Below are 115,343 nucleotides of genomic sequence, written 5' to 3'. Positions count from 1 at the left end.
GATGGTCAGAAAAAATAACAATAAAATAGTGATGGCGCCCTGTTTGAGTTGGATCGTGAAGTGCTCCGGAGGGAGGGGGCATCCTCTCGGAATGGCGAAATGCAGGCATAAGGTGGGAATTATGAAATTGACCAGCGCCGGTAAAAACAGCGGAAAAAACTGAACGAAATCCACTTTATGGTCCTGCCAGACCATCAGGGTGGTGATGTCGCCGAAGGGGCTGAAGGAACCGCCGGCATTGGAAGCGATGACCGAACTCAGACAGGTGAGGGTGATGAAGCGGGGGTCGTCGCGTCCGATGATGATCACCACCGTGCTGACAATCAGTACGGTGGTCAGGTTGTTGACCACCGTCGACAGGAAGAAAGTGAGGATGCCCATGGTCCAGAACAACTGACGATAGTTGAGATTGCGTTGACTGAGCCAGGCGCATAATTTTTTGAAAAGATTGCGTTCGTCCAATACATTGACATAGGTGGTGGATACCAGTAGGAAGAGAAACAATTCGGTGTATTCCACCAATTCCGCCCGCAGTATTCGTCGGGCCTGGTCGGGGGGGATATCCAGCTTTCGGTTCAAGAGGGAAATCAGAACCCACATCAGAGCGGCGGCGAGCAAAATCGGCTTGGATTTATGGAGGTCGATGACCTCCTCCAGCATTACCAGGAGATAGGCGAGTGCGAACAATCCGAGGCAGGCGATGGCGAGCGGGTTGTCGGTCAGGTTGAGTGGTTGAAAGGCGGCCGCCTCCCTGGCCCAGGCGATTGTCGGGAAAATAAAACATACCAGGCCGGACAGAAAGTTGCGCATTGTCTATCCTTTCAGTTCAAGGGTAGGTCGATTTTCAAAGTGGCCATCATTATAGGCAATCGGAGGACAGTGATGGGACAAGGTTTTTTTTCCTTGTTACACCGAGTCGGGGTCGGCTGCATTTTTCTGCTATGGGGAGCGGCGTCGGCGGTTGGATCGGAAACCCGGGACATCGAGCAGCAGCGTCGCTGGTTCGCCGCCGCGGAACGCGCCCTCGAAAACGGCGATCGGGATCGGTTCGAATCGATGCTGACCAGGCTCGGCGATTATCCCCTCAAGCCCTATCTGAGATACCGCGATTACCTCGATCACCCCGAAGACGTGGAAGCGGTCGGTGAATTTCTGCGCCGCTTCGCCGATACCCGTTACGCTCGGCCCTTACGAATTCGGCTGCTGAAGTTCTTGGCCGCCCAAGCGCGCTGGCGTGACTATTTGCGGTTTTATCGAGATTTGGAAAATACCGAGCTGCAATGCCATTATGGCAAAGCGCTCTACGAATTGGGCAATCGCAGAGGCGCCTGGCGCACCGCCCGGCGTTTATGGCTGGTGGGTCGCTCCCAGCCCAAGGCCTGCGATCCTCTGTTCGAGGCCTGGCGCGGCGCCGGTCAATTGCAATCGAAATTGGTTTGGCGGCGGTTTAGCCTGGCCCTGGAGAACGATAAACTCCGCCTGGCTCGTTATCTGATTCGCTTCCTGCCCGACGAAGCCCAGCGAGACCGGGCAAAGCGTTGGCTGGCAGGAACGCGTCGACCGCAAGGGCTGCTCTGCGGCGATTGGTCCGAATTTTCAAAGCGCGACGGGCGCTTGATCGTACATGCCATCAAGCGCCTCGCACGTACGGATCTGGAGGCGGCCATGGCACTCTGGAACCGGCGCCAAGCCTCGGACCGTCTTTCTCGGCGCCAGCATGCTTTGGGGTTGCGGCACATTGGACTGCGTTTGGCCTGGCGTCACGATCCCCGGGCTTGGGCATGGTTGACTCAAATCCCGGATGCTTTTTCCGACGAGACGGTACGTACCTGGCGGGTGCGCGCCGCACTGCGGAATCAGGACTGGCCCAAAGTGACGCAAGCGATTGCGCGTTTGCTCGCCGATGAGCGATCCCAAGATCAATGGCTTTATTGGCAAGCCCGGGCTCTAGAGGCCTTGCGGGGAGACGATGTCGCCCGGCCATTGCTGGAGAAAGTGGCCCGGGAAGCCGACTTGTACGGTTTTTTGGCCGCCGATCGTTTGCAGCGGCCGTATGCCATCGACCATCATCCCGTGGATGTCTCCGCCGAAGCGATGGAGAGATTTTCCGAAAATCGCACGGTACGGGCGATCGTAGAGCTTTCCGCCCTCGATCGCTACTGGGATGCGCGGCGCGAATGGTGGTATCTGTTGAATCACGCCGATCGTCAGCAGCTTTTGGCAACAGCCGTTCTGGCCCGGCGTTTGGGCTGGTCCCAGATGGCCATTTTCGCCCTGGGGCGAGCCGAGCATTGGGACGATCTCGAGATTCGCTTCCCCCTTCGATTCCTCGACCAGGTACGCAAATACGCTTCCGTCCGGGAACTGAATCCGGCCTATGTCTATGGCATCATTCGCCAGGAAAGCGCCTTTGACGACCACGCCGCATCGCCTGCGGGCGCCCGCGGTTTGATGCAGTTGATGCCCTACACCGCCCGCCGGGTGGCGCGACGGCTGCACGAGCGTTGGCGTTCGTCCCGCGTGTTATTGAATGCCGACACCAATGTGCGTTACGGAACGGCTTATTTCAAATCCGTGCTAGAGCGATTCGACAATCATTTCGTGCTTGCCACCGCCGCCTACAATGCCGGTCCGCATCGGGTCGAGCGCTGGCTGCCCCGGTCCGAAGTCGACGCCGATATCTGGGTCGAAACCATCCCGTTTCGGGAAACCCGCGGTTATGTGCGTCGCGTTCTGAGTTATGCCATGATTTACCAACAGCGTCTGGGTGGCGTCACCCGACGTCTTGAAAAATATGCCCGCCCCGTGCCGGTCGGTGAGGGGGCTTCCAAAAAATCCCCCACCAAGCTGGCTTGCACTCGATCGGGTTAATGGGAAAAATGGAAAGACCGAGGGGCAACAGCGCCTGTCAGCAGGTGGTTGGGACTCGCAGAGGCCTCGGGTTCCGAAGTGTTGACGGTCCCAACTCGTAAATCCTGAGCCTGTGGACTTAAATCCGGCGCATCTATCCGCCGAATTGTCCCATATTCTGAAAATCAATAAGTGCGATGCTTGGACAGCATATTCTGCTGAATTTATTTTCAGCTTGTAAGATAATAATTCGTTTAAGTTTTGTGGACTGGCGCGGGATTCATGCAGAATAAAAATAGTTACACATACGAAGATCTGCTCGAGTGTGGGCATGGGAGGCTATTCGGACCGGGGAACGCGCGGCTGCCCCTGCCGCCTATGTTGATGTTCGACCGGATTGCGCATATCAGCGATGCGGGGGGACGCTATGGAAAAGGCGAAATTGTCGCAGAGTTGGACATTGATCCGGATCTATGGTTTTTTCAATGTCATTTCGAGGAAGATCCGGTCATGCCGGGATGTCTCGGGCTCGATGCCATGTGGCAGTTGATCGGTTTTTTCTTGGGCTGGATGGGAGCGCCGGGGCGAGGCCGGGCGTTGGGTTCAGGCGAGGTCAAATTCCGCGGTCAAGTGCTGCCCACCCATCAGAAAATCGTCTATCGAGTCGATTTGAAACGGGTGATGCTGCGTAAATTGGTAATGGGAATCGCCGATGCTCGATTGGAGTGCGACGGTCGGACCATTTACGAGGCGAGCGATTTGCGGGTCGGCTTGTTCACCTCGACGGATTCCTTTTAACCTCCCTGTCAAGATATGCGGTAAGCGGGGGTACGCCGGGAGTATGGAATATAAAATAAGATTGGCGGAAAAAACTTGTGTGCTCCCGATAGACCAAACAACTTTTGCACGAGTACGTAGGAGAGCAATGGGTATGAAACGGGTAGTGGTCACCGGTATGGGGGTCGTTTCCAGTATCGGTAACAACAAAGAAGAGGTGTGCTCGTCATTGCGCGAGGGCAAAAGCGGGATCGAATCCTCGGAAGAATACCGGACCCTGGGTCTGCGTAGCCATGTTTACGGCCCGATTCGGCTCGATCCGGCCGAGCGGATCGATCGTAAAATTTACCGTTTCATGGGGGATGGCGCGGCTTACAACTATATCGCCATGCAAGAGGCGATCGCCGACGCCGGTTTAAGCGAGGCCGAAGTGTCCGACGAGCGTACCGGCATCGTGATGGGTTCCGGCGGGCCGTCGACCAAGGACATCGTCGAGGCGGCCGATATTCTGCGGGAACGCGGGATCAAGAAAGTCGGTCCCTATCGAGTGCCGCGAGTGATGTCGAGCACCCATTCCGCCTGCTTGGCGACGCCGTTCAAGATCAAAGGGGTCAATTACTCCATCAGTTCGGCCTGTTCCACCAGCGCGCATTGCATCGGTCACGGGGTCGAATTGATTCAAATGGGCAAGCAGAAGCGGATATTCGCCGGCGGCGGCGAGATGGTGCACTGGACCCTGACTTTGACCTTCGACGCCATGGGGGCCTTGTCCAGCAAATACAACGATCGTCCCCGGGCGGCCTCGCGCGCCTATGATGCGGATCGCGACGGATTCGTGATCTCCGGCGGTGCCGGGGTGGTGGTGCTGGAGGATCTGGAGACGGCCTTGGCCCGAGGCGCCAAGATTTACGCCGAAGTCGTCGGTTACGGCGCCACCTCCGACGGTTACGACATGGTTCAGCCTTCCGGCGAGGGCGCGGTGCGGTGCATGCGCCAGGCGCTGGCGACGGTTGACGACAAGGTCGATTACATCAACGCCCACGGGACTTCCACGCCGGTGGGAGACATTCGGGAATTGGAAGCGTTGAAGGAAATGTTCGGCGAGGATATTCCCCCGGTCAGTTCCACCAAATCCTTGACCGGCCACGCTTTGGGCGGTGCCGGGGTGATGGAGACGATCTATTCCCTCCTGATGATGGAGAACCGCTTCATCGCGGCCTCGGCCAACATCGAGCGTCTCGATCCGGGCGCCGAAGGATTCCCCATCGTCCGCGAGCGGATCGACGACGCGCCCTTGAATACGGTCATGACCAACAGTTTCGGTTTCGGCGGCACCAACGCCACCTTGATACTCAAGCGCTATTCCTGATAATGACCCAGCCCGCCTTGAAACCCGCTGCCGCGCTCACGGGGCGGCAGCGTTACGAGTTCAACAAACGCCAGAAACGCCTGCGTCGTCAGGTGGGGCAGGCGATCGCCGACTACCGCATGATCCGGGACGGGGATCGGATCATGGTCTGCGTATCCGGCGGCAAGGACTCGTTCACGATGCTGGAGATCCTGCTCAATCTGCAGCAGACCGCGCCGGTCCGCTTCGAGGTGACGGCGGTCAATCTGGATCAAAAGCAGCCCGGGTTTCCCGAGGACGTCCTCCCCCGTTATTTCGAGGAGCGCGGCGTCCCCTATCACATCATCGAGCGGGATACTTACAGCGTGGTCAAGGAGGTGATCCCCGAAGGCAAGACCACTTGCGGCTTATGCTCGAGACTGCGACGCGGAACCCTCTACGGTTTTGCCGAAGCGCACGGTTTCACCAAGATTGCGCTCGGTCATCACCGCGACGACATCGTCGAAACCTTCTTCCTGAATCTCTTTTACGGCGGCCGCCTCAAGGCGATGCCGCCCAAGCTCCTCAGCGACGACGGCAAGCATATCGTCATTCGGCCGCTGGCCTATTGTCAGGAAGAAGACATCGACCGCTACGCCCAGCAGATGGCCTTTCCCATCATCCCTTGCAATCTATGCGGCTCGCAGGACCACCTCCAGCGCCAGGCCATGAAGACCATGCTCAAGACGTGGGAGCAGCGCAACCCGGGGCGGGTGGAGACCATCTTCCGAGCCTTGCAAAACGTCGCTCCGTCGCAACTGGCCGATTCGGAACTGTTCGATTTTGCCGGCCTGGAAGCCTTGCGGGATTCGAAAAGCTCCGTTCTGCCCGATTCTTAAGCGAGCTGGGGCCGAAGTTGTTTCGCCGTCGAGCTATCGGGGTCCTATTTTCCTTGTAGCGCGTCCAATTGATGCTGGACGCTTTCGACCTTCGCCGCGAAGGGCTTTTCTCCCGCCACGTTGCTGACGATTTTGATCACCGTGTACAGTCGGTTGCGACCCGTTTGGTGTACCGCTTCGTGGCAGGCTTTGAGGGCACTCATCAAAGTGTCCCATTCCCCTTCGATATTGGTGCCCATGGCGTGCAATTCAACCTCCAAATTGTGCTCGCGCAAAACCTTTTCGCACAAGGCGATATCTTTGGCAAGATGGGGGTCTCCGGTCAGGGGGATGAGGGAGAATTCGGCCTGGATTCGCATGATGAATCTCCTAGAGGGTGGACGAGGGATTCGAACGCATCGGTGGCAATTCTATACCCAATTTCAAACCGAGAAAAACGCATGTTGGTGACTTTTTCCGATTTCGGTTGTCAAGGACCTTATCTGGGGCAGATGATTGCGGCCTTGAAACGGGAAGCGCCGGGGATGGAGGTGATCGACCTGCTCAACAATGCGCCGTCGACCGATCCTTTCGCCAGTGCTTACCTTTTGGCAGCGTTGGCGCGCTGGTGGCCGGCGGGTACGGTATTTTTGTGCGTGGTGGATCCGGGCGTGGGCAGCAAACGGCTTCCGGTGGCGCTGAAAGCGGAGGATAAATGGTTCGTAGGGCCGGATAACGGTTTGTTCCATACGGTTGCGCTGCGAAGCGCCACGCCTCCCAAGTGGTATCGGATTGTTTGGCGGCCCGACCATCTATCGTCCAGCTTCCACGGCCGCGACCTGTTCGCGCCGGTGGCCGCCTGGCTTGCCCGAGGAGAATATGAAGATGTATTGGTTTCTTGGGAAGGACCGGATTTGTCCGCCTGGTCCGCCGACCTGGCGGAAGTGATTTACCTCGATCATTTCGGAAACGCCGTGACCGGCTTGACCTACCGCTTTGACTGGAAGGGGCGCCGATTGCGTTGGCAAGGGGGGGGTATACCCCATGCGCGAACTTTTGCCGACGTTCCCGAGGGACAGCCTTTGTGGTACATGAATTCCATGGGGTTGGTGGAAATCGCCGTCAATCGCGGCAGCGCTTCGGTCCAATTGGGGCTGGACGTCGGTCATCCGGTGGGTTGGGAATAGGCGCGTCTGAACTTGCGGCCCACATGCAGCACAAGCACCGCGAGGGTCAAAAGCAAAGGCACGAGCAGGATGTTGATCAGCTTCAATCGCGTCCCCAGGGCTTCGATTTCCTGATTGAGGCGATGTTGGAGTCGCCGCAGTTCTTGACGTATCTGCAGGCGCTGCTGCCGAAACGCGTTCAAAGTTTCCTGCTGCTGGGGCGTCAGACCGCCGGTCTCGCCGCTTCGACCGGTGGCGCCGGCGTTTTTCCGGGACTCCAGCCGCGCCAGCTTGCGTTCAGTGGTTTCCAACTTCTGCTGCAACGTTTCCAATTTGGCTTGAAGCTGTTTTTCCGCCTCACGGCGCAAGCGCTCGACCCGCTCGAACGGCCGCTCGTAACGGCCCCGTCCGCGGATGCTGATCAGATCCGGATGACCGGTGAGATGGTCGATGGCGTTGATCAAAAAGGCAGCATTGTCGGCAAAGGGTGTGGTTATCCGATTGCCGTCCGGCCCGGTTTGAACGCGGGTCCAGAGACGGTTGGCCAAAAAATCGCTGTCTCCCACGACCAACACTTGGGAAGGGTCATCGGCTTGGTTAAGATGGGGGGTTGATGCTGCCCCCCTTCGGGGCGCGCTGTGTGCGTCCAAATCGGCATTCCCGCCGATTTGGACGGCCGGGTCCGGGTTCGGCGCACCCTCGGGGAAGGCGCTGGACAAACGGCCCTCCACTTGGGCGGCGAGGATAAAGGATTGACCGGAAGGCTTGAACGCATCGTAAAGAATGGCCGGATCGAAGAGATAATCGAGTGCCACGGTCGGCATGAGCATCGATTGCTCGCTGGAATGAATCAAGGGGGTGAATCGAATGCTTGTCTCGGGAAGCGGTCGGAAGGCTCCGGCCGAGGACAGCATCAGCTTGTCAAGATTGGCCGCGATCACATTGTCCTCGAAGGCCGTCGAATCCAGCGTCAGAACGCCCAAGTGACGGGAAGCCGGGCGTCCCTCGGCGATCCTGACCGAGGTGGCGTAGTGGTCGTCGCCGACGAATTTGGCGGGGATCTGTTCAAAGCCCCAGGCGCGGAACAGGCGGTTGAGGTCGGAGCTTTTCTTCCGGCCCGGTTGGACGAAGGCCGGCGGGCCGTCCAGTTCCGCGTATGGATCGACGAATAGCAGGGCATTGCCGCCGCCCACGACGAACTGATCGACGGCGTACAAAGCAGGTTCGGAAAGCGCCTTGGGGTGAATCAAAACCAAAAGATCAGAGTTTTTCGGGATCGCTTGGAAGTCTTCGGGGAGCCAGGTCACGTCGTAAAATTGGGCGATTTTTTCCATCGCCACCCAGGGGTCCTGGGGCTCGTGCTTGAAGGGATTGATTCCACCGCGCACCAGCAAATCCGGCTCGGCGTATACGGCCAGCCGCGGGGCATGGTCGCGACTGACCTGAACCAGCAGTTCGCTGATGTCGTATTCAAGATAGGCTTCCCGTTCTTGGTTGAAAAACGGAATCACCGCGGTTTCATCTTCGGAAGTAACCGCCGCCACGCCGAAATAGACTTCGGGCGTCCCCGGCACCAGGCGAACGCCCCGAAGTCCCCGTGCCATCGCCTGATCCTCGGCTTCCGAAAAGGGTTCCGGATCAATCGTCTGGAGGGTTACTCGACCTTTCCCGAGGCGCTCGTATTCCTGCAGCAGCTCCCGGACCCTCTGGGCATAGGTGCGCAGAATCGGCATGTCTTTGGTGGCTCGGTTGGAGAAATAAAACTCCAGGGTGATCGGTTCCTCCAATTGAGCGAGGATGTGCCGGGTGCCTCGGGACAGGGTGTAGAGATCGTTTTCGGTCAGATCGAGGCGGATGGGGGGCAGAGAATGGATCAGCCCGATCGCGCTCAGGATTGCCAAGGCGGGGAGCAAAAGCCGGATTTTAGGCGCCGTTAACCGATGGTTCACTGCTTAAATACGGTTGTTAGGATTGTCGTTACGGGATGATCGAAAAATTATCCCGCTTTCTTGAGATCGATCACGATGCTGGAAGCGGTCAGCCAGCCTCCGATCATGATCAGGAAAAACAACAGGTCGCGCAGATCCAGTACGCCCTTGCCGATGGCCTGAAAGTGGGCGAGAAAACTCAGGGATGCCACTCCGTCCACCAGCCAGGGAGGGGCCCAGCGGTAGAAAACGTCCAGGACCACGGGAAAGCCGGCGGCGAGGAAGGCGAAACAGACCACTGCGGTGAGAATGAAGGCGATGACCTGATTGGCGGTGGCCGCCGACAGGCATTCGCCGATGGCCAGATAGCTTCCCGCCATCAACCAGCTGCCCAGATAGGCGGCCAGGATCACGCCGTTGTCGGGCGAACCGAGCCAGTTGACCGTAATCCACAGCGGGCCGGTCAGAATCAAGGCGAGCCCGCTGAACAGCCACGCCGCCAGGAATTTGCCCAGGACCGCATCGCGCAAGGCGATGGGAAGGGTGAGCAGCAGTTCCAGGGTGCCGGTCTTGCGCTCCTCCGCCCAGAGCCGCATGGACACCGCCGGGATCAGAAACAGGTAGAGCCAGGGGTGATAGTCGAAGAAAGGACGCAAGTCGGCTTGATTGCGCTCGTAGAAACCGCCCAAATAAAAAGTGAACACCCCGCTCAGCACCAGGAAAATGAGCAAAAACACATAGGCCAGGGGGGTGGCGAAATAGCCGGCCAGCTCGCGGCGGCAGATGATCCAGGCGTGTCGGGTCATGCCGCTTCCTCCGTGGTCAGGCGGCGGAATACTTCGTCCAGGCGTCCCCGCTCGATCACCAGCTCCCCGATTTCGATTCGCCGCTCGGTCAGCCAAGTCTGCAAGGCGGGGTACAGATCGACGCCCGCTTCCGGAATCAAGGTATAGCGTCCGGCGATGGAGCGATCCGCCTCCACGTGGGCGACTCCCGGCAACAGCGCCAGTTCCGGCGCCCGCTTCGGCGAGGACAGCTGGAGAGTAATGGCGCCGTGATAACGGGAACGCCGCTCCAATTCCGCCGGCGTGCTGTCGGCGACGATGCGGCCGCGGCTGATGATCAATGCACGGTTGCACACCGTGGCCACCTCTTCCAGGATATGGGTGGAGATGACGATCAAGCTGTCTTCGGACAGGCGCTGGATCAGCTCGCGTACCCGGTGTTTCTGATTGGGGTCGAGACCGTCGGTGGGTTCGTCCAGAATCAGCGCCGGCGGCTGGTGAAGGATCGCCTGGGCCAATCCCACCCGCCGCTTGAATCCTTTGGAGAGCTTTTCGACGGGACGCTCCAAAACATGCGCCAGCTCCAGCAGCGCCACCACCCGTTCGATGCGGCGGCGTTTCTCCGGTCCCCGGTAGCCGCGCACCCGGGCGATGAAATCGAGAAAAGCGCGCGGGGTCATCTCACCGTAGGCGGGCGCGCCTTCCGGCAAATAACCCAAAAGCGTTTTGGCCCGGCGGGGGTTGCGCTGCATGTCTTCGGCGAAGATTCGAACCCGACCTGTATCGGGGCGCAGAAAGCCCGTCAACATGCGCATGGTCGTGGTCTTTCCGGCCCCGTTGGGGCCCAGAAAGCCCAATACCTCGCCCGGTCGGATGGCGAACGAGACGTCGTCCACGGCGACGGCGTCGCCGAAGCGTTTGTGGAGATTTTCGACTTGGATCATCCTTGTTCTGTATTTTTATTCCGCGTTTCGGCTCAGCAGGGCGACGATCTCGTTTCGGTCCACCTTGCGGCTTTCGGCATCGCGGCGGCCGCGATATTCCACTTGTTCCTCGTCCAGCAGGCGATCGCTCAAAACCACCCGATGGGGAATGCCGATCAATTCCATGTCGGCGAACATGACCCCGGGGCGGCTCTTGCGATCATCGAACAGAACTTCGACGCCGGCCTGTTGCAGTTCCCGGTACAGCCCTTCGGCGGCTTCGCGCAGACGCTCCGATTTGTGCATGTTGACCGGCACCAAGGCGACCTGGAAAGGGGCGATTGCCTGCGGCCAGATAATGCCTTGCGGGTCGTGGTTTTGTTCGATCGCGGCGGCCACCACCCGGGTGATGCCGATGCCGTAACAGCCCATGATCAGCGCTTCCTCGCGGCCGTTTTCGTCCAGGATGGTGGCGCCCATGGCTTGGGAGTATTTGGTGCCGAGCTGGAAAATGTGACCCACCTCGATGCCGCGGCGGATTTCCAGCGTTCCTTTGCCGTCGGGGCTGGAATCGCCTTCGACCACGTTGCGGAGGTCGGCGGTTTCCGGAAGGGACAAATCACGCTCCCAGTTGACCCCGCGAAGATGCTTGCCGTCTTGATTGGCGCCGCACACGAAGTCGGCCAGAACGGCGGCGCTGTGATCGCAAATCATCTCGACGTTCAATTCCACCGGTCCCAGGGAGCCGGGACCGCATCCGGCCGCGGCGCGAATCTCGGCCTCGGTGGCGAATGTCAGGGGCGCCTTGACCCCGGAAAGCTTTTCCGCCTTGACCGGGTTGAGTTCGTGATCGCCGCGAAGCAGCAGGCCGACCAGGCGGTCTTCCTCGCCTTTCACCAGCAAGGTTTTGAGAATGCGCTCGGGCTTTATCTGCAAAAACTGGCTGATTTCTTCGATGGTGTGCTGGTCGGGGGTATCCACCTCCGCCAAGGTTTCCGCCGGTGCGGGGCGCGCGTCGGCGGGGGGCAGGGCCTCGGCCAGCTCCACATTGGCGGCGTAATCGTTCTCGGTGGAAAAGGCGATGGCGTCTTCGCCGGTGTCGGCCAGCACATGGAATTCGTGGGACCGATTGCCGCCGATGGCGCCGGGGTCGGCCAACACGGCGCGGAACTCCAAGCCGAGGCGGGTGAAGATCCGGCTGTAGGCGTCATACATGGCGTCGTAGGTTTCCTGAAGCGAATCCATGTCCCGATGGAAGGAATAAGCGTCCTTCATGCTGAACTCGCGGGACCGCATGACGCCGAAGCGGGGGCGAATTTCGTCGCGGAATTTGGTCTGAATCTGATAGAAATTGACCGGTACCTGTTTGTAACTCTTGATTTCCGAACGCACCAAGTCGGTGATGATTTCCTCGTGGGTGGGGCCGAGGCAGAAATCGCGCTCGTGACGGTCCCGAAGGCGAATCAATTCCGGTCCGTACTGTTCCCAGCGGCCCGATTCGCGCCATAATTCGGCGGGTTGAAGGGCGGGCATCAAAAGCTCCAGGGCGCCGGCGCGGTCCATTTCTTCGCGGACGATGCGCTCGACCTTGCGCAGCACTTTGATACCCAAGGGCAGCCAGGTGTAGAGGCCGGCGGCCAGCTTTCGGATGAGCCCTGCGCGCAACATCAATTGATGGCTGACAATTTCGGCGTCGGCGGGCGTTTCTTTGAGCGTATGTAGGGGAAATTGACTGGTGCGCATCGGTGTCCTTTTTCGCTATCTCAAAGCGACTATTTTAACCTGACTGGAGAATCTGCAAAGCGGGAATGACCGAAAAACGGGGCTGACCTGGGGACAGCCCCTGTGGCGGCATTTTTAAATCGACGACGGGGGAGGTTATTTATTCGAAAGCCCGTTGTTCGCGCTCACTTCCCAAGACTTTGGGGGTATTTTTGGTCAATTGCTCCACCATGTTTTCCCAATTTTGATATTGGGCATAACGTTCATCTCCCTGGGTAATGCGGGCATTGACTTCCTCCCGGGCGAGGGCGATGATCTCATCGGCGTCTTTGCCGTCCACCGCATCCAGAAAGGCCTCCGGCCCCCCTTCATCGGTTTTGATTTGTTGCAAGGTGCCGAATGCCATTTGAAATTCCAAGCGTTTGGCATCGTCGCGAATGTAGTTTTTTACCATTCGGGCGGACCGGTAGGCGGTATTGAGGGAGGATGCATGAATCTCCCGGCTGCCGGAGCAGGTCACCGGCAAAACAAAAATCACGGCGAAAATCGCCAGAATGATCAATGCGGCTTTCATTTTTTATCGAGCTCCTATTTAATTAGCCTCGCGATTATATTACAAGGTTTGATGATCGATTAAAGCACGATTAAAGTGCTTCTTGTAAACATTTCTAGGTAGAAAGAATGGACGATATATTGACCGATCGACAGCTGAATCAGTTCAAACGGCGCTTGAAGGAACGCTTTCACGTTTTGCGCAGAGAGATCCGCGACGAATTATTGAAAAGCGATGAAGAGCAGTACCTCGAGTTGGCCGGCCGGGTTCACGATCATGAAGAGGAAGCGGTCGCCGATTTGCTGGTGGATCTCAATCTGGCGAATATCGACCGCCATATTCATGAAGTGCGCGAGATCGACGCGGCTTTGATTCGGATTGCCGAAGGCGGTTACGGCTTGTGCATCGATTGCGAACAGCCGATTCGAATTGAGCGCCTCAACGCCTATCCCACCGCGAGCCGTTGTCTGAAGTGTCAAGAGGCTTACGAGAAAACCCATCCGGGAACCGGCTCGCCGAGCCTTTGAGGCGGGGCATTCCAAGGTTCTTTCATGACGATGGTATTTCCTGATTTTAGCGATTTGCCCGCTGCCCTTCGGTCGGCGGCGGAAGAGGGTTGGCGACAGTATCTGGAAGCGGTGGACCGGTGCGGGACGAAGGTCCCGCAAGATGAGCGGGTATCGGCCCAAGTACCGAAAGTCTGGTCGGTCAGCCGGTTTGTCGCCGAGCAATGCGTCCGGGATCCGGCCATGTGGGCGGATTTGGTCGATAGTGGCGATCTAGGCTCGGCCGATCGAGCGGAAAAATACGTCCGCCAATTGAACGCCCTTACCGAATCGGCCGCGGACTTCACGGATCTGCAACGCAGTCTGCGTCGCTTCCGAAATCGCGAGATGGTCCGCATCGCCTGGCGCGACATCACCGGTTGGGCGTCCCTAGAGGAAACCCTGGGAGATCTTTCCCTGCTGGCCGAAGTCTCTATCCAGGCGGCGCTTCAATGGCTGTTCGAACGCGCCTGCTGCCGTTACGGGACCCCCCGCTGTCCTGACGGTCAGCCGCAATTGCCGGTGGTCTTGGCGATGGGCAAGTTGGGGGCGTGGGAACTGAATTTTTCCTCGGATATCGACCTCATTTTCGCTTTCGAGCACGACGGCGAGTTGGAGGACAAGCGCGCAACCAGCTACCAGGAGTTCTATCTGCGCTTGTGCCGGGATTTGGTCAAGGCGCTCCAGGCCCAAACCGAGGACGGCTTCGTGTTCCGGATCGATACTCGGCTTCGCCCCTTCGGAGACAGCGGCCCCCTGGTGCTCAACTTCGACGCCATGGATATCTACTATCAATCCCAGGCGCGGGCCTGGGAGCGCTATGCCATGATCAAGGCCCGCCCGGTGGCGGGGGACCCGGACGCCGGCGAGCGCCTGATGCAAATGCTCGAGCCCTTCGTGTATCGGCGCTATCTCGACTATCGCGCCCTGGGGGCGCTGCGGGAACTCAAGCGGAAAATCATGGAAGAACTCAAGCGCCGCGACCGGCTGGAAGACATCAAGCTGGGTCCCGGCGGCATCCGGGAAATCGAATTCATCGCCCAGGTGTTTCAATTGATCCGAGGCGGCCGGGAAATTGGCCTGAGGGACCAGCGCTTGAGGGTGATTTTGAAACGCCTTACGGAATTGGACCTTCTTCCTCCGGAAGAGACGGAAACCTTGCTCGCGTCCTACCGCTTCCTGCGCCTGGTGGAAAACCGTTTGCAGGAATACAATGATCAACAGACCCAACAACTGCCTTCGGACGATGTCGGCCGGCTCCGTTTGGCGGTGAGCATGGATGCCCCCGATTGGACCACCTTTCAACACCAATTGCAGGAGGTGCGCGGTCAGGTGCAAGCGCTCTTCGAGGAGGTGTTCGCCCTTCCCGAGACCGCCGAGGCGGAATCCGAAAGCGCCCGCATCTGGCGCGGGGCGGAAGACGAGGACTTGCTGCAGGATATGCTGGCGAAGCAGGGGTATGGCGATTCCGAGGGGGTGTGGCAACAGTTGCGGGAATTCCGCCGTTCGCGCCCCGTTCGTCTGCTGACCTCCCAGGCGGCGACGGAATTGGATCGGCTGATGCCGGTTCTGATCGAGACCGTCGCCCAAGGCGAAAATCCCGACCGCACCCTCCGGCGCCTGTTGGCCCTTCTGGAAGCGATTGCCAGCCGCAGCGCGTATCTCACTTTGCTGGTGGAGAATCCAGGCGCCCTGAATCAGTTGGTTCGTTTGGCGGCGGCCAGCCCCTGGGTCGCCAATCATCTGGCCCAGTATCCCATGCTGCTGGACGAGTTGATCGATCCGAACACCCTTTATGCGCCGCTTACCCGGGAGCAATTGGAGACCGCCATCGACCATCGCCTGACCGGGCTGGATCTGGACGACGACGAAGGGCTCTTGAACGCCTTGCGCCATTTCAAACAGGCGCACGTGCTGCGGGTGGCGGCGGCCGATATCGCCAACGCGATTCCCACCCGGGTGGTCAGCGATTATTTGACCGATATCGCCGAGGTGGTATTGGAGCGCTCGGTCGCGATTGCCTGGAAGCAGGTAACCGCCAAGTACGGCTTGCCGCCGGGAGAAGGGGATCGACCGCGGGATTTCGTGGTCATCGGTTACGGCAAATTGGGGGGGATCGAGTTGGGCTACGGTTCCGATTTGGATCTGGTCTTCCTCTATCGAGGGGAGGCCGAAGCGGTCACCAGCGGACCGCGGGCCATACCGAGTGCCCAGTTTTATATCCGCCTCGGCCAACGCCTCATCCATCTTCTCACCACGCCCATGTTGTCCGGGGTGTTGTATGAAATCGACATGCGGCTCCGTCCCAGCGGCAATGCGGGTTTGCTGGTCACCGGCCTGGGGGCGTTCGAGCGTTACCAGCGCGAATCCGCTTGGACGTGGGAGCATCAGGCCCTGGTGCGCGCCCGGCCGGTGGCGGGGGATTCCGAGCTGGGAAAAGCTTTCGAACGAGTCCGCCTGGAGGTTCTAGGGCGCGAGCGGGAGCTCGGCAAGCTGCGGCAAGAAGTGCTGGACATGCGGGAAAAAATGCGCGCTCATCTGAATCGTTCCGATTCCGACCGGTTCGATCTCAAGCACGGCCCCGGCGGTGTGGTGGATATCGAGTTTATAGTACAATTTGGCTGTTTGGCCCATGCATACAGACGCCCCGAGGCCTTTCGCCACCCCGACAACCTGCGTCTTTTGGATGCTTTGGCGGAGATCGGCTGGCTCGGCGACGACCAGAAGCGCTTCCTGCAAGAGACGTATCTCGGGTATCGAACCCGGCTTCACCGGTTCGCCCTGCAGGAGCAATCCGGCTTGGTGCCGGCGGATGCGTTTCGGGAAGAACGGACCGAAGTGGTGCGTTTGTGGCGACGATTGATTGAAAATTCTGCAGGAGAAAAATAGGCATGCCGATGCATGACAAAGACGGCGAAATCTGGCTCGACGGAGAGTGGTTGCCGTGGCGCGAAGCCAAGGTACATGTGTTGACCCACACCCTTCATTACGGAGCGGGGGTATTCGAGGGGCTTCGCGCCTACTACGGTCAGCGCGGCACGGCGATTTTTCGGCTTCAGGAACATACCGACCGCTTGTTCCGCTCGGCCCACATCATGCGGATGACCATCCCCTACCCGAAGGAAACCCTCAATCGGATCCAATGCGAGGCGGTTTTCCGCAACGGTTTGGACAGTGCCTATATTCGTCCCATGTGCTTTTACGGCGCCGAAGGGATGGGGCTTCGGGCTGATAACCTCGAGCTCCACGTGATGGTGGCGGCTTGGGAGTGGGGCGCTTATCTGGGGGCCGAGAACCTGGAAAAGGGCATCCGGGTACGTACCTCCTCGTTCACTCGCAATCACATCAACAGTCTGATGTGCAAGGCCAAGGCCAACGGCAATTACGTCAACTCCATGCTGGCTTTGCAGGAGGCGGTCGATACCGGCTTCGACGAGGCGCTGTTGCTGGATCATCAGGGGAATATCGCCGAAGGCAGCGGAGAAAACATTTTCCTGGTTCGCTCGGGCAAGCTCTACACCCCGGATCTGACTTCGGTACTGGAGGGCATCACCCGGGACACGGTCATGACCATCGCCCGGGAAATGGGGCTGGAAGTGATCGAAAAGCGTCTCACCCGGGACGATGTCTATGTGGCTGACGAAGCCTTCTTCACCGGCACCGCGGCGGAAATCACGCCGATCCGGGAAGTGGACGGCCGCCAGATCGGCGGTGGCACCCGCGGCCCCGTCACCGAAAAATTGCAGAGCCTGTATTTCGATTACGTTCACGGCCGCCGCAGCGACCACCCTGAATGGCTGGTGCCGGTGGCGCCCAATTGAATCCCGCTTTTAAAATGATCCACCCCCTCTGGTAGGGGGCAGGCCACCGTGCCTGCCCGGGCGGGCGACCACAGGGGGATCGCCCCTACGGAACGGATTATGTTTTTCCGGTCTAACCTTAAAGTGAGAAGTCAGCAGAAATCGATGCAATGGTCGCCGTCCCCGTAGATATTGCCGCCGGTCCGTCATACGAGACCTTCGCCAAACGCCTGGTGGAGGCGGGCAAGTTGCGTTCAGCCGACCTCCAGCGTGCCCGCCGCTTGCTGGAGGACTCGAAGGGGGCGGGCGGGGACACCGCCGACGACACCCTTCCGGTTCTGCTGGTGCGCTTGGGTTTGGTCGCGGAAAAGGACGTCGCCGAGACACTCGCCGAAGTGGCCAACCTGGATTTGGCGGTAGCGGCCGATTATCCCGTCGATCCGCCCCTGCCGGAGGCGGTCTCCTGCCGGTTTTTGCGCACCCGCCACGCGGTCGGCATGGGGGAGGAAGACGACCATTTCGTCATCGCCGCCGCCGATCCCTTGGACGAATTCCTTCGTGAGGCCCTCACGTTGGCTTGCGGCAAGTCGATACACCTCAAGGTGGGGGTGTTGGCGGAGATCGACAACGCGCTAAAGCGCCAGTACGAGCGGGAGGCGGAAGAAGGGGATGTGGAGACCTTCGAGTCGGAGCTGGACGAGGCCGACGTCGAACACCTCAAGGACATGGCTTCCGAGGCGCCGGTCATCCGGACCGTCAACCAGATCCTGCAGCAAGCGGTGGAGCTGCGCGCTTCCGACATTCACATCGAGCCGTTCGAGGATCAGCTGCAGGTGCGTCTTCGGGTGGACGGCATCCTCCGCCACATCGATGCCCCCGCGGTGCGCTCCACCGCGGCGGTGATTTCCCGGGTCAAATTGATGGCCAATCTGAATATCGCCGAAAGGCGCTTGCCCCAGGACGGCCGTATCAAGGCGCAGGTGCAGGGCAAGGAGCTGGATTTGCGCGTGTCGACGGTGCCGACCCTTTACGGGGAGAGCGTCGTCACCCGTCTGTTGGACAAGGAACAGGTGACCCTGGATTTTTCCGCCTTGGGGTTCGAACCCCAAGTCCAAAAACGCTTCTTGAACGTACTGGATTTGCCCCACGGCATCATTCTGATCACCGGCCCCACCGGGAGCGGCAAGAGCACCACCTTGTACACCGCCCTGGACAAACTCAACACCTCCGAGCGCAAAATCATCACCGTGGAAGATCCGGTGGAGTACCAGTTGGCCGGGGTCAACCAGATTCAAGTCAAGTCGACCATCGGCTTGAATTTCGCCAACGCCTTGCGCGCCATCATGCGGCAGGATCCGGACGTGATCATGATCGGCGAGATGCGCGATCTGGAAACCGCCCGCATCGCCGTCCAGGCGGCCCTCACCGGCCACTTGGTGCTGTCCACCCTGCACACCAACGACGCCGCCGGCGGCGTCACCCGATTGATGGACATGGGCCTGGAAGATTATCTGATCACTTCCACGGTCAACGGCATCCTCGGCCAGCGCCTGGTCAGACGCCTGTGCGATCACTGCAAGACGCCTTATCCGGCCATGCCCGAGGTGGTCGAAGAAATGGACCTGGGGCGCTTTTTTCAGGACAAGGAACCGGTGCTGTATGAAGCGACCGGATGCGACAAGTGCAACGGCATCGGCTATTGGGGCCGCTTGGCGATCATGGAGTTTCTGGTGATCTCCGATGCCATCCGCCGCCAAGTGCTGCACCACGCTCAAGCCCGGGAGATCGAGCAGACCGCCGTGGAGGAGGGCATGTACACCATGTATCAGGACGGTCTGCGCAAGGCGGTTTGGGGATTGACCACCCTGGATGAAGTGCTGCGTGTGACCACCGACGCCTGATGCCTACTTTCGTCGTCAAAGCCGTCAACCGCGACGGAGAGACCGTCGAGACCCTGCGCGACGCGCCGGACGAGGCCGCCATGATTCGGCAGCTGCAGGAGGAAGGCTGGCTGCCCATCCGAGTCAGTCCCGCCGACAGCCGTCTCAGCTGGCTGCGGCCGGGGCTGCGCAAAAGGCGGTTGAAACCCAAGGAACTGGCCTCCTTCACCCGCGAGCTGGCGACTCTGCTGGGCGCGGGACTGCCGCTGGATCGTTCCCTCAAAGTGCTGTTGACGGTGTTTCCCGAAGGATCGCCGCTCAACGGCCTGACCGAACGGATTTTGGAGCAGGTCAAAGGCGGTGCGCAATTGTCGGCGGCGTTGGAGGCCGAAGGGGGCCTGTTTCCCAAATTGTACATAAGCATGGTTCGGGCCGGCGAGGCCGGAGGGGCGCTGGAAAGCGTGCTGGACCGCTTGGCGAACTATCTCGAGCGATCCCTGGCCCTACGCGCCAGCGTGATGACGGCGTTAATCTACCCGGCGATTCTGGTGGTGATGGCGATCGGTTCCCTGCTCGCCCTGTTGACCTTCGTTGTGCCCCAGTTCGAGGAAATGTTCGCCAGTGCCGGCAAGGAGCTCCCCGTACCGACGCAAATCGTCATGGGCTTGGCCGACGGCGTCCGCAGTTATGGTTGGCTGGCTTTGATCGTCGTGTTGCTGCTGAGCCGGTTTGTCCAGACCCGGCTTGCCCGTCCCGAGACGCGTTACCAGTTCCACCGCTGGCTGTTGCGCTTGCCCTTGCTGGGCGAGTTGGTGGTGAGACTGGAAGTGGCGCGTTTCAGCCAGACCCTATCCACGTTGCTGGAGGCGGGGGTGCCGCTGCTGGCGTCCTTGGGGATCGTCAAAGATACCTTGAACAATCAGGTGCTCAGCGAAAGCGTGGCCCAGGCGGCGACCCATCTCAAGGAAGGCGGAGAAGTGTCGGTGGCGCTGGAGGAGGCGGGCCATTTCCCGGTGATGGCGCTGCAGATGATCAAGCTGGGAGAAGAAACCGGCCGGCTCGCCCAGATGCTGGAGCGGATGTCGGAAATCTACGAAGAGGAAGTCCGAATCACCGTTCATCGCTTGTTGACTCTGCTCGAGCCGGTATTGATCGTCGGCCTGGGGATCGCCATCGCGGCGATCATCATGTCGATTCTGGTGGCGGTGGTGAGTGTCAATGAGTTGGCGTTTTAGGGCATGTCGATATTCGCAGGATGAGCCCGGAGAGGGCGCTCCGGAACACGCTGTGAATACCTCCATGTACGCTCGAATCGCAGCATCCTTGCTGCGAACGGTTCCGGATCGCCCTCTCCGGCTCTCAACAATGAATACTGTATTTACTCAATTGTCTACGCATCCTAATCAAAGCCGAGTCAAAGGTTTCTCGCTGCTCGAACTGATCGTCGTGATGGCGATCATGGCGCTGGGATTCGCCTATATCGCGCCCAATTTCGCCCGCACCGTGGAAAGCGTGCGTTTCAAGAGCGCGGTGCGGGAGGTGGCTTCGGGCTTGCGGCAGGTGCGTGGCATCGCCCTGTCCCAGGGGCGGGAGGCGGTGTTTTTCCTGGATGTGGATGCCCATCGTTACCGCATCGATCGGCGTAAACCCCAAGCCTTGCCCGAGGCCCTCGATCTGACATTGGAAACCGCGCAAGCGGAACTGACCGGCCCGGGGCAGGGCAATATTCGGTTTTTTCCCGACGGTTCGGCCACCGGCGGCCGGATCGTATTGACATGGGAAAAACTCAAGAAACGGGTCGACATCAACTGGCTCACCGGACGCGTGACGGTGGCGGATTATGCGGAATAGAGAGGAAGGCTTCTCGCTGCTGGAAATCATGGTGGCCTTCACCCTATTGGCCTTGTCCTTGGCGGTGCTGATGCAGGCGTTCGGAAGCGGCGTGGGTTTGCTCGGAGACGCCGGCGGCGTGGCCCGTGCGGCGACTTTGGCCCAATCCCAAATGGCCCGGGTGGGAATCGAGATTCCCGTGGAGGAGAGCGCATACCAGGGCGAATGGCAGGCGGGTTATCGCTGGCATTTGCAAATCGCGCCTTTTTACCCCCTTCAGCCGGTACCCGAGCATCCCCGTTGGCAGCTATACCAGGTGCGGGTGACGGTAAGCTGGACCGATGCCGACCGGACTCGGACCTATCGCATGACCACGTTGCGGGTGGGGGCGCGTTCCAGTGCGCTGTAATCGCTTCTCTCCCGTTCATCATCGACGGCAGCGCGGCTTTACCTTACTGGAAGTGCTGATTGCCCTGGCGCTGTTTGGTCTGATGCTGAGTTTGATTTTCGGCACCCTCCAAATGGCGAGCCGGACGTGGGAGTCCGGCGAGGCGCGCGCCGAGGTATTGGCCGGCCGGATGGTGTTCGAGCGATTCCTGCGCCGGGTGCTGGGCAATGCCCGGCTTTGGCCGGGTTCGGCGGAGGCCGAGCCGTCCGGCCTGACGGGGGAGAGCAGGGAATTGCGCTTTAACGCCTATCTGACCCACACGGCGAGTGTGGCCGGCTTGCAGCGTTTCACCCTCTATTTGGCGAACAATGACGATCACGGTCGGGATTTGAAGGTTCAGGTCGCGCCGGTGGGCGAGGAAGTGCCGCAAGGCGAAGAGGATTTGCGTGACTTGGTGCTGCTGGAAAACGTCAAACGGGTGCGATTCACTTATTGGTTGGAAACCGTGGCCCGAGGAGGCGAATGGGTCGATCGCTGGAATGAACAGGAGCTTCCCAAGGCGGTGCGGATCGAAGTGGCGCGGGAAGGCGAGGCGTGGCCTCCCGTCATCGTGCCTTTGACGATTCGAGGCGATGGACCCGGTGGCGGTAAGCAGCTCCGGCATGGCGTGTTCGGGAGACGTTTGTTTTAGCGCTTGTTTACAAATCCGAAAAGGCGGGTATCGGGCGTTCGTCCGAAGGGCGTACTCGGCCGGGATGGCCGAGTCCCGAGCGTCCAGGGACGGACTTGCAGCGTCCCTGAGGACGAATGGCCGATATCCCCACAGCATTTTGTAAACTTAGAAGCCCTCCCTCACGCCTGCAAAAGATTTTTCTATTCGAGATGGGGTCTTAGTGCTGGAAATGAATCGACACAAGGGCGTGGCTTTGGTGGTGGTGTTGTGGGTGGTGGCCCTGTTGAGCTTGATGGCCGCCAGTTTCGGCCTGGGCGTCCGCCGGGAGGCGCGGCTGGTGACCAATTTGGCCGAAACCGCGCAATTGCGCGCCGCCGCGGAGGCCGCCATTCATTACGGCGCCTTTATGGCGACCCACCCCGACCCTCAATTCCGCTGGCATGCCGACGGCAGCACCTATGCCATGACGCTGGATGAAGTCGACATCCGGCTCCGCATCGTGGACGAGGGCGGAAAAATCGATCTCAACCAGGCGGATGAATTGATACTGCGGTCCGCGCTGACCCATATCGGCGCCGAACCCGAACAAGCGGTGGCATTGACCGACGCCATTCTGGACTGGCGCGACGGTGACCAGGATCGCCTGATGAACGGAGCGGAGGCCGGTGATTACCGTGCCGCCGGCTACAATTACGAACCGACCGATGCGCCGTTTACTTCGGTGGCGGAAGTGCGGTTGGTATTGGGAATGACCCCTCAATTGGCGCAGGCGTTGATTCCGCTGGTCACGGTGCACAGCGGTCAGGAGGGGATCAACCCGCGGGTGGCGCCGCGGGGGGTGCTGGAAGCGCTTCCCGGCATGGATCCGGCCATGGTGGACACCTTCGTCCGGGCTCGAAGCGAGCTTCAGTCGGGTGCGGCGGCGGTTCCCCTGCCTCCGGTGGCCGGCGTGCGCTATCATTCGGCCGCGGGCAGCGCCCTGGGCATGGTCGTGGAGGTCCGCCGGCAGGCGGCGAGCTTGTCGGTCCAGGCGGTGGTCGGCATGAGCGAGACGGTCGATTATCTGGATTGGCGGGAAAGATCGCTTCCCACTTCCTTGTTCGATGCGCCCGAGGTCATCCCAATCGTTCCCGAGCCGCCAGCCGGTTGAGCCGGTCCTGGAGAGACCGTTCTCCCGTCGCCATGACCCGCCGGTGGTTCCACAGAAATACCGCGTCGGTGATGGTTGCCAGATGGTTCATCCAAGCGCGGGTGGTATGCACGTGCCAATCGTAGCGCACCAAGGTGACGGGCCCGCAGCTATGCAGCCGGCAATTTCCCATCCCGTGCAGATCGCCGCTGACCCGCGCCGTCACCCGCGATTTCGGCCGCACCTCGATCGCTTCCAGACAGAAACGCAGGCGGTAGGGAAGACAAGTCCGCCAGGTATGACGATGAAGCGCTCCGACGCCATTTGAATCGCCTTCCCTGAGGACCTCGACCTCTTGCACGTAGGGCCACCACCCGGGCCAATGCTCGGGGGCGGAGAGCACTTTCCACACACTATCGCGAGCGGCCTCCAGATGCCAGACGCTCACCAGGTTGTAAGGCCGCATCCGTGTCAATCAGCAGCAAGAACGTCTTCCAGGGCTTCTTCCAAGGTGGAATATCGGAACTGGAAGCCGGCTTCCTGAAAACGCTTCGGGATGGCCCGCTGGCTGGCGAGCAGAATTTCCGCCATTTCGCCCATGACCAGTTTCAGCCCCATGGCGGGTATGGGCATGAAAGCGGGGCGATGCAGGAGACGGGCCAGGGTGGCCGTGAATTCGGCGTTGGTGACCGATTCCGGCGCGGCGGCGTTGAACGGGCCTGACAGCCCGCCGTCTTCCAGAAGACGCTCGGTCATACGGACATGATCGTCCAGATGGCTCCAGCTCATCCATTGCCGCCCGTCGCCGATGCGTCCTCCCAGGCCCAATTTGAAGGGAAACAACATGCGCGACAAGATTCCCCCGTTTTTGCCGATCACCGGTGCGGTGCGCAGACGGCACACCCGCACGCCGTGGTCCTCGGCCTTCGTCGCCGCTTGTTCCCACGCGGCGCACAGGCGATGCCCGAATCCTTCCGCCACCGGCGGGGTCTCCTCGTCCAAAATTCGGTCGCCCTGATCGCCGTAGTAGCCCACCGCGGAGCCGGACACCAGAACGCCCGGTTTGGCCTCGGCCCGGTCGATCCAGTCCACCAGCCGCTCGGTCAGGGTGACGCGGCTGTCCCAAAGGACTTGCTTGCGCCTTTCGGTCCAGCGCGGGCCGATGATCGGCGCGCCGGCCAGATTGACGATGGCGTCGAAGCGGTGATCCGGCGTGAGATCGTCGAGCGAATGAACCACCGCCACCTCGCCGCAGATCGCCCGGACCCGGCTGTCGGCCTGACGGCTGAGGACGGTGAGAGAATGGTTTTGGGTGTGTAATGATTGGCAAAGATGACGCCCGATGAAACCGGTGCCTCCGGTGATGAATATCTGCATTTTTTCTCCTCCTCCCATTAGCGCGAATCTTCCTTCTATGCCACAATCTCTTCGTTTGTCAATGAGAAAACCGAATCGGCATGGATAAAGGGCGCTTTTTGTACGCGGTGCGTCTGATCGATCAAGCCAATGCCCAAGACCCCGCCTGGGAGGATTGGCGGGGCGAGGCCTACCCCGGGACCTACCTCTACGGACTGCGCATGAGCCAGTGGTTGAACCGGCTCGCGGCCGAGGCGCCGGAGACGGCTTTTCTCGCCGCCCGCGCCCAGCACGTCTGCCGCTGGTTGGTGCCGCGAAGCCATTATCCGGCAGGCAGGCGCGGTTATCTGGAATGGCGGACGTTTCTCTATCGGCTGCATGCGGAAAAAGCCGGCCGCTTGCTCGAGGCGGCCGGTTACGACGAAACCGCCGTCGATCAGGTCCGGCGCATCTTGATGAAACGCGGCCTGAACCGGGATTCCCAGGTGCAAATGGTGGAAGACAGCGCGTGCCTGGTGTTTCTCGAGTATTATTTTGCCCCCTTCGCCAAGGATTACAGCGACGAGAAAGTGGTCGATATCGTGGCCAAGACTTGGCGCAAGATGTCAGAAAACGCCCGATCGGCGGCGCTGCAATTATCCTTGGGGGGACGCGAGGGGCGGTTGGTCCAGACGGCGCTCGGCGGAGATCGTTGACAGGAGGCAATATTTTGAGAATGAACCATTGGTTCAATGCTTTGCTCGCGGGATTGACTGTCGCTTCGTTGGCGGGGTGCGTTTCTCAAAAGCTTCCCGAAAGGTCTACAGGGGGCGCCTCCGGCCCTCAAATGTCCCCTGATCAGTGGTTCGAAGCCGGCTCCCGGCGCGTTCGGGAAGCCGTGCAGTTGGAACCCGATCGCCGGCCGGCTAGAAATATCATCCTCTTCGTGGGCGATGGCATGAGTATTTCCACCGTCACCGCGGCGCGCATCTTGGAGGGACAGTTACGGGGCGAAAGCGGCGAGGAAAATCTGCTTTCCTTCGAACGTTTGCCTTACTTGGCCTTGTCCAAAACCTACAACACCAACCAACAGACGCCCGATTCCGCCGGCACCATGACCGCCATGATGACCGGCGTCAAAACTAAGGCCGGGGTGATCGGGGTCAATCAATACGCCGAGCGGGCCAATTGCGCCAGCAGCAAGGGGAGCGAGATGGTTACTTTTCTGGAACAGGCCGAAATGGCCGACCTGGCGACGGGAGTGGTGACCACGACGCGGGTGACCCACGCCACCCCGGCGGCGACTTACGCCCATGTCCCCGAACGTCATTGGGAGGGCGACAATGAACTGACCGAGGAAGCCAGGCGAAACGGCTGCAAGGACATCGCCCGCCAACTGATCGAATTTCCCTACGGGGACGGGCCGGAAGTCGTTTTGGGAGGCGGTCGGCGCTATTTTTTGCCCGAGGACGTCGTCGACGGGGAAGGGGACAAGGGAAAGCGGCGGGACGGTCGCGATTTGACCCGTGAATGGACCACCCGCTTTCCGCGTGCCGCCTATGTTTGGAACGAGGCGCAATTCGAGGCCGCCGAGCCGGCCGATGTGGATCATCTGCTCGGCTTGTTCGACTCCTCTCACATGGAATACGAGGTCGACCGTCTCCGGGATCGAGGGGGCGAACCCGGTCTTTCGGAAATGACCGCCAAGGCGATCAGGATCCTCCGGAAGAACGAACAAGGATTTTTCCTGATGGTGGAAGGCGGGCGGATCGACCACGCCCATCATGCCGGCAACGCGTATCGGGCGCTTACCGAAACCATCGAGTTCTCCCGGGCGGTCGAGACCGCCATGGAGATGACCGATCCCGCCGATACCTTGGTGATCGTCACCGCCGACCACAGCCATGTCTTCACCATGGCCGGCTATCCGACCCGGGGCAATCCCATCCTGGGCAAGGTGGTGGGCAACGACGCCGCGGGAAACCCCGCAAGCAACCCCGAGCGGGCCGCCGACGGGCTCCCCTACACGACCCTGAATTACGCCAACGGCAGGGGCGCGCATGAGTTACCGCTGGGAGGAGAAGCGGTGTATGACGAACCGATACACGGAGGCCGCTTCGATTCCAGCGGGATGAATACGGAACATCCGGGTTATCATCAGGAAGCCCTGGTGTCCCTGCCCGCCGAAACCCACTCCGGCGAGGACGTGGCGATCTATGCGGGCGGCCCCGAGTCGTATCTGGTGCACGGCGTCCAGGAGCAAAACGTGATCTATCACATCATGCGCCGGGCGATCCGTCTGAGCGCCGGAGCGGTCCGATAAGCGCCGCTCCGATGAGTTTCAGGAGCGGCAATTTTCTCTTTCAACACGATATTGAAATAATTCTTGCCGGTTCGATGTGCTACCCTCTTGGCCGACTCAACTTACGGCTACTTTGATATGGGAGCTTACCGGATGATCGACCCGATCGATGGCACCATCAAACGCAGACCAATGATTGGTTCGAACCAGGAACCCGAGCCGGAAAACCAGAGAGAGGAGCATCCCGCCCGTCCGAAGAAAGAGAATGAGGCATGGAAAGACATCGTTTTTCGGCCTGATCGCAGTGTTTCCGTCGAAGAACTCACGGAACTCCTGGATCGGCTCGATCGCCTTCGAGATCGGGAATGATGTCGAGCTGGACAAAAAAGGGTCGGAGCGTTCTCCGGCGCTTTCTGCGAATGTCGACAATTCCTAATAGAGCCGATGTCGGAACAACCAGGCCGCGGCGGTCGAAGTGAAAATGGCTATGACCGCCATGGGCCAGAGTTGCGGCCACAATAGCTCGAATGGGGGATCGGCCAGGAATGCGCTGCGCACGATCACCAAAAAGTATCGCATAGGATTCAGGCGGGTCATCGCCTGGACGATTTCGGGCATATTTTCGATGGGGGTGGCGAACCCCGACAGGATAACTGCCGGTACGATGAACAAAAACGCGCCCAACAACCCCTGTTGCTGAGTCACCGCCACGGAGGAAATCATCAGTCCCACGCCGATGGCGGAAAGCAGGTACAGCGTCAAACCGGCATACAGTAACCACAATTCCCCGCGAAAGGGGACTTGGAACCAATAGACCGCCGCCGCCAATATGAGGGTGCCTTCCGCCAGACCGATCACGAAAGGCGGAACGGTTTTGCCCACCAGGATTTCGAACGGCGTCAAAGGCGTCACCAGGAGTTGATCGAAAGTGCCTTGTTCGCGCTCGCGGGCGATCGTCAAGGTGGTGGTCACCATGGTGACCACAATGGTGAGGAGGGCCACGATGCCGGGAACGATGAACCAACGGCTTTGCAGATTCTCGTTGAACCAGGCGCGGTTTTCCAAATAGGCGGGCGGCGGCTGTTCGAGGCGGGTGAGATTGAACTCGGAGACGATGGTTCGAATATAGCCGAGTGCGATTTGGGCGGTATTGGAATTGCGCCCGTCGATAAGGACTTGAAGCTTCCCGGTCCGGCCGCGGCCGACTCGGCGGCTGAAATCGGGACCGAAGTGAAGCACCACGAGGACGCGGCGTTGATCGATCAAGGGAGCGATCTGACGAGCGTGATCGATCCGGAACACTTCGGTAAAACTCCGGGACCCCCTGAATTTGGCCAGCATCTCGCGTACCGCCTGTCCTCCGTCTTCGTCATAGACGGCATACGGGATATCGGTCAGATCGTAAGTGGCCGCGTATCCGAAAATCATCAGCTGAATCAACGGCGGGCCGATGAGGACGAAGCGGCTTCGTTGGTCCTTGACCAGCCCCAGGAACTCCTTGACGATCAAATGCCAGATACGATAAAGCACGATTATTCCAGTCGCTTGCGGGAAAGTTGTCGGGTGCGCCCCAGGAAAAACACGGCCATGCCGGTCAAGGCGAGGAGGTTGGGCCAGATGACCGGCCAGATGTCGCCGGCAAGGAATTGGGTTTGCAGGATCGCCACGTAGTAGCGGGCCGGCACCAGAAACGTGATCCACTGGATGACGGTGGGCATGCTGTGAATGGCGAAAATGAAGCCGGATAAAATGAAGGCGGGCAGATAGGTAACGATGATGGCGATTTGTCCGGCCACGAACTGATTTTTGGTCACGGTGGAAATCAGAAACCCCATGCCCAGCGCCACCAACAAAAACACCGACGAAGCCAGCCACAGCAGCCAGAACGATCCGCGCAAGGGGACCTCGAACAGCCATACCGCCATCGCCACCGACAGCAACAACCCGCCCGTGCCGAGGAGAAAATAGGGGATCAGCTTCCCCAAGAGAATTTCGCCGATCGAAACCGGCGTCGACATGATTGCCTCCATGGTGCCCCGCTCCCACTCCCGCGCCACCACCAGGGCGGTCAGCATGGCGCCGATGAGGGTCATGATGACGGCGATCAGCCCCGGCACCAGAAAGCGACGGCTTTTCACCTCGGGATTGAACCAAATCCGCTGCTCCACCTCTATGGGAAGAATGGAAGAGGATTTCATCTTCAAGGAGCGACGTTCGAGCCATTGATTCCACACGCCGGTGACGTATCCTTGCACGAGGCGCGCCGTGTTGGCGTCGATTCCGTTCACGATGAGCTGGATGAGGACGCCGTCACCCTTTTTGAGGCGGCGGGTGAAGTCTTCGCGCAGATGCACGATGCCTTGTACCCGCTTCGCCAACAGCAGCGTTTGCGCTTCCCTCAGAGTGGCGACACGCAACGGGGTAAAATATTCGGACCGATAAAAACCGCTGAGAAAATCCTGGCTACTGTTGTCCGGCCGCTCGACCACCAGAGCCAGGGGGACCGCCTTGGCATCCAGGGAAACGCCGTAACCGAACAAAAGCAGCAATACCAGCGGCAAGGCAAATGCGATGGCGATGCTGGAAGGGTCCCGGACGATCTGGATGAATTCCTTGCGAATGAGTCCGATAAGGCGACGGTTCATAGCGAATTTTCAATCAACTGAATGAAGGCGTCTTCCAACGTCGGTGTCGGATTTTCCGGAGTGCGAGCACGCCGGCGGATGTCTCGGGGCGTCCCGGCGGCAAGTACTTTACCTGCCTGCATAATCAACAGACGGTCGGTGTACTCGGCTTCTTCCATGAAGTGGGTGGTTACCAATACGGTCACGCCCTGTTTCGCCAGATTGTTGATCCGTTGCCAGAATTCCCGGCGTGCCAAGGGGTCGGTTCCGGAGGTGGGTTCGTCCAGAAACAGAATTTCGGGGCTATGAAGCAGGGCGCAGGCCAGCGCCAGACGTTGTTGGTAGCCGAGAGCGAGATGGGCGGCGGGTTGCCGGCGGAACGGCTCCAATTCCAAGGCGGTCAGCGCCCACCGGATTCGCTGACGTTGCTCGCGTCCGCGGAGACCGTAAACGCCGCTGAAAAAGTTCAGGTTCTCGTCCACGCTGAGGTGGCCGTAAAGGGAAAAATGTTGCGCCATGTAGCCCAGCCGAGCGCGGACCCGGGCCGGCGCTTTGCGCAAGTCCACCCCGGCGACTCTGGCTTCGCCCTCGCTCACCGGCAGCAGGCCGCAGAGCATTCTGAAGGTGGCGGTCTTGCCGGCGCCGTTGGCTCCCAGGAGGCCGAATACTTCGCCGCGGTAAACTTCGAAGTCGATCCCATCGACCGCATAGAAACGACCGAATCGACGCTTGAGATTGTTGACCGTGATCACTGCCTCTTTGTCTTGTTTCACTTGCGCCCTGCCCAGATCCACGGCCGCCGGCCGGCGATCGATTCGCTCGGCGAGGACGGCGATGAAGTAATCTTCCAAGCGGGGCGGGACGGTTTGAAAGACGGGGCGGGCTTCCGCCGTCTTGTTTGGCCGCGGCTCGGGAGGGGTTTCAGTCCGGGTCACGACATGCACCTTGTCTCCCAGAATGACGGCGTCGACGACATCGGACAAGTCCGCCATTTGCTGGACAAAAGCGCGTTTGGAAATTTCCTTGGGAACGGCCGCCTGCCAGCTGCGTCCAGCCATGGCCTGAACGTAGCGGCGGGGACTGCCTTGATCGATCAGCTCGCCTTGATGCATCAATAGAACTTCCTGACAGCGTTCGGCTTCGTCCAGATAGGCGGTACTGAGAATGACCGTGACGCCTTTTTCTTCCACTTGACGATAGATGATTCGCCACAATTCGCGACGCGACAGGGGGTCCACGCCCACCGTGGGTTCGTCCAAGAGCAACAGGCGGGGATTGCCGACCAAAACGCAGGACAGTCCCAACTTTTGTTTCATGCCCCCCGACAAACGCCTCGCCAAGCGGTCGGTGAAGGGGGCCAAACCGGTGATGGTCAAAAGTTCATGAAAGCGATCGGGACGCTCGGCAGCCGGTAATCCCTGCAGGTCGGCGTACAGATTGAGGTTTTCTTGAACCGAGAGCTCTCCGTAGAGGCCGAAACGCTGGGGCATGTAGCCTAATTGTCGCTGTGCGGAGAGGGCGTCTTGAACGAGATTCTGGCCCAGAACGCTGATTTGACCGGTGTCCGGAGCCAAGAGGCCGGCGATCGTACGTATCAGAGTGGTTTTGCCGGCCCCGTCTGGGCCGATCAGGCCGGTGATCTGGCCGGCGCGAAGATCGACACTGATATGATTCAACGCCCGGACCGGACCGGCGGGTCCGGAGAAGGATTTGCAGACGCCTTCCAGTCGGACGGCGCTCAGGGTGCCTCTCGACACGGCAACTCCGACGCCATGGTTCGGTGGTCCCCGAGGGGAATATGCACCGTCACCGGCATTCCCAGGCGCAATTCCCCTTCCGGGTTGCAGACGTAAACCCGCACTTGATAGACCAGGTGGGTTCTGAGTTCCTCGGTTTGCACCGTTTGGGGAGTGAATTCGGCGGTGGGGGAGATGTAGCCGATCCAGCCCGAATAGCTTTTGTCCGGAAAACTGTCGGTAAAAAGGGTGGCGGCCATGCCCGGTTTGATTTTGCCCAGATCCGGTTCCGACACATACACCCGGGCCCACAGCGGGTCGCTCAGGGCCAAGGTATATACCGGGCGCTGGGGGCTGGCCATATCGCCGGGCTCCAGAATACGGTTGCGGATGATGCCGTCGGCGGGGGCGTAGAGACGCGCATCCTTCAGTTTTTGTCGAGCCAGAGCCAGTTGGGCGCGATAGGCCGCGAGCGTGGCTCGGGCGGCGGCGATGTCTTCCCGGCGAGGGCCCTCGACGGCCAGGCTCAGGGTTTCCTCCGAGGCCTGGCGGCGCGCGGTGGCGGCTTCCGCGTCGGCTCGGGCCTGGTCCACCGCCTCGGGGGAAACCAATTTGCGCGGCAGAAGTTTTTGCAGGCGCCGATAGGTGAGCCAGGCGATTTGTTGCTGGGCTTCGGCTTCCTCCAGTTCGGCGCGGGCCCGCTGAATTTCTTGGGGGCGGCTGCCGGCATTGAGTTTATCCACCCGCGCTTTTTGAGCGGCGACCTGCGCTTGAAGATTTTCCACCTGGGCCTGAAACCGTTCCAACTTGAGTTCGGCCAGCAGTTGTCCCTTTTCCACCCGGTCCCCCTCCCATAAATGCACCGTGGCGATGCGTTCGGAGCCGTTGATGGCCAAATCCACTTCGCGCAGTTCGATGTTGCCGTATAGGGTAAGTTTATCCGGGCTTTCCCGGGGAGGATATTGCCAAAACCAATAGCCGACGACCGCGAATCCCGCCAGGATCAACATGATGCCGACAGCTTTCTTCATGATTTACTCGACGGCCTGGGAAGGGTCGTATTCCGGCAATTCCTCCGTGCTGGTTTCTTTCGCTTCCTCGGGCGATGGCTTTTCCAGCCACCGATTCAATTCGCGAATATCCGCCGGGCTCAAGGTGCCCGCATTACGCTTTAGGCGTAGCTTGGCCAGGACGTAATCCAAGCGGGAGTTGGCGTAATCGCGGATTGCCGAGTAGAGGGTTCGGACGGCAATGAGGACGTCGACGAGAGTGCGGGTGCCGGCCTGATAACCGGCCTCGGTGGCCTCGAGCGAGGACCGGTTGGAAACGATGGCCTGATTGCGGGCTTGGATCCGGGCGACATCGGTGACCACGTTGATATATTCTGCTCGGGTGCCTTGAACGGTGTTGCGCAGCGCCCCCAGATAATCCTCCTGGGCGCGCTCGTATTCCGCATAGGCCTGGCGCCGGGCGGCGCTGATGCCACCTCCGGCGAATAGGGGCATGGTGACGTTCAGCGACAAGGCGCCTTGATTCGTGTTCCGCGGAAAATTGGTATAGCGCTGTTCCCCCGGTCTGGGGCTGAGGTTGTTGTAATCGTTCTCGGAACGATTTTCCGAATAGCTCATGTTGGCGGTGATTTTGGGCAGGTGTTCGGCGCCGGCCGCCCGCGCCGCCTGCATCGCGGCGTCCTGGGAAAGGACTGCGACCTTGATGTCGTAATTGTGTTGGCGGGCGAATTTGACCCATTCGTCGCGGTCGAGGGGGTCGGGGTCGACCACCGGATAGTCTTCCTGGAGGACCCAAAAGTCTTTATGTTGCCGGCCGGTGAGGATGGACAATTGCTCCTGCGCCACCCTGAGTGCGCCTTCGTCCGCCAGCCGGTTGGCGACCGCCAGGTCGTGGGCGGCTTCGGCGTCGCGGACATCGGTGATCGCCACCAGCCCCACCTCGAAGCGTTCCCGAGCTTGCTCCAATTGACGCTGGGTAGCGTCCTCCTGGGCTCGGGATGCTCGCAGATTGGCCAGGGCGCGCAATACCTCCACATAGGCTTCCGCCACGCGAATAATGAGATCCTGTTGGTCGGCGGAGAATTGGGCTTTGGCCTGTTCGGTCAATTCCTGGCCGCGTCGGAAACGGAACCAGGCCGAAAGGTCGAAGATGGGTTGCTCCAAGCTGACCCCCCAGGTTTTGGTTTCGGTCCCCACGTCCGTGTTGCTGGGAAAGAGTGTGCCCCCGGCGGGAAATTGCCCCCGGCTTTCCGTCCGATTCAGGCCGAATCCGGCGTCCACGTTGACCTGGGGCAAAAGTCCCGCCAGGCCCAGGTTTTCTTCTTCCAGTCCGGCGCGCAGACTGGCTTGAGCCGCCCGGAAGGTGGGGTCGTTCTGAAGCGCGAGCTGGTAAATGTCCAGCAGATTGTCGGCGGCGGCTTGAGCCGAGAACAGGCTCAGGCACAACCACCAGCAAAGAAAAGGTTTATGGAACATGCGACCTACCTTGTATGTGATTTGCGACCTAAAAACGAACAATCCGATCCGGGGCATGATTGGCACACCTGTCATGCTTTGCCTTGATGATTGGATGAAGCTTTCTGCGGCGCGGGAGAACGCTTGCGCATCCGTTCGGCCAATGCTTGAACGACGACATAGAATACCGGTGTCAGCATGAGGCCGAACAGGGTAAGGCCGATCATACCGCTAAACACGGTGGTGCCCAAAATCCGGCGCGCCTCCGCGCCGGCTCCTTGGGCGATCACCAGCGGGAACACACCCAGGATGAAGGTAAAGGAGGTCATCAGGATCGGTCGCAGTCGAATCCTCGCCGCTTCCACCGCCGCCTTGAAGCGATTCAGGCCGCTCTCTTGGCGCTGTTTGGCGAACTCGACGATCAAAATGGCGTTCTTGGCCGCCAGGGCGATCAACAGGATGAAGCCGATCTGGGTGAAAATATTGTTTTCCATCCCGCGCAGCCAGATACCGGTCATGGACGCGAGCAGGCACATGGGCGCGATGAGGATGACCGCGAAAGGCAGCGACCAGCTCTCGTATTGGGCGGCCAGCACCAAGAACACGAACACCACGCTCAAGGGGAATACGATGAGCGCGGTGTTGCCCGCCATCACTTCCTGCAAGCTGACTTCGGTCCATTCGAAACCGAATCCCGGGGGTAGGGATTGTTGCGCCACCTGTGCCATGCGCTGGATCGCTTCGCCGGAGCTGGTCCCGGGAAGGGTGCCGCCGTTGACCTCGGCGGCCAAGTACATGTTGTAGCGCGTCAGCACGTCCGGCCCGGTAATTTCCCGGACCTCCAGCACGGAGCCGAGGGGGACCATTCCGCCGTCGGCATTGCGCGTTTTAAGCCGGGTGATGTCGACCGGATACATGCGGGCGTCGGCTTCCGCCTGGGCCAGCACCTGATAAGTCCGGCCGAAGCGGTTGAAGTCGTTCACATAAAGCGAGCCCAAGTAAATTTGTAACGTGTCGAACACGTCGCCGAGGGCGATATCCATGGATTTTACCCGGCTTCGGTCCACATCGAGGTAAAGCTGCGGCACGTCGGATCGGAAAGTGGTAAACACCCCCGCGATCCCCGGTTGCCGGTTGGCGCGGGCAATGAAGTCGGTGGTGACTTGCTTGAGCGCTTCCGGCCCGGCGCCGGAGCGGTCCTGAACCTCCAGCTTGAAGCCGCCCACCCGGCTCATTCCTCGGACCGGCGGAGGGGCGAACACGGAAACGTGCGCTTCCTCGATTTCCGCCAACCGGCGGTTCAGCGTGGCCAGGATGGCATCGGCGGAAAGCCCCGGGTCGGTGCGCTGGGCGAACGGCTCGAGGCGGGCGAACATGGTGGCTACGTTGGGCTGGCTGGCGCCGGTCAAAAGCGACCATCCGGCGTAGGCGAAGAGGTGGGAGATGCCTTCGGTTTCCCGAATGATTTGGGAAGCTTTTTGGATCATGGCGTCCGTGCGGTCCAGGGAGGCGGCGTCGGGCAATTGCGCGTAGAGGATCAGGTAGCCCTGGTCCTGGGGAGGAATGAAGCCCTTGGGGACGTTTTTGAACAAGGCCAAGTTGAGTCCGTTGAGCCCCACGTAAAGCACGATCACGATGACCGCCATGCGGATGATGTGGCGCACCAGGCGTGCGTAGCCGGCGCTCAAGTGCTCGAATATCCAATTGAAGCCGTCGAAGAACCAACCGAAGGTGCGGTTGATGAAACGGGTCAGCAGGTCCGGGTTATGATGGGCGCGTCCCAGCAACAGGGCACAAAGAGCCGGGCTCAGGGTCAGCGAATTGAAGGTGGAAATCACGGTGGAGACCGCGATGGTCAGGGCGAACTGGTTGTAGAACGCGCCCGACACCCCGCCGATGAAAGCGCTGGGCAAGAACACCGCCACCAATACCAGGGACGTGGCGATGATCGGGCCCACCACTTCGTTCATCGCCCGGCGGGTCGCTTCGCGGACTTCTTCCCCCAGGGCGAGATGGCGCTCCACGTTTTCCACCACCACGATGGCGTCGTCCACCACCACCCCGATGGCCAGGACCAGACTCAACAGGGATAGGGTGTTCAAGGAGACGCCCAGGGCGACCATCACCGCGAAGGTGCCGATAAGGGACACCGGCACGGCGATCAAGGGAATCATGCTGGCGCGCCAGTTCTGCAGGAATACCACCACCACGACCACCACCAGCAGAATGGCCTCGAACAGGGTCTTGACCACCGCTTTGAGCGATTGCTCCACGAACACCACGGTATCGTAGCCCAGGGTATAGTCGAGTCCCGCCGGAAAACCGGGCTTGAGCTTTTCCAGAGCCGCCATCACTGCGCGCTTGGTCTCCAGGGCATTGGACCCCGGCAACTGGAAAATCGCCAGACCGACGCTGGGTTCGCCGTCCAGATACAGCTTGGAGGTATAATCCTGCGCCCCCAGTTCGATGCGGGCCACATCCTTGAGCCGGGTAATTTCGCCGTCCTCGCCGGTTTTGATCACGATGTCGGCGAATTGCTCGGCCTCCGTCAACCGTCCCAGGGTGGTCACGGTGTACTGGAAATCGACCCGCCCCGCCGTGGGCGGTTGGCCCACCACGCCCGAGGCGACCTGCATGTTTTGCTCGCGCAACGCCCGGACAATATCGGAGGCGGTCAGGTTGACCGAGGCCACCTTTTCCGGGTCCAGCCAAATTCGCATGCTGTAGTCGCGCGCGCCGAAAATCACCACATCGCCGACGCCCGGCAGGCGTGTTAGGGTGTCCTTGACATGGATCAGGGCGTAATTGCTGAGGTAGGCGCTGTCGTAGCGCCCGTCGGGCGAGATCAAGTTGATCACCAGGCTGAGGTCGGGGCTGCGTTTCCTGACGCTGATGCCCTGGCGCCTGACCTCCTCCGGTAGCCTGGGTTCGGCCATCGCGACCCGATTTTGAACCAGTACTTGGGCCATGTCCACGTCGGTGCCGGGTTTGAAGGTGATGGTGAGGGACATCGATCCGTCGTTGCCGGATTTGGAGGACATGTACAGCATGTTTTCGACGCCGTTGACCTCCTGCTCGATGGGCGTGGCCACGGTATCGGTGACCACTTGAGCGTCGGCGCCCGGGTAGGCGGTGCTCACCACCACCGTGGGCGGGGCGATTTGAGGGTACTGGGCCACGGGCAGGGCGAACAGCGACAGTCCGCCCACCAGGACGATGACGATGGACAGAACCGATGCGAAGATCGGGCGGTCGATGAAAAAGTGCGTGAATTTTCCCATAGTGGCTTTCGATCAGCGCGGTTCGGTGGGCGTGGCGGTCATCCGTTCGGGGTTCACTCGGATGTCGGGCTTCAGCTTTTGTATGCCTTCCACGACGACCCATTCATCCGGCTTCAATCCTTCCCGGATGACTCTAAGCCCCTCAACCAGAGGCCCCAACGTTACTTGACGGGAAGCAACCTGGTTGTTCTCGTCCATCACCCAGACGATTTTCTGGGCCAAGCTGGAAGCGATTGCCCGATCGGGCAACAGGATCGCTTGATAGGGAACGCTTGCCGGGACTCGGGCCCGCACGAACAAACCGGGTTTGAGGAGTCCCTCCGGATTGGCGAACACGCCCCGTAACATCTGGGTGCCGGTGGCGACCTCGAAGCGCGGCGACTCATAATCGATCTGTCCTTTATAGGCGTAGCCCGCTTCGTTCGCCAAGGCGAGTTCCATCGCGACGCTCCCCTTGGGAAACACGCCTTGTTCGGCAAGGCGCCGGTATTCGAGTGCCGATTTTTCATCCACGGCCACATAAGCATAGACAGGGTCGATGGAAACGATGAAGGTGAGTTGGGTGGCGTCGGCGCCTCCGCCTTTCACCAGATTGCCCTCGGTGATCAGTTCGCGGCCGACGACCCCGTCAATGGGGGAGCGGACTTGAGTGAATTCCAGATTCAGCCTTGCCATCTCCACGTCGGCTTCGGCGGACCTTACCGCGGCGCGCGCTTGCTTGACTTCGGCCCGGCGCGCATCGTATTCCTCCCGGGAAATGAAATGTTTCTCGAGCAGTTGCTCGGCGCGCGCCAGATTGCTGCGGGCGAGTTCCAGACGGGCCTTGGATTCTTCCAATTCCGCTTGAGCGCGGTTTAACTCGGCTTGGAAGGGTCGCGGATCGATGATGAACAACAGATCGCCCTGTTTCACCCGATCGCCGGCCTCGAAGTTGACTTTTTCCAGATAGCCGTCCACGCGGGCGCGCACCTCGACCGACTCCACCGCTTCGATCTTGCCCGGATATTCATCCCATTCCATCACTTCCCGCTGGACGGGTTGAGCGATTTTGACCTCCGGTGGGGGTGCCTCCGGTGCGGCTTGCTGCTCGGATTTGCCACAGCCCGAAAGCGGCAAGAGCACCAAGGCGCAGAGTGCCAGATAGAAGAGCCCAAAGTTTGCCCCGGTCGGTAACCGCTCGGGGTGTGGCCTGTTTGCTTCAAGGGTGGCGTCGAACATTGCGGACATAAGGTCGGTTCTCCAAACGGTGGGCTACCGCGTTTGCGATCAAAAATGATAAGGTAATATTTCTTTTCATTAATGGCAAGTCAATCATCCGAGCAGTTATGGCGATAAAAACCCGCTCCGGCCGCCCCCGCAAAGGCGAGGAAGAGGCACGACGCGACCAGCTTCTGGACCATGCCATGCAGCTGTTTGCCGAACACGGTTACGGTAATCTGAGTTTGGAGACCATCGCGCGAGAGGCGCACGTATCGTTGCGGACCATCTATCGCCATTTCGGCGGCAAAGCGGATCTGTTCGGAGCGGTCGTTCACCGTGTCAGCGATGAATTCGTGGCAGGACTCCCTTTGGAAAAAATCCGTTCACGCCCCATGGAGGAAGTTTTGGTGGATTTCGGTCGCATATTTCTCGGCCGCATCGGTCGGCCGGAATGTGCCCGTCTGCGCGCCCTGATCCTGGCCGAGGCACAGCGATTCCCGGAACTTGCCGCCGAGTTTTATCGCAATGGCCCCGAGCGCACGCTGCGGCGGTTGAGTCAATTTTTCGCCATGCAGCAAGAGGCCGGGCGCGTAATCGAAGCGGACAGCCGTTTTCTCGCCGGACAATTTATCAGCGCGCTGCGCGGCGAACATTTCCAGCGGCAGCAATTGGGGCTGGAGCAACCCTTCGCGGAGACCGAGATCGACGCCTGGGTCAAGCAGGTGGTTCGGCATTTTCTTTACGGTTGTCTGAAGTCCGAAGGCGCCCGGTAATTCCGTGAATCGGGCCATGGGGTGTCTCTGATCCCGATCGATGATATCTTGGTGGCGGACATTCCCAATGCAGCTTCCGAAGCGCCAGAGGTGACGTTATGCAGACCTCGCAACTTGCGGACTATTTCGAACGGTTTGAAGCCCGGCTTTCGCAATGGGCTCCCTACCGGGACATCATGCTTTTGCGGGTGATCGCGGCGGTTATTCCGGTTGTCTTGTTCGGCATCGACGCGTTTTATCACAAGCCTGTCTTGTATTGGCTGGGTATTCCCTTCTATTTGGTTTGCTTGGGGCTCTACTTGGAGAGCTTGCTGAAGAACGTCCTGCTGATGCACAAGGTCTCGGCCGAACTGCTGATCGTACTGGTCATGATCGTGACCTTGATCGACGGCGAACCCTTGAGCGGGGCGATGGTGGCGTGGTTTATCGGCTTGGGCCTGTATATCTCGTTCACCATCATTCGCAAGAACCGCGAGAAAATCGAGGCGCTCATCCGCCAGAGCAAAAGAACCGCTCAGGTCCTGGCCGACGATCAAGTCCGGGAAATCCCCATTCGAGAAGTCCGTCAGGGAGATCGGGTCCTCGTTCCCAAGGGCGCAATGATTCCGGTGGACGGGATGATTCAGGAGAACAATTCTTCCATCGACGAGTCTTTCGTGACCGGTGAGCCTTTTCCGGTGGCCAAAAAGGAAGGCGAACAAGTGGTGTCGGGCACCTTGAATCTGACCGCCCCCCTCGTGATTCAGGCGGAGAAAAACGGCGACGAGTCGTTCCTCGCGGTCATCGGCCGGGAGATCGAAGCCGGCCTGGAGAAGAAATCGACGCGCCAGCAACGCGCCGATACCACCGTGCAGATCCTGTTGGCATCGGTCACCGCCTATGCGTTCTTGCTGTTGTTCGTCACCGGCGATTTGCATGTGATGGCCACGGCGCTTGCGGTGACCTGTCCTTGCGCTTGGGCGTTGGCGACGCCCACCGTCTTTGCCGCCGCCATCGGACGTCACGCGCGGGAAAACATCCTGGCCCGGGGCGGGGAGCCCTTGGAAAACATGCGCGATATCCAGACCTTGATTTTGGATAAAACCGGTACCTTGACCACCGCCGAGCCGGAGGTCAGCCGAATCATCCCCCTCGACTTCCCCGAGCAAGATCTATTGCAATTGGCCGCCTCGGTGGAGGCGCGATTCGATCATCCCATCGCCCGCTCGATCATCGAGTATGCGGAAAATCAAGGCGTCAAAAATTTCCTCTCGGTGGATCATGCGGAAGATCTTCCCGGCCGGGGGATTAAGGGGCTCATCGGAACCCGGGAAGTATTGATCGGCAGCCCCGCTACTCTGGCCCAGCACGGCATCGACATTCCGGATATCGAATATACCGGCCGGGCGATCTGGGTGGCATTGGATGGAACAATTAAAGGCGTGATCGTCATTCGCGACATCATGCTCTCGGAAATGTGGCATCTGGCCGACGCCATCCGCGCCTATGGTGTAAAGCGAGTCATTCTTGCCACCGGGGACAACGAAGAACAAGAAGCCAAACGGGTCGCCGAATATATCAACGCGGACGAATGTTATTTCAACTGTACGCCCACGGAAAAAACCGCCCTGGTGAAAAAATACCAGCGTACCGGCAAGGTGGCGATGGTGGGCGACGGGGTCAACGATGCCCCGGCGCTGGCGGTGGCGCATGTGGGCATCGCCATCGGCGGCCAGAAGAACGTCAACTTGGCGATCATTTCATCGGATGTGGTGATCCTGAACCAGGACGCGAGAGGCCTGCTTTCGATTCTGGCATTGAGCCATAAGATGGCCGATAACATTCGGGAAAACTATACTTGGGCGACCGGCTTCAACAGTGTCGGCTTGGTGCTCGCCACCTTCGGTCTCTTGAATCCTATTTTGGCAGCCATGCTGCACCATGTCAGTTCGGTGTTCGTGGTGGTCAACGCCAGCCGACTCTATTTCGATCAAATCGAGACCTCTTTCGCCGGGCCTTTCTTTCGCTGGATGGACGAAGCCATCCAGCGGTTCAATCGCACCGAAATCGAGGTTTCCACAGCGGAAGAAAAGGCACCCGCCGGTGCGATTCCTTGCTTGTCGGCGAGCGCTTTGACCGCGGACGACTAAGTTGTGTTAGCGTTGGGTTATATCAAACTTTTAGTGGGGTCCGGGGAGAGCGCTCCGGAATCGTTCGCAGCATGGACGCTGCGATTCGAGCGTACATGGAGGTATTTACAGCGTATTCCGGAGCGCTCTCCCCGGACCTTCGCGAATGTCAACCAAGTCCAATTTCTTTTCCTCCCGGGATAATGCCATGAATGAAAAGCTAGCTGGTATTCTTAACGAAGCCATTGACGACGAATACAAGGCCCGCGCCATGTACCGAAAGGTCATCGAACGATTCGGGGAGGTCAGGCCGTTCATCCATATCGTGGAAGCGGAAAGCCGCCATATTCAGGCATTGCTTCCCTTGTTCGAAAAATATGGCGTGCCGGTTCCTCCCGATGACTGGGAATCGCGCGTGCCAGCGCCTGCTTCTTTGTTGGCGGCCTGTCAGGCGGGGGTCGAGGCGGAAATCGAAAACAAAGAGATGTATGCCCGACTCTTGGCGCAAAGCGCGGAATTTCCCGATGTCCAGGCGGTGCTTCGAGCGTTGCAGCGGGCCTCCGAAGAAAATCACCTGCCCGCTTTCCGGCGATGCGTGGAAAGGGAAGGGGTGCCCGGTCGCGGTCGAGGCGGGCGACATCAAGGTCCCGGTGGCCGGTAAATAGGAGGATTGGGGCGACTCTATCTAGACTCTATCTATCTTGGTTAGGTGACTCGTATGCGAAAAAATCATATCTTCTCGGCCCTCGAAAGCGCACGCCTTTTCCAGTCGCATCGGCACAATGAGGCGAGAAAGCGGCTTGTTTCCGGGGCGGCGCTCTTTTTGATAACGGCGGCCTCCACGGGCAACGCCCAGCCGGAGTTGGGCGCGCAAACTTTCAGCGGTGCGGCTTCCCATGCCACTTTCACCGGGGGCGCCAGCAAAGACGGTGGGGCCAGCTTTGGTCATGCCTTCTCCGATCAAGATACCGTGTCGGTAACGATCGACATCGGGGTGGCGCCCGAGCACGTAAATCAAACCGGTGCCATCGTGGTCATCGGAAGTCTGAACGGACGTTTCTTTCAGCAGGACAGCGACGGTATCTGGCAGGTTTGGGACGGCAATCCGAACAGCCTTCTAGCCCATGACGGCCCCCGCAGCTTGGAGGAAACGGAATCGGTCAAAATTTTCGAGAGCGGCTTGCAAGGATTCAGCGGCGGGACGTTCCAGGCGATCGCCGGCTACTGGTCGCCCGACGGGGACGTTCATTTCAATTCTCCGCCGGTGGAATTCGTCGCCACCGGTCGCTGCGGGCCGGCAACGGGAAACGGTTCATTGGCGATCGATGCAAATAACGGGCTTCCGGTAGGGGAAGCGGTTTTCCGTATCCAGAATTGGCTGGCCGATACCTCGTCGCTCAGCGATCAATTGGCGAGGAGGATAGCAACCGATGGTTCGGGAAGCATTTCTTGCACTCGATTCGGAAATGCGAACGGCGTTGAGAGCGGGACGGATGCGGGCAACGGGCGTTTGAATGCGGGAGAGGCGGTTTCCCTGCGGTTGGACAACTGCGGCTTGGGCGATGATGTGGTCATGGCGGGAGAAATGACCGTCGATGTCACCGAGTCAGACGGCGTGGCCGACAATAGTTTTTCCTCGGACTGGTCCTACGCCGCCCAGGTACGCTTTGACGGTTTCACCCATCAACAAGGCGCGACCGCTTTTTCCAGCGGCGGCGCTTATCTTCACCGAGTCCGATTTTTCGCGGCCACCGGCATTCAGACCTTCGATTTCGAAGCGGATGCCATCTCCATGGACTACAACGGAATCCCGCTGACGGTGAGGGAGATGTGTTACGAGTCCAATGCGTTGAGCGCGTCGCAGGTGCATACCGAAGCTTACCGCTATCGGGTGCAAAGCGAATTCGGAGACGTGATGGTTCGGACGGTCGAACCTTTCTCGGGGCCATTCGGCGGGCCCCCGGACCACGGCGTTGTCGAAATGATCGGCCAAGCCCAGTCACGGATTGTATTGGATGCGGGCGAGTGCGGTGACGATGCGTTCGACGTGGCCGTCTACGATCCGAGCGGCGCACTGGTAACCCCGAGCCCGAACTGTATCCCCACCGTCAATTTCGAAGACTGACGGCGCTCGGGCCTGCATGGAATAAGCAGACGATCGCCGGCGCGGAGCCCAAAAGTCAGATCAACTGGACGAAATGGCGTAGTGGTAAACTCGGTTGATCAACCACAGGGTCGCCATGATGCCGATGCCATGGGCGACCATCACGTTGAAATTGGAAACCAGCACGAAGACGTCCAAAGCCCGAACGATCTTGTTTGGATCGGTGATGGCGATGCCCGGCGGTTGGGAGATGGTTTTCGCAATCAGCAGACTGATGGTGCTGGCGATGCCCATCACGGCGGCGATTATACCGACGTTCCCCATGAGGAATCCCGCGTGTAAAAAGCGGATCTTACCCGCTCTTCCGGAATCCGTCTTAACCGGTCTGGGGTTTCCCTTTTTTGCCAGCCGCGTGCAGTAGAAGAAGAAAATGATCGATACGAATAAAATAACAAGACCTAATTTCGCCCAAAATATGGCATTTTCGATTCCCGACTGCATCCCGCTGAAATAACGGCCCGAGGTGGCGAAAACAAGCAAAACAACGGTAATGAGGCTTATCATCAATTGAGCCCAGAACGTCACCCATCCGAAAAGGCGAAAATTCCAGGCGATGATTCTATCTTCTCGCGCCGGTTCGCCGGTATCCGCCTGTACCAACGTTTTGGTTGCTTCCCCGCCCGCTATCCAAAGTTTTCCCGTCAGTCCGGTGCCTCGCCACAAGGATACGACCGCCAGCACGAGTAAGATGGCCAGAAGAACGATCAAACCGATTGCGAAGGCGGTATGCAAATGGCTGAAGAATAAATGCCGGGATGAGTCCGCCCAGGTTCCCAAAGGCAGTTGTACCCCCCACAAGTCCGGTGTTTTCGCATCGAATGCCAGCGCCAAATAGCCGGAAATCAGCGACAGCAAGACAAAAAGATAGATCGACCAGATCAATATCAGGGAGACGGTGCGTTGCCAGCGGGGGAGGGTATTCGAATAGGCGGGGACGGGATGAATCAGGCGCCAAACGATAGCGGTCAATACCAGAAGCATTAACCCTATCCCAAAAGTTAAGTGGACGCCAAGCCAAATACGATAATTTTCGGCATCGGACAAAAAGCTCAGATACCAGCCGATAAGCAATTGGCAAACGATCGCGAAAACGAGGAACCAATGAAGAAGGGATATAAATAGACCCTGGCGGACGGATTGATTCATCTTGATCCTCGTAGCGCAGTTGTTCGTATTCGGATCTGAGTTAATTCATAACACAGGGGGTTGAGGGTTAGCAACAGGTTTGGAGCTGAAAGGGTACTTTTTTCCGCGTCATCACGGTGCGGCCGGACAAAAGGGTGACAATCTCGGCCGGATCGGCCACTCAGTCAGGGTAGTAACGTTCCGGAGAACGGTTGTATACTCGAATTTCCGTATTCGGCAAAGAGGGTCTAGTCATGAGGCATAAGCATTGGTTTGCGGTCATCCTGACTTGCTCGGTATTGTCTCCCGCCTTCGCGGATGTCGAAGTCGTCGTTGAATATCGACAGGGAGTGATGGAAGCCAACGGCGGGCATATGGCGGCATTGAAAGCGATTTTCATCGGCGGCCAGAAGCAATTTCTGCCTTATGCGGTGGAGCACGGAGAGGCGATTGCCGGCATCGCCAAATCGATTCCGGACATGTTTCCTCCCGGCAGCACTCATCGCAAAAGCGAAGCTCGCAAGCGGATTTGGCGAAATTGGGACGATTTCGTCGCCCGTGCCCGGGCTTTGGAGCGCTTGAGCCTGGATTTTGTCGAGGCGGCCAAGAGCGGCGATGAGACCGCCATGACTCAGGCTTTCAAGAAAATGGGCAAAGAGGGCTGCAGCGCCTGCCATGAGCGTTATCGGGATGATTAGGCCCCCCCTTTCTACTTTTTTCTATGCGATTGTCTTTAGCGGGCTATTGGGATTCCAGGCCCGAGCCGGCACATCGGAAGCCCTTTTGGCGCGAGGTGAAAACCTATTTGTCCTCGGCGGTTGCGGCCATTGTCACACCGCCGAGGACGGGCCGATGCTGGCCGGCGGCGATCCCTTGAAGACGCCGTTCGGAACGTTTTATCCCCCCAATATCACCCCGGATCCCGAAACCGGAATCGGCAACTGGAGCGAGAAGGATTTAACCCGCGCCCTGCGGGAAGGGATCTCCCCTCACGGCCAACCCTATTATCCCGCCTTTCCCTTCACCTCCTTCACCCTTATGAAGGATGAGGATCTGACCGCTTTAAAGGCTTATTTGGATACCGTTCCGCCGATCAGACATCAAACGCCGGCCCATGATTTGAGCTTTCCTTTCAATGTGCGCCGCGGCCTGTGGGGATGGCGTTGGCTGTTTTTCCGTCCGGCGCGTTTCCAACCCGATCCCATGCGTTCGGGGCAGTGGAACCGGGGGGCGTATTTAGTCCAGGGACCGGGTCATTGCGGCGAATGCCATACTCCCCGCAATTGGATGGGCGCCCTCGACCGTAGCCGGGCCTATGCAGGTTCCGTGGTGGGCGAATTGAACGCGCCGAATATTACCCCGGACCCGGAATACGGCATCGGCGAATGGAGCGAGACGGACCTTTTGTATTTCTTCGAGACTGGAATGAAGCCGGACGGCGACACCGCCAGCGACGAGATGGCCAAGATAATCCGTAAAGGGATCTCCAAGCTGCCCGAGAAAGATTTGCGCGCCATCATCGAATACCTGCAAAGCCTGCCGCCCATTGCGGCCGAACCCTAATCGCTGATGGATCGAATGGAATTCCAATTTCCAGAGCATCTGGCTTTCCTGCGTCCTCTTCGGCAGCAGCAGCTCCGGCATAGTCTGCATGCCGTCAACCGCCCCTTCGTCACGCTTAGTTACGCTCAGAGCCTGGACGGCAGCATCGCCTCCGAGCCGGGCCGGCCGTGCGCGCTGAGTTGCCGCGCATCCTTGGAAATGACCCACGCGCTCCGGGCCTGCCACCAAGCGCTGCTGGTGGGCGTGGAGACGATCCTGGCGGACGATCCTCGGCTCAATGTGCGTTACGTGGCGGGCGACGATCCCCGGCCGGTGATTCTGGACAGTCGATTGCGTTTTCCGGAAACGGCGCGGGTATTGGCATTTTCCCGCAAGCGTCCGTGGATTTTTACTTCCTACGAAGCGCCGGCGGCGCACCAGAGACGGCTTGAATCGGCGGGGGTGCGGCTGTTTAGGGTGCCGGAAACCGAACCCGGTCGCTTGGATCTGGTGGCGGTATTGCGTTGCCTCGCCCGTCACGAAATCGGCACCCTGATGGTTGAGGGCGGCGCTTGCGTCATTCAGGCGTTTTTGCATCAGCATTTGGTGGACTACTGCGTTCTGACCTTGGCGCCGCGTTTTCTGGGCGGGGTCAAAGCGCTCGAGGCGCCGCTGCCGGTGCCGCTGGTCAATTGCCGCTACCAGCGCCTGGATGCCGATTTGGTTGTCCTGGGCAGAATCGCCGCCGGGCCATGAACACGCACGTTTTGCTGCACACCGCGCCCGGCAAGGTGGAAGTGGTTGAACGGACATTGCCGCCGCCGGGGGCCGGGCAAGTGGTACTACGCAGTCTTTGTTCGGCCATCAGCCCGGGGACGGAGGGGTTGGTGTTTTCCGGCCGCTTATCCGAGGACCTGCCCTTGGACGAGACCCTTGCCAGCTTGAGCGGCAGTTTTCGCCATCCCTTTCCCTACGGTTATGCTCTGGTGGGGGAGGTGATCGAGACCGGGGCGGGAGTGGAGACGGCCTGGCGGGGACGGCGTTTGTTCGCCTTCCATCCCCATCAATCCCGGGTCGTAGTGCCCCTGGAGGAATGTCTGGCGGTTCCGGAGGATTTGACGACGGAGGATGCCATGTTTCTTCCCAACATGGAATCGGCCCTCAATTTCGTCCAAGACGCGGCCCCCTTGGCGGGAGAGCGGGCGGCGGTATTCGGGCTGGGCATCGTGGGTCTGCTGACGACGGCGATATTGAAACGCTTTCCCTTGGATCGACTGATGGCGGCGGAACCCGTCGCCGCGCGGAGAGCGGAGGGGACCCGCTTGGGCGCGGAAACGGTCGATCCGCTCGACCCCGGGGATTGGAATGCCTGTAAACGGTCATTGGAAGAGGGGGTCGATGTGGCCATCGAACTTTCCGGAAACATGCAAGGGCTGCAGCAGGCGATCGATTTGACCGGTTTCGCCGGTCGGGTTGTGATTGGATCGTGGTACGGCCAACCGCTTCCTTTGACCTTGGGAGGGCGCTTTCATCGCAGCCGCATCCGGCTCCTCGCCAGCCAGGTCAGCACCCTGGACCCGGCAATCGGCGGTCGTTGGTCCAAGGCGCGCCGCTACCGCTTGGCTTGGGACATGCTTCGGAAAATCCAACCTGCGCGTTGGATCAGCCGGCGTTTTCCCCTGGAGGAGGCTCAGCAAGCTTTTGAAAGCCTTGAGGATACCCTGCAACCCGTGTTTTTCTATTGAGGGAGAGGAGCCATGTATCAACTCGGTGTCAGCCGTGATTTCATCGCCCAGCATTACCTGGTGGGTGGCGATTTCGGCCCCGAAAACCTGCGTCATAGTCACCCTTATCGGCTGGAGGTACGGCTAAGCGGCGAAAATCTCGACCGGCACGGCTATCTGGTGGATATCACCCAAGTGGAGGAGGCGCTGGACCACATGCTTGGCCGTTTCGGCGACCGCTGTCTCAACGACTTGGAGGAATTTTCCGGTCTCAACCCCAGCCTCGAACATTTCTGCCGAATCGTCTGGGAGCATTTGCAGGACCGCCTGGATTTGAAAAATATCCGCCTGGAAGTGCGGATGTGGGAAAACGCCAATGCCTGGACGGCCTATGACGGCGGCTGAATTGGCGGATTATCTGGAAGCCAAGGCGCTCCTCGACCGCCGCAGCCTCAACCCGGAAGTATGGGAAAACTTTCTGCAGGCGCTTGTTCCCTATCCCGATGCCGAGGTGGTGGATCTGGGCACCGGCACCGGGGCCATGATGCGGCGCTTGGCCTTGGCCGCTTCCAATCCCGATATGGTTTTGACGGGCGTGGAGCGCGAAGCTGCTTTGGTGGAGGTCGCGATCGACCGTTGCCGGGAGGCGCTGACGTCGGCGGATTGGAATTGCCGTGCGGTCGAAGAGGGTTTCGAGGCGGAGCGATCCGAGTATCGGCGCCGGTTTCGCTTCGTCCGCGCCGATTGCCTTGAATTCGAACCCAAGGCCCTGTGCCGGGCGGTCTGCGCCCATACTTTCATGGACCTGGTCCCGCCATCCCGAATTCTGGCCCGCGCCGCCGCTTGGCTGGCGCCCGGCGGGTTGTTCTACGCTACCTGTAACTACGATGCTGGCACCACGCTGTTTCCCGCCCATTCCGACCCGGCGCTGGAAGCCGAGTTGTTGGCTTGCTACGACCGTTCCATGGAAAATCGACGCTGGCAAGGGGAAGCGACGGGGGGCGCTTATAGTGGTCGCCGTCTCCATGGGGCGTTGGCGGCCGGCGGTTGGCGGATTCTCGCCTATGGCAGTTCCGATTGGGATCTGACACCCATTCGAGACAGCTACCGGGGCGACGATGCCGGGGTGCTGGCCGCGCTGCTGGAAATGATTCACGGCGAAGGCCGGTCCTCGGGGCAATTTTCCGAACGAAAATTGACGTGTTGGCGCCGGGAGCGACTGGATCAACTGCGATCCGGGCGGTTGGGGCTGATCATTCATCAACTGGATATGCTCGCCGCACGGCCTTGAAGCACAACCCGCCGCGCAGGACGGCCAGATGTAGCCAGCGCCCCGGCCAGTCGAGTACGGTCAACCCCCATCCCAGGAGAGGGGAAAGATCGCCGCGAGGAACGAAGCGCCAGTAATCCAGCCGAGCCATCTCCAAACCGGCCTCTCGAATCATCCGCCGGGCCTCGCCGGCATCCAGAAAGCGATCGGTGCTCAAGTATTGGCAGGTCCGTCCCAACCGAGGCGCCCATCGATGCCAGAGAAAACCGGCGTTGGGGGTCAGGCAGATGCATGCGCCTCCCGGCTTCAACACCCGCCTGATTTGGCAGAGCGCCGCTTCCTGGTTCGGAATATGCTCCAAAACGCCTACGCACAGCGCCACATCGACGCTGGTATCCCGGACCCCTTCCAAGGTTTCGGCCGGGGCGGGGAACAGTTCGATCCGTTCGCGCAAGGGGTGGATGCGGCGGACCGATTCGGCCGCAGCGATCATCTTGGGGGAAAGGTCCACCCCGATGCAGCGCCGGAAGCGGTGAGCCAGCGCGAACAAATGCATGCCGTTGCCGCACCCGATTTCCAACAGGGTATTATTGCAAGAGGACGTTTCATCGTGGCTCCTTGAACCATTCTCAGCCGTTCTCGGCACGGCCCCCAGCAAGCGCTCGATGACCCCCAACCGATACCGGAGCAGACGCTCGGCATTGCCGTGCAGGTCGCGGTAATCGCTCGCCAGGTCGTCGAAGAAGGCGCGGATGTCCTCCGGTCCTTGGATAGTTACCGGTTTGCGGGCGGACATGACGACTTTCGGAAAATGACCCAGAAACTGATCAGGAATGAAATTCCCAGGGCGATGGTCAGCACCGCGAGGACCCCATGATAAATTGGCGGCATGGGCTTGAGTCCCAGAATCAAACCCGCCATGGCAAGCGCTCCAATCGGGCGGGCGAAGCGTAGGGGCGGGAGATCGCTGGTCTTGCGTCGCCCCGTCTTCAGAATTAAAACGAAAGCGTAACGCAGCAGGCCGCCGAGCATGATCCAGGCGGGCATGCCGACGGCTTGGTAAAGCAACACGGTCAGGCTCAAGGTGAAAAAGGCATCGGTTTCCTTGTCGAAAAGATCACCGAAGGAAGAAACTTTCCGATGACGCTTGGCGAGCCAGCCATCGAGACCGTCGAGCGTCCAGAGGAGAAACGCCGTGCCCACCGCGCCGAGACCGGTCGCAGCGGTGGCAAGCATGACTAAAATTCCCGTCAGACGCAGCAGGGTGACCCAGTTGGCGCAACCGAATACCTGTTCCGACGTCCACCGCCGCCGTCCCTGCCAAATCAGCAAGGCAAAGGAAAAACCGGCAAGGATCGCCAGGGCGGACAGGGTGACGATCCCGGCGACCAGATTCGCCGCCCCTCCCAGCATCAGCGCCGCGTGGAGTTCACTCCAATGGGTCAGGTATTTTTCGTCCTCGTTGCTGCCGGTCGGCTCGGCGGAACAGCGGACGTTTATGGGAAAGCTCATGGGCCGATTATACTGATACTTGTATGATTTCAAGCAATACGGCGCCCCAAGTCCTGCTCGTCCATCCTCCCTGGCGCCTTCCTTCGGGAGGGCATCGTTACAACTTCGCCTTGCTGGCGCAGGCCAGGCGTGACCGCTTTCCCCTGCTAGGGTGGGTGTTATCGGATCGAAAATTGCCTTCGGCAAAGCTGATATTTTGGGACAGCCTGTTCATGCCTTATCTGGCCGAACGATCCTTGCCCCAAGGGTCCGTCCACGCCTTATTGCTTCACTATCTGCCTTCCTTGGATCCGGGGCTTTCTCCCGCCCGGCGCCAAGCGCTTCAGGCGATCGAATCCCGAGCCTTGGCGCACGTGGACTGGGTGGTAGCCACCGGGGCGGGTCTGGTGGAACCCGCGCGGCGGTTGCGTCCAGAGGCGAAGGTCGTGGTCTGCGAGCCGGGGGTGGATGGGCGCTTTTTAGCTTCTCTGCCCCGTCCCGCCTTTGTTTCGGACAGGACAGAGTTGGTGACGGTGGCCAATCTCTTGCCTGCCAAAGGTTATTCGGAACTGTTGCAAGTTTTGGCGGGATTGCGCCGCTATCGGTGGCGCTGGCATTGGGTCGGTTCGGCCGGATTCGACCCGGGCCATGCCCTGCGCCTGCAAGGAAAAATCCGTCGCTTGGGGCTTGCCGGGCGGGTGATTCAACATGGAACGCTGCCGCCTGAGCGGGTAATCAGGCTGTTGGATGCGGCCGATTGGTTTCTCTTTCCGAGCCGTTTCGAAAGTTTCGGGATGGCCTTGGCGGAGGCGGCGGCGCGGCGGGTGCCTATCCTCTCGACTCGGGTGGGAGAGGCGTCGCGCTGGGTGAGACCCGGATGCAGCGGATGGCTGGTGGAGCCCGGCGATCGCTTCGGTTTCGCCCAAGCGTTCAGGAAGATGTTTGAAACCCCGAAGCCCCGATGGATTTGGCGAAAAGGCTACCGGGAATTACCGACGCCGCTTTCTTGGGAAGCGGTTTTCCGGCGCTGGCGGGCAATCTGCTTGGCGCTCATGGGAGAGGCGTCCGACCCAAGAATCGCTCCCGCAGACCGAAACGCCATCCCCAACCGATGACCAGTGCCCAGGCGAAGCGCCGGGAGGCGATGCGAAGCGAACGATAGCCGGTCCAGATCCGGCGCCATTGCCGTGGGACCGTTTCCTCTCCGCCTCGATCCATTGTTTCCAAATGGGCGATGATTGCATCGCGCGCCAGGGCGGCGTGGCCCGAGGCGAGGTTATCGATGGATTGATGCAGACGAACGATGGTGGCATCGAAGCCGTGATACTCCATTTCCCTGGCCAAGCGCCGATAGGTCTGGCCCAGGCCGCTCAGCTCGATGGCGAGGTTCAGGCCGAGCAGTTCGGGCAGGAAAGCGTGGGGAAGGCGGCCGATGGCCAGCAAATAGGCGGGCATATCGAACGCCCCAAGCACGAATCCCCGGTGATGGATGAAAGCTTCCGAATCGAAAGGTGGCAGGGAAATATTTGCCTGCTTGAGGAGTTTCCGATAGACATTGGCGTGGTTGCGGCAGGTTTCGCCGTCCCCTAGTTCATCTCGGAAGATTTTCCACAAGGGCCGCCCCACCCTGGGGTAGGTCCGTGCTAAAGCCAAGGTATTGGCCAGCCAGCTTCCGTCCACGAGAATCGCCGGCGCGAGTTGCTCGATGCCCCAGCGGTAAGAGGGTTGGGATAGAAGCGGATAGGTCCGAGCGGGGGCGGGGCCTATCCGTTCTGCGTAGGTGTCTTCCATCCATTGGCAAAAAGCTTCCGGCGTGTAGGAAAAAGGGAGTTTACCTCTGCCGGCGCGGGCCAGAATCTTTCGCACGTAACGACGGGCCGCCGGCAGGCTGTGGGGAAATCGGTCCGGATGCAAGAGCCGGTGATAGAGGAGAGGGGGAGAGAGTTTTGCCTGCCGGGAAGGTTTCTGCTCCGCAGCTCTTCGAGTCGGTGAGACGGAAGGCGCGGCGGGAATGGGATTTTCGGTTGTGGGAAGCGGCGGTTTGCCGAGAGCGGGGGTTGCATCGGACGTTTCTTCCCATTCCAGCCAGCGACGTAGAATGGCCTGTTCTTCGTGGCTGAATACGCCGAACATGGGCCCTCCGAATGCGAGCGTCTGATTTAAAAAATGCCTGCCAAGGGAAGAATTTGGAAAAACATCGGGGAAGCTCGTTTCTTTTCCGTCCGCCAACGCCTCCAACCAGTCGTCCAGACTGCGTCCTTTGAGACGGATTCGATCATGCAAACCTTTGCCGTAGCGGGCTTTTTCCCGCAAAAGGGCAAGCGCCTGCCGGCGCGGATCGGAAGAAATGCCTTCCCAAGCGGCAAGCCAGGCGCGGCTGCGGCGATGGTAGAAAGCCGATCCTGCGGCGAGCCGGTCCGGGTTTATTCCGGGCCCTAAACAGGCTTCCGCCATCGCTTTCACCTCGAGGTAATTCTGCTCCGCAGCGCTTCGAGTCTCTTCCGGAGTATTTCGAGTCGGCGGTTTTGCGCGGCCGAAGCTGAACATCCCGCCGCCCATTCGGGCATGGGCCAGGGTGATCCCGAGGATTTCCGGCAGAAATAACTCGCCCCGGCGCTCCAGAGCGGTCAGCCAAGCAAGGTCTTCCTGCAGAGCCGGCGAGGGGTTGCCGCCTACCGACCTAAAGATTTGCCGCCGGTCGGCTGCCGCTGTTTCCATCGCCACTTGCAAGCGCAGTAGTGCCGCTCCCCTTTCGGTGTGGGCGTTGGCCAGGGTTACGACGCCGTCCAGCCAACTGCCTTCCCACCTTCCGACGGGGGCAAACCAGCTTTGCCATCGTTCGATAAGAGGTCCTTCCGGCGCAGCGGGCCAATTGGGCGGTCCCGGGTCTTCCAGGGGGTCGAAGAGGGAACGCAGCCAATCTATCTCGGCTTCAGAGGGATTCCACATGGGGTTTCAAAAACAGATAATCTTCGATGACCAGAATATCCAGCCCGCAGGTCATGAAGGTCGCCACCGCATCCTCCACGTTGTGGAGAATGGGCTTTCCCATCAGATTGAAGCTGGTGTTGAGCAGTAGCGGCACCCCGGTGAGCCGATGAAAAGCTGTCAGCAGGCGGTGAAACCGAGGGTTCCATTCTCGAATCACGCTTTGCACGCGACCGGTGCCGTCGGCGTGAACCACCGCCGGCACTTGGGCCGCCGCTTTCGGTTTGAATGGCAACGCCCGCTCCATGTAGGGCGAGGTCTGATAGGGCTGGAAATACTCGGCGCCGTATTCATCCAGGATGGCGGGGGCGAAGGGGCGGAATTCCTCGCGGAATTTGATCCGGGTATTGAGCCGGTTTTTCATACCCGGATCCCTGGGATCGGCGAGAACGGAACGATTGCCCAACGCTCGGGGGCCGAATTCGGCGCGTCCCTGAACCCAACCCACCAATAGTCCTTGAGCCAGATAATCGGCGACGGTTTCTTCCAGGCGCTTGGGGAGATGATACATGCGAAGACCGCTATGACGGACAAGTCTCTCGATCCAGACCGGATCCAGCGAACTCCCCAAATAAGGGGAAGACGCGGGCGGCGGCCGCTGACCCGGATGATCGCGCCGCCAGGCCAGCAAGGCCGCGCCCAGGGCCGTGCCGTCGTCGGCCGGTGCGTAGGGGACGTGCAGATGCTCGAAAGGCGTTTCCGCCAGGAGGCGTCCGTTGCATGCCGAGTTCAGCGCACATCCGCCGCCCAGGATTAGTCGGGAAGAAGGGGCTAGAGGATAAAGGTTGGTCGCCAATTGGCAAACGATCTCGGTGAAATGTTCCTGCCCGGTCCGGGCCAGATCCGCCGCTTCCAAAGGCGATCTCCCGGGCCGGCGCCGTAATGCTTCGATTTCGGCGTCATCGGCCAGAATGGCGGCCAGGTTTTGGCGCAGATCGAGACTTTCCGTCCACAGCATTTTACGGAATCGTCGGCGTAAGGTGTCGTCTATCTGTCCATAGGCGGCCAGTCCCATCACTTTCCATTCTTCCCCCGCGAGCCAGTCGAAACCGCAGAGTTCGGTCAGCCACATGTAGAAAAAACCCAGACTGGCGATTCCACGGCCGACGCGAAGCGGCTGGAAAGCACCGTCCCGATAATGGTAGGCGGCCAATGAGCCGCGTTCGCCGTAGGAATCCACGATCAGGCAGCTCCCCTCCGAAAAGGGGCTGGAAAAACACGCCGCGGCGGCGTGACAATCGTGATGGTCGAAGTGATGGAAGCGGAGTTCGACTGCGGGAAAAAGCTCGCTTGCTTGGCGGACCAGGTTGATGCCTCCCAGCGGAACGCTGGCATTTTGGCAGGCGAGCATGTGAAAAAGTTTGTATTTTTCCAGAAAGGTGGAATGATCGCGGTAACCATTCGCCACCAAGCCTTGGGGGAGAAAATAACCCAGCCAGCGGCTGGCGTATTCGTACCACGGTCGTTTCCTAGACCAATTGGAGGCGATCACCCACGTGTCGGCGTGGTCGCAGTAGCGCTCCAACCAATCAGTGACATGGGGGAGGGGATCGGGAGGGACGTTCAGCCCGCGCTTGTATTGCAAGCAGCGTTCGGCCGCTTCCGCGAACAAGACCCGGCCCGTTTCGTCCACGACGGCGATGGCCGGATCGTGGTAGGTGGTGCTCAAGCCGATGTAGATTCGTTGGCTCATAAAAGTACTCGGTCGTGATAATCTGACGGAAACGGCGATAGCCTGGTTCCTTCGCTCTATTATGCGCGTTTCCCCGTCACGGAAAAAATTCGTCGGTTGGCCGTATTACACCGCCCTGTTGCTGCCTCTCTGGTGCCTGGGTTTTCTTCTCAGCGCGCCGCATGCCGCGGGAGATGCCTTGTTTTGGTTGCTGCCGGTAGCGGCGCCGGTGGTTGCCGACTATCTGGGGGTGGGCGTGTCCCAAAAAGCCGATTCGAGCTGCGGCGGGATGGGTCTGGACGCCCTGCCGTTGTTCCTGGCGGGGTTGTTCGTGGTCGACACCGGTTTGTTGCTTGCGGAAAGCCGCCATTGGGGTTGGACGTCGTCGCAAGCGGTGGATACCTTGGCCATGTTGGTGGTGGTCAAGTTCCTGTTCGGCAGCAACGCCGCGATCGCCGGCCTGCTCACCGCCCACGAGTTGATCCACCGTCGTTCCCCTTTCCTTCGCGCCACGGGCAGAATATTATTGATCGTGTGCTGCTACGAGCATTTCGCCACCGAACACTTGCGCGGTCACCATCGCCGAGTGGGGTGGAAGGAGGACCCGGCCACCGCCCGGTTCGGCGAGACCTATTCCCGGTTTTGGCAGCGTAGCGTGGGAGCCCAGTTTCTTAGCGCGTGGCGCTTGGAAAGCCGAAGGTTGCGTATGACCGAACGCTGGGATCGGCGCTGGCTGTCCCACCGGGTGCTTCAGGGCGTGGTGGCGGAATTGGGTCTGCTCGCGGCGATCGGATGGGGATTTGGACCCTTGGCGCTATTGGCGTTCTGCGTTCAGGCGTTGATGGGGGTTCGGAATCTGGAAGCGATCAACTACGTCCAGCATTGGGGTTTGCAGCGTGCCCGTGGGAAACCGGGGCCGCAGCATGCCTGGTATACGGATAGCTGGTGCTCCCACTACCTGATTCTGGGGTTGGCCCGGCATTCCCATCACCACTGCCGTCCCGGTTTGCCGTATTACCGGCTCCAAGTCCAGTCGGAAGCGCCCCGCTTGCCATACGGCTACTTTGCGTTGATGTTCATGGTTGCCTACCGTAACCGGGCTTTCCAAAAGGCGGCGTCCGCCGAATTAAACCGAGTCAAGCGTCAAAATCTAGAAAAACCATGCCGAATTCGAGTCTGCCGCCCAACGTACAAGCGCGCCTTGAAGCGCTGACCGAGCAGTTCATCCGCGGGGTGGAACAATTTTTGGGCTATCCGTGCAATGCTCGTTTCGACTATCGTCCGCTGTATCCGTTTCTCTCCTATCCCTTGAACAATGCGGGCGATCCATTCATCGATACGCATAACAGGCTCAATACCCACGATATAGAGCGGCAAGTGGTGTATTTCTTCGCCGAGCTGTTTCATGCACGCCGGGAAGCCATTTGGGGGTATGTGACCGGGGGCGGCACCGAAGGGAACCTTTACGGCTTGTTTTTGGGACGCGAACAGTATCCGGAAGGCATTGTCTATTATTCCGAGGACAGCCATTACAGCATTCCCAAAATTCTGAAGTTGCTCAGAATGCGCCAGCGCCAGATCAAAAGCACCGCCTCTGGCGAGATGGATTACGGGGACCTGGCGCGGGCCCTGAACGGCCGCCGCGATGCCCCGGCCATCGTTCTGGCCAATATCGGCACCACCATGAAAGGCGCGGTGGACGATCTGGAGCGGATTCACGCCGTTTTCGAATCGCTTTCCCTGCGCGATTACCATATTCACGCCGACGCCGCCTTTCATGGAATGATCCTGCCTTTCGTCGATCGACCTCCGGTTTTCGATTTTCAGGCCGGTATCGACAGCATCGCCGTCAGCGGCCACAAAATGCTCGGAGCGCCCGTTCCTTGCGGCGTCGTTCTGGCCAAAAAAGTCCACGTTCGGCGCATCGCCCGGATGGTGGAATACGTGGGGAGTCTGGACAGCACCATCCCCGGATCGCGCAGCGGCTTGACTCCCTTGATGCTCTGGTATGCCATCGAAACCCTGGGAAGAGATGGATTCCGCGCGCTGACCGCCCACTGCCTGGAAACGGCCGAATACGCGGTGGAGCGCTTCAACGGTGTCGGCATCTCCGCCTGGCGCAACCCCCATTCCCCGATCGTGGTTTTCCCGCGGATGGCCGAACCGGTGCTCAGGCGTTGGCAGATTGCGGTACATGCGGAGACCGCCCATCTGGTTACCGTAGGTCACGTGGAAAAACGCCACATCGATACCTTCTTGGAGGAGATCTTGAACCATGAATCCGATCACCCGGGACACCCCTGAAGACGGCGCTGAACATCCTGATTCCCTCTCTCCCCGGAGAAAGGCGATCGCCGCCGCTTATTTGGCCGATGAGGCCCAAACCCTCGAATCACTGCTTCCCGAGGTTTCCCTATCCGACGGCGCTCGGCAAAGGGTACATGAACGAGCACGGCGCTTGGTGCAATCGGTGAGGCAGCATCCCCTTCCGTTGGATGCCTTCCTGAGCGAATTCGAGCTTTCCAGCGAGGAGGGAGTGCTGTTGATGTGCCTGGCCGAGGCGCTGCTGCGAATCCCCGACGATCAAACTGCCGAGCGTTTGATTCGCGACAAGTTGAGCCGGGGAAAATGGGACCGGCATCTCGGACACAGTGCATCCTTTCTGGTCAATGCCTCCACCTTCGGCCTGCTGTTGACGGGACGACTGATGCGGCTGGAAATCGAAGATTCCGACACCCTTTTTCAGAAATTGCTCCAGCGGGGCGAGGCGGCAGTCCATGTTCTTGTGGTCCGGGCGATGAAGATTTTGGGCGGTCAGTTTATTCTGGCCACGACGATAGAAAAAGCGCTGGCGCGCCGTTCGCCCGATTTTCGCTATTCCTTCGATATGCTCGGGGAAGAGGCGTTTACCGCCGAGGATGTGGAAGCTTACTTTCGCAGTTACCGCCATGCCATCACCGTGCTTGCCCGGCACCGGGGGGATGAATCCGATGTGCTGGCGATGCCAGGGATTTCGGTCAAACTCTCCGCGCTGCATCCGCGTTATACGTTTACGCAAGGCGAACGGGTACGCCGGGAGCTGATTCCCCGTCTTCTCACTTTGGCGAAAGAGGCCAGGGCGGCTCGAATCGGATTGACCCTCGACGCGGAGGAGGCGGAACGCTTAGACCTGATGCTGGATATTTTCGAGGCGGTCTTCGGTCATCCGGATCTTTCCAGCTGGGAGGGGTTCGGCCTGGCGGTCCAGGCTTATCAGAAACGGGCCGGCCCCTTGATCGAATACCTGCGCCATATAGCCGCAAGCCAGGGGAAACGCATCCCGGTACGCCTGGTGAAGGGGGCCTATTGGGACACCGAAATCAAAAGAGCCCAGCAGCAAGGGTGGTCCGATTATCCCGTGTTCACCCGAAAAATGAACACCGACGTCTCCTATTTGGCCTTGGCGCGTCGTCTGTTGGCATTTCCCCGGGCTTTTTTTCCCCAGTTCGCCACCCACAACGCTCACACCGTCGCCTGGATACTCGAAGTCGCCGAAGGGAGACCGCTGGAATTCCAGCGACTGCAGGGGATGGGGGAACCGCTCTACCGGGCCTTGCGGCAAACGGAAGGAGATATTCCCTGTCGGGTGTATGCGCCGGTGGGTGGATTTCGGGAGCTGCTTCCCTACTTGATGCGCCGCTTGCTGGAGAACGGGGCGAATACTTCTTTCGTCCACCGATTGAGCGATGCGCGCCTGCCCATCGAAGAGGTGATCGCCGATCCGGTCGCCAAAGTTCGAACCCTGGAAACGATTCCTCATCCGCAAATCCCCCAACCCGCCGACCTCTATCAACCTCAAAGGCCCAATTCCCCGGGCCCGAATTTGAGCGACCCGTTGACCTACCGTCGCCTGAACGAATTACTTTCCTCCTTTCGGCAAAATACTTGGGAGGCTCAACCTTGGGTGAGCGGTAAAGGGGGAGAGGGGAAGGAGCGGATGGTATATTCTCCGGTCGATCGTGGCCAGGTGGTCGGGACGGTGGTGGAGGCGGGCGAGGAGAGCATCGCCAAGGCGTTGGCCTGCGCGGAGGCGGCGGCGCCGGAATGGGACCGGGTGCCGGCGGAAGACCGGGCCGCCTGTCTGGAAAGGGCCGCCGAATTATATCAGTCCCACCGAGATGAGTTGTTGGCCCTATGCATCCGTGAGGGAGGCAGGTGCCTGTCGGACGCCGTCGACGAGGTTCGGGAGGCGATCGACTTTTTATATTATTATGCCGCCGAAGCAAGGCGATTGTTTGCGAATCCGCTTTCCCTCCCCGGGCCGGTGGGGGAATCCAATCGCCTTTATCTTCACGGTCGCGGCCCCTTTGTCTGCATCAGCCCCTGGAATTTCCCCCTGGCCATCTTTACCGGCCAAGCGGCCGCGGCGCTCGCGGCCGGCAACCCCGTGTTGGCCAAGCCGGCCGAGCAGACGCCCCTCATTGCGGCTCTGGCGGCTCGTCTGCTCCAGCAGGCCGGTATCCCGAACGAAGTGCTCCATTTTCTTCCGGGAGGCGGTGAGGTGGGCGCGGCGCTGGTGGGTGATCCCCGCATCCGCGGCGTGGCTTTCACCGGCTCCACCGACACCGCCTGGGAGATCCAGCGGAATCTGGCCGGCAGACGAGCCCCGATCGCCGCCTTCGTCGCCGAGACCGGTGGAGTGAACGCCATGATCGTGGACAGTTCGGCCCTGCCTCAGCAAGTGGTTGCCGACGTGCTCGCCTCCACCTTTAACAGTGCCGGTCAGCGGTGTTCCGCGTTGAGGATACTGTTTCTTCAGGACGAGGTGGCCGATCCCGTTTTGGATATGCTCTGCGGAGCTTTGGCGGAGCTGAAAATCGGCGATCCTTGGGATCTTTCCACCGACCTCGGTCCGCTGATCGACGAGGATGCCGTCGCCCGTCTGGAAAGCCATCGCGCCTACCTGGAAACGAACGTCCAACCCCTGGCCAGGCTCGATCCGCCTCCGCTTACCGGTTGCTACTTCGGTCCCGCGATATACGAAATCACCGCTTTGGAACCGGTGAGCCGCGAAGTATTCGGACCCATTCTGCATGTGATGCGCTATTCCGCGGGTCACTTGGACGAGTTGCTGGAAAGGATTCACGGGCTCGGCTATGGTCTGACTTTAGGCGTCCACAGCCGCATCGACGCGATCTGGGAGCGGATCGCCGAGCATGCTCGGGTGGGCAATATCTACGTCAACCGCAACATGATCGGCGCGGTGGTGGGAACTCACCCCTTCGGGGGCGAAGGACTGTCGGGCACCGGTCCCAAAGCCGGCGGCCCCAATTATCTGGCGCGCTTTGCCTACGAAAAGAGTCTTAGCGTCAATACCGCGGCGGTGGGCGGCGATCCCGATTTGCTGTCACTTCGGGAAGTGTAGGGGCGACCGGCCGGTCGCCCCTACGAGTGGCCTGTGAATGTTAATGGGGCCGCCCTATTCATGCCTTCATGTGCTGGATAATGGCTTTCCCGAAATCGGAGCAGCTGATTTCCCGGGCTTCTTCCATCAGCCGGGCCAGGTCGTAGGTGACGGTCTTGGCCCGGATCGCGCCTTCCAGTCCCGTGGAGATCAATTCGGCCGCCTCGTGCCAGCCCAAATGCTGAAGCATCATTTGCGCCGACAAGATCAGCGAACCCGGGTTGACTTTGTCCTGGCCGGCGTATTTGGGGGCGGTGCCGTGGGTGGCTTCGAACAAGGCGACCCGGTCGGAGAGATTTCCCCCCGGCGCCATCCCGATGCCGCCCACCTGCGCGGCGAGGGCGTCGGAGACGTAATCGCCGTTGAGATTGGGGGTGGCGATCACGTCGAAATCTTTCGGGCGCAGGAGAATCTGTTGCAGGAAGGCGTCGGCGATGACGTCCTTGACCACGATCTTCGCCCCGGTGCGGGGATTCGGGAAAACCTGCCAGGGTCCGCCGTCGAGCGGCTGGGCGCCGAACGCTTCCCGGGCCACCTCGTAACCCCAGCTCCGGAACGCGCCCTCGGTGAATTTCATGATGTTCCCCTTGTGGACGAGGGTTACCGAAGTGCGTTCATGGTCGATCGCGTATTGCAGGGCGCGGCGCACCAGCCGCTTGCTGCCGGCTGCCGAGATCGGTTTGATGCCGATGCCGCAATGCTGCGGAAAGCGGATCTGGGTCACCCCCATTTCCCCTTGCAAAAAACCGATCAATCGGTCCGCTTCCTGGGAATCCGCGGCCCATTCGATGCCGGCGTAGACGTCTTCGGAGTTTTCCCGAAACACCACCATGTCCACGTGCTCGGGGTGCTTCATCGGGCTGGGGACGCCGTCGAAATAGCGCACCGGACGCAGGCAGACATACAGGTCGAGGGTTTGCCGCAGAGTCACATTGAGGGAGCGGATGCCGCCACCGACCGGCGTGGTCAGAGGACCCTTGATGGCCACCGCGTAATCACGAATGGCGGCGACGGTTTCCTCCGGCAGCCAGACATCCCCCTCGTATAATCGGTTGGCTTTTTCACCGGCGAAGATTTCCATCCAGGCGATTTTACGCCGATTGCCGTAGGCTCTAGCGACGGCGGCATCCACCACTTTCCGCATCACCGGCGTGATGTCCCGGCCGGTGCCGTCCCCCTCGATGAAGGGAATAATCGGTTTATCCGGCACGTTCAGGGAATGATCGTCATTGACGCGGATCTTATCGCCTTCGGCGGGAATTTGGATTTTGGCATTCATGGCATCGCTCCAGTGAGGAAGATGGGTTGGAAAGGATGAATTGCATTATAAACCCCGGATGTCGGTATCATAGGCCCATGACTCTTTTGCTTTGTTGTCAGCGAGCATCCCCATGAGCATGGACTGGCGTCGCCTGCTGTCCACTCGGCGGTTGGGCAAACCGGTACCGGAATCCCGGCCGCCGCCGCCGCGCACGGAGTTCGTCCGCGATTACGACCGCCTCGTCTTTTCCTCCGCCTTCCGGCGCTTGCAGGATAAGACCCAGGTCTTTCCCCTGGCCAAGAGTGATTACGTCCGTACCCGCCTCACCCACAGCCTGGAGGTGGCCAGCGTCGGCCGTTCCCTGGGAATGCTCGCGGCCGAGGTGATCCGAAGCCGCGAACCCGAACTGGAACCCGTGGTGATTCCCCAGGATCTGGGGACATTGGTGGCCGCCGCTTGCCTGGCCCATGACATTGGCAACCCGCCCTTCGGTCATGCCGGGGAGGACGCCATCCGCGAGTGGTTCGCCGGCTGGCCCGGTCTCGATCGATTGAGTGAAGCCGAGTCGCGCGATTTGTTGAAATTCGAGGGCAACGCGCAGGGATTCAGGGTCCTGTGCACCCTTCAGAACTCCGGGCAGCGAGGGGGGATGCAGATGACCTGTGCGGCGTTGGCGGTTTTTTCCAAGTATCCCCGCGCGTCGTTGGTGGATGAGGAGCAAAGTCGGGGCGCCGGCGGGCGCAAGTTCGGATTTTTTCAGAGCGAGGCGGACTGGTTCGAACTCGTCGCCGGGGAGACTGGCCTGATCGCCAAGCCGGGGCGGGGCGAGGCCTGGTCTCGCCATCCCTTGGCGTTTCTGATGGAAGCCGCCGACGATATCTGCTATCACGTGATCGATGTGGAAGACGGGTACAAGACCGGGGTGGTCGGTTTCGATCAGCTGATGTCTCTGCACGCCCCTTTTCTAGCGCAAAAGCATCGCGATAAAGCACGACGATTCCCTGATCCCGCCCAACAGGCGAGCTACTACCGTTCCGTGACCATCGACCGCTTGATCCGGGAGGCGGTGGTGGTGTTCGGTGAGCACTATGAAGGGTTGATGACCGGCGCCTTCGATCGGCCTTTGACCGAATCCATCGAGCATGCAGAGGCGTTTGCCGCCTTCAAGGATTTGGCCGAGCGCCAGGTCTATCATTGCCGGCCGGCAACCGCCATCAAGGTGTGCGGTTTCGAGGTCATCGGCGGATTGCTGCAGACGTTTTTGGGCGCGATCGAGACCCGCGCCCAAGGTCGCGCCGGCGCCCGGGCCGCCGCTTTGTTGCGTCTCATGCCGGGCGGAGACGCCGATTTCCAGTCCTTCTCTCCCTATCGGCAAGCCCTTGCCGCGACGGATTTCGTGGCCGGGATGACCGATTCCTACGCGGTGGAGCTGTATCAGCGCATCCGCGGGATTTCCCTGCCTTGAACCATCTAAGATATTGATTCGGTACAGAACGAAACCCGAGCCGGAGCGCTCTCTCCGGCTCTTTATAATTTGACCGGACAGAGACCGGTCAACTTGGGTAAAATTACAAAGTTTTGTGGTATGGCGGTAAAAAATGCATATTCTGCTCAGTAACGACGACGGTTACATGGCCCGGGGGCTGGTGCGTTTGGCCGAGGCCTTGCGCCGAAGGGCGAGGGTCACGGTGGTGGCGCCCGACCGTAACCGCAGCGGGGCCAGCAATTCCCTGACCCTCGACCGGCCGCTTAGAATCACGCGAACCGATAATGGATTTTACCGGGTGGACGGCACCCCCACCGATTGCGTTCACGTGGCCATCACCGGCTTGCTGGAGGAAGAGCCCGATATGGTGCTGGCGGGGATCAATCACGGCGCCAATTTGGGCGACGATGTGCTTTATTCCGGCACGGTGGCTGCCGCCACCGAGGGACGCTTCCTGGGACTGCCCGCGGTGGCGATGTCTTTGGCCGGCGACAATCCCCGTCATTTCGATACAGCGGTGGCGGTGGCCTTGCGGTTGTTGGATCGGATGGAAGAGAATCCCTTGCCCCCTGACACCATTTTCAACGTCAACGTCCCCGATCTTCCCCTGAGCGAGATCCGTGGATTCCGCTCCACCCGTCTGGGTCAGCGCCACAAGGCCGAACCGGTAATCAAGGCGAGCGACCCCCGGGGGCGGACGATTTATTGGATCGGTCCCGCCGGGCCCGAGCAGGATGCCGGACCGGGGACGGACTTTCACGCCATCCGCTCTCAGTACGTCTCGGTTTCTCCTCTCCAGATCGATCTGACCCGTTACCATACCATCGATCCCATCGCCGATTGGCTGCCGGAGGGTCCTTTAACGTGAGCGTACACAGAGACGGGATCGGAATGACCTCTCGCCGCACCCGCGAGCGGATGGTGCAGCGTTTGCGCGAACAAGGCATCTTCAATGCCAGGGTGCTGGAGGCGATGGCCGCGGTGCCCCGCCATCTGTTCGTGGAGGAAGCCTTGGCCAGCCGTGCCTACGAGGATACCGCCTTGCCCATCGGCTTCGGACAAACCATTTCCCAGCCTTATACCGTGGCGCGTTTGACCGAGCTGGCGATCGGTCAGCGCCGGCCGGAAAAAGTGTTGGAAGTGGGCACCGGTTCGGGATACCAGACCGCGGTTCTGGCACACATGTGCGGAACCGTCTATACCGTCGAGAGGATCGAGGCGTTGCAGAAAAAGACCCGCTTCCGGCTTTACGACTTGAAGGTCTACAACGTCAAATATCATCACAGTGACGGCGGTTGGGGATGGCCCAAATACGCGCCTTACGATGCCATCGTGATCACCGCGGCGGCGGGGGAAATTCCCGATGCTCTCCTGCGTCAACTGGGCAACGGCGGAGTGATGGTCATTCCGATCGACCAGGACGGAGACCAGGTGCTCAAGCGGATTACGCGCACGGACACCGATTATGAAGTGGAGGATATCGAACGGGTTCGCTTCGTCCCCTTGGTAGGGGGCGTGAACTGATGTTCGAGGGTTTGTATCGCCGGGTCATGTCTTATGCCCGCCATCGCCATGCCGGTTGGTATCTATTTGCCTTGAGTTTCACCGAGTCGGCGTTTTCCCCCGTGCCTCCGGATGTCATGCTGGCGCCCATGACGCTGGCTCGACCGGGCCGGGCCTGGCGTCTGGCGACCTTGACCACCTTCGCCTCGGTCCTGGGCGGGGTGTTCGGTTATGCCATCGGTTTTTTCTTTTTCGCAGTCGTGGCGCCCTGGCTTCAGCAGTGGGGTTATTGGGAGGCTTACTTGACCGCCCAGCAGTGGTTCGGGCGCTGGGGGTTTTGGGCGATTCTGTTGGCGGGTTTTTCCCCTATTCCCTACAAAATATTTACCATCGCCGCCGGCACACTGGCCATGAATCCGCTGCTTTTCTTGTTAGCATCGTTCATCGGCCGCGGCGGCCGGTTTTTTTTGCTGGCGGGCTTGATTGCCTGGGGGGGAGAACGATTGGAACAGGCGATCTACCGGCATATCAACCGGATCGGTTGGGCGTCGGTGGGCTTGGCTGCGCTGGTTTTGGGAGGGGTTTATCTGTCCCGCTGAAGGAGAGGTGTTCGCCATGGAGCAGGTGAGTACGATACGGGACACGCTGTAAATACGTCCTTGTACGCTCGAATCGCAGCATCCCTGCTGCGAACGGCCCCGTATCGTACCCACCTGCTCCATTTAACCGACCTGATTGGCGCCGCCGAGCAAGGCATAAATGCGTTGGATGGCGCGTTCCACGAACGGTCTTTTGTCCCATTCGAGCTGCCTGGTTTGGCATGCCAGCATTTCCTCGGCCAGTTTGGTCAAGGATTTGACCGCTACCTGAACCCCTGCCTGATTCACGAAAATGGTGTAACCGGTCTTGGGGCTGTACCAGGAAAGTTTGGCCCGGAAAGGCCTTCCGGTTTCGGCGTCTTCGAATTCGAACCAGGTACCCAGCTTCAGCTTTCGCAGGCGCCGGGTAAGTCCTTCCAGGTCCGGCGAGGATTCGTTCGAGGAGGCATTCCGTCCGGGGAGCACTTCCGGCGAGAGATCTTGGAGTAAAGGGTAGTGACCGGGATCGATGGCTTCTTGAGGTTCCGGCAATTCCCAACTATCGCCGTCGCTGACGAAGGCGACCTCCTGACAGCATCTCAACTCTTCCAGCAGGCGGTCGGAGCGGTTTTCCGGGTCGCCAAGCAAGGCGAGCCCTTTTTGAATCGATTGCTGTAGGGCGGGCAGTCTTCGCCGCAGCTCGCTTTGCTCCGCCGAAGTGGTTTTGGGCTGGACGCTCCAAATAATTTCGCGCGTGAGGTCGAGATAATATTGCCGGGTTTCGTTGTCTTCGCTTTTGCGGAGATATAACAGCACCAGCAGATTGGCCCAGGGACCGAACAACAGTTTTTCCGCGGCTTTGGGCAAGGATTGACCGCGCACCGCCTGAACCAATTGCCGTGCCACATGTTGCCTGGCCTCGCGCAAACGCTCCTGGCCCTTGGCCTTTTCGATCGCGCGCTTTTCCAGCATCCGCGCGCGTTGCCGGAATGTCTCCAGAAACGTCTCGAATTCCGACAATAAATGGTCGAATAGCTCAACGTTATCGTCGAATTCGGTTAGGATTCGGTCGACTGTTTCCCGCATACGGGTATAGACAACCTGCTCGTTCTTTTCGGTCGCGTTGCACAAGGCACCGGCCCGGGTCAAGGTGTTGAGCAATCGGCGCGCGGGGTGGCGGCGTTTGAAGAAGAACTCGCGATCCACCAAGGCGAGTTTCAGGTAAGGTGTGTGCAGATGACTCAGCAAGGCCTTGACCGAGTCGGGAAGATTGGAGTCGTTGAGAACCTGTTCGAACAACATGCCCACCAACTCGATGACGTCGGCGTCCGTGTGGGAGACTTGGTGTTGTTGAATCAAGCGGGCCAATTGCGACAGCTGGGCGGCAAATTCCGCTCGAATTTGCTCCAAAGGTTGTTGCGCGATGTTGGTGGGGACGGTACCCGGCCGTCCGTTGTTGTCGCTGCGGAGGGTTTTGAGGGCGTCCATCAGTTGGCCGAGATCGCGGCCGGCTCCGGCCGAATCGGCGGCTTGGGCTGCCGGCCCGCGACGTTGGCGCAGCAGGTCGCTGATGTTTTGGAAAATGCCCTGTTCGTGGATTTCTTCGCGCGTGTCCGTCGGGATGCCGTCGGCTGCAGGGGAGCGTTCAGTTTCCGACGTTGCGGACTCGGTAGCCGAATCTTCCTTTTCCGGTGCCTCGGTTACTGTTGGTGCTTGTTCCCGTGCGGTATCCCGCTCTGAATTCGTCGAAGGGGCGTAAACCGGATGTTCCTCCAAATTAGGGAGGATTCCCGCTTCGATCAACGATCGGTTGTATTGTTGATAGATCCCTTCCGCCTTCTGGATCACCTGATCGTCGAAAGCTTCGATCAGGCTGATTTTGACACCGGTATCGACCGGAATTTGGAGCGTGGCCAGAGCGGCACGGAAAGCGTCGCAGACATGTCTCGGCCCACCGGGCAACGCGGCGTTGCGTTCCCCCGGCTTGAACCCGCCATTGATGACCGCCAGGCGATGGTCGAGGGTGAACAGAGACTCGCTGAGATGGGTACAGGCGCTGCCTACGACCGTATCGAAGGCCAGTTCGATTTCGAAGGATTCCTTTTCCACGAGGGAGAGCTTATGACGTTCTGTCGAGGAGGCATCCGACGTATTCGGCGGCGGGTTGGCGTGGCCGAGGATAAAACGCTCGAAACCGGCCATCAGCTCATTGAGAAAGTCCTGCGCCATGCTTCTCCGATGCTCACGAACTTCTTGGCGGACGTCCATGCAATGGGCTTGGAATACATTGCTTTCCGCCTGATCCGCCAGTTGGAGCAGGATCTGGGGGAGTTCCTCGAGAAAATCATGGAATCGAACACTGAAGTCCTTTACCACCTGCTCGCGGCAGCGGTGGGCCAGATCGATGTAGCGGGGAAGCACCCCGGCGGCGGAGACGGATGCGGCTTGCATTTAATCTTCGGCTTTAGGCAATCGTTGGATCAGGTTATCCGGGCGAATCGAGCCACGCGGCGGTTTTTCACCGGTGATTCGTCTCGCATTGCTTGAATGTCCGGCTTGCCGTAGCTGCCGTTATTTAAATGATAGCAGGTGATCAGCTGTATGGTGGGGGGGAGTTCCTTTCGCCGACCACGGAACGCCTCGACCGTCGGGAAAAATTGAATCGTTGCCAAGACCGCATGGCCGAATTGCTTGAGCAGACGATCGGCGTAGGTGATGAATTGGTCGGGATTTAAAAGTGGTGTCCCTTTACTTCTCCAAAACTAATCAGATGGTATCATAGTCACACAGTCATCCATTATCTTGGAGCGTTGACATGTCCGAAACCGTCCGTTTGACTATCAAGATTTCCAGGGACACTGACCTTTTCCTGCGTGGATTCCTTGGCGCCCGGGGTATGAAGAAAGGCGATCTGTCCCGTTTTGTCGAGGAGGCCATTCGCTGGCGGATACTGGATCAGACCGTCCAGGAGATCAAAGAACGTAACCTGGATCTCTCGCCGGAAACTCTGGAAGCGGCGATCGATGAGGCGGTGCGTGAGGTCAGATCGGAACGACGCGATCAAATCTGACTTTGGCATGCGAGCCGTTCTCGACACCAACATCCTGCTGTCCATGCTGTTAATCATTAGCTTTGCTCGCCGATCCATTGCCACAAATCGATCGCTCGCCCGATCCTGACGACAACTGGCTACTGGCCGTTGCCGAAAAGACCCGGGCGGATTTTTTGGTCACCGGTGACAAAAGCGACCTTTTAGGGTTGGAGAAACATGCCATGACCCGGATAGTGACAGCCCGTTTCCTGGTGGACCGGATCGCCGGATGCTGATTCAAACGTCTCGGCGCTCAGAATCTACTCGGATCATAACAGCAAAGTCTAAATTCTAAATGGGTGTCCCTTTTCCCGCCTTTTCCCTCCGATTCGGATGCATCCGGTTTTTCACAACCTGGGAACATCTTTTAACCAAACGATTGTCGTCACCGCCTGGTAGGGCACCGTGATGGTTTTGTTCTTGACAGTCAGATTGATCCACTCTTTTTTTATCCGCGTTTTTCCTTCGAGCCAACAACCTTCCTCAAGCAAAATGGGTTTAAAACCGGCATCGATCAACGCCTGGCAGTAAGGGGCATCCAGATAGACCACCGCCGGTTGTTTCGGAAACGGCATGACCAGAAACGCGATCAGCATTGCCATCGTGATCCCTGCCAGGATCCCGGTTGCGATGGGATAAAACCAATTATCGATAATGGAGGATTCCTCTTTGGACCAATGGATGGATTAATCGTCGGATTCCGGCAAGCGCTGAAGGAGGGCATCCCAGCGAATGACCGCATCCGGCAGGACTAGTATGGGGGTTTCTCCGCGCATTGCGTGGATCTCGGGTTTACCGTAACGCCCGTTTACCAGGTGGTAAACGGTGATCAAGCGTTCGATCGGATCCACCAGCCAATATTCCCTAACGCCGGTGCGTTCGTAAATCGCCCGTTTGCGTTGATGGTCGTGAAAGGCGGTGGCCGGAGACAAGACCTCCACCACCAGATCCGGCGCCCCGCGCACCCCGCGCCGGTCCAGCTTGGTTTCGTCGCAGACCACCAGAACATCCGGCTGGACGACAGTGTCGATTGCATCGTCCGCTTCGTCCTGTTTGGGCAGGCGCACGTCCACCGGCGCGATGAAAGGACGGCAGGGTTTGCCTTCCAATTGATTGGCCAATTGACGGTAAATTTCGCCGGTGATGTCCTGATGATCTAGCGTGGGCGCGGGCGCCATGAGGTAGGCCCGACCGTCGATCAATTCGTAGCGGACATCCTCGGGCCAGGTCAGGTATTCGCCGTAAGTATGGAAGTCGGGATCACGCAGCGCCGGTTCCATCGGTTCGAACCTCCAAAGTATCGGGTCGAATGAATCTCAGTTTGACATAAGCGGGCCAATTCGTCATGCCGCCTTCGCCTCAAATACCGCCCGTGCCGCGCGGATGCCGCGCAAGTACTTGGTCTGCCGGGCGGCGCACAGGTCGATAAGATTTTCCGGCGCGCCGACCGCATGGCCGAATTGCTTGAGCAGACGGTCGGCGTAGGCGATGAATTGGTCGGGATCGATGCCGAGCCGATCGAGGATTTTGGGTGTGGTTGCCGGGATCGCCCCGCGTTTGTCCGGCCGAATGGCCCGACCGGTGTAATCGACGAGTTCCAGATACTCGTCGAAGGCAAAGGGAATCGCGGTTTCGAGCCTTCCCGTCGCGTCAAACGGCATCAAGGGGGCGGAAATCGGTCCGGTTTCTTGGGGTGAAGCTTGCGGGCAAGCGTGATGGCCTTCTTCGGAAGGCTCGACCGGCGAGGCGGGTGGTTTAGAGAATTCGGACGAGGGAAGGGCGGACGCTTCCGATTCGACGGATGGATTTTCATTGTTTGCCAACGCCTGAATCCTCTCCTGGATCGAAGTGAAATCGGAAGCTTCCGGCGTTTCGGCGATGCCGGCCCGGATCGGGTTCAAATCGACATAAGCCATCGCGGCCAACAGCCCCTTCTCATCCAAGAGGGCCTGGCTTTTAAAGCGGCCTTCCCAGAACCGGCCCTTGACCCCGTCTTCTTTATTCGCTTCTTAAAGAATAGGAGAACATCGCCTTGGAGGCGTGCCGTGTTTGGATTCGGCTGCGTCCAATTCCGAGGCGAGTCGGATAAATTCTTTTCGATACCATTCGTCGGGAAACCTGAGTCCCTTCCTGTTGCCATTCGACAGCCGTTGTTTAGCCTGCATGAGAAAAGCGCGGGCATCGGATATATATCCGTAGCTTGCTAGATCGCTCATGATTTTCAGATCGGTACCGACTCGGCCGGTCTCGCTTGAAACGGTATTGAAGTGGCGACAGGCGGACCGAATGTTTTTTTGTGTGAGTTCGATTCTGCCTTTTTGGTACAGGAATGCTAATCGTTCCACTTTAGGTTGCGCGTATTCCCGCCGTCTTTGAAAGGCCGCGATGATGCGCCTTACCTGCTCCGCCACCAAGGCATCGGGATGTTTGTCAATCAAATCATTCACCATCGGTTCGATGATATTAGTGACATGGGGATCGTAGGGACCAGATTCGATGGATTGAACCGCTTGCCGGATATCCTTTTCAGAGAGTGTACCCAGGGATTTTTTCAATCCCAGGGAAGCCAAATTCAGCGCGGCCGATTCCGGGCGTCTGGTCAATGCCTGGTTGATTAAATCCAAAGCAAGCTTTGGATTGCCGTGTTGTTGCAGGCGACTGAAAGCGACCACGGTGGCCCGGTCGGAGTCGGGATTCTTCATGGCCCAGTAAACGCTTAGTTCCACCGGCTTGCCCCATAAAGAGGTTTGCTGATAACAGAAGACGGACAACACCACGATAATGCCGGGAACCGTTAATCTTCGGTATACCGTGGGCAAACGCAGCAATAAAGCGGCAATTGGCGTAAACAAAAAGGCCGCGGGCAAATAATTGCGATGCTCGAAAGCCAATTCCAGCGGTAAAATAGTGGATTCCAGGGTGTGTCCGGCCAGGTAAAACAGGGTAGCGAAGGAGAATAACGGAAACTGCCGTCTAAGGCGTATGGAGGTGCCCGCCAAGAGGACAAGCCCGGCAATCGCCGCCAGGGTCTGGGGTGGGCTCGTCAATCCGGTGGAGAAAGAATAGTTGTCGTAAAAAAGGCCGGGATAGCCAGGCTTGGGAATTAACAGATCGTGTAAATAGCGGAAAATGATCCGGGGCTCGGTCAAGAGCCTTTCATAAGGAGTGAATGGGCGGAAGTGATGTTCGAACAGACCATGTAGCCCGGCCCTATAACCGAGATAGCCGACGATCGAAATGGAAGGAGCGATCAATAATAAAGCAACCCACCGTCGAGTGAAAGCATCTTTTTCTTCCTTCCAGAGGTGTCTGATCACAATGGTCTCGATGACGAGCAAATACAGCGGTAGCAGGGCGCCATTTTCCTTGGAAAAAACTGCGAGAACACCTCCTAGCGCAAGTGCCGAGAAAGCGATGGTCCAACCACGCTTGGCGGTGGCCGGGTTGCGGGTCAAATTGCGTCCCCAGAGATAGCCTGCAATGCCCAGCAAAACAAAAAACGCGCTCAGCATGGCCATGCGCTGAACCGTGTATAGGACGGTGGAGGCCCAGTAGGGATGAAGCGTCCATAGCGAAGCGGTTAGCAGGGCGGCTTGATATTTATAGCATTCGGGCTTTGAGGCCGGATTCAAAATCAGATAGGTGCATAGAAAAATGAGACCACCGTTGAGACCATGAAGAATGACGTTGGTACGCAGAAAGGGCTCCGGATCGGTTGGCCAGGTGTTGCCGTCGAAAAGGAAAGTCAGCAAGGATAGGGGCCTGCCGGTGGGTCCGGCGATGCCGGATTTGAGAAAGGCCCACCATTCCCGCCAAGTATCCACTTGCCCGAAGTTGCCGAGCACCGAAAGGTTGGGAATATCGTCAAAAAAGAAGGCTCCCCCTTCGATTCCCGGCCGGTAGAGCAGCCAGACTGCCAGAATGAGGCAGGGTAGGGTGAGAAGCCCAGGGAGCGGACGGGTTTTCTCTCGAAGGGTGGAAGCTAAGAAATTCATGTTTTTGAACTAAAAGGACCCCCGTGAGAAGGGGGTCCTAGTGGCGACGTTAGACAATGAACTTTGAATTAGCTGTCGCGGCAGTCTGCAGGGAGGTATTTGGCTTCAACTGCTGATTTTTTACAATTCCAATCTACTTTGGTATCACCTGAGCTAAAAATTGGGCTCAAGACAAAAGCTTCATCGTCATTACTGATGCCACCACCGAAAGCCTTGACTGTAACCGTAATTCCCTTCGAGCTATCCCATTTTACTGAGTTGACGTATTTGCTATCGATATCGGTTGAAAATCCTGCTTCGTCGGCGCTGGTTGGCAAGGTGTCTTGTGAAATGGCGTATTCACTGACTGCTGCCTTGGCAGCCGAGGCTACAGTTACTGCCTCTGACATCTTTGAGCGGACAGTATAATCCTGATACGCCGGGATGGCGATCGCCGCCAAAATCCCGATGATCGCCACCACGATCATCAATTCAATAAGCGTAAAGCCCTGTTGTCTGCGTTGCATCATGACAAGTCTCCTTATCTTTCTGTTGGTGAGTAAAGTTAGGTCCGTCCGATATAAAGCAATCTTCTTGCCAAATTTATATTTCAAACATAATCAATAAGATACTGTTTTTTTCGGAAGAAAAGAACCGGGATGGTAAGTCGGTAAGGTAAAAAAGTGACGTTTATGGTCAACTGATGCCTATCGAATAGCGTTCACGTAAGCTAGTCGCGTATTACTTCCCTCCGAATGGCTCGGTACGTCACGGCCATTCCTTGGAAGAGGGCGCCCGATCCTCCGTCGGGCGATGCAAAGCAATGGCCTGTCGGTCGTCGATCCCCGGAATGATTTGTGAGCTGTATCACCATTCTGGAAAAAACTCTGGGGCTGGGCTTGAAGGTGGGTGGATGGAGACTATTTTTCTTATTGTTTCTAACCAAAAAAAGGAGCATAAGTAATGCTACGAAATACCGTCTCCATTTTGGTCGCCCTGGGAATGCTGCTGTCCAGCGCCTCGGCGTTGGCGGCGCTAATCAATCTCAACGCCGCCAACGCCGAGGAAATCGCCGAGGCGATGAACGGCGTCGGGTCGGTACGGGCCGCTGCCATCGTTGAGGAACGAAGAAAGAACGGTAAGTTCAAAAGCCTGGGCGAGGTGCCCGAACGGGTCAATGGCGTGGGCGATGCGACGATCGAGAAAAACAAGGACAAGGTTACGGTCCAGTAAATTCATCCCGATCCCCCGCCTCCGCGGGGGATCACTTTTGCGGCCAGACGCGCCAGATCAGGATCAGGGGAACAGAAAGAATAATAGGGACACCAAAGAATAAAAAAATAAATGAGACACCCAAATACCGCTGCTCTTGCACCTTATTCTACAATGTGCCTACAATGCATGCATTGAAATCATCAGATAAGGTGTCCGATGGCCAGTCTGACCATTCGTAATATCGATGAATCGTTAAAGGCGAACCTGCGCTTGCTCGCGGCGCGTCACGGCCATTCCATGGAAGAAGAAGTGCGCCAGATCCTACGCCGTGCCATTCAAAGCGAAAGGGCCTCCCAAGGAATTGGATCCCGTATCGCCAAGCGCTTTGCGTCGGTAGGTGGTGTGGATTTGCCCGAGCCCGAGCGTTCACCGCCGCGTCTACCACCCGATATGTCCGTGGACGGAGAGTAATGATCCTGTTGGATACCAATGTGGTATCGGAATTGATGCGCCCGTCTCCCTCGACAAAAGTCGTGCAATGGCTGGATGCCCGGTCGGAAATGGATGTCTGGGTTTGTACGGTAACGGTAGCGGAAATTTGGCTTGGATTGGCGCTTCTGCCCGAAGGAAAGCGTCGATCGTCGTTATCTAAATCGGTGGAGCGAATGTTTCCGGGAAGACTTCGCGGGTCGTTGCCTGCCGTTCGATTGCGCGGCGGCGCTCGATTATGCCTTGATTGTGGCGGCTAGAAAGCAAGCCGGCCGCCCCATCAGCGTGGAGGATGCCCAGATCGCGGCGATTGCACGGTCCGCCGATTTGACGCTGGCCACGCGTAATGTCAAGGATTTTTCCCACATCGATGGATTGTCGGTCGTCAATCCCTGGAATGAATAGTGAGCCGCGTCACCATGGCGTCGGGTCGGTGCAGGCCGCCGCCATGTCGAGGAGCGGAAGAAAAACGGTAAGTTCAAAAGCCTGGGCGAGGTGCCCGAACGGGTCAATGGCGTGGGCGATGCGACGATCGAGTCCCCCGTTTCCGCGGGGGATCACTTTTGCGGCCAAACCCGCCACAGAATGAGGAGAATCGCGCCGAACTGGGTAACCCAGAACCCGAAACTCCACAGTAATAGATTGGCGCGGGTGCGAGCCAGGCCGATCTGGAGCTCCCCCCGGACCTTCTCGATGTCAACCTTGAGATTGGCCTCGGTCTGAGCGATTTTCTGGGTCAGATCGGAACGAACCTGTTCGATTTCCAACTTCAGGCCTGACTGGATCTGTTCGATTTCCTTGGTCAGATCGGAGCGAACTTGTTCGATTTCCAACTTCAGGCCCGAATGGACCTGTTCGATTTCCTTGGTCAGATCGGAGCGAACTTGTTCGATTTCCAACTTCAGGTCTGAATGGACCTGTTCGATTTCCAGCTTCAGGCCTGAATTGACCTGTTCGATTTCCTTGGTCAATTCGGCTCGGGCCTGCTCGATTTCTTTGGTCAGATCGGAACGAACTTGTTCGATTTCCTTGATCAGGCGCAGTTCGGTCTCGCTCAGATCGGTTCGAGTGACGGTATCGGAAAGGTTGGGATAGCGTTCCTCCAAGGCTTCGAACGCCTCGGCGATGATTTTTGCGCGGGCCTTGTCGTCGGTGGCGCTGGCCAGCTTTTCGTAGAGATCGATGACCGAAGGCATGGAGCAAAGCGTGATTTCGAATTAAACCATCAAAATAATAGCATATTGGTTCCCCGCTTCTGGTGCCAAGACGACCGAAAAAAAGCCTGAATGCTTCGCGCGGCGTTATTTTTGCTTGCCTTATTCTCTGCGGAAACGCCAAGGTAAACACTTTGTTTCCCTTTTATTTTAAGGGAGCCGTTTCTTGTGCAGCGCGGTATAATGATCAAATTTTATTGTCGATCCGGCTGGATTCTAGCCGGCGCCTCTAGTCGATTTTATGATTCCGCTACGGCGCTTGCGAATGTAAAGGCGATCGCCGGGATTGCAAAGGAGCGAGATGACACAGTACGAGACTTTGGCATTGGGTATCGAGGGGTTTGCCTATGAAGACCTGTACGATCCTCTTCGATTGAAAGATCTGACGGCGGCGTTCGATCGTTTCGTCGAGGAAAAAGATCCTCGATTGCTGGCCGAGTTCGAGGAATACCGCGTGTGCCAGGGAGACGGCATGGCTCCGGAGAAGGTGTCCGAGCTTCTGGTGCGAATGGCGCCTTTCGTGGGGGGGTTCCTGGCCCGGTTGTTTCGCATCGAGGAGGCCCGTGCCGGGCAAATGGTGCGAGTGGCCGAGGAAATGGGAACGGTGTTCCGCTACCGGGAAGAAATCGTCGGCAAGGAAGCGCCCAAGCGTTTCAAGCGGGAAAAACCCCGGGAATGGGATATCGATGGCCTGAATGCGCGGTTCGAGTCTCTGCTCGCGGCCTTGGCCGGAGACTCCGGGGATCGCGAAAAAACGGTGGCGGAATGGGCGGTCCGGCTCAAGGAAGCGTCCACCCAGGCGCTGCAGTTGGCCGAAGCCGGCGATTTGAGCGCCATGGCGGACGAGATCGAAGCACTTCGGCGACGAATCGGCGGCCACCCCCGGACCCGGGAAGCGTTCGCCGCCGAGCTGGAAATGCCGCCGGAAGCGTTTTTGGCCGCCCTGTACGAGTGCTTGCTGCGGTGGACGTTCGCCGCCTCCCGTCTCCCGGATATGCAGCCGGAGGTGGCCGATTGGGCAAGCTTCAAGAAGCCCGAGCGAACGGACGTGAACCATCTGGTCGAGCACGACACGGTGAGCCGTGACGCGTACCAGGGGTGGGGGGCGCCGGAAGGGCATCACCGCCGGCGGGTGGGCTTTCATCTCACCGACGATCGTTATCGCAACCTGCGCCCGGTCCTGTACGAGGTCGATCACTGCATCTACTGCCACGAGCGCGACACCGATTCGTGCGCCAAGGGCATGCGGGACAAAAAGACCGGAGGCTACAAGACCAGCCCGTTCGACAAGCCCATCACCGGCTGCCCCTTGGAAGAGAAGATTTCCGAAATGCACTGGGTCAAGCGCCAGGGAGACGATATCGGCGCGCTGGCGCTGGTGATCGTGGACAATCCCATGTGCCCGGGTACCGGCCATCGGATCTGCAACGAATGCATGAAGGGGTGCATCTATCAGAAAACCGAGCCGGTCAACATTCCCGAGATCGAAACCCACGTGCTGACGGCGGTGCTCGATCTGCCCTACGGGTTCGAGATCTACACCCTCTTGACGCGCTGGAACCCCCTCAACGTGCGCCGGCCCCATGCCTTGCCCTACAACGGCAAGAACGTGCTGGTGGTGGGCATGGGGCCGGCTGGCTATACCTTGGCCCATTATCTGTCCAATGAAGGTTTCGGTGTGGTGGGGATCGACGGTCTCAAGATCGAGCCCTTACCGAAAAAATGGCTCGGCGACGAAAACACGCCGCCGCAGCCGGTGCGCGATTTTCAGGAGCTGTACGAGGACTTGAACGACCGGGTGATGCTGGGTTTCGGCGGAGTGGCCGAGTACGGCATCACCGTGCGCTGGGACAAAAATTTTCTCAAGGTGATCTATCTCACCCTGGCGCGGCGGCGCAATTTCCGCTGCTACGGCGGGGTGCGTTTCGGCGGCACCCTGACCATCAACGAAGCCTGGGATCTGGGCTTCGATCACATCGCCATCGCCGCCGGGGCCGGCAAGCCGACCATCATTCCCCTCAAAAACAATCTGATCCGCGGCATCCGCAAGGCCTCCGATTTCCTGATGGCGCTCCAGTCGTCGGGGGCGGCCAAAACGTCATCTATGGCGAACCTTCAGGTGCGCTTGCCGGCGGGGGTCATCGGCGGCGGCTTGACCGCCATCGATACCGCCACCGAGCTGTTGGCCTACTATCCCGTTCAGGTGGAAAAAATCCTGCACCGTTATGAAACGCTCGTCGCCGAGATGGGCGAGGATAAGGTCAGGGCCGGCTACGACGCCGAGGAGCGAATCATCCTCGACGAATTCCTGGCTCACGGCCGTGCCGTTCGCGCCGAACGAAGTCGCGCCGAGGCGGCCGGCGAGAAGCCGGACTTTCTGCCCTTGCTCAACGAGTGGGGCGGGGTGACGGTGTTCTATCGCCGCGGCATGCGCAATTCCCCCGCCTATCGGGAAAATCACGAGGAAATCCGCGAGGCGTTGGAAGAAGGCATCGTCCTGGCCGAGGGCATGAGTCCCCTGGAGGCGGTGGAGGATGATTTCGGTCATCTGAAGGCGGTCAAATTCCAGAAAATGGCGGAAGCGGACGGCCGCTGGCAGGCTACCGAAGAGACCGTGGAGGTGCCCTTGCGGAGTTTGATGGTCGCCGCCGGGACTTCTCCCAATACCCTTTATCAAGAGGAGCATCCCGAAACTTTCGAGATGGCGGGCAAGTTCTATCGGCCGTTCGCGCCCGAATGGATCGATGAGATCCCCGAACTCCAGCCGGTGGAAGACGAACGCCTCTGGCCCAAATTGAGCCGGCCGGCGCCTTTTACTTCCTACCGCCGCCAAGGGAAGTACATCACTTTTTACGGCGACAACAACCCGATTTACGCGGGCAACGTGGTGCGGGCGATGGCTTCGGCCAAGGACAGCTATCCCTATATCGTGCGCTTGTTCGAGAAAGAGCTGGCGGCGCTCGAGCCTGCCGGGCAAGCGGATCGCGATCGCACTTGGGCCGAGTTCCGCGAGCGCTTGGACGATCTGCTCCTGGCGCACATCGTCGAGGTCATCCGGTTGGCGCCCACCATCGTCGAGGTGGTGGTCAAGGCCCCCATGGCCGCCAAGCATTTCGCCCCGGGGCAATTCTACCGGATTCAGAATTTCGAATCGTTGGCGCCTACCAGTCACGGGACCTGTCTGGCGGCGGAAGGCTTGGCTTTGACCGGCGCCTGGGTGGACAAGGAGCGGGGCGTGGTGTCCCTGATCGTGCTGGAGATGGGCAGTTCGTCCAAGCTTTGCAGCCTCTGGCAGCCGGGCGATCCCTTGGTGGTGATGGGAGTGACCGGCGCTCCCACCGAGATACCCTCGGGGCAGACGGTGCTTTTGGTGGGCGGCGGCTTGGGCAATGCGGTGTTGTTCTCCATCGGCAAGGCGCTCAAAGCCGCCGGCAATCAGGTCTTGTATTTCGCCGGCTACCGGGATTCCCGCGACGTGTTCAAGGTCAAGGAAATCGAGGAGGCCTCGGACGTGATCGTCTGGGCGGTGGACGATCTGCCCGGCAATCAGCCGATCAAGCCCACCCGCTCCCAGGATAAGAGTTTCACCGGCAATATCGTCGAGGCCATGCTGGCCTATGCCGAGGGGAAGCTGGGGGCGACGCCGATTCATTTCGACGACGTGGATCATCTCATCGTGATCGGCTCGGACCGCATGATGAAAGCGGTGAAGGAAGCCCGTTACGGCGCGCTGGCGCCCCATTTGAAAAGGCAGCATACCGCCATCGGTTCCATCAATTCACCCATGCAATGCATGCTCAAAGGCGTGTGCGGTCAGTGTCTGTGCCGGCATCAAGACCCGGAGACGGGCGAGGAATATTTCGTCTACTCCTGCTATAACCAGGATCAAGCCCTGGATCGGGTGGATTTCGATCATCTGAATGCCCGCCTGAAGCAGAACACGGTGCAGGAAAAACTCGGCAATTTGTGGCTGGATTACGTCCTTGAGAAGCCTGGCGGATAAGATGAAGATAAACGCATGGATGGCTATTGCCCCCCCGCCAGCGAGGGTGTCGCAAACTCCCTCCCGCTGGCGGGAGAGGGTGGTTTAAAGAAAAATGTCTTTCATTTCAATTAGATCCACCCTCTTCCTAACCTTCTCCCTCCAAGAGGGAGAAGGGATGAATTTCTATAATAAACCCGGGGGAGATGCGATTGTTTTGCCGGATGGGTTAAATCCTGCTTAACATTAAAGGAAAAGTCGGTAAAATATATCGATTAACCTGAATCAAATAACGAGAGAGACTAAATAGCTATGGTTACGATTCGTCTGGCACGCGGCGGCGCGAAAAAGCGTCCCTTTTACCAAATCGTGGTGGCCGATCAACGCGCCAAGCGCGACGGCCGTCACATCGAGCAATTGGGTTATTTCAATCCTTTGGTGGAAGCCGGCGATGCCCGGCTGCGGTTGGATAAGGAGCGGCTGGACTTTTGGGTCGGACGCGGCGCTCAGATGAGCAACCGGGTCAAGAGCTTGGTGCGCGAATGGCGCAAGCTCGAGACGGCCCAGTCCTCGGGAGAAGCGGCTGCGGCCTAAGACGGGGTGACGCGGCGCATACGGCTGGGGGAAATCTCCGGGGCATTCGGCGTCAAGGGATGGGTAAGAGTCTATTCCCATACCCGGCCCCGGGAAAATATCCTCGAATATTCTCCTTGGGAGCTGGCGCACAAGGAGAAACGCTGGTCGCTGAAGGTTCTGGAGGGTCGCCGGCAGGGACCCTCGGTGGTGGCTTCGCTGGAAGGCATCGACACACGCGAGGCCGCGGAAATCCTGCGCGGGGCGAAGATCGAAATCGACCGCACCCGGTTGCCGCCGCTCGAGCCCGGTGAATTTTACTGGGCCGATCTGGTGGGAATGGACGTCTTGGATCTCGCCGGTCGCCGGTTCGGGCAAGTCGTCGATATGATGGAAACCGGTGCCAACGACGTGATGATCGTGCGTGGAGAGGAAGGGAGAGAAATTCTGGTTCCTTGGCTGCGCGATCGAGTGATCCGAGAAGTGAATTTGGCGGCGGGGGAGATCCGGGTGGATTGGGACCCGGGCTATTGATGCGTTTCGACGTGGTCACCTTGTTTCCGGAGATGGTCGAGTCAGCCCTCCGGTTTGGGGTCGCCGGAAGGGCGCGCGAGCGTGGATTGATGCAGCTTATGCTATGGAATCCGCGCGATTTTACCCACGACCGCTACCGAACCGTGGACGACCGTCCCTACGGCGGGGGACCGGGGATGGTGATGCAGGTTCAGCCTTTAAGGGATGCGATTCGAGCGGCAAGGGTGGGCGCTGAAACCGCCCCGCGGGTGGTTTATTTGTCCCCCCAGGGGAAGCGCTTGGACCAGAAGGCGGTGGTTCGTTTCGCCGGGATGGAGCGTCTGGTTTTGGTCGCGGGACGTTACGAAGGGATTGACGAGCGCCTGATCGAGAGCGAAATCGACGAGGAGTGGTCGATCGGCGATTACGTATTGTCGGGAGGCGAATTACCGGCGCTGGTGGTGATCGATAGCGTCACCCGATTGTTGCCCGGCGTGTTGAACGACGCCGAGTCGGCCCGGCAAGACTCTTACATGGCGGGATTGCTGGACCACCCCCATTACACCCGGCCGGAGGAATTTGCCGATCGCCGGGTACCCGAAGTGTTGCTCAGCGGCGATCACGCGGCGATCGCGCGCTGGCGGAGAAAGCAGGCCCTCGGGAAGACTTGGCTGAAGCGTCCGGATTTGTTGCAGGACCAGGCGCTGACTGCGGAAGATCGAGCCCTGTTGGAAGAGTTCAAACGAGAGCTGGGGTAGGGGCGAACCGATGAGTTCGCCCTTCTCGAAAAGCGAAGGAGTAGAGAAAAATGAGCAATGTGATCGAGCAAATCGAAAGGGAACAGATGGCCCACCTGGAAAAGCCGATCCCGGACTTCAATCCCGGTGATACGGTGGTGGTGCAGGTCAAGGTCCGAGAAGGCAACCGCGAGCGCCTGCAGGCGTTCGAGGGTGTGGTGATCGCCAAGCGCAATCGAGGGTTGAATTCGGCCTTCACCGTGCGCAAGGTTTCCCACGGCGAAGGCGTGGAGCGGGTTTTCCAACTGTACAGCCCCTTGGTGCACGAAATTACGGTCAAGCGCCGCGGTAAAGTGCGTCGCGCCAAACTGTACTATCTGCGCGAGCGTCGCGGCAAGGCGGCCCGAATCAAGGAAAAGGTCTAAGCGGCGCTTCACGGACGTAGGGGCGGTCCTATGCGGCCGCCCTCCCTCGAGTGCCGTTGCCCCGCCGCATTAAAAACGCTATGGGCGATTCCGACCTGATCCAGCGTTTTTCCGATGCGCTGTGGTTGGAAGAAGGGCTCAGCGTTAATACCTTAAAAGCTTATGCCACCGACTTGAAGCGGTTTGCCGAATGGTTGGGAAAGTCGCCACTCGAGGCGACTCAAGAACAGGTGGCGCGGTATTTGGGGCATCGCTTCCACACTGGCGCCAGCGCTCGTAGCAGCGCTCGCCTGTTGTCGAGCTTGAGGAAATTCTATCGCTATTTACTGCGCGAGGGTTTGATCGAAACCGATCCTTGTGCCGGGATCGAGTCACCTTATTTGGGCCGTAGTCTGCCGGATACCTTGAGCGAGGCCGAGGTCGAATCACTGCTGCAGGCGCCCGATTCGGATCAAATGTTGGGATTGCGCGACCGATCCATGATCGAGGTGCTGTATGCCACGGGGCTCCGGGTTTCCGAGTTGGTGGCGATGAAAGTCAACCAGGTGGACAGAAACCTGGGCGTGGCCCGCATTTGGGGGAAAGGCAACAAGGAGCGCCTGGTTCCCCTGGGAGAAGAGGCCCTCGCTTGGCTCGACGCTTATTGGATCAAGTCGCGTCCCGAGTTGTTGGGAGTCCGGCAATCTCCCTATCTTTTCGTCACCCGCCGTGGCGGTCCCATGACCCGGCAAGCGTTTTGGCATCTGATCAAACGTTATGCCCGTCAAGCGGGCATCGATAAACCCTTGTCCCCCCACACCCTCCGGCATGCGTTTGCCACCCATCTCATCAACCACGGCGCCGACTTGCGCGTGGTACAGATGCTGCTGGGCCACAGCAGCTTGTCCACCACCCAAATCTATACCCATATCGCCCAGGCGCGTTTGAAGGATCTGCACCAGCGCTTTCATCCGCGGGGATAAAAACCGGGGTAAAATTACCCCGGTCAAACTAGAAAACTTGGCGAGAATCGATTCAGAGCGTTGCGTTGACGGCTTTTTCATTGTTGCCGCATTCAGGATGCTCGAAGCCATCTACAACGCCGTTATTGTTGCCATCGACATCGTCATAAATAATGTTGTCATTGCCTTCTACTTCATTCACTCCGGCGGGAACATTGTTGAGACCTAATGTCTGGCGTACACGCCAGGCGACGTTGTGGTCGGCACAGGAGGTATCCCCCGATACTCCCAAGGCGCCGATCAAGTTGCCACTGCCGTCATAGAGCGGCAAACCGCCTCCAAATACGTTGACTCCCCCGACTTGAGAACCCACTAAGGGGTCATTATCAGTCCCGTATGCTTGTTCGTTGCCTCGATATGCGGCATGCGGATTGACCGGGTTGCTGAATTGGAGTCCAAACAAGGATCCGCCGGGCTGGACAGCGGCATATAAATTAGCAGTGGACAAGGCAAGTCCTTGGGTGAGGCTGAAAAGCACGGCGGTATTGGCTTTCTGTGCCGAAATCACCCGACTGCCGAGCCATTGGGCGTTGAGAGAATCGCCGGATTTGGTGACCATGCAGACTCTACCCTCGGGAGAAACGATGGTCGCCCACATGTTGAAATCCAGTCCCCCGTTGGAAGGCCCGCCGGTAGGGGCAATGTTTGCCTTGAGAGTATCGGTCAACTGTTGCCAGCTAACATTGGGACAAGCCGCCAAAGCGGTGCCGATAGAGGCTAACAGAATTGCTACGGCGCTTGACAACGTTCTTATGTACATAACGTCCTCCTTTTTATGGATAGTTATTAATTGGCCAATGGCCGACGAGAATTGTACTATTAAGTAATAAGAAACATAAGATTAAATATTAGTTTATAGACCGCTTTGTCGTTTCAGGAAAGTAGGGGTTGGCCGATGTGGGTCGAGCGGTGGGCATTTGATCATTCTGTGTTTCTGGGTGAAAGAATGCCGTTTGAGTTTGTAGAATACCCCCTTTCGAGAAGGGGATAAGTCCACCTTTAAACTAAGACGATGCGAATGAAGGTATACCTATGGCTATCCGAGTACTGGTAACCGGCGGCGCCGGCTATATTGGCAGTCACACGTGCGTGGAATTGTTGGCGGCCGGCTTTGAAGTCGTGGTGGTGGACAATCTCAGCAATAGCAAATTCGAGGCGATTCGGCGGGTCGAAAATATTAGCGGTAAAAAGATTCCGTTTTTTTGCGCGGATATGGGCGATCGGTCGGAGATGGAGCGGATTTTCGCGCTTTATCCCAGTGATATCGTAGTGCATTTTGCCGGTCTCAAGGCGGTGGGGGAGTCGTGCGAGCGGCCTTTGGCCTATTACCGGAACAACGTTACCGGTACCTTGGCCTTGTGTGAAGCGATGGGGGCGGCCGGCGTCAAGCGGATGGTCTTCAGTTCCTCGGCAACCGTCTATGGCGAGCCCGCAAGCGTCCCCATCACCGAAGAGTTTCCCTTGCGGGCCACCAATCCTTACGGCCGGACCAAACTGTTCATCGAGGAGATTTTGCGAGATCTGGTGGCCGCCGATTGTCTCAACCAGGCGGATCATCCATGGACGGCGACCTTGCTGCGCTATTTCAATCCCGTCGGCGCACACCCCAGCGGTATGATCGGAGAAGATCCCAACGGCATCCCCAACAATCTGATGCCCTACATCACCCAAGTGGCGGTGGGAAAGTTGGAACAATTGAAGGTATTCGGCGGCGATTACCCCACCCGCGACGGGACTGGTGTGCGCGACTACATTCATGTGGTGGATTTGGCCAAGGCGCACGTCAAGGCGGTGGAAAAGCAATTGTCTCAGCCGGCGGGGCGGGCGTTTACCTATAATTTGGGGACCGGCACCGGATACAGTGTACTCGAGGTGGTGCGGGCATTCGAAAAAGTGTGCGAAAAGCGACTGCCCTATTCAATCGTGGATCGCCGCCCCGGGGACGCCGCCGAGGTGTATGCCGCTCCCGGCCGCGCGGCGGATGAGCTGGATTGGCGGGCGGAGAGGGGAGTCGAGGACATGGTCCGGGACGCCTGGCATTGGCAGCAACGAAATCCCGATGGCTATCCGGAGCGTTAGCACCGGCTCTTACCGAGAATGTTAATAGCGACTAATTGCGCCGGGTGGCCGAGTCCAACTTCCAGAGCCAAGGAATTTGCGGCGTCGGGGAAAGCCGCAAGAGCGCGTCGTATCGAGAGCCGAATACCTCGATCGGATTGAAGATCAGATCGTTGCTGTCCGGCAGCAGGATGGCGCCGGGAAGCGGTTCGCCTTCTTCGATGGCAGCGCTCTCCAGACGCCAATACGAGCCTTCCGGATCGTCCGGGTTGGTGTAGGGAATCAGCCTGGCCCGGTAAGAGACGCCACCGCTCACATCCACCGAATCGACGATTGCCGACCCGTCCGTTTCCACGCGGGCCGGGGCGGGCGATTCTAAATTGATGCCGACTTGCAGGCGGTAGTCGCCTTCCTGAAGAGAGAGATAGGCGCTGTTGGCGACGATTTGATAGGCACCGGCCGACAATTGAAGATAAACCAGCGCATCGGTCCCGACGCCGCTGTCGTCGTCCCACCCCAGCACCGTATCCCCGCCGCTGTCTCTGATTTCCAGATAAGGGTCCAGTTGTGCCGGTTGCAGGGATTGCATGCGAACGACGATCAACCCATCCACCGGCAACTCCAGCGTATACAGGTCGACGGCGCTGTCGTCGCTGGAGAAATCGCTCGTGGCGATGTGCAGGCGCCGGCAGTCGGCGGCTTCCAGTCGTCCCTCGATCCATTGGTTGAGAGGCAGGGGAGGGAACGCTTGGCAAGCTGCCGGCGGCGAGGTTTGGCCGCCGTAGATCGCGTCGACACCGTCGATGTCATCCTTTTGGGGCAGGGTTAGCGTGCCCACCAAGGTAGACATGATGGAGGGGACGCTGTTTTCATGGCCCAACCCCAACGCATGCCCCAGTTCGTGGGTGGCGACCCGGGTGAAGTCGGTGACCCGGGCACGCAGCGGACCCTCGTAGGTATCCCACTCTTGGTTGTCATTGAAGACGATGTCGGTTTCGCTGAGGATATCGCGGGAAAATAGACTATAGGTCACCGCCAGGGTGGTTTCGCCGAATGAAAAGCCGCAGTCGTCGAGCCGGAAACCGACCGTGTTGCGATTGTCGTCGGTGCAAGGATCGGCCGCGATGCCCGGCCGGCCCAGGAAGGTAAAGCCGGTATGCTCGGTCCAATGCCCCAGGGCTTCTTCGAAAGCGTCGTTCCAGAAAATTCCGCCGGGCGAACGGGTTTCTCCGCGGGTATTGACGATGTCGAAGACGAAGGTCGTCTCGGGCGTCGGCCAGCGGTGGCCGGTCAGGACATAGGCGGAGGCGGCGTGGGAAGCCGCGCTCAACCACAAAAAAATCCCGATCCGCCCGATCATCGGATGCCCTCGAGGCGTTGGCGCAATCGCCGTTTGAAGTCGTCCAGGGAAATGGCGTCCTTGGACAGGGCATCGCGTCGGACGCGTACCCCTTTGGCGACGCCCCGGCTCAAGCCTGTCGGTTCGGAGGCGGAATCGAACTCGAGCCGGACCACGGGTTCGCCGTCGGCGGTTCGGACATGCAGCCGGCCCGTCTCGTCGACGGTGGTCAAAAAACGGCCCTGAGACCAGCCGTAAAGAGGATGGACCTGGCGTCGCTGCAAGGACTCCACGAAGTAGATGCCGTGTTCGCCGAGTTCGGGGTAGTCCATATCGCTTACTTGCAAGCGTTTTTCGCCGATGTGACCGCCGAGAAAATCGAGGGTGACGGCGGATAGCTCCTCACGGCCCTTGATCACGTCCAATACGCGAAAAGTGATCTGCGTGAAAGGTCGGTGGTGATGCGGCGTTTCCCTGACTTCGAGATGCGTGACTTCGCCTTCGAAGACCAATTCGGCCCGCGCCAACATCTCGTCCAGGCTGACTTCCCGCACCGAGGTGGCCGTGGCGGTGGCGAGCCAAAAGGCGATGACCAGTCCCGTCAGTCGAGCGGTCGGAAAGGGGCTTGCGGTCATGACAGAGTTGCCTCGGCGAATGAATATTTGAAACGATTTTGACAGCGGTAAAAGCGGACGGTTCGCGTCAGGTATCGCTGAGCATCATGCGCCAGAGCTTTCCCAGCAGCCAGATCAGTGCGCCGCCTCCGAAGACGGCCAGGATCAACAGGACGATCGAGGTGCCCGTCCAACGGGTCGGATAAGTGTCGGGACGCACCGGTTGGGTCAACCCCGGCAGGCTGGAGAGATCGCCGTCGCCGCCGCCCACCTTGAGCTGGGCCTTCATGCCGTGTTCGGTATGTTGGGCGATGTCGCAGTGGACCAGATAGGTCTTCTTGTCTGGCGGCAGAATAAAGGTGCCGGCCGCTTCGCCGCGGCCGGAAACCTCGATATGGAACATGCCTTGAGAATAAAGCTTTTCGGGCAGGCCGTGAACCATGAATTGGTGGCGAATGTCGTCTTCATTGATGAATCGCACCGTCAAGCGGGTGCAAGGGGGAGCTTCCCAGCTTTGCCGGTCGTAGGCGAAGACGACCCCGGGGAATGAATAGGCGTATTTGCGACCGGCGTGCACGGTGATGGTTTGATCGCCGGCGATTTTCCGGCACCCTTCCGGGAGGGTCATGGGATTCTCGTTCATCACCATGCTGTCCATATCCATCCGGTGGCCGCCGGCGAGGGTCAGCGAGGAAAACACCAGACCCAAAAATAAAACCAATGTGCTCATCGGGCTTTCCTCCAACTACGCCAGAACGAGAACAGCAGGGTCAAGGCAACGCCCAGACTGAGCCCGGAAAGAATCACCCGCAGGGTAGCGGGGGGCAAGGGCGCCGTATCCGAGAAAATTTCCCAGGCTTTGCTCCGCGCCCAAACCGGCACTTGCCGGTGATAATACCCTTCGTTGAAAAGCGGGGTGAGGTCCATTCCCTGAAGCTTGGGCCAGCCGTTTTCTCCCAAAAACTTCCGGTAGACCACGAGCCCCAGATCGCCGCCGGGTCCCACCCCGTCGGTGGTGACGCTTTTTTCGGCGTGGTCGTGCATGAGCCAAGCGCCGGCGCCGTAGCTGTGCAGGCCATCGTCATGCGTGTCCAGCACCAGGTCCAAGCGCTGGGCCGGCGCGAGCGGCTGGACATCCCGGGTGACGGGTTGAGGCAGGGACGCGCCGTCGGCGGCGATGGCAACGGTTTTATGGCCGTGCAAGTGCAGCCCCAAGGTATGGGGGTGACCGTTCACCGCCCGCAGAAGAATCTTCTGGTCCGGTTCCACCACCACCAGCGAGTCGCGCAGCGTATAGGGAAACGCCCTGCCGTTGAGAAGATAGTAATCCTCGGTGGCGTCGGTGATGTCGTAGTCCCGGTTCATCGCCTTGGCTACCAGGCGCGGGTCGTTGTGTTCCTGAACGGGGCGGTAGCGTTCCTTGTCCAGGGATTGGAAATGGAGGTCGTATTCCTGGTCGAATTGCTCCCGACTGGCTTTAGAAGGGTGTCGAACTTGGCCGGCACCGACGTTCAAGGTCTGCAGCCAGTTGTCGGGACGATTTTCCTCGACGATGAACAAGCCCTGCAATCCCATCAGCATGTGTTTGTCGGTCTGGACGTGGCAGTGATAGAGCATGGAGCCGGGCTGGCGCGGTTGGATTTCGTAGGTGCGCTTCTCTCCCGGCATCAGCATCTTTTCGCCCGTGATCGGCACCCCGTCGTTGCCCTGGCCGTCGGCGCGCAGATAGGGGTGGTCCACGCCGTGCAGGTGAATGGTGTGGGGCAGATAATGGGTGTTCTCCAGGGTGAGATAGACCTTGTCTCCCTGTTCCACCCGAATCGGCGGGGAGGGGGCGCGCAGGATCGGCGGGGCATCCAGATTGATCGCATCGACCGTGGCCATGCCATGCATCTTGGGGGCGAATACCCATAATCCCGGCTGCAGTCCGGGAGCGATGCGGTAGCCGGGGATCAAAAAATCTCCGTCGGGCGTGGAGCCATTGAGTTCGGCGACCTCCAATTTGATACGGATCACGTCCGGATCGCCGTCTCCGTCGAGGTCGTCGTCCTTGAGCACCGCGTCCATGGCCAGGCGCGTCTTCATCAGGGTGGGCATGGTGACGTGATTGGTGCCCTTGACCACGCTGGCGACGAAGTAGGGGTTGTCGGGTTGGCAAACGGGCGATTCCAGGACCTCGACCCCTTCGATGGTTTGCCCTTGACGCCATTCGGGGTGATCGAACCGGCAGAATTCCTCGGTATCGTCGAGGGAAGGGACCCATTTGACCGTCGGAGGGGCGGTGAGACCCGCTTCGGTCCGGGGATCGGGGAAAAACAGCCAGGCCGCGGCCAGACTCAGGCCTATGCCGACCAGGTAGGTCGGAATGCGTATCCAATTCATGGGGATTGCAGTTTGCTGGTTACAAGGTTCACGATCGCTTCCGCCTCGGGGTTTTTGGCGGCCAGAATCCGATCCAGTTCGATCCGACACGCCTGCGCGAATTCCTTGTCTTGAATGGCGTTCAAATTGACCTCCACGTTGAGGGCGCAGCATTTGAGAGCGCCTTGAGCGGCCAGCGCACCCGCTCCCGCGTCGGTAATGGCGTTGCCGTTGCCTTTTTCCGCTGCGGTCCGGCACAAATCGATGACTTCGCCGCACAGACGGGCGCAGTCCAGGGGCGTTTCGGTGGCGGTCCTCAGAGCGGCCTGAATGGCCTGGCGGCGCTGATTTTTGTCGGCTTCGGTTGCCTTGGGCAGCCGATAAGCGGCCATCACCTGATCGAACGCCGCCATGTCGGCCTGGATGGCGTCCACCAAGTGTTCACGCAGGGCTTCGGATCGGTGCAAGAGTTCCCGCATATCGGCTTCCACCGCCTGGTATTTGGGTTTGCCCAGGGTTAGATTGGCTACCATGCTAACCAGGGCCGCGCCCATCGCGCCCATGATCGCCGCCGCGCTGCCCCCGCCGGGGGTGGCGGACGAACTGGCCAGGTGGTGGAGAAATGTTTGAATGGTTTGATCTTTGGTCATCGAAGCCCCGCTGAACTGGTGGCGAAAACAATCGGTCATTATAATCCAGTAAGCGCATGTGAGTCATGGCGACCGATCATTGCCGGTAAGACTCGAACCCCCACCGCGAACGGAGTGATTCTGCAGTGAAAAAAATTTTGTTTCAATTCGATACCGATACCCATCCGGCCTCCTTCGATACGATCGTCGCCTACGACGGCGGCGCCGATCACGTGGTCGGTCACGCAGGGCTGACGCCCGCCAATGTGGGGCCGTTGGTGGACGGCACGATTTTCACCCGCCCCCCCAAGGAAAAACAAAACACCGCCATTTTTGTCGGCGGCAGTGATTTGCTCGCCGGACAGGCATTGCTGGAGGCGGTTCAAAAGAAGTTCTTCGCCAATTTTCGGGTGTCGGTGATGCTCGACAGCAACGGCAGCAATACCACCGCCGCGGCGGGAGTGGCCCGGATCGTGGCGAGTAGCGAGGTGACGGGAAAAAAAGCGGTGGTGTTGGCCGGCACCGGGCCGGTCGGTCAGCGTGCCGCGGTCTTGCTCGCCCGGGAAGGCGCGCGGGTGGTGTTGACTTCCCGCTCTTTAGGGCGAGCCGAACGGGCTTGCAAGGCGATGAAGGCGCGCTTCGGGGTGGAGATCACGCCCTTGGAGGCGGTCGATCACGCCGCCCGCGCCCGGGCCATCGCTGACGCCCAGATCGTATTCGCCGCCGGAGCCGCCGGGGTGGCTTTGCTGGCCGAAGAACACTGGCGCGATCATCCCGGCCTGGAGGTGTTGCTGGATGCCAATGCCACGCCGCCACTCGGCATAGAAGGGGTGGACATGATGGCTCGAGGAGCGCAATATCACGGAAAGACTTGCTGGGGCGCGATCGGATTCGGTGCTTTGAAATTGGCGGTTCATCGAGCGTGCATCGCCCGCTTGTTCGAACGCAACGATCAAATCTTCGATGCCGAGGAAATATACGCGGTGGCCCGGGAGTTGATAAAGACCGGCTGAAATGCCCAACCCAAGCGAGGGAGGGATGCCATGAAAGCCAACGAGATCGCCGACTATTTTGTCGACCGGACCACTTTCGCCATGGGGCTCTCCGACAATATTCGTCGGATGCTGCTGACTCCCGACCGTCAGCTGCAGGTGAAAATCGTTCTGGAGCGTGACAACGGGGAAGTGGTCACCTTCACCGGTTTTCGGGTCCAGCATTCTAATGCCAGGGGGCCTTACAAGGGGGGGCTGCGCTACCATCCCCTGGTGGATAGGGATGAAGCCCAGGGGTTGGCGTCCTTGATGACTTGGAAGACCGCGCTGGTGGATATTCCCTACGGCGGAGGGAAGGGCGGTATCGATTGCGAAGCCGCGTCATTGACCCCCCGGGAATTGGAAATTCTGACGCGCAAGTTTGTTCGGGCCGTGGGCAGCGTGATCGGTCCCTACGACGACATACCGGCCCCTGACATGAACACCAATGCCAGGGTCATGGCCTGGATCATGGACGAATACGCCAAGATCTACGGATTCAATCCGGCAGTGGTCACCGGAAAACCTGTGGATCTGTTCGGTTCCCTCGGCCGCGAGGAGGCCACGGGTCAGGGCGTATTCCTGACCACGGAAGCCTTTTTACAGGAACGGGGAATGGAGATGTCTCGTATCAGGCTCGCCATTCAGGGATTCGGCAATGTGGGGTCTTGGGCGGCGCATTTTTTCCACCGGGCCGGCGCTAAAATCGTCGCGGTTTCCGACGTGAGGGGCGCGATATACAACCCAGAAGGGATCGACGTGGTGGCGCTTCGGGAACATGTCCGTCGATATGGCGCCATTCTGGGATTCGAAGGCGGGGATGCCATGCCCGGCGATGGGCTTTTGACCTGCGATTGCGATGTGCTCATACCGGCCGCCATGGGCGGCGTGGTGACCCGCGACATCGCCCGAGGTATTCGAGCGCGGGTAATCGTGGAGGCCGCCAACGCGCCGGTGCTTCCGGAAGCGGAAGATTTCCTGACTGACAAGGGCGTTATCGTCCTTCCGGATATTCTGGTCAACGCCGGCGGCGTGACCGTTTCCTATTACGAATGGGTGCAGAATATTCAGCAATTGCGCTGGACCCCCGCGCAAATCCTGGAGGGATTGACTTCCAAGATGCGCGAAGCTTATGGTCGGGTGAGCGCGCTTTCCCGGGAAAAGGGCGTCACGCTCCGGGAGGCGGCTTATATCATCGCCATCGGCCGGGTGGCCAAGGCCGTTACCCTACGGGGGGCCTATTGAGTTGAGAAATGGAGCGCGCGATGGATGCCTTGCAAAGTTTTCAGACGGTTCCTTTTTTCCAGCGCCTCGAGCAGGAAGACCATCGCTATCTGGCGGACAGGGCCTTGGAGCGGGTTTTTGCGGCCGGCGATCCCATCATCCGTGAAGGCGAAAAAGGCGAGGCGTTTTATTTTATCCGCCGGGGCCGGGTATCGGTCTGTCGAACCATCGGAAAGGACGTGATTCCCTTGGTCGAATTGGGGCAAGGTCATTTTTTCGGCGAGAACAGCCTGGCCGGATTCGAACCCGCGCCCGCCATGGCGACGGTCACCGCCAAGCTTCCCACCGACACTTGGGTGATTACCCGCGATGCCGTGTTGAATTGGGAACGGCAGAAACCGGCGGGGGCGGCACGCTTTTTCCGGACGCTTTCGGCCATTTTATCGAACAAATTGCAGACCTTGGATGAGGCTTATGTCCGGCTTTCTCTGTCTTGCGAAGGAAAAGAACGGTTCAGCGAGCTGCGCGAACTTCAGGAAAAGTTGTATCGGGAATGGGGGTTGTGATTGAAGAGCCTAGAATCCGTTGACGTGTGGAGGATAGAGCCGGGGAGAATGCTCCGGGACACGCTGTAAATACCTCCATGTACGCTCGAATCGCAGCGTCCTGCTGCGAACGGTCCCGGAGCATTCTCCCCGGCTCCTGATTCAAGTTGGATCTGATAAATGCGATAGATCTGGGAATTTAAACCATAGCGGGTGTGAAATGATTTCTTCTGCGCTGAAAAGCCTGGCAGCAGGTTTGATAAGTTTGATTTTATTAGGCACGGGGTCGGTCTGGGCGGCGGAAAGCACCGACCGGTGCGGAAAAGTTCGATTCCTAAAGGACAAGAGCCGAGGCGTCGAAGTACGCCTGAATGCGTGCATGGAGAACGATGAGGTCGCCGAGGGCGCGATTTTGCGTTTGGCCCCGGAAGCGAGGTTGTGGCTCCGGGTTTCGCCCGCCGAGGATACCATCGGGGAATCTCAAATCATTTGCCAGAGCCGGGCCGAATCGCCGCTTCCGATTATGCTGGAAAGCGCCGATCCGCCGCGGCTCAAATCGAATTTGCTCGATTGCGGCCGCTGGGACCAAAAGCGACTTTCCTGTAACGGGGTGAAAGGAGAGTCGAATATCTTTTTCTGCGTCCTGGCCCGATTTGAAAAACCATCCGCCGAAAAGCGCCCCAAAAAGGGGACGTCCGTGGTTTTGCGCTCCTTCGATCCGGGTGCCTCCGGCCTGGAAGATCGGTCTCGGCAATTGGAAGAACTGGAAGCGATCAAAAACGAGGCCCAGTTGTGTCATGAGTTGTACGGGGTCGAGCGGGAATTCAGGATGGAATGGGAGGTGGACGCGACCGGAAAAGTGATCCGGATCGCTCCCAACGAATCGCTGGAGAAAACCCATCCCGACTTCGCCGCGTGCCTCCTGGACGCCATCCGGTTTCATGATTATCCGCCATCGGCCCGCACCGTTTTCTTGTCCGGGTTATTGTAGGGGCCAACGATGGTGGTTGAGCGTCGGTGAAGGCGCTTCGAAACACGCTTTGAATACTTCCTTGTACGCTCGAATCGCAGCATCCTTGCTGCGAACGGTTCCGGAGTGCCTTCACCGGCTCATGAATGATGCGACAGCTGACCAAACGTCAAACTGGCTTGGTGGTTAACGCCAAACCGGCGGTTCTGTTTATTTTGCTCGCCATGTTGGCGGGCGTGGCGGTGGATGCCGGATGGGGCACGGCCGTCGACGATTGGGTGCACGATCCCGCCCTGGTTCATCAAGCGCGTACTCGATGGCGGCATGTGGCGATTGTGGTTCTGGACGACGGCGTGCCGCTCCAGGTGGGGCGCAAACAGGCCTTGCCGCTTTTCGCCCGGGCGGCCGAGCGGCTGATTCGGGCCGGGGCGAAAGGGGTTTTTCTGGATGCCCGTCTGAGTAAGGAAATGGAGGCGGCCATGCCTTACGCCCTGTGCATGGAAGCGGCGGGGACGGTGCGTTGGTCCGCGCCCCGCTGTGCTACCGACGGCCCCGATCGCTGCGTCTTGAGCGGCAGCCCGGCGGGGCTGGCTCCGCTGGCGATGCCGGAAGACGTGCTCGAACGTTTCAGAGTCGCGCCTTATCTGCCGGGCCAAGCCCCGTTGCCGGATTTCTTGTTGTACGGTTGGGAGGCCTCGGCAGCGATTCCCCCGGAGGGGCTCGTGGCCGAGGATCGATTGGTCTCCCGCGGTGCCGGCGTCATGCGTTGGCTGGATTTGAGCGCCGCTCACGCCGCGGTCCGCCTGGCGGCGTTCGTCGATCCCGAGCGCACGGCGCGATCCCTGGCCCGTACTCGGAACGACGAGATCTGCGGCGAAGGTTATGCTTGCCGCCGCATCCGTCTGAGTCGGCCGACCTATCGTATTCATATGGACGACGAACGGACCATCGCGCCGGTGAGTCTTTTGGCCGCGTGCGACGAGCCAACCGGCATGCGAGCGGCGGAGATGTTGCGAGGCAAAGCGGTTATCTTGCAGTTGACCATGCCCGCCGAAGCCACCGATATGATCGTTACCCCCATGACCACCGCCTGGGGCGGTCCGCATTTGTTGACCCCCGGCGCCCAATATTTGGCCGATGCCGTGGAAACCCTGCTGCAGGAAGATCACCCCCGGCAACCGCCTCTGCCGATAAAGCTCGCCCTGTTTCTGGCGGTTGCCGCGTCGAGCGTTTTTATCGGTCTCCAGCGGCGTCAGGCGGTCTTGTGGGGGACATTCCCCTTGATGGCGGGCGTCATGATCGGATTGTGTTTTTTCATCCGCCCGGTCCAACTTTGGCCGGTGACCGCCGCGTTGGCCACGTATTTGACTGGCGCGGTCCAAATCGTCGGTTTGAATCTGGTGATCGGCCTGCGGGAAGGTAAACTGATCCGCCGCTATATGCCTCCGCAGATTCACGATTTGCTGATTTCCGTGTGGGGCGATCAGCGATTCCGGAATCGGCGTCACCGAGCGGTCGTGTTGATGTCGGATTTGGCCGGCTATACCACCGTTACCCATTTATTGGGGGATCCCGCCTACGTGTTGGAGTTGATGAACGATTATCTGGAAGAGACTTCGGTGGTGCTGCAGGAAAAGTATCAAGGATGGTTGGAAGCGTACGTGGGAGATTTGGTGTGCTATTACTGGCCGATATGGGAGGAAAATCAATCGGATGCCTACGGAAATGCCTTGCAGGGCGCGGCCGAATTGGCGCGCCTGCAAAAGCGTTTCTTTGCCGGTCTCAACCGCCGGTATCGCGAACGGTTTCCGAAACCGGCATTGGAACGGGTAGCCGAGGTGATCGATGCCGGCATCGGGATGACTTCGGGGACGGTGGTCATGGGCGATTTGGGGCCCAAGCAGGGGGTTCGAAAATTCGGGATTTTGGGCGACCCCTTGAATTTGGCGGCCCGCCTGGAAAGCCTGACCCGCTATTTCAACAGCGATCTCATCGTGTCCGAGGAATTGGCGGCGTTTGCCGACAAGGCCGGTTTAATCCGGCGGCGGTTGGGGCGCATCCAGGTCAAGGGCAAATTGACGCCGGTAACGGTTTTCGCCTTGGGGGATCAGGCCGATGCGCGTTTTTCCGCCTCCTGCGTGTACAACTGGGAGAAGTGGTTGAGCGAAGTGGAGCGGGGCGGTGAACCCACCATTCCGTGTCCGGAAATCTACGCCCGGGATCGGGATACCTTGAATCGGTGGAAGAAGCGGGGATTATTGAGGGACGGAGTTTGGCATTTGGATGAAAAATGAAAGGCGGGTCGGGCGGGCCGTCACGCCCGCCGCCAAATCGTCCCTCCGGGCGTATCCTCGAGCACGATGCCCTGTTCCTTGAGCTGATCCCGGATTTGGTCGGCCGTCGCCCAATCCTTGGTTTTACGGGCTTGATTGCGCTGCTCGATCAAGGCATCGATTTCGGCGTCGGCCAACTCGGTTGGGGTTTCTCCTCCCTTCAAGAAGGTTTCCGCTTCCTGTTGGAGTATCCCCAGAACACCGCCTAATTGCTTGCACGTGGCTGCCAGTCGGCTTGCTTTCGAGTATTCCGAAGTTTTGAGCCGATTGATCTCCTTGGCCAAATCGAACAGCACCGCCAGGGCGCCAGCGGTATTGAAGTCGTCGTCCATGGCTTCGGAAAAGCGGCGGCGGTATTCCTCGCAATCTTCTCCCTCCGCCTCGGCTTCGGGCAGACCGCGCAGGCTGGTGTAGAGGCGGATCAAGCCGGCACGGGCTTGCTGCAAGGAATCTTCCGAATAATCGAGGGGACTGCGGTAGTGGCTGGAGAGGATGAAAAAACGGATCACCTCGCCGGAATATTGCTTGAGGACCTCGCGGATGGTGAAGAAATTGCCCAGCGACTTGGACATTTTTTCCCGATCGACCCGCACGAAGCCGGTATGCAGCCAGTAATTCACGAAGTGTTCGCCGGTGGCCCCCTCCGATTGGGCGATTTCATTCTCGTGATGGGGGAATTGGAGGTCGGCGCCGCCCCCGTGGATATCGAAATGACTTCCCAGGCAGGTGGTGGACATGGCCGAGCATTCGATGTGCCAGCCGGGACGGCCCGGTCCCCAGGGGGAATCCCAGGCGGGCTCCTCGGGCTTGGCCTTTTTCCACAGAACGAAATCGAGGGGATCGCGCTTGGCCTCCGCCACTTCCACCCGCGCTCCGGCGCGCAGTTCTTCGATCTGCTTTCCGGACAGCTTGCCGTAGGCGGCGAATTTCCCGACCGCGTAATAGACGTCCCCGTTTGCGCCCACATAGGCGTACCCCTTGTCCAAGAGCGCCTGAATCATGTCGATGATGGCGTCGAGCGATCGGGTGGCGCGGGGTTCCAGGTCCGGCGACAGGCATCCCAAGGCGCTTTCGTCTTCATGCATGGCCCGGATGAAGCGTGCGGTGAGTGCCTGAAAGGGAATGGCCAATTCATTGGCGCGCTGGATGATCTTGTCATCGATGTCGGTGATATTGCGGACATAGGTGACCCGGAAATCGCGCCAACGCAAGTACCGGGCGATGGTGTCGAATACCACCATGACGCGGGCATGGCCCAGGTGGCAATAATCGTAAACGGTCATCCCGCACACGTACATGCGGATCTCGCCCGACGTGATGGGCTGAAACGGTTCTTTTCGGCGGGTCAGGCTATTGTGGATTTTCAGCATGGAGTCTTTTTTGCCAAGCGGGTAAATCGGTCGATGGTGCGCTCAGATCCCAGGAGGGTATAGATTCGCTGGATTTCGGGTCCGTCCAGGCGTCCGGTCAATGCGGCCCGAAGCGGCTGAAACAAACGTTTTCCTCGGGCGCCGGTCGCCGTTTTCAAGGCTTCCAGAAAGGCCGGATAGTCTTCGGGGTTTCGGTGCGCGGCTTCGATCGCGGCCGAGAAAAATTCCGACTCGGATTGGGTTTGTTTCAGAATTTGATGTGCGTTTTCCGTAATTGGAAAGTCGTCTCCGAAAATGATTTCGGCCCACGGTTGGGCTTCTTCGGGAAATAGGCAGTTGCTGCGTACCAGCGTCAAAAACAGAGTGCGGTGAGCATCCGGAATCAGCTTGCGGGTGGGTTCGGTCAGCCACTGCCATAGGGTATCGTCGTCGGCGGCTCGAACGGCCTGGTTTTGCCAGTAATCCAGTTGTTTGGCGTCGAAGCGCGCCGGCGCGCGGCTAAGTTTCTGCAGCTGGAATCTTTCGGCGAGTTGCTCCAGGCTAAGCAGGGTTTCTTCCCCGTAAGCGTGTCCCAGGCGGGCCAGAAAATTGATCACCGCCAGGGGGAGGTAACCTTGCTCGCGCAATTCCCGGATACTGCGGCTACCGTTGCGCTTGGACAAAGGGGTGCCGTCTTCTCCCAAAATCAGGGAGATATGGCCGTAGCGGGGAGCGGGCAAGTCCAACGCCTCCAGGATCAGCAGTTGACGGGGGGTATTGGTCAGGTGGTCTTCCCCGCGCAGGACGTGGGTGACTTCCATGAGGGCATCGTCCACTGCGTTGCAGAAGAAGAACGCCGGCGTCCCGTCGGCGCGCCGGATGATGAAATCCCCGATGGTATCGGAATCGAAGCGCTGCTGGCCGCGCACCAGATCCTCGAAGGTAATGCCAATACCCGGCGGCACGCGGAAGCGCAAGGTGGGTTGCAGCCCTTCGTCCAGACGACGCTGAATGTCATCCGCGCTCAAGTGAGCGCATTTGCCGGAATATTTGGGCGGCAACCCGGCGGCCCGCTGCGCCTTGCGCGAAAGGGCCAGCTCATGGGGGGTGCAGAAACACGGATAAACCCGATTGTTTTTTTCCAGTTGGGCGTAATAACTATCGTAAAGATCGGAGCGCAAGGACTGGAAATAGGTATCCGGTTCCGGAGAAGCGGGGCCTTCCTCCCAATTTAGATTGAGCCAGGCCAAATCCTCCAGCAACGCGGCCACGAATTCGGGTTGGCTGCGGGTTTGATCCGTGTCCTCGATGCGGAGCAGGAATTCACCGCCGAATAAACGATTGAACAGGGCGGTGCGGGCATTGCCCAAATGTATCCATCCGGTGGGACTGGGGGCGAATCGGGTTTTGATAGTCTGCATGCCGTAGTTGGGTTTAAATGGATCAAGTATTCTATTGAATTTTATGGGAAAACGAAAATATCGTTCCCTAGTGAATCAATATGTTTTCTTGACAGTAGGGGGGATATTCGTACAATGGAATTGCATGCAATTACGCGTGACAGAATACTTACGAAATAAATTAAAGGGTTTATATAATGGGAGCTATACTTGATTTAGTCGAAAAGATGCGGACTCCGGGCGGCATCGTTGTTACCATTCTGATCATCGTGGCCGCTTACCTGTTCTATAAATGGGTAATGGCGGAGCCCGAAGATCAAGACAAGGGCGAATAATCATTCGCCGACCATGCGGGTGATGGGGCGCCTGTTGCCCGCATGCTTTTCTTCCCTTCCTTTTCACACTAATCCCCTTTCATCCCTTCTGGGATGGTGGTGCTTCTATCAATCGGTTCGTCTTCGGTGCCCGGGAATCGACGCCTAAGGTGGCTAGGTTTCGAGTCGCTGGATTCAGGCGCCTCCGACGGTTATGTCCGCCAACCAGATTGAACCGGTGCGAATGTTCCCGCGCATATCCACATCCCGGCCGATGGATACCAGGTTGCGGAATAATGTATTGAGATTGGCGGCGATGGTGATTTCCTCCACCGGATATTGAATCTCTCCGTTTTCCACCCAGAAGCCGGCCGCCCCGCGGGAATAATCGCCGGTGACCAAGTTGATTCCTTGTCCCATCAATTCGGTGACCAGAAGCCCCGTTCCCATCTCTTTTAGCAAAGTGTCGCGGTCCAGGTTACCCGGTTCGACGATAATGTTGTGTACCCCTCCCGCGTTGCCGGTGGATTCCATTCCCAGCTTGCGGGCCGAATAAGTGCCGAGAATATAGGATTCCAGAACGCCATTGCGGATAAGATCGTGAGGATAGGTGGCGACTCCTTCGCTATCGTAGGGAGCGCTGCCGAGACCCTTTTTGATATGGGGTGCTTCGTGAATATGGACGAATTCCGGAAAGACGGGTTTCCCCAATCCGTCCAACAGGAACGATGCTTTTCGATACAGATTGCCGCCCCGGATGGCGGCCAAAAAATGACCGATGAGACTTCTGGCCGCTTCCGCCGAATAAATCGCCGGGCATCGCCGGGTAGTCAGGCTGGAAGCTCCGAGCCGGGCAACGGTGCGTTCGGCCGCTTTCCGCCCGACGCTGGCGGGAGAATTCAGATCCTCCGGGTGGCGTGCCAGCGTGTACCAGTGATCCCGCTGCATTTGCTCACCGCGCTTGCCCACCACGGCGCAACTCAAGCTATGCTGGGAGGCCGGATAGGCGTGGAGAAATCCCGAAGTGTTGCCCAAAACCTGGATGCCGTGGTGGGAGTTGAGATCCGCGCCTTCCGAATTGACGATCTCCGGATGGAATTCGCGGGCCGCGGTTTCGCATTCGATGACCCGCTCGATCGCTTGATCGGCGGTGATTTCCCAGGGATGGTCCAGGTCCAGATCGGGAATGTCCCGGGCCAGTTTATCCGGATCGGGGAGTCCGGCATAAGGATCTTCGCTGGCGTAACGGGCGATGGCGCACGCCGCTTCCAAGGTTTCCTTGAGAGAGGCCTCGCTCAGATTGGTGGTGCTGGCCGATCCTTTGCGTTGGCCGAAATACACCGTCACCGCCAGGCTTTGATCCCGGTGGTGTTCCAAGGTTTCCGGTTCTCCCAGGCGGGCGCCGACGGACAGTCCTTCATCCAGGTGGGCGCCCGCTTCCGCGGCAGCCCCTCTTTTCTTGGCTTCTTCCAGTACCCGGGCGACTTTGTCTTGCAAGGGATTCAGTTGGGATTCGATCGATTTCACCGGCATTCTCCTACAACCTCGTCATACATTGGTTCCGCCGACGGTCAGCCCATCGACCCGAAGCGTCGGTTGGCCCACTCCCACGGGGACGCTTTGGCCGTCCTTGCCACAGGTGCCTACTCCGGGATCCAGGTTCAAGTCGCTGCCCACCATGCTGACTCGAGTCAATACATCCGGGCCGTTGCCGATCAGGGTGGCGCCCTTGACCGGCCGGGTGATTCGACCGTTTTCGATCAGATAGGCTTCCGAGGCGGAAAAGACGAACTTGCCCGAGGTGATGTCCACTTGTCCCCCGCCGAAATTTTTTGCGTACAGTCCTTTTTCCACCGAAGCGACGATTTCCTCCGGATCGTGTTTTCCGGCGAGCATATAGGTGTTGGTCATCCGCGGCATCGGCGCGTAGGCATAGGACTCGCGGCGTCCGTTGCCGGTGGGGGCGGTGTTCATGAGATGGGCGTTCATCCGGTCCTGCAAGTACCCTTTGAGAATGCCGTTTTCGATCAGCACCGTATGCCCGGTGGGGGTCCCCTCGTCGTCGATATTGAGCGAACCGCGCCGACCCGCCAAGGTGCCGTCGTCCACCACCGTGCACAGGGAAGAGGCGACTTTGTCTCCGATTCGGCCGCTGAAGGCCGAAGTGCCTTTGCGATTGAAGTCGCCTTCCAGGCCATGACCGACGGCCTCGTGAAGCAGCACGCCGGGCCAACCGGAACCCAGCACCACGGGCATGGTGCCGGCCGGGGCTTCCACCGCCTCCAGGTTGACCTGGGCTTGGCGTACCGCTTCTTTCACGTAGCTTTCCGCACGCCGGTTTTCGAGAAAGAACCGGTAGTCGCAGCGGCCGCCCCCTCCAGCGCTGCCTTGTTCGCGGCGGCCGTTTTGAGCCATGATTACGCTCACGTTGAGGCGCACCAGAGGACGGATGTCGGCACGGAGAGTACCGTTCTGGGTGGCGATCAAGGCGACTTCATAGTTGCCGGCCAAACTGGCGATCACCTGCTCCACCCGGGGGTCGCTGCGTCTGGCCAAGTTATCCAGTTGACGCAGCAGGTGGATTTTTTCCTCGGTGGTCAAACTCTGGAGCGGATCGATGGCTGGATACAATCGGTGGGGTCCCGCCGACGCGCCGATCGCTTCTCGAGCCGATGCCGCGTGATGACCGATCGCCCGTACTTTGTTGGCGGCTTCCATCAGCGTGTCGAATTCAATCACATCGCTATAGGCGAATCCGGTTTTATCGCCGCAGACCGCCCGGACACCGAAACCTTGTTCGATGCTGTGGGCACCGTCCTTGACGATCCCGTCCTCGAGTACCCAAGACTCGAAGCGCGAAAACTGGAGATAGATATCCGCCAGATCCACCGGCACCGCAAGGATGCGGTCGATGACCTGATTCAGCCGGGACGAGTCCAGTCCGGCCGGTTCCAGCAGCGTGCGCTGAGCTAGGGTGAGAGCTTCCTCGGTCATGGTGAATGCCTTTCGGTTGGAATCAGAAAAACTTACGGTGGTTCAGTACGGGAAACGCTTGTCGTACTTTCTCCAAAACGCGTGGTTCCAGGGGGCTCGAACAAATGCCGGGGGGTTGTTCGAGCCGGGTCAGAACCTTGCCCCAAGGGTCGATGATCATACTATGGCCGTAGGTTTCCCGGCCGTTGGCATGGATTCCCCCTTGATTGGCGGCAACCACGTAGCATTGGTTTTCGATCGCCCGGGCGCGCAGGAGAACTTCCCAGTGAGCGGCGCCGGTGCGGGCGGTGAAAGCGGCCGGGACCAATAGAATGTCGAGGCCTCGCGCCGCGAGAAGACGGATAAATTCAGGAAAACGGATATCATAACAGATCGCGGGGCTCAATTTACCCCACGGTGTATCCATGACCAATGGATCGTGGCCGGCGGCGATGGTGTCCGATTCCCGATAGCTTTCGCTGGTGCCCGGCACGTCCACGTCGAACAGGTGAATCTTGTCGTAACGGCCCTGGCGACTACCGTCCGGCCCGTAAATCAAACAGGCGGCGGAGATTTTCTCCGGATCGTGGGACTGCAAGGGAATACTCCCTCCGATCAGCCATATCCCGTGGCGGCGGGCGGTAGCGGCGAGAAAATCCTGAATGGGTCCGTCCCCGTCCGCTTCCATGAGCGCCAGTTTGTCCCGGTCGCCGCGTCCCATGAAGGCGAAATTTTCCGGCAAAAGGATCAGCTTTGCTCCCCGAGCGGCCGCTTCGGCGATCCATTTGCCCGCGGTTTCCAGGTTGGCCTTAAGATCGGCGCCGGATGTCATTTGGACGGCGGCGGCGATAACCTCATTCATCGTGATTTCCTGTCAATTGTTTTAATTCCGACCAAATTCCATGGAGGACGGCTCCCGGCAGACTGCGGCGTAATAGGAGAATGCGTGGGGCGTCCCAGGTTCCGCTAATAGCGTATTGGCTTTGGGTGATACTGTCTAGGGGGGCATTGAAGAGTTGCTGAGCGATTCCCGCCGCCTTGCCCAGTCCGCCGTTTTCCCGCTCACTGAACAGCCCCAGGGTGACCGGCGTGTTGGGAAATACGCTCACGTATTCGTTGACTTGATGGTTGATCAAGTCGGCAGATCCGGTGATATGTATTCGGGCCGGCACCGCCGAGATGGTCAAATCGTCGGTGAACGCGCGCCCGGATACCAGGCGGATATGACCGTTGATGCCTTCGTACGCCATGCCGGTTTGGAACAGGTCGCTGAAATCCAGTCGTAGCCGGCGTTCCAGCGTGCCTAGATAGAGTAGCCCCAAAAGGCGTCCCGCGCCCGGTTCGATATCCAGCCAGCGCCCCGGTCCCATATCTATTTGAGCTCGGCCGTTGAGTCGGTCGAGTGAGAATCGATAGGGTGGCGCGGGCCAGTGCAACTGAAAGTCGATGGAGGTGGGGGTTTGAACCAGGGCGGTGGGATGACCGATTTGTTTGAGGAATCTTCCCATGTCGTCGCTGCGAAACAGTCCTTCCACCCGAGTTTGGGACGGGTTGTTGAGATGCCAAGAGCCGGAAGCTTCCAAGCGGTGGGAATCTCCGGTCAGACTGAGATCGAAACCAAGACGGAAAGGAGGGTGAGGCAGTGCGGTCATTGCGACCTGCCCCAAATCGTTGCGCTGCCACTTGAGATGGTCAATCCTCAGGGTGAGAGCCGGCCACCGTTCCAACGGGGGCCAGTTCGTGGCGGCCTTATTCGAAGCGGTATCCTCGATGGAATGTTGGACGGCATCCAAATGCATGAAGTCGAGGGCCAGGTCCAAGCGGTTGGGATCGAGGCTCCATGTCCAGTTTCCGGCGGTATAAGGGCTGGTCAGGTTCCCTTCCCAGCCCGTCTTCATTCGCCACGCCCGGAAATGATGGCGACCGTAATCCCGCTTGCCAACGTGTAAATGCGCCACGCGAAGGTCGAGCTTTTTTAGTTCGGGCAAATTCGTTTTTCCGGGCGACTCCTGCTGAAATAACGCCAGCCAGGGACGAAGGGAAAAGTGGTCGAGATGGCCGGCTAAGATCAGCCCTTTGTCGTCGTTGTCGGGAGATGGAGGCGGTTGGCCGACGCCGATTCGGCCGTGGACCCGGCGGGTTTCCCGATCGACGGTCAGGGCTCCATGCAGTGCGCCGTAGTCCAGGGTCAAAGGAAGTCGGGGGCGGGAGGTCAACCAAGTGTTGATTTGCAAAGGCCGAATCGAGTCGGAGGGCTTGCCGATCGGTGGGGGGAGGTTTACCGAAATGCCCTGGAGGTTCGACCGCAACTCGATTTGAGCGGGGAGTTCCCGCTCGTGTTCCCAGGTCAGCGAAACGATGGATTCGGCGGTGCCTTTCAGATATTTGCGAAGCGCAGCTGCGGGAACTAACTCGCTATCCAGTCTTGTGGTCACGGTTAATTGGGTATGACTGGCGTCGGTCATGACCTCCAGGCGCGCCGGTTCATCTCGAAATTTACCCGTCAACCGGCCTGTCAATTGTTTGCGGCTGAAGTTCAAATCGCCGCTGAGCTCGTCCAAGCTCAAGGACTGTTTCGTAAACTGCCACTGGCTCTGCTTTAGTGCGATGCGACCGTCGATTTGATAGTCGTTGGATCGATTCAGGGGGAGGGAGATTTTCAGGCCGACGTTCGCTTTCCCCTTCAGTTCACTTCGGCGGGTCAGGTTGGCGACGGCCGATTGGAGAGGGGAACGCTGAAGCACGGCCAAAATGGTCGCTACCTTGGCGTGGCTGCTGCCCTCGATTGCCATGACCGGATCGGGGTCGGTGAGATCCAGTTGGGCGGTTGCGCGGTCCATCTGGGCTTGGGCCAATTTGCCTCGCGGCATTTCCAACGCAACCCGGCCGTCGTGGAATTGGATACTCAGGTCGTATGCGGTAAAAGGTGGCCAGGCGGGATCGAAATTGATATTGACCTTATGTGCGCTCAGCCGGGCTTCGCTGACGCCGCTATGGTCGCGGAAAGGAAAATCCTGCAATCGTCCCCGCCACAACAAATGTCCCCGGACGATCCCTCCAAGCGGTTTGCGGTCCAGCCATCGGCTGAGATTGGCAGGTGGATTTCGCGGCAGATAGTGCTCCAGATGGGACAAATTGAGATAGGAGAGCCAGGCCCGTGCTTGCAGATGGGGTGGTCGCCGTTTCGGCTGTTTGATCTGCAAGCGGGTGTAAAGATTGAAATCGTCGTTGACCAGATGCAAGGCTTCGGTGTCGGCCTGCCAGCCGTGTTCATCGATGAAGCCATGAATTCGGCCGCTTGCCTGGCGCAAGTGAAGCGTCCGTTTGAGCTGGGACGAATGCCAGTTTAAATGGTGCAAATCCAGATCGGCATCGATTTGCCACCGGCCTTGCCGCCAAGTCCCCGCCACCTGCACATTGCCTTGGCCTGCTGCTTGAATTTGAAAGAAGTGTTGCATCGAGGGGGCCAGGTTTAACTGCTTCAGTTCAAGCTGGAAGCGGGCACGCCATTGCCGAGGGAAGTCGGAAGCGCCCCGGAAGTGGGCGTTCAAAAAGGCCCTCTGAGCCCATTGGCTGGGAGGTCGAAAATCGATTTGCAGCCAGTGATCGGCTCCCCGATTATCGAACCGGATGTCGATGTCGTGCCAGGATTGGGGTTGATTGTTGGATCGCGGATGCCAGACCAAAGTGCTGCGGAGGATTTCGAACCGGCCGTCGCTCAGCAGCCAACGAGGCACGCCGGTTTTTTCTCCCCGCCCCAGCCCTAAAATGCGAATTTCGCCTTCCGGTGTCCGACGAATTTCCACATGGGCGCCGAATATCCGGAACCAGGCGGGTTGGATTCGGCCTTGCCTCATGCTGGCGGGGAGGTCGAGGCCGAGTTGGATTTCCTGCAATTGCAGCTGTTCCTCTCCATCCGGACCCACGGTCACCCCCAGCAGACGCAATTCCGGTGTGATGCCGGATAACTGAGCTTTGACCTGATCAATATGAATGGTTTGATTGAAACGCTGACTGAGTTGGGTTTCCAATTGCGGGCGCAATCGGTCGATATGCGGCAAGAGCCAAAACCTGATCGCGGACAGACCAATGGCGAGAAGGAACAAGGTCAGCCAGAGCGTCCACCGGGTAAAACGTAGGGTGTGATGAAAAATCCGGATCAAGAGTTTAAAGCAGTACGACGTCGTATTGTTCTTGAGTGTACTGGGGCTCGGATCGGAAACGGATGCGGACTCTCAGGGAGCGCTCCAACTCCGCCAGGGTCGCCGCTTCTTCATCGAGCAGGCGCTCCACCACTTCATTGGAAGCCAGCACCAGCAGGGATTCGACTTCGTACTGACGGACTTCGCGGATAATTTCACGAAAGACCTCCAAGCAAGTGGTTTCGGCGGTTTTCAAAACGCCGCGGCCGCCGCAACAGGGACAGGACTCGCAAAGGATATGTTCCAGGCTCTCGCGGGTGCGTTTGCGGGTCATCTCCACCAGGCCTAGCGACGAAACCGCGCTGATGGTATTTTTGGCGTGGTCTTTTTCCAGGCTCTTTTCCAGCGCGCGCAGCACCTGACGACGATGTTCCTCGTCCTGCATGTCGATGAAATCGATAATGATGATACCGCCGAGATTGCGCAGGCGCAGTTGGCGGGCGATGGCCTGGGCGGCTTCCATATTGGTCTTGAAAATGGTCTCTTCCAGGTTGCGTCCGCCGACGAAGCCGCCGGTGTTGACGTCGATGGTGGTCATCGCCTCGGTTTGATCGAAAATCAGATGCCCGCCGGACTTGAGCTGGATCTTGCGCTGCAGCGCCTTTTGGATTTCATCCTCGACGCCGTAGATATCGAACAGCGGCCGGGTGCCTTTGTAGAGTTCGATCAGCGGGGCGACCTCGGGGATGAATTCATCGGCGAACTGGACCAGACGGTGATATACCTTGTGCGAATCCACCCGGATTTTTTCCACCTTGCCTCGGTACAAGTCCCGCAGCGCTCTTACGGCCAACGGCAGATCTTCGTGGACCAGGCTCCGCAAGGCGGTTTGCGCGTACCGTTCCTGGATGGCCTTCCAGAGTTTGAGAAGGAACAACATGTCGGCGCGCAGAACGAATTCATCCATGCCCTCGGCGGCGGTGCGGGCGATGTAGCCGCCGCTGTCGTATTCTTCCCGGAACGCATCGATACATGCCTTCAACCGCTCTCGCTCCTCCTCGCATTCGATTCTTTGGGAAACGCCCGAAAAAGGTGAAAACGGCATGTAAACCTGATAGCGGGACGGGATGGTGATTTCGGTGGTGAGCCGGGCTCCCTTGCTGCCGATGGGGTCCTTGCTGACCTGGACCATGAGTTCCTGACCTTCGTGGAGAAGGCTTTCGATGGTGCCCGCCTGGCTGGCGCGCTGCTGATAAGGGCTTAAATCCGAATAATGCAGAAATGCGGCCCGGTCCAGGCCGATATCGATGAAGGCCGCTTGCATGCCCGGCAGTACCCGGCAGACCTGGCCTTTATAGATGTTTCCCACCAGCCCTCGGCGACGGGTGCGCTCGATGAAAATTTCCTGCAAGATGCCGTTTTCCACCACCGCCACCCGCGTTTCCGGTGGGGTCATGTTGATCAGTATTTCGTCACTCATAACACCTGAATTCCCGCTTTCCTTAACAGGCCGGCGGTTTCATACAATGGCAATCCCATCACGCCGGAAAAACTGCCTTCCAGACGTTCGGCGAAAATGGCCCCTTGCCCTTGAATGGCATAGGCGCCGGCTTTATCCCGGGGTTCCCCGCTCCGCCAATAAGCAATTATTTCATCTTCCGTCAATTGTCGGAAGTGAACCCGGCTTATATTTAATGCTTCCAAGATCCGCGGTGGATCGGTCAAATTCAGGCAAACGGCGCTCAAGACTTCATGGCGCTTGCCGGAAATTCGACGTAGATGGTTTAACCCCTCCGTTTCATGGCGAGGCTTTCCCAGCACTTCTCCGTCAAGGACCACGGCGGTATCCGCCCCGAGTATGGGCAAGGATTCGCGAGTTTCCGCCCGGGCCGCCTGCGCTTTTTCCCGGGCCAGGCGGGTTACATAGTCTTGCGGGGGTTCGTCGGGGCGGGGCGTTTCGTCGATATCGGCAGGACGGATTTGATAGCTGAGTCCGATTTGATCCAGCAGTTCGCGCCGGCGAGGAGAGGCCGAAGCCAGAATTAATTGATAGGTGGACATGGCTAACGATGGTAGGGATGGCCCTGAAGCAGGCTCCACGCCCGGTACAGTTGCTCCGCCACGATGACACGGACCAACGGATGGGGAAAGGTCAGGCGGGAAAGGCTCCAGCAGTCGTCGGCGCGTTCGAGGCAGGCCGGGGCCAAACCTTCCGGGCCGCCGATCAATAGGGTCAAATCGCTTCCTAGTTGCAGCCACCGTTGCAGGCGGGAACCCAATTCCTCCGTGGACCATTGCTTGCCGCGGCTGTCGAGCGCGACCACATGGCTTGCCGGAGGGATGGCGGTAAGCATTTGATCTCCTTCGGTTGCGATCTGCCGCATCGTATCCCCGTTCTTGCCGCGTCGACGTAAGGGTATCTCCTTTAGATGCAGGGCGCATTCCTTGGGCAGGCGTTTGGCATATTCCTCGTATCCGGCCTGAACCCAGGCGGGCATCCGCTTTCCCACGGCGATCAGGTGAATGCGCATTATGAATGAAGCGTCTCGACTCAGTTGGGAGGGAAAAGTCGAAAGCAGGCCTTCCGAATCGAGAGGCGGGCGAGGGCTTCGTTGGTTTCGGTTCGATATTCTTGCAGGCATTCCTCTAATGTATCGGGACCGAACCAGCCGCCGCCGGTTTGATAGTCGTTTTGGTCGGGAAATTGGGACGCGCACTGGCTGAGATGTTCCATGGACCCGCCGTAGGTTTGGGTCTCCGGCATCTTTTCCAATAAGCATTCCCAGTAGTTGTCCGGGCCGAACAGTTCGTCCCAGACCCCGGCCTGAATGGCGGGAGGGATGAAAAGCAAGGCTGAAGCTGACAGGACGCGTAGTAACTTCATGATGAAGGATTTTTTATAAATGATTTATCGAGTATGGCCGGAAAGTTGAAAAGCGTCAAACCAGAACCGTCAACAAAATGACAAGCAGTGCCCCCGCCCCCAACCAGGGGCTCAAGTCCACTTCTGTCGGCTGAATTCGTTCACTGAGGGAGCGTTTTAGGGCGGTGGCGAGCTGTTTCGGGGTCTCCAAGCGCAGATAGTCCAGGCCGGTGATGCCGGCCAGGCGCCGCAATCGCGTCTCGTCGAGGTGGGTAAGAAGAAGCCCCGCTTTCCGCGCCGGCGCCTCAATGCGATAACGGGACGATTCGACCGATCGGGGGAGGTCGGTGGTCTGCCAGTACCCCGTCATTTGATTGTTCAAGTCCAGCCTGGGGATTGGAACCGGATGCGCCGACCCCGCTCCGACGATCCAACCGCCGGTTCGGCCGGGTCGATCGGAAAAATGAGGCTCTCGGGTGGTGGTCGGAATTTGATTGCCGTCGGTCACGAAAACCAAATCGGTATTTAAACGCCGGGCAAGGCGAAGCGCGTTGAACAGGCCGTAGGCGATGTGGCTGTCGGCCGCCCAGGCGCTGCGCCAGTCGATGGCGCGCAGGGCATCGCGCAGCGCCGGTCCGTGGCGGCAGATTTCCACAGGCTGCAAGAGTAATTGGGTGTTTTTATTCGTGAAAAAGCCCAAAGCGATTTCGGAACCGCAGGGTAAATCCAGAATCGCGTGTTCGATCGCCGCCTTGGTGAAGGAAAAACGGTCCGGCGGCAGATCGGGAAGGTGGTAATCGCGGGCATTCATGCTTTGGGTAATATCCACCACGACCAGGTAACGATGGACGGCCACGGGGACAGTCCAAGTCGGGCTGAACAAAGCGGCGGTCAAAAGTCCCACGGCCGACAGCCACAACCAAAAGCGCCAGTTGAAGAAACAACCAGCCATCCAAGAAGGACGGGCTTCGGCAGCTTGCCTTCCGGACCGCCGTAACCCCTTCCTTGGCGGCTGGATTCGTTTCCGGTTCATGGCGCACCCTGGGGCAGACCGGGCAAGGTAGAAAAGAGGCTGGCTTTGCTTCCCTGCCAATTGGCGGGTTCCCGCTCTCGCGGGGGGGGGTGTGATGCGGAGGGCGTATTCCAGATTGTAGCGGGCATCCGGGTTCTGGGGGTCGAGCCTTACCGCCTCTCGTAGATACTCGCGGGCCAGGCCCAGCAGCGTAACGACTCTGGAATAGGCCCATACCCCTTGCCGGTTCCAATAACGGTCGGCCTCGCGCAGGTACAGGGTACCCAGATTGTAGGCGATTTTCTGCTTGAGTCCGCCTTCGGCCTTGGAGAGCGCCTGGGTATAAAGGCGCAGGGCTAGGGGCAGTTTGTTTTGTTGAGCGTAGCGGTTGGCTTTGGCGGCCAGAAGCTCCGGCGGTGTTTGAGAATCGGGCTGGAGGGCGTCGATTTGAACCAGCGCCCGGTTGTTCAGGACCGCACGGTAAATTTGGATCCCTTGCCACGCGGCAATTACGATCAAGGCCAGAAAAATCGCGGCGAGCAAGGCGCCGATCCGATTTATGGAAGCCATCGGTTCACCTCCAATGCACTCCAGAAAAGCAGTGGTAGTCCCAACGCCAGGGCGATCCCAAAGGTGTAGGGGGCTAAATTCCGTCGGGGCAGGGTTTGGAAATAATGCAGCGGTTGATTTTCCAGTCGCCCGATTGCGGCTATGGCCTCGGCCAGGCTGGCGGGGTTTTCCGCCTCGAAGACCCGATAGGGAACGTTCAGGGTTTGAAAATAACGATGCAAGAAAACTTCCGGTGTGGAGGTTTCCGATAAGCGGCGTTCAGGCGGATGCAGAACGCTGACGCTGTTCGGGGTGCGCAGATAGATCCAATAAAGATTCACGGCCAAATCCTGAAAATCTTGGCGGAGGCGGTCCTGAACGTCTTGATCGAGGCGGGCGGCACCGTCGGAGACCAAAAGAATCACCCGGGCGCCGGTTTGAGGGCGACCGCGGAAGGTTGCCAACGCCATCGCCAGTCCCGGACCGATATTGGTAATTCCGCGCCCACGTACCCCCAGCGCCCCAATGGCGGCTTGAATGGCCGTGTCGTCTTCGGTTAATGGAAGCACCAATCGGGGAGCGGTGCTGAAGGCCACGACTGAGAATAAATCTTGTTGTCGCCGCTGGATGAATTGCAGAAGCAATTTTCGCGCGGCGGCGCTTTTGGTTTCCTTGGCGCCGCCCCCGAGATAACGGCCGGAGAAGTTTTCGTTCATGCTGCTGCTGTGGTCGATGGTCAGGGCGATGTGGGCGCCGGTGCCGACGCGGGCGATTTTTTGCTCCTTGAAAAACGGGCCGGTTAAGGAAACGATCACCGCCCCGAGGCAAGCGGCCAGAAGCAGACGCCGGACTCGATCCGAGCGCCGCGCGCCGGGTGCGTCGGGGAGCAGGCACAGGGCCGGATAGGATAGCCGCTTTTGAGCCGGCCGCAGAAAAGGCAGCGCTGTCAGGGGTAAGAGTAATAGCCACCAGGGCTGGGCAAAGCCGATTTCCGGGATCATCGTTTTTCCTGTTCGGTCCTTCGGGTTTCCGCCTTGGCGCAATTGCGGCAGAGACGTTCCAATTCAGTTAAACGGGCAGGATTTAAGTTCGAATGATGCCCGAAAAAAAAGTGTTGGGAGGTATCGAAAAATCGTTCCAAGTCATCTTTCAAGGGGGCGAATGCCGGCCGGCGGCGAAGGAAATCGGCAAGTTGCGCCGGAAAGAGCGCGCGCTGCGCGGTGGCGTTAAGGGCTTGATGGAAAATCTGCAAAGCCGTCTCCATTTGCTGGCGGCGAACCGCACGACGAATTTGGGGGAGGGCGCGGGTGAACGGAGGCCGTTGCCAAGGTAAACGGCGGCGGTACCAAGCCCAGGCCACTCCCGCCAGCAAGAGACCGACGGCGATGGAAGCTAGACGCCGCCAATAGGGAGCGAGGTCGACCGGTTGCGGTTGCCACAAAGGGCGGATTTCAGCTCGGGTGTCGATCCGCTTCGGGGGAATCAGTGGATTGACGGTGAATTTCCAGGCAGGAAGAGCAGACGCTTCTCTCTTTCCTTCGGGGGTGATCAGCGGCAAGGGAAAGGAAGGGATTTCCAAGCTGGCCGTGTTTTTTATAGAAGGAAAAATCTGATATTCGATCTGCAACCGGTAGCGAATTCCTGCGTTTTGGGAGTGCGTTTCATGGGTCAAGGCTCGGATTTCGAGCCAATCGTCGATCGGCCCCGAGGCAGGTAGTTGCGCAATGTCCAGTTGCCAGGGGGCTGGGACGAATAGATCCGCCTGATGGGTGATGATCGAACCCACCCGATATCCGAAAGGAGGCGGGGTTTTCATTTCAACGGCGATTGGCGGCGCCGCCCACAGCCGGGTGGGGGCGAAAAGCGCAATACAAAACAGAAGAATCAAGCGCATGTTTCCAAAAAGTAATGGCTGAATTGTTCGGGGTGAAAAGTTTCTTCTACAAAGAATGGGGGGCGTCCATACTGTCGACACAGAGCGGTCAAGTCTTCCCGCTGCCGCCGGAATGCGGCGGCCAGTCTCGCTTCGCTGCGGGGAGTCAGCCACAACGGCCGATCGCGGCCGGTTTCCGGGTCGTACAGTCGGGTCCATCCCCAACGAGCTGGCGGTTGCCATTCCCGTTTCTGCCAGAGGACCACTGGCACCACATCATGGGGCTGAAGGTGATCAAGGATGGCTCGGGTATCGGTCAGGGGGAAATGGAAATCCGAGATCAAAAAAATCAAGGCCTGACGTTTCCCTAAATGGGACCCGATTCGATTCAGACCGTGGCTTTGCCCTTGGAATTGTATTTGACCGAGGCGTTGGTGGAGTTCCAAAGCCAGGCCTTTATGGAAGCGCAAGGGAAAGCGCAGCATGACTTCGTCGTTGACGCCGAAGAACCCGAATGGATCGCCGGTCCGGAAAGCGGAGTAAGCAATGGCGGTCGTTATGCGGGAGAGCAGTCGGGGCTTATTGCCTATGCCGAGGGATGCGGACAAATCCGCCACGGCGAAGACAGGTATAGTGCTGGTTTGGGCGAATTGCCTGACCTTATATTCCCCGAAGGGATCGAGGAGGGTGGCGTGGACATCCAGCTGGCGGGGGTCCGGATGACTGAGAAGGGCGGCATGCCCGCGGAATTCATATCCCCCGCCGATGGTTTGACTGCGGTGATGGCCGGGATGGGCGCTGCGCGCGCGCCAGCGGATGCGGTAGTGAAACTCCTCCATCGGCTTTAGGGGGCGGCGATCCGATTCAGGATTTGACAGGTCAACTGTCGGACCAACCTCTCCCGCTGCAGTTCGTAGACCGGGGTGAAGAAGATCCGGTGTCCCACCACTTCATGGAACACATGCTGAAGATCCTCGGGGAGGAGGTAATCCCTGTCCGCGAGCCAGGCATGGACCCGGGCGGTGCGGAGAAGCATGCTCATGCCCCGGGTGCTGGCGCCGGCCAGGACCAATTCATCCATATTCACCCCGTCGATTTGAATGCCGAAAGCCTGGGGTTCGCGAGTGGCGTGCCATAGATTCAGGGCGTACTTTCGGAGGGCCGCGCGCGCTTGAATTTGTTCTTGGATGAGGGAAGCGATGGGATCGATTCCTCGGTAGGGAACGACCGCTGCTCGAAGGCCGTCAATCAAAGCGTCCACGTTGTGGTAACGAGGATCGAACATGAGGTCCTGCTGAAGCTCTGGATCGTCGGGTATCTCAATATGCAGTTCCATGAGAAAACGATCCCGAGCGGCGGATGGCATTTCAAAGGTTTCTTCTTTCTCCACCCGGTTTCGGTCGGCGAATACCTGCAAGTAAGGAAAGTGGTATTCGCGGTTGAATGCGGAAACACTGCGTTCGGCCATTACCCGAAGCAATAAAGAATGGACTTGAGGGCGAGCTCGGTTGACTTCGTTGAAGAAAAAAACCGCCAACTGTTCGCCTTGTTTCAGAAGCGGGCCCGGGTCCACCCGAGGCTTGCCGTGATCGTCTATATAGGTGTGGTAGATAAGATCGTTGGGCATCAGATCGATGGTGCCTTCCATGCGCTCGTAGGCACCGCCCAGGGTTCTGGCGATTGCTCTCAGGAGCGTGGTTTTACCCACCCCCACATCGCCTTCCAACATCACGTGACCGCGGGCGAAAACGGCAAGGATAATTTTTTCCACTGGATCGTCTAAGCCGATTACAGCTTTATTGATTTCCGATTGTAGGGTGCGGGCTTTAATCCGCCAATCGGACAATAGATGCTCAGGTGCTTGCATGACCCCTCTTCAGTTTGTGTTCAATCTAGAAATTAAGCTCTAAAATCAAATGCTTGTCAATTTGATCCGGGATGGGAACAAAGCTGGGGACAATGACAGGTACAAATTTAGACAAATCCGAAGAAAAAAGTGCTTGACGGCTGAAGAGCGGGTCTATAGAATCTTGCGTCTTGCCTGGCCAGGGAGGCCGGGGCCGAGGGATAGGGTCGTCAGGGTTGAAAGAAAGTTGACCCGGAGGCTTGACAGAGAGGGAGTTTGTGATAGGATAGTTTGTCTCGCCGGAGCGGTGAGGGTCTTGAAGAAAGAGGCCGAGTTCTTTAACAAATCGATCGAATCATCCGTGTGGGTTCTTGATTGAGTCGTCCGGGCGAAGATAATTTTTTGCTTTGGATGAAGAGTTTGATCATGGCTCAGATTGAACGCTGGCGGCAGGCCTAACACATGCAAGTCGAGCGGCAGCAGGCCCTTCGGGGTGCTGGCGAGCGGCGGACGGGTGAGTAACGCGTGGGAACCTGCCCCTTGGTGGGGGACAACCCGGGGAAACTCGGGCTAATACCGCATACGCTCTACGGAGGAAAGCGTGCCTCTGCTTGCAAGCACGCGCCGAGGGATGGGCCCACGTCCTATCAGCTAGTTGGTGAGGTAACGGCTTACCAAGGCGACGACGGGTAGCTGGCCTGAGAGGGTGGTCAGCCACACTGGGACTGAGACACGGCCCAGACTCCTACGGGAGGCAGCAGTGGGGAATATTGGACAATGGGGGCAACCCTGATCCAGCCATGCCGCGTGAGGGAAGAAGGCCTGCGGGTTGTAAACCTCTTTCGGATGGGACGAAGGGTTTGCAGGTTAATAGCCTGTGAATTTGACGTTACCTTCAGAAGAAGCACCGGCTAACTCCGTGCCAGCAGCCGCGGTAATACGGAGGGTGCAAGCGTTAATCGGAATTACTGGGCGTAAAGCGTCCGTAGGCGGTTTGCTAAGTCTGATGTGAAAGCCCCGGGCTTAACCTGGGAATTGCATTGGAGACTGGCAGGCTAGAGTCTGGTAGAGGGTGGTGGAATTCCCGGTGTAGCGGTGAAATGCGTAGATATCGGGAAGAACATCAGTGGCGAAGGCGGCCACCTGGATCAAGACTGACGCTGAGGGACGAAAGCGTGGGTAGCAAACAGGATTAGATACCCTGGTAGTCCACGCCCTAAACGCTGTCGACTAGCCGTTGGAAGAGCTTATCTTTTGGTGGCGTAGCTAACGCGATAAGTCGACCGCCTGGGGAGTACGGCCGCAAGGTTAAAACTCAAATGAATTGACGGGGGCCCGCACAAGCGGTGGAGCATGTGGTTTAATTCGATGCAACGCGAAGAACCTTACCTGCCCTTGACATCCTGGGAATCCTGCCGAGAGGCGGGAGTGCCTTCGGGAACCCGGTGACAGGTGCTGCATGGCTGTCGTCAGCTCGTG

The 115,343-nt window shown here is 59.0% G+C and carries 101 protein-coding genes, 1 rRNA gene and 2 pseudogenes (2 of these 104 cut by a window edge); 54 read left to right on the top strand and 50 right to left on the bottom strand.

What is annotated here, in order from left to right:
* Positions 1-810, bottom strand: partial view of a sodium:proton antiporter NhaD gene (gene nhaD / locus H035_RS0110660; protein ID WP_022948964.1) — the 5' portion only. Its footprint begins 552 nt before the window's first position; the window shows 810 of its 1,362 coding nt (coding positions 1-810); it begins with the start codon at positions 808-810; the stop codon falls past the left edge of the window.
* 72 nt (positions 811-882) lie between these two features.
* On the opposite strand from nhaD, the gene H035_RS19280 reads away from it, so the two are divergent.
* The 4 genes from H035_RS19280 (at position 883) to ttcA (ending at position 5,853) form a co-directional block, all read left to right on the top strand.
* Entirely contained in the window at positions 883-2,871 is a 1,989-nt protein-coding gene (locus tag H035_RS19280; RefSeq protein WP_022948963.1) for a transglycosylase SLT domain-containing protein, read from the top strand.
* A 261-nt stretch (positions 2,872-3,132) separates the two neighbouring features.
* Positions 3,133-3,648: a 3-hydroxyacyl-[acyl-carrier-protein] dehydratase FabA gene (gene fabA, locus H035_RS0110650; protein WP_026596498.1), complete on the top strand. Its 516-nt coding sequence runs from the start codon at positions 3,133-3,135 to the stop codon at positions 3,646-3,648.
* Positions 3,649-3,781: 133 nt separating this feature from the next.
* Complete coding sequence (fabB, locus tag H035_RS0110645; RefSeq protein WP_022948961.1) at positions 3,782-4,996, top strand: beta-ketoacyl-ACP synthase I; 1,215 nt, start codon at positions 3,782-3,784, stop codon at positions 4,994-4,996.
* Positions 4,997-4,998: 2 nt separating this feature from the next.
* The gene (gene ttcA, locus H035_RS0110640; protein ID WP_022948960.1) at positions 4,999-5,853 is read left to right on the top strand and encodes a tRNA 2-thiocytidine(32) synthetase TtcA; all 855 of its coding nucleotides are present in this window, start codon (positions 4,999-5,001) and stop codon (positions 5,851-5,853) included.
* A 44-nt stretch (positions 5,854-5,897) separates the two neighbouring features.
* On the opposite strand, the gene H035_RS0110635 is transcribed toward ttcA, so the two are convergent.
* A complete protein-coding gene (locus tag H035_RS0110635) occupies positions 5,898-6,212 on the bottom strand; it encodes an MTH1187 family thiamine-binding protein (RefSeq protein ID WP_022948959.1) in 315 nt (104 codons plus the stop codon).
* Between the two features lie 81 nt (positions 6,213-6,293).
* On the opposite strand from H035_RS0110635, the gene H035_RS0110630 reads away from it, so the two are divergent.
* Entirely contained in the window at positions 6,294-7,019 is a 726-nt protein-coding gene (locus H035_RS0110630) for an SAM hydrolase/SAM-dependent halogenase family protein (protein ID WP_022948958.1), read from the top strand.
* Here H035_RS0110630 and H035_RS0110625 read toward each other — a convergent pair.
* The 5 genes and pseudogenes from H035_RS0110625 to H035_RS0110605 all read right to left on the bottom strand — a co-directional run bounded on the left by H035_RS0110625 (position 6,998) and on the right by H035_RS0110605 (position 12,930).
* The gene (locus H035_RS0110625) at positions 6,998-8,947 is read right to left on the bottom strand and encodes a Gldg family protein (RefSeq protein WP_022948957.1); all 1,950 of its coding nucleotides are present in this window, start codon (positions 8,945-8,947) and stop codon (positions 6,998-7,000) included. The genes H035_RS0110630 and H035_RS0110625 overlap by 22 nt on opposite strands.
* 47 nt (positions 8,948-8,994) lie before the next feature.
* Positions 8,995-9,732 carry an ABC transporter permease subunit gene (locus H035_RS0110620; protein ID WP_022948956.1) on the bottom strand — a complete coding sequence of 246 codons (738 nt, stop codon included), beginning with the start codon at positions 9,730-9,732 and terminating at the stop codon, positions 8,995-8,997.
* Positions 9,729-10,613 (bottom strand): annotated as a pseudogene (locus H035_RS0110615) (ABC transporter ATP-binding protein); the annotation flags it as partial. The gene H035_RS0110620 and the pseudogene H035_RS0110615, both read right to left, overlap by 4 nt.
* A gap of 57 nt (positions 10,614-10,670) precedes the next feature.
* A complete protein-coding gene (locus H035_RS0110610) occupies positions 10,671-12,377 on the bottom strand; it encodes a proline--tRNA ligase (protein WP_022948954.1) in 1,707 nt (568 codons plus the stop codon).
* A 139-nt stretch (positions 12,378-12,516) separates the two neighbouring features.
* Positions 12,517-12,930, bottom strand: a complete 414-nt coding sequence (locus tag H035_RS0110605; RefSeq protein ID WP_022948953.1) for a hypothetical protein — start codon at positions 12,928-12,930, stop codon at positions 12,517-12,519.
* 107 nt (positions 12,931-13,037) lie between these two features.
* Here H035_RS0110605 and H035_RS0110600 point away from each other — a divergent pair, with 107 nt between their 5' ends.
* The 9 genes from H035_RS0110600 to H035_RS19275 all read left to right on the top strand — a co-directional run bounded on the left by H035_RS0110600 (position 13,038) and on the right by H035_RS19275 (position 23,175).
* Entirely contained in the window at positions 13,038-13,436 is a 399-nt protein-coding gene (locus tag H035_RS0110600) for a TraR/DksA family transcriptional regulator (RefSeq protein ID WP_022948952.1), read from the top strand.
* Between the two features lie 24 nt (positions 13,437-13,460).
* Positions 13,461-16,343 carry a bifunctional [glutamate--ammonia ligase]-adenylyl-L-tyrosine phosphorylase/[glutamate--ammonia-ligase] adenylyltransferase gene (gene glnE, locus H035_RS0110595; protein WP_022948951.1) on the top strand — a complete coding sequence of 961 codons (2,883 nt, stop codon included), beginning with the start codon at positions 13,461-13,463 and terminating at the stop codon, positions 16,341-16,343.
* Positions 16,344-16,345: 2 nt separating this feature from the next.
* On the top strand, positions 16,346-17,275 hold the full coding sequence (locus H035_RS0110590) for a branched-chain amino acid transaminase (protein WP_022948950.1): 930 nt from the start codon (positions 16,346-16,348) through the stop codon (positions 17,273-17,275).
* A gap of 149 nt (positions 17,276-17,424) precedes the next feature.
* Complete coding sequence (gene gspE / locus H035_RS0110585; RefSeq protein ID WP_022948949.1) at positions 17,425-19,155, top strand: type II secretion system ATPase GspE; 1,731 nt, start codon at positions 17,425-17,427, stop codon at positions 19,153-19,155.
* Complete coding sequence (locus H035_RS0110580) at positions 19,155-20,369, top strand: type II secretion system F family protein (protein WP_022948948.1); 1,215 nt, start codon at positions 19,155-19,157, stop codon at positions 20,367-20,369. Before gspE ends, H035_RS0110580 begins: the two co-directional genes overlap by 1 nt.
* Positions 20,370-20,520: 151 nt before the next feature.
* Positions 20,521-20,985: a GspH/FimT family pseudopilin gene (locus H035_RS0110575; protein WP_022948947.1), complete on the top strand. Its 465-nt coding sequence runs from the start codon at positions 20,521-20,523 to the stop codon at positions 20,983-20,985.
* The gene (locus H035_RS0110570; RefSeq protein WP_022948946.1) at positions 20,975-21,373 is read left to right on the top strand and encodes a type IV pilus modification PilV family protein; all 399 of its coding nucleotides are present in this window, start codon (positions 20,975-20,977) and stop codon (positions 21,371-21,373) included. Before H035_RS0110575 ends, H035_RS0110570 begins: the two co-directional genes overlap by 11 nt.
* Entirely contained in the window at positions 21,363-22,043 is a 681-nt protein-coding gene (locus tag H035_RS0110565; RefSeq protein ID WP_022948945.1) for a prepilin-type N-terminal cleavage/methylation domain-containing protein, read from the top strand. Before H035_RS0110570 ends, H035_RS0110565 begins: the two co-directional genes overlap by 11 nt.
* A 211-nt stretch (positions 22,044-22,254) precedes the next feature.
* Positions 22,255-23,175, top strand: coding sequence for a type II secretion system minor pseudopilin (locus tag H035_RS19275; RefSeq protein ID WP_152486015.1), 921 nt, complete (start codon positions 22,255-22,257; stop codon positions 23,173-23,175).
* On the opposite strand, the gene H035_RS0110555 is transcribed toward H035_RS19275, so the two are convergent.
* Positions 23,141-23,620 (bottom strand): SRPBCC family protein, encoded by a 480-nt coding sequence (locus H035_RS0110555; protein WP_022948943.1) that lies wholly within the window; start codon positions 23,618-23,620, stop codon positions 23,141-23,143. The genes H035_RS19275 and H035_RS0110555 overlap by 35 nt on opposite strands.
* A gap of 5 nt (positions 23,621-23,625) precedes the next feature.
* Positions 23,626-24,531 carry a TIGR01777 family oxidoreductase gene (locus tag H035_RS0110550; RefSeq protein WP_022948942.1) on the bottom strand — a complete coding sequence of 302 codons (906 nt, stop codon included), beginning with the start codon at positions 24,529-24,531 and terminating at the stop codon, positions 23,626-23,628.
* 80 nt (positions 24,532-24,611) lie between these two features.
* Here H035_RS0110550 and H035_RS0110545 point away from each other — a divergent pair, with 80 nt between their 5' ends.
* From H035_RS0110545 to H035_RS0110535, 3 genes are all read left to right on the top strand, one after another.
* Positions 24,612-25,205 (top strand): DUF4202 domain-containing protein, encoded by a 594-nt coding sequence (locus tag H035_RS0110545; protein ID WP_022948941.1) that lies wholly within the window; start codon positions 24,612-24,614, stop codon positions 25,203-25,205.
* Between the two features lie 131 nt (positions 25,206-25,336).
* Complete coding sequence (locus H035_RS19270; protein ID WP_022948940.1) at positions 25,337-26,812, top strand: alkaline phosphatase; 1,476 nt, start codon at positions 25,337-25,339, stop codon at positions 26,810-26,812.
* 132 nt (positions 26,813-26,944) lie between these two features.
* A complete protein-coding gene (locus H035_RS0110535; protein ID WP_040574394.1) occupies positions 26,945-27,160 on the top strand; it encodes a hypothetical protein in 216 nt (71 codons plus the stop codon).
* 63 nt (positions 27,161-27,223) lie between these two features.
* Here H035_RS0110535 and H035_RS0110530 read toward each other — a convergent pair whose 3' ends face one another.
* The 7 genes from H035_RS0110530 to H035_RS19255 all read right to left on the bottom strand — a co-directional run bounded on the left by H035_RS0110530 (position 27,224) and on the right by H035_RS19255 (position 38,124).
* A complete protein-coding gene (locus H035_RS0110530; protein WP_022948938.1) occupies positions 27,224-28,321 on the bottom strand; it encodes an ABC transporter permease in 1,098 nt (365 codons plus the stop codon).
* Between the two features lie 2 nt (positions 28,322-28,323).
* Positions 28,324-29,436, bottom strand: coding sequence for an ABC transporter permease (locus H035_RS0110525; protein ID WP_022948937.1), 1,113 nt, complete (start codon positions 29,434-29,436; stop codon positions 28,324-28,326).
* Positions 29,433-31,172, bottom strand: coding sequence for an ATP-binding cassette domain-containing protein (locus H035_RS0110520; RefSeq protein ID WP_022948936.1), 1,740 nt, complete (start codon positions 31,170-31,172; stop codon positions 29,433-29,435). The genes H035_RS0110525 and H035_RS0110520 overlap by 4 nt, the downstream gene beginning before the upstream one ends.
* A complete protein-coding gene (locus H035_RS19265) occupies positions 31,154-32,182 on the bottom strand; it encodes an efflux RND transporter periplasmic adaptor subunit (RefSeq protein ID WP_022948935.1) in 1,029 nt (342 codons plus the stop codon). The genes H035_RS0110520 and H035_RS19265 overlap by 19 nt, the downstream gene beginning before the upstream one ends.
* A 3-nt stretch (positions 32,183-32,185) precedes the next feature.
* Positions 32,186-33,637 carry a TolC family outer membrane protein gene (locus H035_RS19260; protein ID WP_022948934.1) on the bottom strand — a complete coding sequence of 484 codons (1,452 nt, stop codon included), beginning with the start codon at positions 33,635-33,637 and terminating at the stop codon, positions 32,186-32,188.
* Positions 33,638-33,708: 71 nt separating this feature from the next.
* Positions 33,709-36,897 (bottom strand): efflux RND transporter permease subunit, encoded by a 3,189-nt coding sequence (locus H035_RS0110505; protein WP_022948933.1) that lies wholly within the window; start codon positions 36,895-36,897, stop codon positions 33,709-33,711.
* Between the two features lie 12 nt (positions 36,898-36,909).
* Positions 36,910-38,124, bottom strand: a complete 1,215-nt coding sequence (locus tag H035_RS19255; RefSeq protein ID WP_084684883.1) for an efflux RND transporter periplasmic adaptor subunit — start codon at positions 38,122-38,124, stop codon at positions 36,910-36,912.
* A 98-nt stretch (positions 38,125-38,222) separates the two neighbouring features.
* Here H035_RS19255 and H035_RS0110495 point away from each other — a divergent pair, with 98 nt between their 5' ends.
* The 4 genes from H035_RS0110495 to H035_RS0110480 all read left to right on the top strand — a co-directional run bounded on the left by H035_RS0110495 (position 38,223) and on the right by H035_RS0110480 (position 43,103).
* A complete protein-coding gene (locus H035_RS0110495; RefSeq protein ID WP_022948931.1) occupies positions 38,223-38,870 on the top strand; it encodes a TetR/AcrR family transcriptional regulator in 648 nt (215 codons plus the stop codon).
* A gap of 98 nt (positions 38,871-38,968) precedes the next feature.
* Positions 38,969-40,999, top strand: coding sequence for a heavy metal translocating P-type ATPase (locus H035_RS19250; protein WP_022948930.1), 2,031 nt, complete (start codon positions 38,969-38,971; stop codon positions 40,997-40,999).
* A gap of 187 nt (positions 41,000-41,186) precedes the next feature.
* Positions 41,187-41,639, top strand: coding sequence for a ferritin-like domain-containing protein (locus H035_RS0110485; RefSeq protein ID WP_026596492.1), 453 nt, complete (start codon positions 41,187-41,189; stop codon positions 41,637-41,639).
* 57 nt (positions 41,640-41,696) lie between these two features.
* A complete protein-coding gene (locus tag H035_RS0110480; protein WP_022948928.1) occupies positions 41,697-43,103 on the top strand; it encodes a hypothetical protein in 1,407 nt (468 codons plus the stop codon).
* Positions 43,104-43,163: 60 nt separating this feature from the next.
* Here H035_RS0110480 and H035_RS20825 read toward each other — a convergent pair whose 3' ends face one another.
* Positions 43,164-44,288: a DUF3611 family protein gene (locus H035_RS20825; RefSeq protein WP_022948927.1), complete on the bottom strand. Its 1,125-nt coding sequence runs from the start codon at positions 44,286-44,288 to the stop codon at positions 43,164-43,166.
* 233 nt (positions 44,289-44,521) lie between these two features.
* Between H035_RS20825 and H035_RS0110470 the strand changes: the two genes are divergently transcribed.
* From H035_RS0110470 to H035_RS0110445, 6 genes are read left to right on the top strand one after another with little or no spacing between them, the layout of a single operon-like run.
* Complete coding sequence (locus H035_RS0110470) at positions 44,522-44,965, top strand: c-type cytochrome (protein WP_152486014.1); 444 nt, start codon at positions 44,522-44,524, stop codon at positions 44,963-44,965.
* On the top strand, positions 44,958-45,830 hold the full coding sequence (locus H035_RS0110465) for a cytochrome c (RefSeq protein WP_152486013.1): 873 nt from the start codon (positions 44,958-44,960) through the stop codon (positions 45,828-45,830). Before H035_RS0110470 ends, H035_RS0110465 begins: the two co-directional genes overlap by 8 nt.
* A gap of 15 nt (positions 45,831-45,845) precedes the next feature.
* On the top strand, positions 45,846-46,565 hold the full coding sequence (locus H035_RS19245) for a RibD family protein (protein WP_022948924.1): 720 nt from the start codon (positions 45,846-45,848) through the stop codon (positions 46,563-46,565).
* Positions 46,562-47,554, top strand: a complete 993-nt coding sequence (locus H035_RS0110455) for a zinc-dependent alcohol dehydrogenase (protein ID WP_022948923.1) — start codon at positions 46,562-46,564, stop codon at positions 47,552-47,554. Before H035_RS19245 ends, H035_RS0110455 begins: the two co-directional genes overlap by 4 nt.
* A gap of 12 nt (positions 47,555-47,566) precedes the next feature.
* On the top strand, positions 47,567-47,938 hold the full coding sequence (locus tag H035_RS0110450; RefSeq protein WP_022948922.1) for a 6-pyruvoyl trahydropterin synthase family protein: 372 nt from the start codon (positions 47,567-47,569) through the stop codon (positions 47,936-47,938).
* Positions 47,910-48,824 carry a class I SAM-dependent methyltransferase gene (locus H035_RS0110445; protein WP_084684881.1) on the top strand — a complete coding sequence of 305 codons (915 nt, stop codon included), beginning with the start codon at positions 47,910-47,912 and terminating at the stop codon, positions 48,822-48,824. Before H035_RS0110450 ends, H035_RS0110445 begins: the two co-directional genes overlap by 29 nt.
* Here H035_RS0110445 and H035_RS20820 read toward each other — a convergent pair.
* The gene (locus H035_RS20820) at positions 48,787-49,599 is read right to left on the bottom strand and encodes a class I SAM-dependent methyltransferase (RefSeq protein ID WP_022948920.1); all 813 of its coding nucleotides are present in this window, start codon (positions 49,597-49,599) and stop codon (positions 48,787-48,789) included. The two genes, H035_RS0110445 and H035_RS20820, sit on opposite strands and share 38 nt — an antisense overlap.
* Entirely contained in the window at positions 49,578-50,315 is a 738-nt protein-coding gene (locus H035_RS20815) for a CDP-alcohol phosphatidyltransferase family protein (RefSeq protein WP_022948919.1), read from the bottom strand. The genes H035_RS20820 and H035_RS20815 overlap by 22 nt, the downstream gene beginning before the upstream one ends.
* Positions 50,316-50,338: 23 nt before the next feature.
* Between H035_RS20815 and H035_RS20810 the strand changes: the two genes are divergently transcribed.
* Positions 50,339-51,409 carry a glycosyltransferase family 4 protein gene (locus tag H035_RS20810; protein WP_022948918.1) on the top strand — a complete coding sequence of 357 codons (1,071 nt, stop codon included), beginning with the start codon at positions 50,339-50,341 and terminating at the stop codon, positions 51,407-51,409.
* Here H035_RS20810 and H035_RS19225 read toward each other — a convergent pair.
* Both H035_RS19225 and H035_RS0110420 read right to left on the bottom strand, forming a co-directional pair.
* On the bottom strand, positions 51,345-53,243 hold the full coding sequence (locus H035_RS19225; RefSeq protein ID WP_022948917.1) for an iron-containing redox enzyme family protein: 1,899 nt from the start codon (positions 53,241-53,243) through the stop codon (positions 51,345-51,347). The two genes, H035_RS20810 and H035_RS19225, sit on opposite strands and share 65 nt — an antisense overlap.
* On the bottom strand, positions 53,227-54,975 hold the full coding sequence (locus tag H035_RS0110420; RefSeq protein ID WP_022948916.1) for a carbamoyltransferase family protein: 1,749 nt from the start codon (positions 54,973-54,975) through the stop codon (positions 53,227-53,229). The genes H035_RS19225 and H035_RS0110420 overlap by 17 nt, the downstream gene beginning before the upstream one ends.
* A 61-nt stretch (positions 54,976-55,036) precedes the next feature.
* On the opposite strand from H035_RS0110420, the gene H035_RS20805 reads away from it, so the two are divergent.
* From H035_RS20805 to putA, 3 genes are read left to right on the top strand one after another with little or no spacing between them, the layout of a single operon-like run.
* Positions 55,037-56,167, top strand: a complete 1,131-nt coding sequence (locus tag H035_RS20805) for a fatty acid desaturase (protein ID WP_022948915.1) — start codon at positions 55,037-55,039, stop codon at positions 56,165-56,167.
* The gene (locus tag H035_RS19215) at positions 56,116-57,258 is read left to right on the top strand and encodes a histidine decarboxylase (RefSeq protein ID WP_022948914.1); all 1,143 of its coding nucleotides are present in this window, start codon (positions 56,116-56,118) and stop codon (positions 57,256-57,258) included. The genes H035_RS20805 and H035_RS19215 overlap by 52 nt, the downstream gene beginning before the upstream one ends.
* Positions 57,230-60,358, top strand: a complete 3,129-nt coding sequence (gene putA, locus H035_RS0110405) for a bifunctional proline dehydrogenase/L-glutamate gamma-semialdehyde dehydrogenase PutA (RefSeq protein ID WP_022948913.1) — start codon at positions 57,230-57,232, stop codon at positions 60,356-60,358. The genes H035_RS19215 and putA overlap by 29 nt, the downstream gene beginning before the upstream one ends.
* A 58-nt stretch (positions 60,359-60,416) precedes the next feature.
* Here the strand turns inward: putA and icd are convergent, their stop codons facing one another.
* Positions 60,417-61,676 carry an NADP-dependent isocitrate dehydrogenase gene (icd, locus tag H035_RS0110400; RefSeq protein ID WP_022948912.1) on the bottom strand — a complete coding sequence of 420 codons (1,260 nt, stop codon included), beginning with the start codon at positions 61,674-61,676 and terminating at the stop codon, positions 60,417-60,419.
* A 112-nt stretch (positions 61,677-61,788) separates the two neighbouring features.
* Here icd and dgt point away from each other — a divergent pair, with 112 nt between their 5' ends.
* The 4 genes from dgt to H035_RS0110380 all read left to right on the top strand — a co-directional run bounded on the left by dgt (position 61,789) and on the right by H035_RS0110380 (position 65,246).
* Entirely contained in the window at positions 61,789-63,123 is a 1,335-nt protein-coding gene (gene dgt / locus H035_RS0110395; protein WP_022948911.1) for a dGTP triphosphohydrolase, read from the top strand.
* 133 nt (positions 63,124-63,256) lie between these two features.
* Positions 63,257-64,012 carry a 5'/3'-nucleotidase SurE gene (gene surE / locus H035_RS0110390; RefSeq protein ID WP_022948910.1) on the top strand — a complete coding sequence of 252 codons (756 nt, stop codon included), beginning with the start codon at positions 63,257-63,259 and terminating at the stop codon, positions 64,010-64,012.
* On the top strand, positions 64,009-64,668 hold the full coding sequence (locus H035_RS0110385) for a protein-L-isoaspartate(D-aspartate) O-methyltransferase (RefSeq protein WP_235044570.1): 660 nt from the start codon (positions 64,009-64,011) through the stop codon (positions 64,666-64,668). The genes surE and H035_RS0110385 overlap by 4 nt, the downstream gene beginning before the upstream one ends.
* Positions 64,668-65,246 (top strand): YqaA family protein, encoded by a 579-nt coding sequence (locus H035_RS0110380; protein ID WP_022948908.1) that lies wholly within the window; start codon positions 64,668-64,670, stop codon positions 65,244-65,246. The genes H035_RS0110385 and H035_RS0110380 overlap by 1 nt, the downstream gene beginning before the upstream one ends.
* Positions 65,247-65,369: 123 nt before the next feature.
* On the opposite strand, the gene H035_RS0110375 is transcribed toward H035_RS0110380, so the two are convergent.
* Complete coding sequence (locus H035_RS0110375; RefSeq protein WP_022948907.1) at positions 65,370-67,676, bottom strand: DUF1631 domain-containing protein; 2,307 nt, start codon at positions 67,674-67,676, stop codon at positions 65,370-65,372.
* A gap of 364 nt (positions 67,677-68,040) precedes the next feature.
* On the opposite strand from H035_RS0110375, the gene H035_RS0110365 reads away from it, so the two are divergent.
* Together H035_RS0110365 and H035_RS19210 are read left to right on the top strand one after the other, a co-directional pair.
* Entirely contained in the window at positions 68,041-68,295 is a 255-nt protein-coding gene (locus H035_RS0110365) for a ribbon-helix-helix domain-containing protein (RefSeq protein WP_022948905.1), read from the top strand.
* A gap of 77 nt (positions 68,296-68,372) precedes the next feature.
* The gene (locus tag H035_RS19210) at positions 68,373-68,552 is read left to right on the top strand and encodes a PIN domain-containing protein (RefSeq protein WP_200861543.1); all 180 of its coding nucleotides are present in this window, start codon (positions 68,373-68,375) and stop codon (positions 68,550-68,552) included.
* 111 nt (positions 68,553-68,663) lie between these two features.
* On the opposite strand, the gene H035_RS0110355 is transcribed toward H035_RS19210, so the two are convergent.
* The 5 genes from H035_RS0110355 to H035_RS22600 form a co-directional block, all read right to left on the bottom strand.
* On the bottom strand, positions 68,664-68,918 hold the full coding sequence (locus H035_RS0110355) for a hypothetical protein (protein ID WP_152486012.1): 255 nt from the start codon (positions 68,916-68,918) through the stop codon (positions 68,664-68,666).
* A gap of 84 nt (positions 68,919-69,002) precedes the next feature.
* Entirely contained in the window at positions 69,003-69,596 is a 594-nt protein-coding gene (locus H035_RS0110350; RefSeq protein WP_022948902.1) for a Uma2 family endonuclease, read from the bottom strand.
* Between the two features lie 63 nt (positions 69,597-69,659).
* Entirely contained in the window at positions 69,660-70,232 is a 573-nt protein-coding gene (locus tag H035_RS19205) for a hypothetical protein (protein WP_152486011.1), read from the bottom strand.
* A gap of 93 nt (positions 70,233-70,325) precedes the next feature.
* Positions 70,326-72,311 (bottom strand): hypothetical protein, encoded by a 1,986-nt coding sequence (locus tag H035_RS19200; RefSeq protein ID WP_022948900.1) that lies wholly within the window; start codon positions 72,309-72,311, stop codon positions 70,326-70,328.
* Between the two features lie 68 nt (positions 72,312-72,379).
* Positions 72,380-72,820, bottom strand: coding sequence for a pilin (locus H035_RS22600; protein ID WP_022948899.1), 441 nt, complete (start codon positions 72,818-72,820; stop codon positions 72,380-72,382).
* Positions 72,821-73,253: 433 nt separating this feature from the next.
* Here H035_RS22600 and H035_RS0110330 point away from each other — a divergent pair, with 433 nt between their 5' ends.
* The 4 genes and pseudogenes from H035_RS0110330 to H035_RS19195 all read left to right on the top strand — a co-directional run bounded on the left by H035_RS0110330 (position 73,254) and on the right by H035_RS19195 (position 74,399).
* Positions 73,254-73,523: a ComEA family DNA-binding protein gene (locus H035_RS0110330; RefSeq protein WP_022948898.1), complete on the top strand. Its 270-nt coding sequence runs from the start codon at positions 73,254-73,256 to the stop codon at positions 73,521-73,523.
* Positions 73,524-73,721: 198 nt separating this feature from the next.
* On the top strand, positions 73,722-73,976 hold the full coding sequence (locus H035_RS0110325; protein ID WP_022948897.1) for a FitA-like ribbon-helix-helix domain-containing protein: 255 nt from the start codon (positions 73,722-73,724) through the stop codon (positions 73,974-73,976).
* Positions 73,976-74,080 (top strand): annotated as a pseudogene (locus H035_RS22760) (VapC toxin family PIN domain ribonuclease); the annotation flags it as partial. The gene H035_RS0110325 and the pseudogene H035_RS22760, both read left to right, overlap by 1 nt.
* A 28-nt stretch (positions 74,081-74,108) precedes the next feature.
* Entirely contained in the window at positions 74,109-74,399 is a 291-nt protein-coding gene (locus tag H035_RS19195; protein ID WP_200861542.1) for a PIN domain-containing protein, read from the top strand.
* 152 nt (positions 74,400-74,551) lie between these two features.
* On the opposite strand, the gene H035_RS21355 is transcribed toward H035_RS19195, so the two are convergent.
* A complete protein-coding gene (locus tag H035_RS21355) occupies positions 74,552-75,190 on the bottom strand; it encodes a hypothetical protein (RefSeq protein WP_022948896.1) in 639 nt (212 codons plus the stop codon).
* A 319-nt stretch (positions 75,191-75,509) separates the two neighbouring features.
* Between H035_RS21355 and H035_RS0110310 the strand changes: the two genes are divergently transcribed.
* The 6 genes from H035_RS0110310 (at position 75,510) to xerD (ending at position 82,400) form a co-directional block, all read left to right on the top strand.
* Positions 75,510-79,211, top strand: a complete 3,702-nt coding sequence (locus tag H035_RS0110310) for an FAD-dependent oxidoreductase (protein ID WP_022948895.1) — start codon at positions 75,510-75,512, stop codon at positions 79,209-79,211.
* A 291-nt stretch (positions 79,212-79,502) separates the two neighbouring features.
* Positions 79,503-79,784 carry a 30S ribosomal protein S16 gene (gene rpsP, locus H035_RS0110305; protein WP_022948894.1) on the top strand — a complete coding sequence of 94 codons (282 nt, stop codon included), beginning with the start codon at positions 79,503-79,505 and terminating at the stop codon, positions 79,782-79,784.
* Positions 79,785-79,790: 6 nt separating this feature from the next.
* A complete protein-coding gene (gene rimM / locus H035_RS0110300) occupies positions 79,791-80,297 on the top strand; it encodes a ribosome maturation factor RimM (RefSeq protein WP_022948893.1) in 507 nt (168 codons plus the stop codon).
* A complete protein-coding gene (trmD, locus tag H035_RS0110295; protein ID WP_022948892.1) occupies positions 80,297-81,034 on the top strand; it encodes a tRNA (guanosine(37)-N1)-methyltransferase TrmD in 738 nt (245 codons plus the stop codon). Before rimM ends, trmD begins: the two co-directional genes overlap by 1 nt.
* A 50-nt stretch (positions 81,035-81,084) precedes the next feature.
* Positions 81,085-81,438: a 50S ribosomal protein L19 gene (rplS, locus tag H035_RS0110290; RefSeq protein ID WP_022948891.1), complete on the top strand. Its 354-nt coding sequence runs from the start codon at positions 81,085-81,087 to the stop codon at positions 81,436-81,438.
* Between the two features lie 80 nt (positions 81,439-81,518).
* Positions 81,519-82,400: a site-specific tyrosine recombinase XerD gene (gene xerD / locus H035_RS0110285; RefSeq protein ID WP_022948890.1), complete on the top strand. Its 882-nt coding sequence runs from the start codon at positions 81,519-81,521 to the stop codon at positions 82,398-82,400.
* A gap of 52 nt (positions 82,401-82,452) precedes the next feature.
* Here xerD and H035_RS0110280 read toward each other — a convergent pair whose 3' ends face one another.
* On the bottom strand, positions 82,453-83,199 hold the full coding sequence (locus H035_RS0110280) for a heme-binding protein (RefSeq protein ID WP_022948889.1): 747 nt from the start codon (positions 83,197-83,199) through the stop codon (positions 82,453-82,455).
* Positions 83,200-83,471: 272 nt separating this feature from the next.
* Here H035_RS0110280 and galE point away from each other — a divergent pair, with 272 nt between their 5' ends.
* A complete protein-coding gene (gene galE / locus H035_RS0110275) occupies positions 83,472-84,518 on the top strand; it encodes a UDP-glucose 4-epimerase GalE (protein ID WP_022948888.1) in 1,047 nt (348 codons plus the stop codon).
* A gap of 31 nt (positions 84,519-84,549) precedes the next feature.
* Here galE and H035_RS19185 read toward each other — a convergent pair whose 3' ends face one another.
* The 5 genes from H035_RS19185 to fchA form a co-directional block, all read right to left on the bottom strand.
* The gene (locus H035_RS19185) at positions 84,550-85,857 is read right to left on the bottom strand and encodes a matrixin family metalloprotease (RefSeq protein ID WP_022948887.1); all 1,308 of its coding nucleotides are present in this window, start codon (positions 85,855-85,857) and stop codon (positions 84,550-84,552) included.
* Positions 85,854-86,471, bottom strand: a complete 618-nt coding sequence (locus H035_RS0110265) for a hypothetical protein (RefSeq protein ID WP_022948886.1) — start codon at positions 86,469-86,471, stop codon at positions 85,854-85,856. Before H035_RS0110265 ends, H035_RS19185 begins: the two co-directional genes overlap by 4 nt.
* A gap of 67 nt (positions 86,472-86,538) precedes the next feature.
* Positions 86,539-87,180, bottom strand: a complete 642-nt coding sequence (locus H035_RS0110260) for a cupredoxin domain-containing protein (protein WP_022948885.1) — start codon at positions 87,178-87,180, stop codon at positions 86,539-86,541.
* The gene (locus tag H035_RS19180; protein ID WP_040574390.1) at positions 87,177-88,832 is read right to left on the bottom strand and encodes a multicopper oxidase domain-containing protein; all 1,656 of its coding nucleotides are present in this window, start codon (positions 88,830-88,832) and stop codon (positions 87,177-87,179) included. Before H035_RS19180 ends, H035_RS0110260 begins: the two co-directional genes overlap by 4 nt.
* Complete coding sequence (fchA, locus tag H035_RS0110250) at positions 88,829-89,461, bottom strand: methenyltetrahydrofolate cyclohydrolase (protein WP_026596484.1); 633 nt, start codon at positions 89,459-89,461, stop codon at positions 88,829-88,831. The genes H035_RS19180 and fchA overlap by 4 nt, the downstream gene beginning before the upstream one ends.
* A gap of 125 nt (positions 89,462-89,586) precedes the next feature.
* On the opposite strand from fchA, the gene H035_RS0110245 reads away from it, so the two are divergent.
* The 5 genes from H035_RS0110245 to H035_RS0110225 all read left to right on the top strand — a co-directional run bounded on the left by H035_RS0110245 (position 89,587) and on the right by H035_RS0110225 (position 95,504).
* Positions 89,587-90,453: an NADP-dependent methylenetetrahydromethanopterin/methylenetetrahydrofolate dehydrogenase gene (locus H035_RS0110245; RefSeq protein ID WP_022948883.1), complete on the top strand. Its 867-nt coding sequence runs from the start codon at positions 89,587-89,589 to the stop codon at positions 90,451-90,453.
* Between the two features lie 30 nt (positions 90,454-90,483).
* On the top strand, positions 90,484-91,716 hold the full coding sequence (locus tag H035_RS0110240) for a Glu/Leu/Phe/Val family dehydrogenase (protein WP_022948882.1): 1,233 nt from the start codon (positions 90,484-90,486) through the stop codon (positions 91,714-91,716).
* 20 nt (positions 91,717-91,736) lie between these two features.
* A complete protein-coding gene (locus H035_RS0110235; protein ID WP_161624023.1) occupies positions 91,737-92,261 on the top strand; it encodes a cyclic nucleotide-binding domain-containing protein in 525 nt (174 codons plus the stop codon).
* A gap of 199 nt (positions 92,262-92,460) precedes the next feature.
* Positions 92,461-93,231 carry a hypothetical protein gene (locus H035_RS0110230; RefSeq protein ID WP_022948880.1) on the top strand — a complete coding sequence of 257 codons (771 nt, stop codon included), beginning with the start codon at positions 92,461-92,463 and terminating at the stop codon, positions 93,229-93,231.
* A 125-nt stretch (positions 93,232-93,356) separates the two neighbouring features.
* The gene (locus tag H035_RS0110225) at positions 93,357-95,504 is read left to right on the top strand and encodes an adenylate/guanylate cyclase domain-containing protein (protein WP_022948879.1); all 2,148 of its coding nucleotides are present in this window, start codon (positions 93,357-93,359) and stop codon (positions 95,502-95,504) included.
* Between the two features lie 20 nt (positions 95,505-95,524).
* Here the strand turns inward: H035_RS0110225 and cysS are convergent, their stop codons facing one another.
* The 15 genes from cysS to H035_RS0110145 all read right to left on the bottom strand — a co-directional run bounded on the left by cysS (position 95,525) and on the right by H035_RS0110145 (position 113,885).
* Complete coding sequence (gene cysS, locus H035_RS0110220; protein ID WP_022948878.1) at positions 95,525-96,913, bottom strand: cysteine--tRNA ligase; 1,389 nt, start codon at positions 96,911-96,913, stop codon at positions 95,525-95,527.
* The gene (gltX, locus tag H035_RS0110215) at positions 96,907-98,313 is read right to left on the bottom strand and encodes a glutamate--tRNA ligase (protein ID WP_022948877.1); all 1,407 of its coding nucleotides are present in this window, start codon (positions 98,311-98,313) and stop codon (positions 96,907-96,909) included. Before gltX ends, cysS begins: the two co-directional genes overlap by 7 nt.
* A gap of 488 nt (positions 98,314-98,801) precedes the next feature.
* A complete protein-coding gene (gene pmbA / locus H035_RS0110205) occupies positions 98,802-100,139 on the bottom strand; it encodes a metalloprotease PmbA (RefSeq protein WP_022948875.1) in 1,338 nt (445 codons plus the stop codon).
* A 15-nt stretch (positions 100,140-100,154) separates the two neighbouring features.
* A complete protein-coding gene (gene tldD, locus H035_RS0110200; protein ID WP_022948874.1) occupies positions 100,155-101,600 on the bottom strand; it encodes a metalloprotease TldD in 1,446 nt (481 codons plus the stop codon).
* Between the two features lie 22 nt (positions 101,601-101,622).
* Positions 101,623-102,441, bottom strand: a complete 819-nt coding sequence (locus H035_RS0110195; RefSeq protein ID WP_022948873.1) for a carbon-nitrogen hydrolase family protein — start codon at positions 102,439-102,441, stop codon at positions 101,623-101,625.
* Positions 102,434-105,742 (bottom strand): YhdP family protein, encoded by a 3,309-nt coding sequence (locus tag H035_RS0110190; RefSeq protein ID WP_022948872.1) that lies wholly within the window; start codon positions 105,740-105,742, stop codon positions 102,434-102,436. Before H035_RS0110190 ends, H035_RS0110195 begins: the two co-directional genes overlap by 8 nt.
* 4 nt (positions 105,743-105,746) lie before the next feature.
* Complete coding sequence (gene rng, locus H035_RS0110185) at positions 105,747-107,201, bottom strand: ribonuclease G (RefSeq protein WP_022948871.1); 1,455 nt, start codon at positions 107,199-107,201, stop codon at positions 105,747-105,749.
* A complete protein-coding gene (locus H035_RS0110180; RefSeq protein WP_022948870.1) occupies positions 107,198-107,782 on the bottom strand; it encodes a Maf family protein in 585 nt (194 codons plus the stop codon). Before H035_RS0110180 ends, rng begins: the two co-directional genes overlap by 4 nt.
* A 2-nt stretch (positions 107,783-107,784) precedes the next feature.
* Positions 107,785-108,252 (bottom strand): 23S rRNA (pseudouridine(1915)-N(3))-methyltransferase RlmH, encoded by a 468-nt coding sequence (rlmH, locus tag H035_RS0110175; protein ID WP_022948869.1) that lies wholly within the window; start codon positions 108,250-108,252, stop codon positions 107,785-107,787.
* 20 nt (positions 108,253-108,272) lie between these two features.
* Positions 108,273-108,605: a hypothetical protein gene (locus H035_RS0110170; protein WP_152486009.1), complete on the bottom strand. Its 333-nt coding sequence runs from the start codon at positions 108,603-108,605 to the stop codon at positions 108,273-108,275.
* Between the two features lie 55 nt (positions 108,606-108,660).
* Positions 108,661-110,166, bottom strand: coding sequence for a vWA domain-containing protein (locus tag H035_RS20800; RefSeq protein WP_022948867.1), 1,506 nt, complete (start codon positions 110,164-110,166; stop codon positions 108,661-108,663).
* A complete protein-coding gene (locus tag H035_RS0110160; RefSeq protein ID WP_022948866.1) occupies positions 110,154-111,146 on the bottom strand; it encodes a vWA domain-containing protein in 993 nt (330 codons plus the stop codon). Before H035_RS0110160 ends, H035_RS20800 begins: the two co-directional genes overlap by 13 nt.
* On the bottom strand, positions 111,143-112,039 hold the full coding sequence (locus tag H035_RS0110155; RefSeq protein ID WP_022948865.1) for a hypothetical protein: 897 nt from the start codon (positions 112,037-112,039) through the stop codon (positions 111,143-111,145). Before H035_RS0110155 ends, H035_RS0110160 begins: the two co-directional genes overlap by 4 nt.
* Positions 112,030-112,857 (bottom strand): DUF58 domain-containing protein, encoded by an 828-nt coding sequence (locus tag H035_RS0110150; RefSeq protein WP_022948864.1) that lies wholly within the window; start codon positions 112,855-112,857, stop codon positions 112,030-112,032. The genes H035_RS0110155 and H035_RS0110150 overlap by 10 nt, the downstream gene beginning before the upstream one ends.
* A 5-nt stretch (positions 112,858-112,862) precedes the next feature.
* On the bottom strand, positions 112,863-113,885 hold the full coding sequence (locus H035_RS0110145) for an AAA family ATPase (protein ID WP_022948863.1): 1,023 nt from the start codon (positions 113,883-113,885) through the stop codon (positions 112,863-112,865).
* A 387-nt stretch (positions 113,886-114,272) separates the two neighbouring features.
* Here H035_RS0110145 and H035_RS19170 point away from each other — a divergent pair.
* A 16S ribosomal RNA gene (locus H035_RS19170) occupies positions 114,273-115,343 on the top strand; it runs 469 nt beyond the window's last position.

It is taken from the genome of Methylohalobius crimeensis 10Ki, from assembly GCF_000421465.1.
GTDB classification, from domain to species: Bacteria; Pseudomonadota; Gammaproteobacteria; order Methylococcales; family Methylothermaceae; genus Methylohalobius; species Methylohalobius crimeensis.
The sequence above is the reverse complement of the archived record's forward strand: the minus strand, read 5'-3'. Positions and strand labels throughout refer to the sequence as shown.

Coding starts and splice junctions, on each gene's coding strand:
- H035_RS19280 (WP_022948963.1), top strand. CDS start 883: ATGGGACAAGGTTTTTTTTCCTTGTTACACCGAGTCGGGGTCGGCTGC.
- fabA (WP_026596498.1), top strand. CDS start 3,133: ATGCAGAATAAAAATAGTTACACATACGAAGATCTGCTCGAGTGTGGG.
- fabB (WP_022948961.1), top strand. CDS start 3,782: ATGAAACGGGTAGTGGTCACCGGTATGGGGGTCGTTTCCAGTATCGGT.
- ttcA (WP_022948960.1), top strand. CDS start 4,999: ATGACCCAGCCCGCCTTGAAACCCGCTGCCGCGCTCACGGGGCGGCAG.
- H035_RS0110635 (WP_022948959.1), bottom strand. CDS start 6,212: ATGCGAATCCAGGCCGAATTCTCCCTCATCCCCCTGACCGGAGACCCC.
- H035_RS0110630 (WP_022948958.1), top strand. CDS start 6,294: ATGTTGGTGACTTTTTCCGATTTCGGTTGTCAAGGACCTTATCTGGGG.
- H035_RS0110620 (WP_022948956.1), bottom strand. CDS start 9,732: ATGACCCGACACGCCTGGATCATCTGCCGCCGCGAGCTGGCCGGCTAT.
- H035_RS0110610 (WP_022948954.1), bottom strand. CDS start 12,377: ATGCGCACCAGTCAATTTCCCCTACATACGCTCAAAGAAACGCCCGCC.
- H035_RS0110605 (WP_022948953.1), bottom strand. CDS start 12,930: ATGAAAGCCGCATTGATCATTCTGGCGATTTTCGCCGTGATTTTTGTT.
- H035_RS0110600 (WP_022948952.1), top strand. CDS start 13,038: ATGGACGATATATTGACCGATCGACAGCTGAATCAGTTCAAACGGCGC.
- glnE (WP_022948951.1), top strand. CDS start 13,461: ATGACGATGGTATTTCCTGATTTTAGCGATTTGCCCGCTGCCCTTCGG.
- H035_RS0110590 (WP_022948950.1), top strand. CDS start 16,346: ATGCCGATGCATGACAAAGACGGCGAAATCTGGCTCGACGGAGAGTGG.
- gspE (WP_022948949.1), top strand. CDS start 17,425: ATGGTCGCCGTCCCCGTAGATATTGCCGCCGGTCCGTCATACGAGACC.
- H035_RS0110580 (WP_022948948.1), top strand. CDS start 19,155: ATGCCTACTTTCGTCGTCAAAGCCGTCAACCGCGACGGAGAGACCGTC.
- H035_RS0110570 (WP_022948946.1), top strand. CDS start 20,975: ATGCGGAATAGAGAGGAAGGCTTCTCGCTGCTGGAAATCATGGTGGCC.
- H035_RS19275 (WP_152486015.1), top strand. CDS start 22,255: ATGAATCGACACAAGGGCGTGGCTTTGGTGGTGGTGTTGTGGGTGGTG.
- H035_RS0110555 (WP_022948943.1), bottom strand. CDS start 23,620: ATGCGGCCTTACAACCTGGTGAGCGTCTGGCATCTGGAGGCCGCTCGC.
- H035_RS0110550 (WP_022948942.1), bottom strand. CDS start 24,531: ATGCAGATATTCATCACCGGAGGCACCGGTTTCATCGGGCGTCATCTT.
- H035_RS0110545 (WP_022948941.1), top strand. CDS start 24,612: ATGGATAAAGGGCGCTTTTTGTACGCGGTGCGTCTGATCGATCAAGCC.
- H035_RS19270 (WP_022948940.1), top strand. CDS start 25,337: ATGTCCCCTGATCAGTGGTTCGAAGCCGGCTCCCGGCGCGTTCGGGAA.
- H035_RS0110535 (WP_040574394.1), top strand. CDS start 26,945: ATGATCGACCCGATCGATGGCACCATCAAACGCAGACCAATGATTGGT.
- H035_RS0110525 (WP_022948937.1), bottom strand. CDS start 29,436: ATGAACCGTCGCCTTATCGGACTCATTCGCAAGGAATTCATCCAGATC.
- H035_RS19265 (WP_022948935.1), bottom strand. CDS start 32,182: ATGAAGAAAGCTGTCGGCATCATGTTGATCCTGGCGGGATTCGCGGTC.
- H035_RS19260 (WP_022948934.1), bottom strand. CDS start 33,637: ATGTTCCATAAACCTTTTCTTTGCTGGTGGTTGTGCCTGAGCCTGTTC.
- H035_RS0110505 (WP_022948933.1), bottom strand. CDS start 36,897: ATGGGAAAATTCACGCACTTTTTCATCGACCGCCCGATCTTCGCATCG.
- H035_RS19255 (WP_084684883.1), bottom strand. CDS start 38,124: ATGTCCGCAATGTTCGACGCCACCCTTGAAGCAAACAGGCCACACCCC.
- H035_RS0110495 (WP_022948931.1), top strand. CDS start 38,223: ATGGCGATAAAAACCCGCTCCGGCCGCCCCCGCAAAGGCGAGGAAGAG.
- H035_RS19250 (WP_022948930.1), top strand. CDS start 38,969: ATGCAGACCTCGCAACTTGCGGACTATTTCGAACGGTTTGAAGCCCGG.
- H035_RS0110485 (WP_026596492.1), top strand. CDS start 41,187: ATGAATGAAAAGCTAGCTGGTATTCTTAACGAAGCCATTGACGACGAA.
- H035_RS0110480 (WP_022948928.1), top strand. CDS start 41,697: ATGCGAAAAAATCATATCTTCTCGGCCCTCGAAAGCGCACGCCTTTTC.
- H035_RS20825 (WP_022948927.1), bottom strand. CDS start 44,288: ATGAATCAATCCGTCCGCCAGGGTCTATTTATATCCCTTCTTCATTGG.
- H035_RS0110470 (WP_152486014.1), top strand. CDS start 44,522: ATGAGGCATAAGCATTGGTTTGCGGTCATCCTGACTTGCTCGGTATTG.
- H035_RS0110465 (WP_152486013.1), top strand. CDS start 44,958: ATGATTAGGCCCCCCCTTTCTACTTTTTTCTATGCGATTGTCTTTAGC.
- H035_RS19245 (WP_022948924.1), top strand. CDS start 45,846: ATGGAATTCCAATTTCCAGAGCATCTGGCTTTCCTGCGTCCTCTTCGG.
- H035_RS0110455 (WP_022948923.1), top strand. CDS start 46,562: ATGAACACGCACGTTTTGCTGCACACCGCGCCCGGCAAGGTGGAAGTG.
- H035_RS0110450 (WP_022948922.1), top strand. CDS start 47,567: ATGTATCAACTCGGTGTCAGCCGTGATTTCATCGCCCAGCATTACCTG.
- H035_RS0110445 (WP_084684881.1), top strand. CDS start 47,910: ATGCCTGGACGGCCTATGACGGCGGCTGAATTGGCGGATTATCTGGAA.
- H035_RS20820 (WP_022948920.1), bottom strand. CDS start 49,599: ATGTCCGCCCGCAAACCGGTAACTATCCAAGGACCGGAGGACATCCGC.
- H035_RS20815 (WP_022948919.1), bottom strand. CDS start 50,315: ATGAGCTTTCCCATAAACGTCCGCTGTTCCGCCGAGCCGACCGGCAGC.
- H035_RS20810 (WP_022948918.1), top strand. CDS start 50,339: ATGATTTCAAGCAATACGGCGCCCCAAGTCCTGCTCGTCCATCCTCCC.
- H035_RS19225 (WP_022948917.1), bottom strand. CDS start 53,243: ATGTGGAATCCCTCTGAAGCCGAGATAGATTGGCTGCGTTCCCTCTTC.
- H035_RS0110420 (WP_022948916.1), bottom strand. CDS start 54,975: ATGAGCCAACGAATCTACATCGGCTTGAGCACCACCTACCACGATCCG.
- H035_RS20805 (WP_022948915.1), top strand. CDS start 55,037: ATGCGCGTTTCCCCGTCACGGAAAAAATTCGTCGGTTGGCCGTATTAC.
- H035_RS19215 (WP_022948914.1), top strand. CDS start 56,116: ATGCCGAATTCGAGTCTGCCGCCCAACGTACAAGCGCGCCTTGAAGCG.
- putA (WP_022948913.1), top strand. CDS start 57,230: ATGAATCCGATCACCCGGGACACCCCTGAAGACGGCGCTGAACATCCT.
- icd (WP_022948912.1), bottom strand. CDS start 61,676: ATGAATGCCAAAATCCAAATTCCCGCCGAAGGCGATAAGATCCGCGTC.
- dgt (WP_022948911.1), top strand. CDS start 61,789: ATGAGCATGGACTGGCGTCGCCTGCTGTCCACTCGGCGGTTGGGCAAA.
- surE (WP_022948910.1), top strand. CDS start 63,257: ATGCATATTCTGCTCAGTAACGACGACGGTTACATGGCCCGGGGGCTG.
- H035_RS0110380 (WP_022948908.1), top strand. CDS start 64,668: ATGTTCGAGGGTTTGTATCGCCGGGTCATGTCTTATGCCCGCCATCGC.
- H035_RS0110375 (WP_022948907.1), bottom strand. CDS start 67,676: ATGCAAGCCGCATCCGTCTCCGCCGCCGGGGTGCTTCCCCGCTACATC.
- H035_RS0110365 (WP_022948905.1), top strand. CDS start 68,041: ATGTCCGAAACCGTCCGTTTGACTATCAAGATTTCCAGGGACACTGAC.
- H035_RS0110355 (WP_152486012.1), bottom strand. CDS start 68,918: ATGGCAATGCTGATCGCGTTTCTGGTCATGCCGTTTCCGAAACAACCG.
- H035_RS0110350 (WP_022948902.1), bottom strand. CDS start 69,596: ATGGAACCGGCGCTGCGTGATCCCGACTTCCATACTTACGGCGAATAC.
- H035_RS19205 (WP_152486011.1), bottom strand. CDS start 70,232: ATGGCTTATGTCGATTTGAACCCGATCCGGGCCGGCATCGCCGAAACG.
- H035_RS19200 (WP_022948900.1), bottom strand. CDS start 72,311: ATGAATTTCTTAGCTTCCACCCTTCGAGAGAAAACCCGTCCGCTCCCT.
- H035_RS22600 (WP_022948899.1), bottom strand. CDS start 72,820: ATGATGCAACGCAGACAACAGGGCTTTACGCTTATTGAATTGATGATC.
- H035_RS0110330 (WP_022948898.1), top strand. CDS start 73,254: ATGCTACGAAATACCGTCTCCATTTTGGTCGCCCTGGGAATGCTGCTG.
- H035_RS0110325 (WP_022948897.1), top strand. CDS start 73,722: ATGGCCAGTCTGACCATTCGTAATATCGATGAATCGTTAAAGGCGAAC.
- H035_RS21355 (WP_022948896.1), bottom strand. CDS start 75,190: ATGCCTTCGGTCATCGATCTCTACGAAAAGCTGGCCAGCGCCACCGAC.
- H035_RS0110310 (WP_022948895.1), top strand. CDS start 75,510: ATGACACAGTACGAGACTTTGGCATTGGGTATCGAGGGGTTTGCCTAT.
- rpsP (WP_022948894.1), top strand. CDS start 79,503: ATGGTTACGATTCGTCTGGCACGCGGCGGCGCGAAAAAGCGTCCCTTT.
- trmD (WP_022948892.1), top strand. CDS start 80,297: ATGCGTTTCGACGTGGTCACCTTGTTTCCGGAGATGGTCGAGTCAGCC.
- rplS (WP_022948891.1), top strand. CDS start 81,085: ATGAGCAATGTGATCGAGCAAATCGAAAGGGAACAGATGGCCCACCTG.
- xerD (WP_022948890.1), top strand. CDS start 81,519: ATGGGCGATTCCGACCTGATCCAGCGTTTTTCCGATGCGCTGTGGTTG.
- H035_RS0110280 (WP_022948889.1), bottom strand. CDS start 83,199: ATGTACATAAGAACGTTGTCAAGCGCCGTAGCAATTCTGTTAGCCTCT.
- galE (WP_022948888.1), top strand. CDS start 83,472: ATGGCTATCCGAGTACTGGTAACCGGCGGCGCCGGCTATATTGGCAGT.
- H035_RS19185 (WP_022948887.1), bottom strand. CDS start 85,857: ATGATCGGGCGGATCGGGATTTTTTTGTGGTTGAGCGCGGCTTCCCAC.
- H035_RS0110265 (WP_022948886.1), bottom strand. CDS start 86,471: ATGACCGCAAGCCCCTTTCCGACCGCTCGACTGACGGGACTGGTCATC.
- H035_RS0110260 (WP_022948885.1), bottom strand. CDS start 87,180: ATGAGCACATTGGTTTTATTTTTGGGTCTGGTGTTTTCCTCGCTGACC.
- H035_RS19180 (WP_040574390.1), bottom strand. CDS start 88,832: ATGAATTGGATACGCATTCCGACCTACCTGGTCGGCATAGGCCTGAGT.
- fchA (WP_026596484.1), bottom strand. CDS start 89,461: ATGACCAAAGATCAAACCATTCAAACATTTCTCCACCACCTGGCCAGT.
- H035_RS0110240 (WP_022948882.1), top strand. CDS start 90,484: ATGAAAGCCAACGAGATCGCCGACTATTTTGTCGACCGGACCACTTTC.
- H035_RS0110235 (WP_161624023.1), top strand. CDS start 91,737: ATGGATGCCTTGCAAAGTTTTCAGACGGTTCCTTTTTTCCAGCGCCTC.
- H035_RS0110230 (WP_022948880.1), top strand. CDS start 92,461: ATGATTTCTTCTGCGCTGAAAAGCCTGGCAGCAGGTTTGATAAGTTTG.
- H035_RS0110225 (WP_022948879.1), top strand. CDS start 93,357: ATGATGCGACAGCTGACCAAACGTCAAACTGGCTTGGTGGTTAACGCC.
- cysS (WP_022948878.1), bottom strand. CDS start 96,913: ATGCTGAAAATCCACAATAGCCTGACCCGCCGAAAAGAACCGTTTCAG.
- gltX (WP_022948877.1), bottom strand. CDS start 98,313: ATGCAGACTATCAAAACCCGATTCGCCCCCAGTCCCACCGGATGGATA.
- pmbA (WP_022948875.1), bottom strand. CDS start 100,139: ATGCCGGTGAAATCGATCGAATCCCAACTGAATCCCTTGCAAGACAAA.
- tldD (WP_022948874.1), bottom strand. CDS start 101,600: ATGACCGAGGAAGCTCTCACCCTAGCTCAGCGCACGCTGCTGGAACCG.
- H035_RS0110195 (WP_022948873.1), bottom strand. CDS start 102,441: ATGAATGAGGTTATCGCCGCCGCCGTCCAAATGACATCCGGCGCCGAT.
- rng (WP_022948871.1), bottom strand. CDS start 107,201: ATGAGTGACGAAATACTGATCAACATGACCCCACCGGAAACGCGGGTG.
- H035_RS0110180 (WP_022948870.1), bottom strand. CDS start 107,782: ATGTCCACCTATCAATTAATTCTGGCTTCGGCCTCTCCTCGCCGGCGC.
- rlmH (WP_022948869.1), bottom strand. CDS start 108,252: ATGCGCATTCACCTGATCGCCGTGGGAAAGCGGATGCCCGCCTGGGTT.
- H035_RS0110170 (WP_152486009.1), bottom strand. CDS start 108,605: ATGAAGTTACTACGCGTCCTGTCAGCTTCAGCCTTGCTTTTCATCCCT.
- H035_RS20800 (WP_022948867.1), bottom strand. CDS start 110,166: ATGGCTTCCATAAATCGGATCGGCGCCTTGCTCGCCGCGATTTTTCTG.
- H035_RS0110160 (WP_022948866.1), bottom strand. CDS start 111,146: ATGATCCCGGAAATCGGCTTTGCCCAGCCCTGGTGGCTATTACTCTTA.
- H035_RS0110155 (WP_022948865.1), bottom strand. CDS start 112,039: ATGCGCTTGATTCTTCTGTTTTGTATTGCGCTTTTCGCCCCCACCCGG.
- H035_RS0110150 (WP_022948864.1), bottom strand. CDS start 112,857: ATGGAGGAGTTTCACTACCGCATCCGCTGGCGCGCGCGCAGCGCCCAT.
- H035_RS0110145 (WP_022948863.1), bottom strand. CDS start 113,885: ATGCAAGCACCTGAGCATCTATTGTCCGATTGGCGGATTAAAGCCCGC.